Here is a 113,757-nt window from a genome sequence, read left to right as displayed (position 1 = left end):
TTATTCTGCAAAATCTATATGTTTTCCATCACATTTACCGCTGTGTCCTGTATTGTGGGGGTTATATGACTATATGTATCCATTGTTATTTGACAACTACTATGTCCAAGGCGCTCCTGAACTATTTTGGGATGTACGCCATGCGCAAGGAGTACAGAAGCATGCGTATGGCGCAAAGCATGAAAATCTCTAGGAGGTATTCCTACTTTCTCGCACATTTTTTTTAACTCCTTGGATACATTCCAGGGGACCCGATATTCCCTAGCTGTTCCAGGAAATACAAAGGTTTCATTCAGGCTGTTTTGTTTTAAATCAGTCAGAAATGCGACCAATTTACTATCAATATCTATCCTGCGCACGCCCGCAGGTGTTTTGGTAGTTTTAAGAATAGTTTTCGAGCATGCGCTACTGATTGCTCGTTGCACAGAAATGTATTTTTGTGCTAGATTAATGTCTGACCACTTAAGCGCATATACTTCTCCTCGTCTCATCCCTGTCCGAAAAGCAATAATTATTCCATTGCGTACCCAGTCAGGGCCATCAGCGGTAATTAGTAGTTTGTATTCGTCTTCCGAAAATGGCTTGATTTCTGCTCGGGGTGGCCTGGGATAGAAGATTTCTGCAGCAGGATTATAGCTTGTGTAGTGATAATTCATTGCATATTTTAGGCTCAATTGCAGTATTTTGTAGTAAATTCTTCCGGAAGATAGTGTAGAATATTTATTCTTTAAAAAAATAATATATTCATATACCATATCGGAAGTGATGTCGTCAATGTAAAAGCCTGCGAAGTAGTCTTTAACAAATGGTATGCACTTTTCGTATTCGTAGGCGGTAGATTCCATTATCTTGAATCTATGGTCATGAAACCATTCATCAATTAGTTGCGACACAAGCATTTTCTTAGTATGGAAACGACAGATTTCTTCGTTGGATTCTGGTGATGTATTTGTCTTTGAATCCGATGCCACATCTATTTCATCCTCTGACGCCGTATTTATTTTTTGTTCAAGTATTGGACTTGATTTTTGTTTCGGTATCGGGCTTGAATCATGAACCAAAACTGGTTCGCGTTGTAACACGCGCTTAAACATAAATTTCAAAGTTCGATTTTCCATTTTTACACATCTCCTTTTCGTTTTGATGAATGCCGGGGCGGGTTAGAATTCTACTTTTTAGTATGATTATGAAAAACCCCATCTCTTGTCTGTACTATCTGATATTGTTCGCTGTGGAGCCTCTCCCATTTCTCTCCGTTCTGTTTCTGTTCTTCCGTGCGGTTGTTATTCATTTCTTCAGTTAATAAGTCCATGATCCCTTTTTTCATACCTTCCTTCTTTCTCCCGGCTTTACCCGGCCGGGGCGGGTGGAATATTGTTAGCGCGATAACGTTTCGATAAGATCGGATTTTTCAATTTCGGTAAATTCGCCATTAGAATATTGTACGTATCTATATCCGCCGTTACTTCCCCTGTAGTCCTTCTGGCCGTATGCATACACGGCGCCTTCCACCGGATCACTAATATATAATTCTCCGGCTTCTCCTTTTCCGTAGGCTCCAGTGTATCCACCTATCTTCTGGGAAAAATCTATCTTCCCGTTTTTTCCAACAATTGCCACCCACGGATTACCGTAACGCCTTGCATTAAATTCTTCATATTTTTTGATTGTTTTCATTTTATATCCTTTCTGCCCTCGTAACCTCCGGGGCGGGCGAATGATCATTCCCAAATGTGTGATTCAGTAAATGCTGCCCGCTCTTTTTTCATATCATCAAGGACTTTTTTGTAATCCTCTCCGTTTATAATGCGTTCAAGACCTTTTTTTCCGATTGTTGCAAGCTCATAATTTGATCTGCGTGACTCTTTGTCTGCTATTAAGTAAGCATCCGCTACCGGGTATTTCTTTCTCAGCTCTGCTACTTCTGTAGATGGTTTTTTGACCGTCATGTAACTTCTTCCGGTATCCACCATTCTGTCGAAATCCGCGTGCCATTCAGCCCATGCATCCATGCAAGCTTCGATTTCGGAAAGACCTTCGATAGAGTCTATTTTATGCTGTCTTTCATTGGCTACTCTTTTTTCGTTCCTTATATAATCAAGGATCGCCTGCTTGTTTCCCTTGATCATCTTCAGGTCACCGGATGCCTGAGCTTTGTTAACGTCCATGACCCTGATCATCCCGTCTTCCCGCTCCTGAATCCTGTATGTTTCTACAAGCCTTTTGATTTCTTCTTTCATGATGACTCCTTCCTTGGCTTCTTTCCAAGCCATACGGAGGCAGATAGAAAAAATGTTTTTTAACTTCTGTTTTTTGATTTCCCATGCTCTTTTCATGATGTTGGATAAGTTATATTTTTTCATCTTTCTACCTCCTGTGTTTGTGTTTTCCTTACCTTGTAATTACATTATATATTATTGGTAACCAATAGTCAATAGTTTTTTTATTTATTATTGTTTTTGGTAACCAATGATGATACTATATAGGTAACCAATGACAGGAGGTGACAAGGTGGTAGAAAGAAATGTAATAATCGCAAAAGCTGGTGGCTCAGCAGGTAAAAATTCCGTTAACTACAAAATAAGTTTGCCGGCCGATATGATAAAGGAGATCGGGGTCACACAGGATGACAAAAGTGTGTTGGTATCCTGTGTAAATGGAAAAATAATAATAGAAAAGAAGAAAAGCAATTGACATTGGTTACCAATAATAGTATAATATAAGTAAGTTAAGAGATTAACTTAATACCGGGCAAGCGGAGAAGGGAGGGCCACATGGACGAAGAAATGAATACTAGTGAACTGCTGGTGGAAATCACCGAAGAAAACCAAACAAGGAAAATTCTTGAAATCCTCAACGAGTGCGAAACCCTTGAGGAAGCGAAAGAAAAAATAAAAGCCTTACTTAAAAAGTAAGACAAGGAGTTTACCAGAGGAGGGCGGGCTTGCCACCGCTCCTCCGACATAAAATAATATGATACGTTATTTTAACCCACATTCCCTGACAGGGATGACTTATACTTATATTATAAACTAAAATCGGAAAATGTAAAGGGGCAAAATATGAAAACAAAATCAATCGGGATGAAGCTCAGAAGAGTTAGAACATACGAAACACAGGAACGTGTATTATCAGAATGGGTAGATAACTGGGAAGATGACCAGCTGGAAACCATCAAAAAGTTAAGAGCCGCTGCCACCAGAGATGACCACTCTGAGATCATGCACATGATCCAGCAATTGGAAGGATTATCCGTGAAGCGCCTGGGCGCACTGCGGAATGTGGTAAAAACCGTTTCTGACCCAGAACGGCAGCTAAAGAAAATGGAAGACGTTGAAAGCAGACGGGAGGAAGAGAATAGCCCAGGGAGATAATCCCCGGGCTTTCTTCTTATACTAACGCACCTCTGCCGTTTGTGGTGCCCATATGGCCCTCAGACGTAAAATAAAATAGTTCATTTCCAATCTTTAGCAGTTCATTACAGGCCATAGCTCCGCTGCTCTTGAGATAATACCAGCTTTTCCCCAGCAGCACCCAGCCCGTTTTCATCAAACCTGCGGCATCGAAGTAGTACCATGTGCCACCTATCTTTTCCCAGCCAGATTTTGTATAGCTGCCATCTGCGTGCCTGTACCACCAGCGTCCGCCCTGCTGTATCCACTGAGGCTTTGCGTTCAGCAGTTCATCAATCTTCGCCAGTGTCTTGATACCTGCCATACCATCAGCCGCCAACCCGGTAGCTTTCTGCAGTTTTTCAACCGCCGCCGCCGTCTTTTTTCCGTAGATCCCGTCAGCCGTACCACAGTTATATCCCAGGGTGTTCAGGTCTTTTTGGAGCTGCTTTACCTCTTCCCCGCTATCCCCTATCTGCATGTAATTACGCCCGGCAGAGCTTATCAGGCTTTTAAACTCCGTCCAGGTGTGCTTTGTGGTGTTATAGACATAAGGATTAGGGCAAATCTTCCCGGTAACATCATAATGCCGAAGTACATGATCTGCCGGCACATTGTATTTCTGCATCAGATGTTTGGTCAGTTCCGCCGCCGCCCAGACAGTCGCATCCTCAAAATACCAGTCTTTTGATGTATCAGTCTGGCTGCCTTTATTCCTTACGCACAGCTCAATGCCGATGGAATTCGCATTCCTACATTCAGGGTGTTTATAGCCGCTTTTTGTACCGCAGTGCCAGGCTATATTTGCATCCTCTACGCTCTGCCAGATATCCCCATTGTAATCTATAAAATAGTGTGCGGACGCTCCCCGGTCCCCGCCGGCAAAATACTGACAGTTGGCCTTTGCCCCGCCGACGGCACCGACGTAGTGTATTACTATATATTTAATCCGGTTAATATTGCCGGAGTTATGATTCTGTTGTTAAAAAAGTAATGACTTATATAATGAGTTTAATCTAAAAACAAAAAATTTAGAAAAAGAATATGATTCAAAACTTATAAACTTGGGAAATGAATATAACGATAAAGAAAAAATCCTTGAAAAGAAATACAGTGATAAGCAGTCAAAGTTGAATGTGGAAATTTGTAATTTGCGAACTGAATATAATTCAGTCAAACGTGAACTTGAGTCTTTAACCGCCGAAGTTATTATTAAACACTATGATTTTTCTGATTATGACGGTTTAGCATCAGAAGAATGCAAAAATAAACTAACACTATTAAAAAACGAAGAGAAAGATTTAATTAAAAATAATAATGCTCTGTCAATTACCTCTAATGGATCCCCGCCGTTGTCCGGGTGATTGGCCTTTAATAGGGCTTTGTATTGGCTTTTTAAATCTTCAAAACTAGACACATTCCTAAAATATTTTTTCATGATCATTTCCTCCGTTCATTTTTTGAGTTGTAATCCGGCGTTTCCCGGCCGGGACGGGTGTGATAATATTTAAGCAGCTAACGCCACATTCTCTGTTAATACTTCAATGACCATTGCATCTGCAATTATGAGTTCATTTTCGTCATTTCCGTATTCCATTCGGTCCCCTCCGATAACGATCGCTTCTCCAAAATATACGCTGGATTCCCTAAGTGCCTTTTCGAGTTTATCTTGAATTTCTTCCGGCTCATCCCATCCTAAGTCTATCCTCGTATCATACGCACATGTTCCAGGAAGCTCTACGGGGGATTCGGTATCATAAGTACTACAGTCTACTACGTAATCCCAATCATAGGAGTTTCTGCAGCAGTCACCTTTTTGGTAGCTTTCATCATTCGACATGTGGCGGATCCCGATAAAGGTATACCCACTGTTAATTATTTCATCGACTAATTTCTGCATATTCATTTTTGCTTCCCCCTTTCTTTATCTTGATTACATTATACACTAAAATTTAATGTATATCAAGATAAAATACACTAAAATTTAATGTATATAAAGAGGGCGTTTTGTGCATAGTGTACACTTGATTAAAATGTATATGGATGATATACTAAAATAAAGTATGGATATGGCTACGGAGAGGATAATGCGATGATAAAGTATAAAAGAGATATTATAAAAATGCTGAGCGATAAGGGTATTACAACCTATCAAATACGTAAAAATAAGATATTCACCGAGTCTCAACTTATGCAATTGCGGAATAATAAGCTTGTCACGCAAGAAACGCTGGACAAACTTTGCACATTGTTGGAGTGTCAGCCTGGTTTTTTGTTAGAGTACGAATCAGATGAAGACATGAAAAAATTTGAAGAAATGATATTGAAATACATTAAAAAATAGTGTATAATAAAGGCATCAATACAAAGGAGATACCGGGATGCAGATAGAGTATAGCAAGGCGGCGGCAAAGGCTATAAAGGCCATGGATAAACCCACAAAGCAACGAATCAAAGCGGGTATAGAGGGCCTAACAGAGAAACCGCCAAAGGGAGATATCAAAGTGATGCAAGGCTACACTGACTGCCGCCATCGTCTGAGGGTGGGGAAATATAGAGTGATATACCAATATCGTAAAAACGACGTCGAGATACTACATATCATGGACATAGGGAGCCGAGGGGATATCTATAAATGATATCTCTGGGATAAGAAAGGAGTGTATTTAAGATGAGCGGAGCAGTAAAAGAGGCAACAAAGTTACTTGAGATATTGCCAGAGCAGGATCAGGACTTTGCGCTTGAGTTTATAAAAAAATTAGTCCTTGCCTGGGATCCGGATTTTACAAAGGTAACGCCGGAGGAAGCGGCAAGGCTGAGAGAGGCAGAAAATGATATAAAACATCATAGGACCGTATCTCATGATGATATTGATTGGGATTGATTTGATTGGGGCTTATTGATATAGAATGATAATAAAATTTGATTTACTGGGGCTTGCAAATGTAGGCCCTTTTTTGTGTTCGTATCTATAAAATTGCGTAACTATGTGATACAGTTAGCAGTTCTGTAACTGTACAAATAGCTGTTGTAAGTGTATCAAAAACTAGTTCAAAACTAGTTCACGAGTATTTTTGAGGGTAAGATGTATTTAAGTAAATGCTTCCTTTCTTATCTCAAATCCTACAAAATAGCATCCGTAAGTGTATCATTGATACAGTTACAAGCCTGTTTGTACAGTTTCAAAATACTAAACTGTACATGTCTAGATTCAGTGTTTATGCTGGTTTAAGGAAAGTTTTATTATAAATGATACACTTGTACTAAATAATAATTTATAGGTATACACATGTGCGCGTACGCGTGCGCACGTATACCCTACATCCAAAAAACTAGTACAACCGTATCAGCTTGTAATATCAGGCTGTAGGTAATGGCTATACCGGTAAGTACTGGCTCCAGTAATTTTTTGGACCGCCAGGGCAGTGATGCGGGGGATTGTGTTCTTTCTGGTGGGAGTTTTTCTGCCAGGAAATTTCTTCTTGCATTTTTGGAGATACAGATATATAATACAGTCAAGTAATTTAGATATATCAAACCCGGTAAGTTGCCGGTGTTATAGTTTAATAAATTAAATCCGGAATACATGAGCCGGAGACACAATTCAATACATTAAATCCGGCCAGATCCCGCCGGTGTGAGAATGAGTTCGGGAGACTCCAGTTAATAGCTGGGGTCTCTTTTTTAGTTTACGGGGGATGCACAGGGAGGTGAGAGAGTGGAGAAGAAAGATATTGAGCAGGCAGGAAAGGAAGTTGTTAAGCGCAAGAGCAATGGGAAAAATAGCCCTGTCATAGGCGGAAATGGGATAGCGCCAATAAACGCCGAAGAAAACGCTTTATTCTGCCAGTATGCCCTTGATATGTTCCACGCACCTTCTGTCGATCTAAGCAATCCGGATGCGGTAGCGGATGCAATAGATGGATACTTTAAATACTGTGTGGATCGTGGACTTCGCCCTGGAAATCTGGGATTGTATGCCGCTCTGGGGCTTTCCAAGCAGGATGTAAGTAATGCAATTAATGGATATAGCAAAAAGTTAAGCTCATCAACCATAGACCTCATCAAAAAAGCGAAGCAGGCTTTATCCACATATCGGGAGCTTCTGGGCAGTCAAGGCAAGCTCAATCCAGTTACCCTGATATTCTGGCAAAAAAACTATGATGGACTTAAGGACCAGCAGGATATTGTACTTACACCAAACACGGGGCTGGACCAGGAGCACACACCAGAGGAAATCGGGGCCAAAGTACTTGATGACATCCCTATTGACGATGACAACATAGACACAATTTAACAATATTATCTGACAATATGTATGACAATACATTAACTATACAAGGTGCACAAATATAAAAATTAGATATGTGCATAATGTATAGCAATCTATTCCGAAAACAAGTGTTTAGCGAATAGATTATACAATACATATAATTGCCATACAATTGATGTGGACCTACCCCGGGGGTCTGTGGGATGTATGGACGTGGCCTACTTACCCCACTTACCATGCCGAAAAATAAAAAAGGCCTTCGCTAAGGGGACTAAAATTTTCCCCAAAAAACAAAAAGGCCGATTATAGCAGGAGGTATTATCCAGTGACAGAAAAAGAATATGAATCCCATAGAACTATCGTCAATAGATATGAGGCTGTAAAATCTGAGTACAACTCATTGATTTTAGAAAAAGAGAAAATCCAAAATGACAGATTCGGCGTGATCATTGGCGGATATTCTACCACAGATAGTCCAAGAAAATTTGATTACCGTAAAAATATACAGCAAGCGCTTTTGAATTTTTGTGACAGCCAGATTGAGTTAGCCAAGGCCGCCATGGAGGAGCTGCAGTGGGAGGTACAGAAGTGAAGCAAGGAGAGGTAATATCGTCTATAAAAGTAATTAGAGAGGAACTGTTAACCCATAAAGATTTATACGCCGGGTTTCTCGCCAGTATTGAATCCGCACTGCATGAAGCGCGGCCATATACCTTAGAGCATGAACATACCGAAAGCTGCCAGCAATGTACTTCGGCACATGACTTGGCCATGAGTATTTTAGATAGGATTATTGGGGAGGAGTAGTTAAAATGTATGTATTTGGAAATATTGTAGCTACTGTGGACCTTCTGTTGTTATTTCTTTTCTCTGGTGTAGGAATTCTTTCCAGGCCGCATGAAAAAGAGCTGAAGCTGGCCTGTGGATTTATTTCCAGTATCGTTCTGGTGAATTTGTTGTCTATTGTATGCAGGTGATAGGATGCGTTGGTGGGTATTACGTATAAATCTGTGATACATCTGTTGCCTATAGTGATTTGAGGAAGCTGCCGGGGTATATACCCTGTAGCCGTATGAGTGTCTATTGTATAGCGGTATGGGCAGGTGAACTACTCAATCCGGGAAGCAATCTAATCTGGTGAAAACATTGGACTGAAAATCCAAAGAGGCAGGGTCGGAACCTGCGCTTCCCATTTGCTGGCGGCCTGCATTACTATATGTGAGTTGTTGGCATAATTACCTTTGTTGCGGCTGGTGGGAGTCTGTAGGTTCTGGTAATAGTCTGGAATCCCCCAATATCACACCAGAACATAATTTATCATTTGGAGTTACCGTTTATGGCGAAGCGGGTTCTGACAAGGCAGCGTAAGCTCTGCTGCATTACTGCTTATGGCCCCTGGAGACACCGACGATGCCTGCGGAGTTCCGAGTAACCATTAATATCCCTTAATAATTCCCTTTTAATAGCAGACAAAAGAACCGCAACAGTGAATGGTTAACTTGGGCCATTCACTTAGGGGGTATAGCTCAATTGTAGAGCGGCGGTTTTAATCCGCATGATTCCGGTTCAAATCCGGATACCCCGATTATTGGAGTAAAGTACAGTGGAGGTGTAATTGTGGCAGATATATAGCAAATTACTAGTATGTAAGCTCCAAATATTGGCGTATAGCTCAATGGAAGAGCATCCGGCTGTTAACCGGAATGTTGCAGGTTCAAGCCCTGCTATGCCAGTTTCGGACGGAAAGTGAGCCGGGGAACCGATATCACTTGTCCATGTTCCGGGTTTAAGTCCCGGCTGTCCGTTTTGTACGTTGGTAATTGAATATTGATGGTTGGAATTTTATGGTGTATTATTTATTCATAAGATCAATATGGGGGATACTTATGAAAAAAGATAGCTTAAAAAAATTAGAATTAGAAGCCACACAAGAGATTGTTATTCAAACTTTTATTAATGATGATGTTAGAAGAAACGATGCGTTGTTAAATTTTATTGAGATATTAGATAAAATAGATGGCAGCGTGATGATATCGCTTGATGCTGAATGGGGAGCGGGAAAAACTTTTTTTGTGAAGCAAATTGAGCTACTTTTAAATTATTATAGACATTGTTCATTTGGTGAAGAGACGATATCAGATTTGGATACAGCAGTGAATCAGAAACAGAGGTTTCGTTCATTGGAAATGAAAAATACTTTTATTCCAATATATTTTGATGCTTGGATGCATGATGACCATGAAAATCCTATGATATCTCTATTATATTCTATAATTGAGCAGGGATACGTAAAGGAAAAGTTTGTAAATCAACGCAGTCTTAGGAAAGGGTTTGCTGATGTGTTGAGTGGCTTAACAATTGGCAATGTAAATATTGATTTAGATAAAATGATAGATTCTCCTAATGATTTCTTCAGTGCAGTAAAATCAACTGAAAGTATTAAAAAATCATTAGAGAATGTTTTTGATGAGATAATTACAGAGCATTGCCAAAAGCTTTTAGTAATTGTTGATGAACTTGATAGGTGTAGGCCTGATTATGCGGTGAGGATATTGGAAAAAACGAAACATTTAATTAACGATCAAAGAGTTATGTTTTTATTCTCCATAAATAAAACACAATTAATTCATACTATAAAGAAATTTTATGGAGACTCCTTTAATGCTTCAGCTTATTTAAATAGGTTTTTTGATTTCGAGTTTAATTTAGAAAGAATAGATACTGATTTGTATCTAGATTACTTGGATGCTCAGAGACAAGGACATTTATATTCACAAAAGTTGATTAGTGAAATGTGTACATATTATAGAATGACTATGCGTGAATTTAATATATATTATCAAAAGATGCAATATATTGAGGGCAAGATAGGACAGGATGGATTTAGTGAAATCAGTTTTATTACGCGCTTATTTGCCTCCATAATTTGGGCGCTAAAAATTCGGAATGATGAAAAAGCACAGAAATTTATTAATGGTGATTTGCAAGAAGAATTGATAAATATATTTAAAAAAGTACATATTTATAATGTTTATGTTTGTAGATACATTGCTAAAGAGGATTATGATGAATTAGAAGCTTTATGTGCGCTTTATGATTTTATGTTTTCATCAAGCGCATCCGATTCATTTAAAACCAATACTATAGAAATAGATGCTTATCACAGAAAAGAATTTTTTAGAATTTTGTGGATATAAATCTATTATTACCAACCATCAATATTCGATGGTTGGTTTTTTATTGTGGAAAATGGAGTTGCTAATGATAATTGACTAAGAAATAATAGATTGTGATGATAGGAGTATTACAATGAAAACAGAATATATTTTTTCTCCTGGCCAAGAGGCACGTTTACACTGCATTGATGAAACCATAGATATGTTACTACGTGAAAAAGCAAAGATTTACGAATCCGCATCAGTGAAGTATATTCTTAATGGCGAAGAATGTGCCATGGTAAACCGACTTATGTCACATGGAAATTGTTTATTAGAAAATTCCTATAAGCGTATTTAGTCCAAATAACAAACAGCAACACCGGCTATCAATCAGAGATAGTCGCTAACCTGCAACAGTTAAAGGAAGTGGCAATATGACAGATTTAAAGAAACACCTGCAGATTATTCGTGCGCTACATAAGAGGGACCTCAACCAATATGACAACCTCTCAATGCTCATGGATATGGTGCTGGCGGTCAAAGATGAAGATATTGAGCTGGCAAAGGATGAGGCGCAGTTCGTCAAACGGAAAGCAGCAATCGGCACTAGAGGCAAGGCGGAGGTCAAACGATTTGCGGACCTGTACTGGAAGTCCATGCTGTTTTTGGCGCAGAACCGAGATCTAGACTCATATTTGCTATATCTAGAAAAGGACCGGGATCCGGAAGAACGCTTTTATCTTCCTCGGCGCGAACAGTTTCGTCAGCACGGCATCGTACAGGCCCTGCAGAAACTTATTGATGATGAGATTGATATTTTATCTATATCTTGCCCGCCAGGTATCGGGAAGACAACTCTTGCCGAGATGTTCTTATCCGGTTGGATAGGATGGAATCCGGATTTATGTAACCTGTTTTCTTCTCATTCCGGTCATGTTACCCGGATGGTTTATGACGTAATCTGCAATATCATTGGTGTAGGCTTGAAACCTGGGCAGGTAGCTGAGTATTGCTGGCGGGACATTTTCCCGGATGTTCAGATTGAGAACGTCAATGCCAAAGAAGAAACAATTAATCTCGGCAAGTTCAAACCATTTAAGTCTATAACGTTCCGTGCGCTTGGAGCCTCCCAAACTGGTGTTACCCGTGCTGAAGGATTGCTTTACTGCGATGACTTGTGCTCAGGAATTGAGGAAGCTTTGTCTAAAATTCGCCTGGATAAGCTTTGGACCAAATACAGTACTGACCTAAAGACCCGTAAAAAGCAGGGGAAGAAAGGCAAAAAGTGTAAGGAACTCCATATCGCAACCCGGTGGTCCGTATGGGATGTAATTGGGCGTATACAGAATATTTATCGCGGGAACGACAGGTGCGTTTTTATATCAGTGCCCGATATTGACCCAGAGACTCATAAAAGCAACTGGAATTTCAAGTACGGTGTTGGATTCGATGAAGACTATTTCGAGGACATTGAGCAATCCCTGGATGATATTACATATAAGTGTCTGTACAAGAATGAACCAGTGGAGCGTGAGGGGATTCTTTATGAACCTGATAAGCTGCGGCGGTACTATGGTGTGCTGCCAGATAAAGAACCGGATGCGATTCTGGCGATTCTTGACCCGAAGGGAACTGGAACGGATTACAATGCCCTTGGTGTGTTCTACCAATATGGTCAGGATTACTACTTGCATGACTGCGTATTCCAGAATATTGACCCATATAAACTGGATGACTTGAACGCCGATTGCCTCGTAAGGAATAATACCCAGATTTGCCAGATTGAGTCAAACAAAGAGGGCGTGCGTACCGGAGATGTAATTCAGGCGAAAGTAAAAGAGCGTGGCGGGCGTTGTAGCATTGATAAAAAATACACCTCAACCAATAAGGAAACCCGAATCATTGTCAATAGCCCATGGGTTATAGAGCATGTTATCTTCCGGGCGCCCAAGACACCGGAGAATCCAGATGGATATGAAGTAAAGTCTGATTATGGACAGATGATGAGCTGGGTGTGTGTGTACAGCCAGTTAGTGAGAAACCCGCATGATGACGGACCGGATATGTTGGCGATGCTGGCGGTTCGAGAGAGCGGAGGATATACCGCAAAAGCGGAGCCAATGCAGAGACCATGTTGATTTAGGAGGAATACGGGATATGATTTTAACCAGAGAATTTTTTGCAAACTATAAGTACCTTGGTAGCATGATTAAATCTATGGAGCGCAGGCTTCGGTATTTTGAAAATCATCCTCTTGTATCAGAGCATGGCGTAGTCAATGGTTCTATGAAAATGTTTCCGTATGCAGCGTGTCATTTTGTTGTTTCCGGAGCGAGTGTAAAATCAAAAGAGGAGCGAGAAACCATGATTCGCCAGCTAATGGTGGATTTGGAAGGAAACAGGATACTATATGAGGATATGAAATTGGATATAGAGAGATTCATATTCGATAATCCAGGTTTAACCCTGGAAGAACAGACAATATTTCGATTGAAATACATTGAAAATTGGTCTCTTGAAAAAATCGGATATGAACTGGGTTATGACAAGAGTGTCATTTCCAGAAAAATAGATGCTGTGTTGGATAAAACAGGTAATAACAGTAATCTTGGAGAAATTTTTTCTATGTTGGGTTAATTTGCAACACATGCAACTTTTTGAAATGGTATTATGGTATTAGTGAAAAGTATGTACGGCACCGGCAAAACGCTGGTGCTATTTTCGTTCAGAAAGGCGGTGAAACCAGTGTGATATACCATAAAAACAGAGAATCCTTTTTAGATGTATGCCACGGGGTGTTTGGAAGAAAGGTCATAAAGTCTCACGTAAAGGAAATCAATGCAGCCAATGTGGTGCAGGAACTTGGCAAGGCACTGGTTGTCCATTGGCAGAATCGCCGCGAGATTGACTACCTTTATCACTATATGAACGGGAATCAGCCCATCCTTTATAGGGAAAAGCAGGTAAGGCCAGAAATCAAAAATAACGTGGTAGAAAACCATGCTTTGGAGATTGTACGATTTATGATGGCCCAGAGCTTTGGTGAGCCTGTCCAATACGTAAGCGTTGACAAGGACGAGGCAAAAACGCAGGAAATCGACAAACTTAATAAAATGATGAAATCCATTGATAAGCCCTATTATGACATCCAGATAGGGGAGTGGCAGAGTAATGTCGGAACTGCGTATCGGTATAATTGGAGCAATGCAATGGCAAATATTGGCCTTGGCGAGTGTCCCGTCGGAATTGATACGCCTGACCCACGATACAATTTCGTTGTGTATTCCTCGGAGTTTGGCAGCAGGCCGTTAATGTCTGTTACTCAGGCAAAGGATGATATGAATGAAAATGTATACTATTGCAGCACTCCGAAGCAGGTTTATTACATAAAAAATAGTAAGATAATCCCTGAAAAATCCGCTCCCAATGGATATGGCCGCATTATGCTGGTGGAGTTTCCAAATAATGTGAGGCGCTTGTCTGACATTGAAATAGTAATCACTATGCTGGATGCTGTCAACGGGATGCAGTCTAACCGGATGGATGGCATAGACCAGTTCGTGCAGGCCTTCATGAAATTTGTAAATTGCGAGATTAATGAAGATGATTTCCTTCGTATGTGCCAGTTGGGTGCAATTAAGATTAAATCCCAGCAGGGCGTTCAGGCTGATGTGGATATGATTTCCAATGAGCTGAATCAGGAGCAGACGCAGGTTGCTAAGGATGATTTGTATAAAAACATACTTATTATCGAAGGTATGCCAAATCGTGAACAAAATACCGGCGGAGATACCGGACAGGCCGTATATCTACGGAATGGTTGGGATTTTGCGGAGCAGCGAGCAAAGATTGATGAGCCGGTCATTATCAAATCAGAGAAAGAGGCGCTGAAAAATGTGCTGATGATCCTCAGGACGAAACAGCTTATCAGTTCAGGCTTGAAAATTAACGATATCGATGTGAAAATTACCCGGAACAAGACAGATAATATGTTGGTTAAAGCGCAGGCCCTGATTTATCTTCTGGAGAAAGGTATACATCCCAAGATTGCCATTAAGACCTGCGACCTCTGGGGAGACCCGGAAAAGGTTTATGTCCAGTCAAAGCCTTATCTGGATGCTCTTTATAAGACCGCCCAAGAGATGCAAGCCGAAGAGGAAAGGAAGTCTGCACAATCGTTAGAACTTTTAAAGACTCAGTCTAAAAATCCGCCGAAAGGTGGTGAGTAGATGATTGAAGTTCGATGCAAGGGAAAAGGCTGTAGCCTGCTTCTTGGGGAGTTTTCAGGAAGGGGCCGAATAAAATGCCGAAAGTGTGGAGGAATTAACACCTTTGATACAGAAACCGGTGAGCATAATTTTGAATCCGGTAAAAGACACACAGATTTAAGTGAAAGAACAACGAGTAGCGGAGTAGTTTTTCGTTAACGTTGTTTATATTTTTGCATGTCCGAGCGTAAGAGGATAGGAACTATGCGGAGCGCACCGTGTTAAAAAAGTGTATGTTCTGGAAAGGAAGAAGCAATGACAAGAGAGGATATTAAAAATCAGTTCCCGGACGCTACCGAGGAACAGATTACGGCAATTTTGAACATCAACGGGGATGATGTAAAGGCATGGAAAGACAAAGTTCCAAAGAAGGCTGACTTTGAAGAACTAACAAGAAAGGCTGCGGAGTATGACAAACTTCAGGAGGCAGACCTTACCGATGCGGAAAAAATCCAAAAGGCTCTACAGGATGCCGAGAGTGCAAAAACAGATTATGCGAAAAAGTCAAACAGACTGGATGCAGAAAAAATCCTTGTTGCTGCCGGGCTGACAGAGGAGGATTACAAAGACCTCATTGATGGTATTATTTCTGATGATGCAGATAAAACAAAGTCCATGGCAACTGGACTTGCAACCATGGTAACGAAGCAGAAAGAAGCTGCAATTCAAAAGACCAAAGAGGAGTTAATGGATGGTACTCCAGCTCCTAGCGGCGGTTCCGGTGGCGCGGAGGAAAAATCAGAGGATGTAAAATTTGCAGAAGAAGTAGCTGGTACGTTTTCTGCTTCAGAAGAAGCTTCAAAATCAGTTTTTGAAATCTATTAATGTGCGAGTAAAAGGAGGATAACATAATGAAATTTACACAGAAAGAATATGGAAGCCCTATTGAAATCTTGAAATTTAACGATTTTAAAGGAGAGGCCTGTATGGTTTCCGATTCTGGAGTCGTTGCAGATAGCAATGGAAAGAAAATTGTTAAGGCAGGCACCCCGCACCCGGCAAATGATGCCACCTGTAAAGGGATTTTGCTTCATGATGTGGATGTTACATATGGAGAAGCGCCGGGAACCAGAATTTTTGAAGGCTCTATTGATAACAAGAAACTTGCGAAAAATAGCGTTACTGTTTCAGCGGAAGCAAAGTCTGCCCTGCCAAGAGTAACGTTTTTTGATTAAGACAAAGGAGGTCTAATACTATGGCATTACCATTAAAAGAAGCATTTACAGCAAGAGCGATCGGAGTTCTGTGGGATGCATATAAACAGACTATGGGTATCGCACCTTATTTGGGAAGCGGCTTTTTCCCGGCGTCCAAGTCTCCTACAATGGACCTGAAATGGTTTAAAGGATCTAAAGGACTGCCGGTTTCCCTGACACCATCCAATTTTGATGCGCTGGCAACCGTCAGAGACAGAATTGGATTCAAAGAGATGGAAACTGAGATGCCGTTCTTTCGCGAATCCTATCTGGTTAAGGAAAAAGATGCCCAGGATTATGAGAATATGATGAATGCAGCGGACCCGGCTATTGCGCAGGAGCTGTTAAGACAGATTGCGCTGGGGCCGATGGATTTAATCCAGGGCGCTGATGTGGTTCCTGAGAGAATGATTTGGCAGTTGCTCTGTCCAGTGGATGGTTCACCTAAAATTGCAATTTCAGCGAATAATGTGGACTATGATTACAACTACGACGTCGATGGTTCCTACAAGTCAAAGAACTTTATGGAATTGTTAGAAGGAAGTAAGTGGGACAACCCAGAAACATGCGATCCCTTTGAGGATTTGAAGGCTGCTAAAAAGTCTATGAAAAAGCGTGGGAAAAGTATAACTTTGGCAGTGATGAATGATAATACCTGGAACAAGCTTGTGAAGAGCAAAAAGGTACATGACTATATCATAGCGAAAGCATCCACTTCTCCCGTGTTTATTGAAGAATCTGATATCAGGAGATTCATCCGCGAAAGTGAGGATTTGAGGTTGGAGATTATGGTATATGATAAACTCTTTATAGGTGACTCCGGTGCAGAAAAGACCTTCATCCCTGATGGCATGGTGGCGCTCCTCCCTGGAAAGACTGCTCTTGGCAGCACAAAATATGGCAAAACACCAGAAGAAAGAAGCGGTGATGCAAGCATTGGCAATCTGTCCATTGTTAATACTGGTGTGGCTATCTATACCTATACCACACCGCATCCAATCGTAACCCAGTGTATAGTGTCTGAAATCGTGCTTCCAACCTATGAGCGCATGGATGACACATTTGCTATCAAAGCATATTAAGGGGTTAGGCATGAAATTTGACCATACAGTAAAATATAAGGGTGAATATTATCCAGCGGGGACTGAAATCCCCGAACTGGATATGAATGTGACAGAAAGTGAGATGGAGCCCACTGACCTGAATATGAATGAACCCGGAGATGAGACGGAGATCACTGACCTGGATATGTGTAAAGCAGAAGTAGGGACAAAAACCTCTGAATCGGATGCGGTGGATGGAATGACAGAAGATGTACCAAAAGAAGCTCCGCCAGAAAAGGCTCCGGTTAAACGCGGGAGAAAACCAGTAGCAGGCAAATAAAGGAGGTGTGAGGAGTGGATAAAGAAAGCATCATTGAAAATCTCATAATATATTTAGGAGAAAGTGACAAGAGGATTATCTCACTCCTTGTTGACTTGGCGTGTCAGAATGTTGTGAACCGGAGGTATCCTTTTGGGTATGAAGAAGAGCAGGAGCAGGCTGCAATTGCCCAGTATTCCAATGTGGTGTTTCGGGCTGTAGTATATGCTTATAATATGCAGGGAGCCGAGGGGCAGAGCAATCACAGCGAGAATGGTATCTCTCGGACGTTTATTGATGAGGACAAACTCTATACGGAGATTGTGCCAATGTGTGGAGTGCTGTAGGCTCTATATTGTGTTTTGACGCAATAACCTATTTATATATGGAGAAACTCTTGTACGACGTTGTTTATTGCGTGTACGCTCAATATTCTGAATTATGGAGGTATATATGCGTTCATTAAAACGAAACGAGCAGCCTTTCTGGTATGCTCAATACAAAGACAGGGTTCCGATATTGGACAGTGACGGGTACGAAACTGGCGACTACGAGACGGGCTATTCAGCACCCGTCTCTTTTTATGCCAATATTTCCGCCGGACGTGGAGATGCGCAGAACGAGGTGTTTGGGAAAGAACTGGATTTCACAAGGACGATATCCACCACCGACATGACTTGCCCCATCAATGAACATAGTCTCATTTGGATTGAGACAGAGCCGGTATTGAAACCAGATGGTACCGCAGACCCGGATAGCGCTGATTATACAGTGGCGACAAAGCCTGCGAGAAGTTTGAACTCTATTATGGTTGCCATTAAATGGCGGCAGAAGAATGGAGGTATATAAAGTGAACAAGAAACCAGATATTGAGTTTAGATGCGAAAAATGCGGAAGTCCACAGCCAAAGAATGACAAGAAATCAAATGAAAATTACGATGTGTTTGACTGTAATCAAGTATGTGAATGTGGAGGTAAATTCTGTATGTACATGATTGGCCACAAGATTGGTTAGGTAATACTGATGGTTAAGAAAATCAGTTTTGGCTTATCAACCAGGGAAATTAAGGCTGCCAAGAAGCAGCTCCGTGACTACCAAAAGGAAATTACCCAGAAATGTGAAGAGCTGGTTCACCGTCTTGCTGACGAGGGAGTGATTCTGGCAAAAGTCAAACTCACACAGTTCCCTGCCATTGATTCAGGTGAGCTTCTCAACAGTATCATGGATGAGCCGGGGGCAGTGCTGACCAATGGGGCAAGATGGATTATTTACACTGGATGCGAGTATGCCGCTTTCGTAGAGTGGGGATTTGGCCTGCGCGGCGAACAAAATCCACACCCGGACCCATCCTTAGCAAATTGGAAATACGATATCAACGGGCATGGCTCCGCGGGATGGTGGTACTTCAAAAATGGTGAGTGGCATTGGTCTGGAGGGCAGCCATCTAAGCCGTTTATGTTTGAAACTGGCCGTGATTTACGCAATTTAGTTCCAAAGCTGGCAAAGGAGGTGTTTGGAAGTGCTTGATGTATTTAATAGAATATTTACCACCGTAAAGAAAGCAATCTCCGAAAAATGCCCTAACGCTGGAACTTCCACCGATGGTAGCCCACCAGCCTTCCCCTATACCGGATTTAAGCAGTTGGAAAACTCTTCTGCGGCCGACGACCTGGAGAACAATGAAAATGCTGTGACCTCCACAATAGAGATTACAGCCTATTCTAACAAGAATCTCACAGAAGCTAAGAGTATTGCAGCACTGGCAGCAGATGCCATGAGAGAACTTGGATATAGGCGTACAGGGCCATTTACGCCGGGTAATGCGGCAGATACCAACATTTATCGGGTGATATACCGATACAGCCGGGTGATTGGAGCGGGAGAAGAGATATAAATATGCAGCGCAACCAAAGAGCTTAACGGCTCTTTTTTTCGTGGCTTTTTAGTCAGAAAGGTTGGTAGTCCGATATCTCCCAGCTATGGGTAAAATAGTGGGGAATTAAAATAAGACTGTAAGTACCGGCTATGAATTGCCATAGTCGCTGACCGCAGATATTTAGCGGTAGATACAAATAAACCAAGAATACCGGTTGTGGATTTGGCACAGCCGCTGACCTGTAACAGCTACAGGTAGAAAGGATGATAAATTATGGCAGGCGGAAGAAGTACTATTAATACCATTTTAGAAACAAGTGCAAATGGGACTACCTGGGAAAAGCTCTGTAAAATCAAATCTTATCCGGCTTTAGGCGGATCACCGGAGCAGCTGGAGACTACTGATTTGGAAGATGAGACACAGACCTATGTTCCCGGGGTACAGTCAATGGAAGCAATGGAATTTACGGCAAACTATGAGCTGGAGGCTTATTTAGCTGTAAAGACCAAGGCAAATACGGATTTGCATTATCGGGTAAGTATGGGAAAAGAGGGTGTAGATGGTGTGGCTACATGGCAGGGGCAGCACTCCGTTTACATCAATGAAGGAGAGGTAAACGGAGTACGTGAGATGACAATTTCGGTTTCTCCATCAACTAAAATTGATGTAGCGGCACCGGCAGGAGCGGGATCATGAAATGCAACGGGAGATACTTGGCAGTATTTCCCGTTTTTAGTTTATTAGAAGACTGTTAAAAGTCAATTTCCCTGCGGAGTGGGAATTGATATTAGCTTGTTAAAAGGAGATTGAGTATGGCAAATATAAAAATTAATCAAAAAAATTATACTGTCCACCAGTTGGGCTTTAGAGATATGGTAGCTATGGAAGATATGGGTTTCTCTGTCATTGAGCTATTTCAAAAGCAAAAGATTTTTTCTTTGGCAGTTGCTTTTGTTGGTGTTGTCGCAGATTGTGATAGGAGTGAAGCAGAGGAGTTATGTCAGCAGCATATTCTTGGCGGGGGAAATGTCCTTGAGATTTACGAAGCTTTTTCGAAAGCGGTTGACGAATCAGCTTTTTTCAAAAAACTCCTTGGGCCGGGCCAGGAGAAAACGAAGAAGAATGTGAAACAACCCGAACAGGAAGAATAACAGATTTAAATAAATACAGTACGTATTCTCAAATTATATATGATGTTTGGTTGCCCGTAGCCATTAAATACGGGATTCCTTACGACACGTTTTGGAAAATAAACCCTAAAATACTGAAAATGTATCAGGATGCAAAAACAGAGGAAGTAGAAATGCGTAGCAAGGTTACTGACTATACTGCATGGCTAAATGGTGTTTACGTGGCAAAGGCAATAGCAAGCTGCTTTCCTAAAGGGGCTAAGTATCCTGATAAGCCGTTTGGAACAGAAACAAAAGAAGTATCACCTGAAGACGAATTCAAATTATTCATAGAAGTGTTCAATAGCAGATTCGAAAAATGCAATAATTAGAGCGCCCATGAGCGCCATAATGGAAAGTGTGGTGAAATCATGGGTACGCAAATAGATAGATTAGAAATTGAGATTGAGGCACAGGCTCAAAAGGCTAACCAGCAGTTGGAAGGGCTGTCTAGAAAATTAGACAAGGTATCCGAAGCATTAGGAAAATTGGATAATAGTGGGTTAGGTACGCTTGTGAGGGGCATTGATTCCTTAAAAAAATCAGTATCTGGCACTAAAGATCTTAAGGCTTCTGATTTCAGCAAACTGGCCAGGAATATTGAAAAGCTTGGAAATGTTGATGCTTCGAAACTACAAAAAGTCGGTAATGCCCTGAAGTATCTTTCAATAGCCGTTAAGGAGCTGGACGGAAAAAATATCTCCATCAAAATCAACGATGGAGACTTTAAGAAGATGGCCCAGACAGGAAAAAAGGCGTCACTATCAGCAGATGAATTAGCAGAAAAATTTAAATATGCCGGAAAAATAGATTTGTCGGAGGCCGGAGTATCAGATCTTGAGAATCTTAAAAAGGCAGCTGTTGAACTAGAGAAACAGTTAGATAAACTTTTTGCTAAAGAGGAAAAAACTATTGCAACCTCAGAGGGCGCCCCATCTGGGAAAGCTTGGGAAAACCTTCAGTATGATATTAACGCCGCAGTCAATAAGCTTGATATTTACCGGGCCAAAATTGCAGAGTTGGAGTCAATCAAGGAGACGCAAAGAAGTGCTTTCCCTATCTATCGAGGAGAACCTGATGTGACCGCAGATGAGTGGTCACGAACTGCATCTGTAGCACCGGATTCCATGAAATATAATGCGGATGCTATGCGCATGGTATTTGGGCAGGCAGCTGAAAACATAGAAAGATGGGACGATGCCGTAAAGCAATTCGGCGTCAACGCATCTGCAGTACTTAATAATCTTTCTGACATACCAGTGAGCCTGGATTTATCCACATATGAAGGTCAGATACGTAAGCTAAAGGCAGACCTAGGTGAAATGCGTTCTAAAGGGCTTGGAGCAGGCAATTCCCAGTATGATGAAAAGTATCTTGAACTTGAGAAGGTGCTGCAGAAGCAAAAAGAATATAAAAAATACATGGCAGAACTGGCGAAGCTATCCAACATGTCAGCAGATGCGATAGGAGGAGAAGGGAAAAGCGCTGGCCTCACGGCAGATGAGATGGAAGCACTGGCCAGAAAAAAGAGCAGAGCGTCCAGGAGTAATCGGGAATTAGCCAAAGAGGCAGAGAAAACAACCAGGAGCCTTATAAGAGAAGGGAATGCAGGTAGTGGGATATTTGGCCTTTTTGGTAAATCAAAGGGGCAGTCCAGAAAGTTAGGCAGCTTTTTCTCTGACTTATCTAAGGGACTTTCCGACTTAGGTAAAAAATCTAAAAAGTCAGGCAACAGGGCCATGAATGGCCTAAGTATCGGGCGTATGGTTGGAATGTCTGTGCTGTATTCTACTGTGTTTAGGATGATCTCCACAATAAACGAAGGATTTGTCACCGGAATGCAGAACCTGGCACAATATTCTGACCGGACCAACCGAAGTATCTCTTCTTTGATGTCAGCCATGACGCAGCTGAAAAATAGCTTTGCTACGGCATTTGCGCCAATTTTGGATGTGGTAGCTCCGCATTTGGTGACGTTTATCAATTTGATTTCCCGGGCCGTTACATATGTGGGTATGTTTTTTGCAGCCTTGTCTGGGAGGTCAAGCTTCACAAAAGCAATCCCGGTTACAGAAGATTATGCGGCCAGCCTGGACAAAACGTCTGACAGCGCAGATAAAGCCAACGAATCTACAAAGGAACTTGAGAAAACTCTCCTTGGATTTGACGAGATAAATAAACTAAGTGACAATACGGATCGTGGTACTTCCGGCAGCGGTAGCTCTGATGGGTACACACCGCCATCTCCATCAGAGATGTTTGAAGAAGTGCCGATTGATAAGGAGATTTTGAAGTGGGCTGACAAATTCAGAGAAGCCTTAGAAAGTATCCGGAAAACTGCAGAACCGACAACGGCGGCATTAAAGAAATTATATAACCAGGGGCTAAAGAAACTTGGGAATTTTTCTGTCAGAGCTTTAAATGACCTCTGGCATAATTACCTAAAACCCATGGGTAAATGGATGCTGGCTGATAACTCCGGACTTCCGAGGTTTTTTAATATAACAAATGACCTGCTAAATGAAATAAACTGGGGACGTCTTAATAGGGTGTTGGCAAAATTCTTCACAATGCTGCAGAAACCTACGAAATTTACCTGGAATGCCCTGATGGACTTCTATGAGTATTTTTTGAAACCAGTAGCTGTATGGACTATGGGGGAAGGAATTCTCCAGCTGGTAGATGCGCTGACCGATTTCGGAAATAAAATCCAATGGGAGAAACTAAACAATTCTCTCGCGAGGTTATGGGATGCCTTAGCTCCATTTGCCAAGTCGGTAGGCCAGGGGCTTGTTAATTTCTTCAAAGATTTACTTTCTGTTGGCGCTGATTTTATTAATAAAGTCGTGCCGGGCGGGTTAAATTCGTTGGCTGATGCTCTCAAAAAAATCAACCCTGAGACGGCCGAGCGCATAGGATACGCCCTGGGAGAATTATTCACCGCTTTTCTTGCATTTAAAGGATTAACATGGTTTGGGTCTATCTTCGGTGACGGCGGAGCAATTGGTAAGGGATTTTCATTATTGGCAGCGCACCCATTCGGAGCAATAGCATTAGGGATTAGCGGCATTGTACTGGCACTGGATGCCTTCGGCGTGATTGACGTTGATTGGGATTGGCTGTGGTCTAAAATATCCCAGATGAAAGATATACTGATGGAATTCGTGTCAAAGGTAGATTGGGAGAAGCTTGTACAATCCATCGGTAACTTATTTGAGGCGCTGGCACCATTCGTAAAAGGATTTGCGGACGGATTCCTGGATTTCTTTGATTTTATGCTGAATGAGATAGGAGCGCCGCTTCTGAATTCGCTTGCAGATATAATCGGTGCGTTGGCGGATGCTTTAAAGAAGATGGATCCTGATGAATTGGAAGCCATAGGAAAGGCTATTGGGACGATTGCGGCTTCTATTGCGGCGATTAAGATTTCAAGTTCATTGATAACTGGGTTAGCTGGACTTTTTTCCGGATTAAGTAAAGTTAAAACAGTACTTAGCGGGGCCGGATTCGGAGCGGCAGTTACAGGTGCCGCCACAGCGAATGGAGCAGCAGGCGGTGTCGCTACAGGTACTGGCTGGATGACTTCTTTCGGCGCATTTATGACAAGTACAGCTCCAACTTTAGTGTTTGCACTGGCAGGGCTTGCGGAAACCATTAATGTTACGCAGACTGCGGCTGATAGAACAAATTATGGTGTGCTTTTAGAAGCTCTCACAGCGCTTAAAGATAAAGGAGATATTACTCAGGAAGATTTTGAGTATTTGTATAAGACCTTGTCCAATGCCCAATGGCAGGCCCCTTTTGAGGACGGGATGGTCTATTTGCGGGATGCATTACAAAAATCCGGAGTATCATCCGAAGAATTTGAGTCGACACTATCTGGTGTAATGGATAGGCTAAAGATAAGTGCTCCAAATCAGGCTAAGATAATTGGAGCTGGTATAGGGGATGGTACAGCTGAAGGAATTGAGTCGAGTAAAAATAAAGTTGAAAATGCATCCAAGGGCATAGTAGATAGAATAAAGGACCTATTTACAAGTAAAAGTGATGGATTTGATATTCATAGCCCATCAAAATATATGTATGGCATAGGGACAAATCTTGTTAATGGCCTAAATAATGCGTTAGGCGATAAGTGGGGTACAATTGATAGTAAGTTATCAAAATTAATTGGACATACATCAAAATCCATTAATGATTCACTGCGTGATATAGGAACAATGGGCAAGGATGCGATTTCTAATTTAAAAAGTGCCTTTACTAATTTGCATATACCATTACCACATTTGCAAATCAACTGGCGAAATCTTACATTAGGTACAAGCAGCTTCTCAATTCCTTCATTTGGAATTAGCTGGTATGCAAAAGGGGGATTTCCGAATACCGGAGAGCTTTTTATGGCGCGTGAAAATGGTATTAATGAGATGGTTGGCCGTATGGGTAACCGCTCCGCTGTTGCTAATAACGATCAGATAGTTGATGGCATAGCCGCCGGCGTTGGTCCGGCTGTTTATAATGCAGTGGTGGCGGCCATGGATAATTATGACGGAAGTCAGCTACCAGAGGTCAATATCTATGTTGGCGGCAAAAAAGTAACGGATGTGGTTATAGAAGAGGTAAATAAAAGAACTAAATCAACGGGAAGGTGTCCTATAATCATCTAACACCCTAGAACTTTCTGATGTTTACTGCATTCTTTTTATTTGATATAATTATGATAGTAAATATTTTATTAGAGGGGGCGGAGATATGGCATTGATAAGGTGTCCGGAGTGTGGTAAAGAAGTGAGTAATAGAGCGTCAATATGTCCTCACTGTGGGTTTCCTATAAAAGAATTAGACCGTGGACAAATAAATTTGGATGCGAACGAAGATGAAATGATATTATGTCCATTTTGTGGGACTGAAAACACTCTAGGGGTATCTGCATGTAAATTTTGTGGTGCTCCATATAGTTCAGATTGGATTCTGAAACCGAGAATGCTTTCTCCTGAGGAAATTCCGCAGATGTTTGAGTGCTATAAGTGCAATAGAAATATTCCAGAAGGAATAGATAAGTGCCCATTCTGCGGATACTCATATGGAAGTTTGAAAAATAAAATTCCATCTGATATATTCACCAAAAAGCCCACCAAAAATAAAATTGGAGATAGCAATGGAGAACAAGCAACCAATCAGGACCTTAAAAGTCGTTCGCCTAATAGCAATGCGTCGTGGATGGTGAATTCACTACGTTGCCCAAGATGCGGTAGCAATAATGTAAATCTATTGAAGAGCGATGTAAACATGGAAAAGGAATACGAAGTTGTTGGCGGGCAAATTAAAGAGAAAAAAAGAGAAAAAACATCGGCTGGTAAAATGATTCTAGGATTTGCTACATTAGGAATGTCAGTTCCGTTTACTGGGCTAAGGCATAAAAAGCATAACAAATATAATTGTTTAGAATGTGGTTATTGTTGGGAAGGAAAGTGATTTACATAAAGCATCCCATGTATGCAGGATAAATTGTAACGAGAATTAAAATGTTAAGTTATAACTGTAGAATTATAGTAAAATTACACAAAAATATGATATAAAGTTGTGCGATTTTGCTGTGTCAGCCCTTATGTGGGCTGTGGATTGAAATTTGAGCGCTGTAGTTCATTTGATCAACAGCGGTGGTGTCAGCCTCATGTGGGGGCTGCGGATTGAAATGGAGGGAAGTGGAAAAATATCATGGATGGTATCAGGTGTCAGCCCCTTATGTGGGGCTGCGGATTGAAATATGGGAGGGTCAAATTCCGCACCACCATCTAATAGCAATGAATTAGAACGCTCTATTCAGGGCGTTCTTTTTATATCCCCACAATAAGGAGGTGATCATATGCCACAGCCCATTGTTATCAATGGAGTCACAATGCCTACTTTAAAGAAAGAGGGGCTGACAATAACAAAAGAAAAAATCTGGTCTAAAAACACCGGGCGCGCGGCAGACGCAAGCATGATAGGTGACATTGCAGGGTATAAATACAAATTACAATGTCAGTGGCCGCCATTAAGTAGGAGTGAAGTAGCTATAATTGATGCTGCAGTCACCCCTGCTTTTTTTAACGTCACTTTTCTGGACCCTGGGAGCAATGCAAGGATAACCAGGATGTTTTATGCCGGAACCCCTACATACCCTGTTTATAGTTATGCGAATGGAACGAAAACCTATCAGGGGGTGGCGGTAGATTTAATCGAAAAATAAAAGGAGGCAATTTTATGTTGAAGACAAGCAAAAGCATTTCGTTAACAGGTAACAGCATGATTGGAGAAAAATCTGTGCTTTATATGTCCGCCACGATTAACACAGCGGATGGCAGATCTAATTCTTCCACAACGGTACAAAATATGGAGCTTTACGAAGCAAACAAAACAGAATGTCGGCAGGATGAGGATGATTTCAAGGCTATGGTCCGCGAATTAGAGGATAGTATTAATACAGTTAACACGGAGGTGACGCAGCAATGAAGATTAAGAACAGTGACATATTAGGGTTTTACAATTATGCTCCTGGGATTATGGATAAGAGTATTCCACGTCCCCTTTATACAGCAATAAAAATCAACCTGGACACATTGAATAATGCTGCAAAGTGCTATGCCGAAGAACAGCAGAAGATAGTAAGGCAATATGCAGAAAAAGACACGAATGGGGCCGATATAGTAGTGGATGGCAATTATAAAATTACCGATCCTGAAAATTATAAAAATGAGATTGAAGAGCTTCTGAATATAGAAGTAGAATTTAATATTCAGACAGTGACGGAAGAAATTCTCAACCGATGCGATGAAAACAATAAGTATGATGCATTAACTGGCAGAGAGTATCAGGCCATAGAATTTATGACTGTTTACCAAGAATAGTTTGGAGGTGGGAAGGTGTATCAGTCAACAACAGCATTTGGGGATGTGATACAGCAGGATTCCCGTACTTTCCATGCAAGGCTGGTTGTGGATAGCAAAACTACTATAACGGATGGAATTAAAAGTATTGTAATAAAAGGCGGCTCAAACAGTGGTGAATCCTTTATTATAGGAAGCTGTGTGAGTCAGTATATTGAGGTAGAGCTTTATAAACCGCCAGTACCTATAGAAAGCCATGAGATAGAGCTTTCTTTTGGAATATTGGTAAATACTGCAATAGAGTATATTCCCATGGGAGTGTTTACAGCAGAGAGGCCAGAAGCGGACGAAGGAAGTATAAAATTCTCCGCATTTGACCGAATGATGTTGACCGAGCGTGCATTTTTTTCAGGCCTACCAGAGAATACAACTACAATGGCTGTATTAAATGAGATGTCCGCATTCCTGGGGATTGATATTATTACCTCAGGTTTAGTGAATTATGATATGAAACGCCCAGACGGATATACTTGCCGGGAAGTGTTGTCTTATATTTCTCAGATGTATGCAGGATTTGCCATCTGCAACCGTAGAGGGCAGATAGAAATTAAGCGATATTCTCCTATTCAGTACACAGTGGAAAGCAACCGATACTGGGACAGCTTTATTCATAACGATTTTCCATATGATTTTCTTCGGATCGTCTGCTATACCGGCAAGGATGCAGACGGCAACAGTATATCCATCGGAGCAGGAACCGGTACGAGAGAGATGGCTATTTCAAACCCGTTTATGACCCAGGAAAGGCTGAATGGTGTGTATGAAACTCTAAAAGGTTTTTCATATATGCCTGGAAGCCTTAAATTTATGGGGGACCCCAGATTAGATGCTTGGGATATAATTTCGGTTAAGGGCACAGATGGGACAACCTATAAGGTCCCCATAATGATGATATCTCAAGAGTTTGACGGTGGACTTACTACAGAAATTAAGGCTACAGGAGAATCTGAGGTTGAATCTGACCAAGGATTTAAAGGACCCATGGCTCAGAGTATAGATAGATACTCTGTTCAATTGGCGCTGGTTAATCATGCTATTATAAACAAACTAGATGCTGAGTATGCAGAAATTACGTTTGCAAAAATAAAGGATCTGGAAGTCATTAATGGCAAGTTTGAGAATCTTGACGCAATATATGCGAAAATAGAAAACCTGACAGCAACTAACGGAAAGATTGATAACCTGGAAGCTAATTATGCCAACATAGAAAACTTACTGGCTGGCAACGCGGGCGTGGGTGATTTGGTAAACATACATTTGACCACTCAAAATGCAGTTATAGATAATGCCCTTATTAAAAATGCAGTAATAAACTCAATATCTGTAAATGACCTTCTTGCTGGGAAAATTTTTACTAACAAATTTGAAATCTGGTCAGATGAATCCGGTGGTATGAAGATTGTAGGGGCAACGCAACAATGGTTAGATAAAAACAATATTGTCCGTATGCAAGCCGGTTTGGATTCGGGCGGTGTGTTTAATTATTACATATTAGATGCATCCGGGAACATAATGTTTGATGCGCTGAATGGAGTAAGGGCGGATGGAATCAAGACACCGGTAATAGTTGATGGGATGGTAGCTGATAATGCCAATATACAAGGTAAGAAAATAGATATTCAATCTTTAGTTACTCAGGTTAATGAAAGCAATGTTCAGATCAATTCCAGCAAAATTATTATGGACGCTGGCGGACAAAATCTGCAAATCGCATTTGATAGTATGCAGGAGGAGATAAATGGGATATCGGTTTCGGAGGGTGGTTTAATTCTTCAAACTTATGTTGAGGGTTCTGTAAAAGACAGCGTAGAGACATCTGTTATCCATGCAAGGGTTTATTCCAAGAATAGAGATGTGACCCAGGAATATGGACCGGAACATTTTGTCTGGACCAGGAGTTCAGAAGAAGCAGAAGAGGATTTGGTTTGGAATAATCAGCAGATTACTGGGTATTCCCTTGAACTGCGAGGGGATGAAACCAATTTTGAAGCCGAGTATTCTTGCAATTTTTATCTTTGGGAGGAGGCGCCCCTATTAGATTTTTTAGGTAATGACATTTTAGCATTGGATGGTACCCCTATAATAGGAATGAAGTAGAGCTACCGCAATCCCATTGCCTTTAGTTAATGGGTAGTTCACATAGGAGGATAACAACATGGGTAAAATTAAGGATTACGATGAGAAATTAAACGCTGATGATTCAGATGTGTTTATTATAGAGGATGCAACGGCTACAAAATTCACGAAGTTTATCAGCTTATATAACTCAATTAAGCTTAAACTTGGGCTTGGGACTGCAGCCACAAAAGATATAGAAAGCGACTTGGACTCTGCTGTCGATGGTAATCCTGCAGATGTGAGTATTTGTAAAAACTTAAAAAGTCAAATTGACACACTCAATTCCGAAAAGGCGCCTAAAAGTCATTCAAGCTCTGGGACAGAATATGGTTTGGCATCCAATACACAATATGGCCATGCAAAGCGTTCAAATACTTTACCAAAAGTTGCCGGGACTGCAAATACAGGTTCAGAGAACAGTACGTTTGCGGCAGGAGACCATGTTCATCCACTACAAACTACGGTTAGCGGAAGCAGTGGAAGCTGTACGGGGAATGCAACTACCGCATCTTCACTACAAAATACACGCTATGTTGATGGAGTAGGATTTAAAGGCGATTCCAATATACACCATTATGGAGTCTGCACAACTTCAGCATCAACAGCCGCAAAAACGGTTAGCATATCAGGCTTTTCTTTGTTAACAGGTTCCCGGGCAATCGTCAAGTTTACTTATGGAAATACAGTGGCTAGCCCAACACTAAATATCAGCAGCACAGGGGTAAAGGCTATCTATTACAAAGGCGCTACAGTACCATCAGGTCTTATTACGGCAAATTCATTTGTCGAATTAGTCTATGACGGGACTCAATATAACGTTGTGGGGGAGCTGGAACAAGTTGTGACAGATATCACAAGTTCGTTTACGCCGTCCACTGACAAGATAAGCATAACTAAAGCCTATAAATATGGGAAGCTTGTTATTGTTCACGGCTTTTTGATGGCTGGGTATGCACAGGGGTGGCATACAACCGAAACAATAACTACATCTTACCCGCCCTTGACTAACGCAAGCTTTATCATGGGTAGCCAAAACAGCGGAGACCAGACCACAGGAATAAAACTGGATTATCGCCCGAGTGGAGCAGTATACGGTACGGTATCCGCAGAGTTATCAGGAAATAATCTATTCCAGTTAATATATTTTATTGCATAATAAAAAAGCTAAAGAACATGGAAATAAAAGGTGAATAATATGGCAATGAGGCTTGTATCAAAGACAACCGTATATGATAAGTACGCTATATCGAGAAAATTTAGCGCCCAGGATACCTCCATAAAGGCTATACAGGGCAACATCTCTTTATTAGTATCTGAGTCAGAGATAGAGGAACTTAAGAATGGCAATAAAACTATGTATAGTAAGTTGTCATCTGTACAGATGGATGTAGACTCTATAAATCTTTCCGTTTCCAGTTCAGAATATAAAGATATAGATGGAGTCCTCACAGCAATCTCCCAGGCAAGATCGGATATCACTTTAAACAAAGAAAGCATTGAACTTAAGGTTAGCAAAGATTCAGTGATATCGTCGATTAATCAAACGGCTGAAGCTATAAAAATAGATGCGAATAAAATAAGTTTGACTGGTAACGGCCTGATAGAGATTTTGAATACAGGAACAACTTCTATTGTGGCGGATAGAATTAAATTAGAGGGGCTTGTTACCGCCAATGGAAATTTTAGAATACTCGAAAACGGAAGTATGGAGGCGTTAAACGGAACGTTCAGCGGTAACGCAGTTATTACGGGCGGAGAGATAAGTCTAAAAGATTTAGCGGGTAATAAGGAATTGATTATAATTGAGGGGGCGAATGACAAAGCATTTATTACCAGTAATTCTTTGCACTTTGGAGATAAAGGTGTTCCTGGAGATTATTGGATAGGGATAACTTCTAGAAAAGATAATTGCTTTTTTTCTGCAAATGATATTAATGGTTATGCCCGTTTAGGACCAGGCGGAATATCAACCAGCGGAACCTGTGACATTAGCGGGACTTTATCTGTTAATGGTATATCTCAATTCAGAAATACTGTTTATATTTATGGAAGTCTTTATCCGGATTATATTTCTTGTAAAGGGAACGTAATGATATCTGGAGCCCTTGTAGCAAGCGGGGGAAAATCAAGAGCTGTTAGTACACGGCACTTTGGAACAAGAACTCTTAATGCGTATGAAACACCAGAGCCTATGTTTGGAGATTTGGGCCATAACACAATAGGCATGGACGGTACTGTAAATATACAAATAGAACCGATATTTCAAGAGACAATCAGTACAGAATATGGTTATTATATTTTCTTACAAAGTTATTCAAACACTCCAGTATGGGTAAGCTCAAAAGAGCTTACTTTTTTTGTTGTAGCAGGAGCACCAGGGACAGAATTTGATTGGGAAATAAAGGCGCATCAGAAGGGCTTCGAAAATACAAGACTGGAGTGCATTGATATGGAGCTTTTAGAGGCGGAAGCAAATGCTGCAAATTATATATAAGTAAAGGAGATTACATATGGCAGATTTAAAAATATTACAAGCTGAGACACAGGCGAACGTGCCATTTTCACTAGAATTTGATGTGCTTGGGCTGGAATACTTTGTAATGAATTGCACAGACGATTATGTCTATGCATCACTTAAAAAGAACGCCCCATTGGATGAGTGCCTACCAATACCTCCCGGTTGCGGTATAGTGCTAACCGTAAATAAGCGACGAGAGCCAGAAAACTGTAGTAAAACAGTATATATCATTCCGGAAGGAACCAGTGAACGGAAGGTGGTTGCGCAATGTATACTATGGCAATGAGTTTAGAGCCAGGTTTTCTCTACCGCTTCAACAGGGACTTATGGCAAACCATAACCTCCTCCCACCTAACCCTGCAAACGAAACAGGGCCGAATAAAGAACTTTAAACTATCCGGGGTAACAAGGCAGGTAGAGACTACAACCCCCGACACGCCCCAGGATATACAGGGGGTAGGGAAAAGAACCAAAAACCTATTTGATAAAGATGCCTGGTACGATTTCTTTTATAGTAAAAAACAAGACATCTATTGGGTAGATGATGATCATACTATTTTGAGATGGAGAGGCTCAAGTGGTCATGATGCTGTAAACAACAGAGCTTTTGAACTTCCATTCGCTAAGGTTCCGGAAAATACATGGATTTCGCTATCTTTTGATGGGAGAAAAACGGTTGCATCAGAATTTAATGAAACGGGAATATGCATCGCAGAAAACGATAATACGGCTAGCCGCGTAATAGCAACCATTGGTACACAAGATGGTACTGACTGGGTGCATAAATACGCTTGCGCAAAAGTAAGTGGTAATCTTACTCTTACAACGACTTATAACATGAATGGATATTGCGAATTTAAAAATATCCAAATCGAGTTATCTGACCACGAAACATCCTACGAACCATATGGCTATAGGACAGATGTAGTGTGCAGAACGGAGGATGATACAGAGAGCTACACTGCACCTATATACACTCAATCGCCGGTATACCAGGGAGACAAGATTCAGCTAGTTAGCGGGCAATACTGCCATGTGCAAAACAGCATGACAGTGGATGGAGCTAGTGTAAAATGGGTGGAACAAGCAACAGACGTGACGTCTTTCGATGACTCTTACTGCTCTCACGCCGCGGTCCCTGGGGTATTATCAGCACGGGAGTATAGCGACATAAAATCAACGCATTTTCCAAAAGACGAAACAATTAAGACCGCTAATGCTAATGGGACATTTTTGTATAACGGGCTACTTAGAGCCAGGCTTTTAGGTATAACAACCTTAGATGCATTCAAGGCCTGGATGACGGAGCACAATCCCCAGTTTCTGCTTCCCCGTGCAGAACCACAGACAGAACCCCTCCCTTCTATCTCCCAACAAGCGCTAAATAATCTTAAAACATTCCAGAATTATACATATATCGTTTGTCAGGATAGGCTACACCCAGAAATAGAAGCCAAAACTAAAAACCTTAATCGAAATCTCCCACTGCTATATGACACTATTTCTAACACAACTTTGAAATTAGATACAAAGCCCGGGAGAATAAGGAACTTTAAACTATCCGGGGTAACAAGGCAGGTAGAGACTACGGGGGCACAGCTATTGGAATGGGAAAGCATTAAATTTGCTGACTGCGTTTCAGTGGCGGAAGGGACGATCCGGTCAAATATTACAAGTGGATATCATTGTGTCCTTTCAACAACGCAGCTAAATGATTACATTATTGCGCATAAAGGTAATAGTATAACCCTATCATGTAAAGAAAATCCGTCTGGAAACCGCGTGGCAATAGTTGTATATGGGGAATATCAAGATGGTAAAGAAGTAAAAGAAATAGATGTGGTTGGTAACAAAGCGACATTCATTATACCCGATGATATATTAACGGTTAAAAAATGCGATTTGAGACTAAACAGAAAAACTGCTGTCTTTTCTGACACTTCCTCCGTAATCTCTGGCATTATGCTTAACGCCGGTGACACCGCACTGCCCTGGGAACCCTACACCGGCGCTACATCATCCCCCAGCCCGGAATATCCCCAGGATATACAGGGGGTTGGGGTACGGACGAATAACGAACCATATGGCTATAGGACTGATGTAGTATGCAGAACGGAGGATGATACAGAGAGCTACACTGCACCTATATACACTCAATCGCCGGTATACCAGGGAGACAAGATAGAGTACCGAAACGGTGAGTATGGTCTGGTACGTAAAAACGGATTACTTACAGATAACGGGGCACTGGCATGGACAAAGTATACCGGAGGCGGGAGTTTGGGTGTAAACCGATGTTTCCGAATTAGTGTACCAGATATGATTAATTACCCCGACAGCGTTGTTGCTGCAAATGCCAAACTGGATCTACTGTGCAACCGTCTCCCGTCAGGGGTATTTGTTGGCCAGGATAAACCTGTTTCTGTGGGATATAGTGACAAGCAATTCATCTATATCCGCTTAGACGATGACAAGTACGCTGACATTGACACCGTAGACCAATTTAGAGCATGGCTGGCCGATCACCCGGTAGAAATCCTTTATCCGTTGGATCGGGAAGTCTGGGAACCCCTCCCAGCCATATCCCAGCAAGCACTACGCAACCTGCCAACCTACAAAGGCACAACAATCATAGACACCACAGACCCACTGGAGCCAGAGATTACCGTATCATACAGACCGCAGACAGACTACAGTAAGTTACCTGGACTGGAAGTGGATTACGAAAAATGCACCACAACCCGCCTGGGTGCCGCCAAAAACCTAACCGCTGGTTCACAGTTCAACCGCTTCCCAATGTACGGAAACCGCCGCCGATGTAATGTACTGGACGATGGGACTATTGCAGCTTACTATGGCGATCCAACCTACACAGAGGACGGCAGCAACGGTCAAGTAATGGTCTATCAGCCTAAGTTTTACTATCAGGTAGTGCCATTAAAAACAGACCCGCAGACAGACGGTATAGGCTATCACCTGCGCCGGGCACAGTATTGGGTATCACACAAACCACAGCCAGGATTCAAGCTTCATCCAGCCTTTATCAATGCAGAGGGCATGGAAGTAGATTATGTCCTGTTATCGGCCTACGAGGGCAGCTTGTACGACGTATCAGCCGCAACCTACATCATGGATGACGCCCAAGTAATGGACGTGGCGGCGGACAAGTTATGCAGCATAGCAGGTGCCAAGCCAGCCAGCGGCAAGATCCAGCAGCTAACGCGCCCCCACGTGGAGCAGTTAGCCCGTAACAGGGGACCAGGCTGGCACAGCGATAACATCAAAGCGGTGTCGGCCAATCAACTATTGATGATTATAGAACTTGGAAGGATGAATACCCAGGCGGCAATTGGTCGGGGCGTCGTGTCAATACCGGATACGCCTAATACCGAAAATAACAGTATTATTACTGGCAGCACGTCCAGCCTGGGAAGCAATACCGGAATGGCAGACGGTACAAACGGTAAAGTATCCGTGTCATACCGTGGAGTAGAAAATCCTTGGGGAAATATCTGGAAGTTTGTATATGGTGTAAATATACACGGGAACGGTTCACAAGGCGGCGGTATTCCTTACATTTGCAAAGATTATAATTATGCTGAATCAAAAAATAGCGATAATTATGAATCAGCCGGATTTATGGTTGCTAACGCAAATGGTTATATTTCCGCTATTGGTTATTCTGAATTATATGATTGGTTGTTCTTCCCGGCTGAAACCCTTGGTAATAGTTCCCTTCCAGTTGGGGATTATTTTTATGCAACACCTAACCTTAACGGTTACCGGATTGCTCTATTGGGCGGTAGTTGGTATGTTGGCGGTGATGCCGGTGGGTTCTTTTGGGCTTTGCATTACGGTGTTGGGGGTCGTTTTCGTTATCTCGGCGGTCGCTTAATATATGTACCACAATAACAATTTGAAAGGAGAACAAAAATGGCAAGATTTTTACACATGCAACCAGGAAAGACCGAGGGGAAATACATCCCGGTTATCACTAACCAAAGAGTAGATGGCCAATGCTGGGAATTAGAAGAGGGAGGAATTACCCATGATACCGTTACCCCTGCGGCAGAGGTAAGGCTGCAGTCCCAGCTTAATAGCATCCAGGAGGCCCAGGCATCCATGCAGGAATCCCAGGCAATCACGGACCAGGCAGTGCAGGATTTAATCATTACAACGATGGGAGGTGCAGTATAATGGCTGAGTTTTTAGCACGCAGGATTATCAACGGGTATATGACAAAGGAGCAGGTCCCGCCAGCTTTACGGGATGCAGTGTATGCATTGTTGCCGCAGGAGCCGGCACCAGAGGAGCCAGTAGAAGTACCAGCAGAGGCTTGATAGGAGGTGATCCGATACATCTCCCGTAGAGACGCCGGGTGAAGCGTCTTATTTTAGTGCAAATGACTTGAAAGAGAGGATAAGAAGATGAAAGTAATTGACACATGCAATGCAGTAGTGGGGGCAGTGGTTGCTGTCCTCTCGATGGTTTTCGGGGAGCACTGGATCTTGTTTATGGCGTTCCTGATGCTTAACATAGCGGACTGGTTTACCGGGTGGATGAAAAGCCGCATGGCCCACAAAGAGAACTCAGTGGCCGGCTGGAAAGGTGTCCTGAAAAAGCTGGGATACTGGCTAATGATTATGGTTGCATTTGTTGCCAGCGCAGTATTTATAGAGATTGGGAATGTGCTGGGAATCAACCTGCAGGTGACTACTTTACTGGGCTGGTTTGTATTGGCCTCCCTGCTAGTGAATGAAATCCGGTCAATATGTGAGAACTTTGTGGAAGCCGGGTTTAATGTACCTATGATACTCCAGAAGGGGCTAGAAGTGGCAGATAAAGCAATTAATAAGGAGACAGGGGACCAGTAATAGGTCCTCTTTTTGATGGAGGAATCACAGATGAAATTTAGAAAAAAGCCGGTTGTGATTGAAGCGTATCAAACAGACCAGGAGCTTATTATTCAGACGATGGAGGGACCATTAAAAGCTTCGCCTGGAGACTGGATTATCACTGGAATACGCGGGGAACAGTATCCATGCAAACCAGATATATTTGAAAAGACATATGAACCTGTTGGGGAGGGAAATCTATGGGAACATTAATCATGGGCACCGCCCTGGCCACGGTGGAGCAGATGCGATCCTACATTCGTCGGGTAAATCCCAGTGTGCCACAGAAGGTCATAGACATGCTGCCGTTTTACCTGTCAGAGGGGGAAGCAGAGGGCGTCCGGGGTGACATTGCATTCTGTCAGAGCTGCATCGAAACAGGGAACTTTGGCTTTAAAGGCAGCGCTGTGAGCCTGGACCAGAACAACTTTGCCGGGATAGGTGTGACGCAGAACGGAATGAAAGGCAATAGCTGGGATACGCCACAATTAGGCATCAGGGCACAGATACAACACCTGAAAGCCTATGGCAGTAATGACCCGCTCTCCCAGGCTTGTGTAGACCCCAGGTTTAAATACGTCCCCAGGGCCAGCGCGGTCTATGTGGAATGGCTGGGCATCCAGGAGAACCCCCAGGGAGCCGGATGGGCGGCAGGCAGGAACTACGGTGACAAGATTTTGTCAGTGCTGGACAATGTAATGAAAGAAAAAGGAGGAACAGGATTGAACATAAATAAGCTGATATCAGCATACAATCATAACTCCGGTAATATTAACCGGATTAAATATATAGTAATACACTACGTCGGTGCCGTCGGCGGGGCAAAGGCGAACTGCCAGTATTTTGCCGGCGGGGACCGGGGAGCGTCCGCACACTATTTTGTGGATTACAACGGGGATATCTGGCAGAGCGTGGAGGACAAAAACATAGCCTGGCACTGCGGGACAAAGAGCGGATACAAGCATCCTGAGTGCAGGAATGCGAATTCCATCGGTATTGAGTTGTGTGTAAGAAATAAAGGCAGCCAGGCCGACACCTCCAAAGACTGGTACTTTGAGGATGCGACTGTCTGGGCGGCGGCAGAGCTGACAAAACATCTGATGCAGAAATACAATGTACCGGCGGATCATGTGCTTCGGCATTATGATGTTACCGGGAAGATTTGCCCTAACCCTTATGTCTATAACACCACAAAGCATACCTGGACAGAGTTTAAAAGCCTGATAAGCTCTGCCGGCAGGAATTACATGCAGGTAGGAGACAGCGGGGAAGAGGTAAAGCAGCTCCAGAAAGACCTGAATACCCTGGGATATGACTGCGGTACGGCTGACGGTATTTACGGCGAAAAGACGGCAGCGGCGGTTGAAAAGCTGCAGAAAGCTACCGGGTTGGCGGCTGATGGTATGGCCGGTATCAAGACCCTGGCGAAAATTGACGAACTACTGAACGCAAAGCCACAGTGGATACAGCAGGGCGGCCGCTGGTGGTACAGGCACGCCGATGGCAGTTATACGAAAAATGGCTGGGAGAAGATAGGCGGCACCTGGTATTACTTCGATGCGGCCGGCTGGATGAAAACCGGATGGGTGTTGCTGGGGGATAAGTGGTATTATTTGAAATCCTCCGGGGCTATGGCGTCGAATGAATTGTTAAAAATAGGCAGTGAATTGTTCTATTTTACCGCCGAGGGTCACATGGCCACTACAAACAGCCGTGGAGCCTTAGTATAAGAAGAAAGCCCGGGGATTTAGGTCCCTGGGCTGTTTTTGGTTTCGTCGGTTCCTTGCCGGGAGTGCCGTCTTTCTATAATTTTTTTCCATTGTGAAGGATATGCTTTTGCATACCACTTGAGGAAATTTCCATGTAACTGCTTTTCAGCGCGCTTCCTGGCGTTTATGGCATCCTCTTTTGAATGATACCCGCCAAGATAGTATTTTTTACCTCGGAACGTTATAGCAGCTTTCCATAATCCCACAGAGATGTCAAAGGATACCCCGGTATACCCGCTGGTATTGTTGCTGTAGAGTGCATTGCTGACTATGCGCAGGGCGTCTGTACCGGAAACAATATATTGTTGTCGCTCGTTTAAAGCGGATTTTACAGACGCTTTATGGGCCTCGGCAGCCATGCAGCCACAATTTTGTATAACATTTTTCCGCAAGTGTATAGCGGCAACCATGCGCTGATTTCCGCAATCACACTGACAGCGCCAAATAATAGAGTGCCCCATACGCTGGCTGGTAGGCTCTATTGCAACCAGCTTCCCAAATCTTTGCCCGGATATGTCAATGGCATTCACGCCCTTTTTTGCACAGCCGCAGCTTATGGTACTCCCACCAGTAAGGTGTGCTGTTGATACCTCACAGGTGTTACCACAGTCACACAGGCATTTCCAATATGCCCGGCTCTTTCTGCTTTCGGCGCGCTCCAGCACTGTAAGTTTCCCGAAGCGCAAGCCGATTAAGTTCTTCATAGTGTAATTGAAAACTCGCCCTTCAGCAAGTCTTCAAAATCAGGATCTAATTCCACATATCTAATAAGAAATTCTTCCGGAGTACATGGTGCTAATTCAAAGTGTACTTGCTCCCGCTTTTCGTCATCCATATAGGTAGCGATTACATCAAGCAGATCCTTTGATAACACAAAATCATCATTATACCTTTTCATATCGAAAAACCTCCTTTTCTCATGTTTGTCTCCCTATATATTGAAAATTTGTCATCTACTTGTTATAATTATGTTGCTAGGGGAGCGGTGGCAAGCCCGCCCTCCTCTGGTAAACTCCTTGTCTTACGGTTTCGTAAGGCTTTTATTTTTTCTTTCGCTTCCTCAAGTGTTTCGCACTCGTTGAGGATTTCAAGAATTTTCCTTGTTTGGTTTTCTTCGGTGATTTCCACCAGCAGTTTACTAGTATTCATTTCTTCGTCCATGTGGCCCTCCCTTCTCCGCTTGCCCGGTATTAAGTTAATCTCTTAACTTAAGTACATTATAAACCGTATTTGGTTTAATGTCAATATATTTTTAAACTTTTTTTGGTTTATTTTCGTTTTCTACATATTTAATAATGTTACCCGGCTGCATATCTAGTAATTCGCATAATTGCTCAAGAGTCTTTATGCCAACCATTTCTCCCCTTCTCAGTTTTTGCATTGCAGACTGGCTCAACACGTTCTCTTTCAGGATGCGTGTACTATTATATCCTGCTTCTTTCAACGATTCTATTATATCTATTTTGTAAGTCAACATATAATTACCTCCTTTTTTCTATTGTATATCCTGTCTGTTTCTGTGTCAACAAAATAATCCAAAAAAAAGTTTATTTTTGTATTGACATTAAACCAAAAATGGTTTATAATGTAATTACAAGGTAAGGAACAGAACAAAAAAGGAGGAAAACAGGATGACAATGGAGAGGTTAGTAAACGAAGTGATGAACAGTGGATATGCATTTATAGGAATTCGCCACATGGCAGATGATGAGAACTATCAAAAAGGTGACTGCTGCAGAAACTCCTATGATTGGGATTACGTAGTAGACTGTAGTACTTATGATACCGAATCCCCCGTAGAGCTTCCTGGAACATGTGCGTATGATACGAGGATAGACTTAGGATGGGATGAGCCGGAAGAAATTCAAGAGAAACTCGAAAAGGCACTTAGGGAATCCAGCGTATATTTTGGAGAAGCGATCGTTATCGGAGGGGACCGAATGGAATACGGAAACGATGAAGAGGAAATCATCATCAACGGTGCAATGGTAATTGAAGTACTGGAAGACAGTGCAGCAATAGCAGCTTAAGAATACTCACCCGCCCCGGCCGGGAAAAGCCGGGCAACTAAAACAGCCGCATCCCCGCGGAGGGTGCGAGGGTCCGAAGCCCCTAATGTTGACGGGTTGGCGTATAAAGTCCATCAGCAAGTTACTGCCAGGGTTTGGTGCGAACCGGGCGTCAGGCTATCATCACGGGGTATCGGGAGCCTGTCACAAATAATACCGGGACCCCGGAACCTATATGCCGGCAATAAAAAAGGCAGGTCATATAACCTGCCGTATCATTCACGTGGGGCCAGCGTCCTGGATAAAAAACGAATGAATTAAGATAAGTGCAAAAAGATGAACTTTTTTTAAATAAAGCACGGTTTTGCATTGATATTTGTACAGAATGATGTATAATATAATCACAAATAGTGAATTATAAAATATAATAAGTTGTATTGATTATGTCAATTTAAATGGTGTAGCTGTATAAAATTAGGGAGGTGGAACGTATGGCAACGAAGAGCATGTTAAAAAATGTTGATATCAAAGATAAGCGACTTGCCCGTACATTCGTGGAAGCCTTGGAAAATGCAGGAGCAAAGAAATACACATCGGTGCAATTGAGCCGGGAATGTACAGAAATTACAGGAGATAAAATCAAAGAATTCTTTGGTAAAAAGTAAATATGCCGCAGTTTGTTCAATTTAATTTAAGCGATTTAACGGATATGCTTGGAGAGGATGATGTAAAATCTATTCTCTCCAGTTTTTCTTGTCCTATGAATAAGGATGTAGAAGATTTTATCAGAAATAAGGCCATAGAATTCTCGAAAAGAGGGTTCGCTAAAACGCATCTGGTGTTCTGGGTATCAGATGACCAAACGGAAAAAGAATTGGTTGGTTATTATACGGTAGCGCCAAAGGTTATAAAGGTAGATAAGAAAGCGGTATCAAAAAGTGTTGGAAAAAGGCTGCGTGCTCAGGGGATAAACAGTCATGATGATAATGAATATATAGTCCCGGCCCCATTAATAGGACAACTAGGCAAGAATTATGCAGATGGAAACAATTGTTTGATTTCAGGCAATGAGTTACTGGCATTAGCAGTAGAAAAAGTAAAGCTGGTGCAAAATGAAATAGGAGGCCGTTTTGTATATCTAGAATGTGAAGAAAAGGAAAAGCTATTAGAATTTTATCAGGAGAATGGTTTTAAAATTTTCGGAAAGCGATTATTGGATAGAGATGAAACCGGAATAGATGGAGAATATCTCATACAATTATTTGCAATATTGTAATGTTACATATCCCCGATGAGTTAATCGCCGGCGATTTCTGCGTTGTTAGGTATGATTATGGTAAAGGCATCCGTCTGCGTAAAAGTAGGCTGTACCGGACGCAGGAAGAGGCAAAAGTGGCTGCGCATGTCCCGGAGCCTCCCCGTAGGCGGGTGAATCCATATATGTATTTGCATTGAAAAGCCCCGGGCTATTCGTCCGGGGTTTAGCTTTGCAGATATAAACAGTCTATGTGCAAGGTTTTCACCTGCTTAATTAGCAACATTAATATTTCGATCCACAGGATTATTAAGTCCTGACCGCTCAGGAGTCGCCTCCTAAACTTAGATATATTGTAACACATGCATTACAGCATGACAAGAGTTATTGACCATTTTGCCTTAAATACTCCTCTTCATGCCGTTGGACTTCTTCCATAGTTTTCAGCTTGCGTTCGGGGTCAGAGAGCGTTTTAAGAACGTTTTCCAGCGCCGCGAAACGCTTATCAGACAATCCCTCTAACTGCCCTATCATCTGCATGGCTTTTTCCCTGTCATTGCGGACGACTGCCCATTTTAATTTCCGGATCGTCTCCAGCTGGTCAGTCTTCCAGTTTTCTACCCAATCAGCCAGCACCTTGCTATCTGGATTTATCTATTGCGGGAAATGCGGAGCAAGATTTCACGGAGAACACGGAAACTATTCCTGTTATAGCAGGACAAAAGGTGATAAAAAATATATAGTAGATCCGAATTGCAAAAATAAGAAGTGGAAAATTCCTGACCTGGATGCCGTTGTAACAGACTATATTTGTCATTTTGAATTTGAATCACTTGAAAAAGAGGCAGTAAACGATGTGCCTGCGCCTGATTACTCTAAGCGAATAACGGAAATTGATAAACAGATTGGAAGGATGCTCGACCTGTATCAACTCGGTAGCATCCCAATAGATATCATTTCCAAAAAAGTCGATGACTTATATAAGGAAAAAGAAACCCTCCAAACCGCAGAAATTCCGCAGCAACGGCACATTAGTATAGAAGAATTGTTGCAAGCCAGGGATAAATTTATCTCGGTTTTAAACGGAGGGAGCCTTGAAGAGAAGCGCGCTTGTTTAAGTCTTCTGATTAAGCGAATAGAAATAGACGACGATAAAGTCAATATAATCCTGAACGAATTATAATTGCAGATATCAACACTCTATGCAAATCGGGAGGAAACTCCCGTGGATTGAAATGCAAAAATTATTATTTCTAAAAAAGAGGCTATTATGCCTCTTTTTTATTTAAACAGTATATTTACTATTCATTGGTATTCCTCAGTAATATCTATCTTGTTTTGCCAAACAAAAAGAGCCTATTACTAGACCCTTTCATGTATTTACTGTTGTTCGGATGTAATTTTATTCAACGCATCTTCAATGGATAATCCCTGCTTCTGAATTTCCAGATACAGAGCCGCCATATCCTCTTCTTCTTTCTTTTTCTTCAGTTGTCTTAATTCGGCTTTTAAATCTTTCAGTTCAGACTCCTTGTCCGCAATCTGCTGCTCTACAAACTCCAGCCTTTGGATTGTTGTCATGTTTTTTGGTCTTCTTCCCATTACGTTGTCCTCCTGTATTTTATATGAATATCATATAACGGACAACATCCTTTATCAAGTCAAACTTTACCCTGTTATGCGACATTTATTTTAATTTTTCTGGATTTGGCCGCTGCCCAGTACATTGTCAAAGCTTTTTCTTCTGTCAATTCCTCCTCGCCCGGAGCAAGTGTAAAGTTTAGATAATGATGCTTTACTGCTTCGAATAACAATCTTGCATTTTCGTTCTCAAAAATCATACATGCTCCTTTCTAGATTAGCCGCCAGATATGTTCGCTAATCTCATAAGCAAGTTTTATCTGCTGTTGCTGATTGCCAACCGTTACCAAACATTGGAACAGGATAGTATCCCATTCTTTACTTGATGACACTACACGGTCTATACGGACGTCAAATCGCTCGTTTTCGGTTTCAAAACGTATTGCGACAGGTTCCATATCACCTTTGCGATTGAATGTCGCTATGACGCTTATAGAGCGGTACAAGTGCATCTTAGGATTGGCTACCTCGTGGATGGTCATTGCATCCATATTAAAATTCTTGGGCACTACTGTCATCTCCTTATTTTGCTGTTATTATATTGTCCCCTCAAATGATAATAATATTTACAAACATATGTTCTTTTTATATTATATCGAATATATGTTCTGGTGTCAAGTCATAAAAATACTTATATGAGTCAGTACATTTCTAACCCACTGACTCATATAAGTATTTTCACGAAAATCTCCTTTTTTCTCATATCAAAGCTCTTTTAGATTTTTAAGTTTAATTGGTGTAAAAGTGGTGTAAAACTCCAGTTAAAATCAAGAAAAACCGCCTATTTATGGGTTTTTTTATACTTTTGTTAATCTTACGAAACCGTAAGGTTGCTTAACAATATAATACCCGTTATAATCGCATATATCTGCATATTTACAGCATTTTTCATGGATTTAGTTGGATAATTATTCAGATAACCCTTTATAATTCTTTATATTATCTTGGGCAATTGGTGTAAAATACGATTAAAGTTTTCATTATACCGCAATCCACTGGGAAATGTGAACGCTAAAGTAAAACCGGGTTTGACTTTCGTCGCACCCGGTTTGTAATTATTTAATTAACATATTTCTTTCTATATCTTATGCCAATAATCAATAAACATACAATGCTAATTCCAAAAAATGTAAGGCTTTCTTTATATGGTATACGAGCCTGACCCAAGTCAATAACTGCTCCTCCAGTTCCACTTCCGATAGGTGCTGCTGTGATCTTTGCTGCGAGCACCTTTGAGTAATCATATGCGGTAAACCCATCCGCTCCGGTCTCCATAACCCCAAAGCCGGTATCTGTCTCCGCGTTACGAGTACTTGGTTTTTGAGAACTGTCCGTAATCGCCACAGTTGCTGAACTTTTAGCAGGTATAAGATATTTAATTCCCTCCTCATTCATAGCGAGAAATACTGGATATCTAATTGGGTTATACCACCAATTAATTTAAACTCGTAGGAGTCCGGATCGATATTATTTTTTTCAAGAGATTGTCCTAATTGTTCTGACAAAGTATATGAACCTTCTTGGGACACATATACCATATCCATCCGCCAGTTCCCATTACCGTCATTTAGTTTTGATATACATGCTTCATATAAGAATCCATCGACTCTCACTGGTATTATCCACATATATATGCTAGAGTTCAAAAGTTCTATAGAATCCTCATATGATGTAACCTGATCTACAATAAATTGAGGATCAAGATATTCCTTAATGGCATTTTGAAAATCTATATCAGACTCTATAGCATCCCTTGTACCAGTTTCGCTGACAGGTCCTCCATTTACAAAACGTAATATATCATCTTTTAATAAATAGATTTCATCATAATCTTCTGATTCTGGAAGTTTTTCAATGGGGGATGCCATTACATTAGAAAATGTAAGCATCGAAATAATAAATACGCCAAATACAATCTTACCCAGTTTATTTGTCATAACAATCCCTCCTCAATGGTATTACAATTGTGTTCTTATATCTGCCCGTGCCAGTCATATATTCGGTTTGACCATCCATCATTCAGCATCAAAATAATACTAATTACCCCAAAATAGCCGCTGTCAGTAATACGCAAATTACCTTCATCTTTTCATTCTTCATTTAACTCCCTCCTAAGTTTCTTGATTTACAGTTCATTAGTATTATTTTAATTCCCCATTGACCTGTACCTCCTTTTGAAACCTTAATATATTTATACATATATTAGCCGTTATTAGTATATTAGTAAATTTTCCAAATTCTGCAAACATTACATTGTTTTTATCAAATTAATATTGTTTTTTTATATTGTTTTATAATTTAAAGTATACTATAATACTATTTTATATTCAAATTTATTCTTTGACTGATTCCGGCAAAATATTATAAGCAGAAACGGCTGATTATGGTATCATATCATAAACAGACTCTTCTATTTTATATTCACTGCCTCTAAATTAAGGGGTAATCAAGCCTGTCTAACATACTGACTGGTGTAATCCAAAAACAGCGCATATAAACAATAGTGTCGGATTCAGCTTGTACGATCGGGTTCATGTCAAGACAACGAGGCTGGGAAGGTTGATGATTAGGGCGTTTAACGGCTCTTCCCAGCTTGTGCTGTAAAATGTTTACAGGTCATGATTTGACCAAAATTCCGCCCGATTCCCGCCCTAATTTTATAAAGACTTGGGGCACAATATAAGAATAGATATAGCAACTTGACAGTTTCGGCATTAGCATTTAGAGTAGAAGAAACAAAAATATTCGCATTAGGCGGATAAGGCGCAGCACGACAAATTCCAGTTTGCGAGGTAAATATGGTTGAAATAAGAGAAATACAAAAGAAGGATTATAAAAAGGCGCAGAAGTTTGCAATTCAAGGAATGCACTTGGATTGGTATATGGACAACGAAACCATTCTTTCTCTGTATAGCAAATATTTCTGGCACATGGAGTTGAATCGGGCAACGAAAGCCTACGGTGCGTATGTGAACGATTGTTTTGTTGGCGTGTTGCTTGCTGATATGAAGGGGGAGAAAAAACGACACCATAGCTTTTGGCGAACAATCTTTGTGAAAGCATTTGATATTATGCAAAACATCGTAGCAGGGGAAGGTGTTGGCGCATATGACACAGCGAATAAAGAGATGTTTGCGTCCTTCCGCAAAAAGCAGGAACCTGATGGGGAAATAGTTTTCCTTGCTGCCGACCCGGAATGTAAAGTCAAGGGGGTTGGCACAGCCCTGCTTTCCGCATTTGAAGCGGAAGAACCGGGGAAACTGGTTTATCTCTACACCGACAATGCCTGCACCTATCAGTTTTATGAACACCGAGGATTTACGAAATCAGAAGCAAAAGATGTAGTAATTGACTTGAAAGATAAAAAAGTACCGCTACAATGCTTGTTGTATAGCAAAACAATTCATTAAGGTTTGTAGGGCTGATTTAAGTGCGTCCTATTGGTAAAGTACGCCTTATTGGTATAAAACGCACTTCCTCTTTTGACGTTTTCAATAGTGGCAAGCAGGGCACAACGGTACACACCGTTATGCGTTTTCCCATTTTCCGCTATGCGAAAACTGTTCAAACCGCTTGTTGGGGGCTACCCCCAATCCCCGTCAAAGGGCGCTGAAAACGGAAGGTTTGACCGACTTGCTCACAGCGTCCGGCAGGACGCGCAGCCGCCCAGTTAGGGGTGATGAAAATGACCCCCGCTGAACCCTTTTCCGGGGTACAAGTGAAAGGATATAGAACCCCTCGGTTCCGCGCCCGCAGAGACCCATTCTGTTAGGGTTCGGGAGACCCTATTTTTCCGCTTTCACAGTCGGTTCTTTACTCCGCGTCATCCCGCCCAAATCCCGCCCAACTTCACAAAAGTATGTTGCAAGAACTTTTACCATAGAACGGATCCGATACGCGCTAACTCGCATGAAATAAGGAACTTTCGCATGGCGGTATAAATTCTTATACGGTCTGCTGAGCTGTTTTTTTACTATTTGGGAATAAAAAATAGTTTACCTACTTTCTATTCTACTATAGGTTCCACAAAAGTGACATTTTCTTAAGTGCATCCTAAGGTGACATGATCACAAGTTTACAACACTCCCCTGTTGTTTTTTCTTGTAGGGGATATATGGAACTGTTATAATGTGGATATAAAAACAACCCAAAAACGTGAATTTGTGGAGGTAAAAGTAATGAAGTTTGCATTTTTGATTATTGGAAATTTTAATTGTATGGTTGATAGAGCTATTATACATAACGGAGAAGCACAGATTGTTGGAGTTGCAAATATAGAAGAAGCATGTACAGTGGCTAAACAACTATATGAAGAAGGAATTGATTGTATAGAATTATGTGGTGCTTTTGGAGAGGTGGGGGCAAAAGCAGTTATTGAAGCGACGGAAAACAAGTTACCGATAGGCTATATTACACATTTACCAGAACAGGACGATGTGTATAATATAGCTTTTTCCAAATTATAAATTCAATTTTAGTAACCTCATAACTATATATACAACACTGTTAGCCATAGGATTGACTGCTATATATACAAAAGTAACATTTTAGGTGTCTTCTAGTGTAATTTATATCAGCATATCAAGGTTCATGCAATCGTGGTAAATTCGTGGTAAAATGAGTGTTTTTCTATACTGCAAAATGTTTGAAAGTATAGTGTTTACACGGATAATCGAAAACCAGATATAAAATTCATCTGAAAATCTGCTATACTTTACAGAAGTTTATTGTTTGCTAACCGGATATATCGAAGAAGGCGTTTGGCAGTGAACGTGAATAATTCTATAATAAAATCAGATTTACAGGGCTTTATCCGACCAAAAGGGTAAAGCCCTTTTATCGGAAAAATAAATATAGCTGTTTCCAGTTCTTCTCTTATATCAGAAGAACAATTATAATGGTGTAAGTTGAAAAAAGGGGAGAGAGATAAACGTGGTAAATGGGAGAAAGAAGAGGTAAAAAGAGTATGACAAAATCCATTTTAATGATTGGGCAGTCCAATATGGCAGGACGAGGATTTTTGAATGACGTGCCAACCATCTGTAATGAACGGATTCAGATGCTCCGCAACGGCAGATGGCAGATGATGGCAGAGCCGATTAACTATGACAGACCGACAGCAGGTGTTGGGCTTGCCGGTTCCTTTGCCGCAATGTGGTGTATGGAAAATGAAGACGATAACATCGGACTCATTCCATGTGCAGAAGGCGGAAGCGCTTTAGATGACTGGGCAGTGGACAAAACTCTCTATAAACACGCTGTCTGTCAGGCAAGGTTTGCCATGCAGGATTCAGAACTGCTTGGTATTTTATGGCATCAGGGAGAAAATGACGGCTTTGGCGGAAACTATCAAACATATTATGAAAAATTACAGGTTCTTGTAAATCAACTGCGAAAGGATCTGCATGCAGAAAAAGTTCCTTTTGTGATTGGTGCTTTGGGTGATTATCTGGGGAAATCCGGTTTTGGACTAAACTGTACAGAATATGAAATGGTTAATCAAGAATTATTCAGGTTCGCAAAAGAGCAGAAACATACTTATTTCGTGACAGCAGCGGGATTAACATCAAATCCTGATGGAATTCATCTGAATGCGGTCTCACAAAGGAAATTCGGAATTCGCTATTATGAAGCTTTTTCAAAAAAGAAACATATTATAACGCCATTGGAGAATGAGACAGAAATATTGGATGCTTGCATTAACAGACCGCATACAAAAGGCGAAGAACTATATTTGCAAATGTTGAACTTCTCCTTCGATAAGATTACCTATGAGGAGTTTGTGTGTCCCCCTGCATGACCAGCTCCTTCTGGCCCTGCAGGGGGAATTCTTCAAGTATGTAGTTGCTTACACTTCCGCAATTTCAGCCTGTACTTCCTCCTCAGCCTCCGGAATGTGGGAGGTACAATGGGGACATCTGGTAGCATTTATGCTGATTTCGCTCTGGCAGAAAGGACAGATTTTGACAGCCGGTGCTTCCGGCTCCGGCTTCCTGGCACCGATGGTCAGTAACTTATTCATTGCTTTCAGAAGAAAAAACAGGATAAGCGCCATAATCAGGAAGTTCACCACCGATGAACCGAATGCAGACGCATACCCTGCAATTTCTTCCAAACTGTAAAATTTGCGTGTTATAATCATGTTAATAGTCGGCTGAATGAAATTGTCGGTAAGGGATGTTACGATGCCTGAGAACGCACCTCCGATAAGTACGCCAACCGCCATATCCATCACGTTGCCCCGAAGGGCAAAGTCTTTAAACTCTTTTATAAGCTTCTTCAAGTTTCTTCTCCTCCTTCGTAATTTATTTACTGCATAAATATATAATAAGTCCTTCCCGATTGTCTAGTAGGACTCAGCAATACCCATCTGTATTATTCAAACTCTCTGTATCTGGCTGAATAATCAATCTTTACTTTGGTTCCCACCCCGACTTCTGAGGTTATCTCTATTTTGTGGGACAGCCGCTCCAGCACCTCTTTGCAGAGATACAGGCCAATGCCCGTAGACTTTTTATCTTTCCTTCCGTTGTATCCGGTAAAGCCTTTTTCAAATACCCTGGGGAGATCCTCTGCCTGAATGCCAATCCCGGTGTCCTCAATTACCAGGGTCTGCTCTCTGTCCGGATCCAGATAGATAGAGATACTGCCCTGTTTCGTATATTTCAGCGCATTGGAAAGAAGCTGTTCCAGAGCAAACACCATCCATTTTTCATCTGTAATCACTCTGCTGCTTACCTCTGAAAGATGCAAGGCAATATGTTTCAGGATAAAGAGCCTGGAATATTTGCGGATTGCCTGCCGGATAAGGTGTTCCATATTGTAAAGACGCAGATTCATATCATTTCCCATATTTCCCATGCGGAGATACTGAAGCGCCATCTCCACATACTGTTCTGTCTGAAAAACCTCCAGTTCCATCTCCTCTCTCAGCCGGCTGTCCTCCGACTGCAATAAAAGACGCATGGCTGCAATGGGCGTCTTAATCTGATGTACCCAGAGAGTATAGTAATCCACTGACTCCTGATAGCCCGCCTCCATTGCCTCCTGAAGCCTGTTTTTTTCTTCATACAGCGTTCTGACCAGTTCCTGATAATCCCGTTCCAGCAGTTCCCCTGTCTCAGGAAGATTCTCCAGGTGCACAGTGACTTCATGCCTCAGGTCCCTCAAAGCTCTGTGCCGGATCCGAAACCGGAAGAATCCCCCCAGAAAGAACAGCACGCCTGCCGCCAGACAGAGCAGGGCTGCATACCCAACAGCCTCCGCCGGCAGGTTATAAAGCGAAAACACCATCCAGAAAATACCGGTGCACAGTGACAGGTACAGAAACAGAGGAAGCTTCTTTTTAGCATATTCCAATAAAACCTTTGGCTTCTTATCCTCTCTCATCTACTCCACCATATATCCGATCCCTTTTTTTGTCTTAATAAAGTCTGTGAGCCCGGCATCTTCCAGCTTTCTCCTGAGACGCGTCACATTCACCGTGAGGGTGTTGTCGTCAATATAGCTGTCGCTCTCCCAAAGCTTGGTCATAATATCACTTCTGGATACTGCTTTATTGGCCTGTTCCATGAGCGTCTGCAGGATTCGGAATTCATTTTTGGTCAATTCCACCTTATCCCCCTGATAGTACAGGGCCGCATCACCCAGGTTCAGGATGACTCCTTTGTGCTCTATCATATCCACCTTGCCCTGAAAAGAATAAGCGCGCCGGAAGAGGGCCTGAATCTTGGCTGTAAGGACATGCAGGTCAAAGGGCTTTTCAATAAAGTCATCACCCCCCATGTTCATCGCCATGATAATACTCATATTATCTGTTGTGGAAGAGAGAAAGATGATAGGCACCTTGGAGAGCTTACGGATCTCCGTACACCAGTAGAATCCATTATAAAAGGGCAGTGAGATATCCAGCAGGATAAGCTCCGGCTGGAACTCTGCGAATTCTGACAGTATTTTTTGAAAATCCTCCGCACAATACACCTCAAAGTCCCAGGATTCCAGATGCTTTTTTATAGCTCTGGCTATCACCTGGTCATCTTCCACAATCATTATTCTGCTCATAGCATCCTATTCCTTTCCGATTGATTAGAATTCCACATACCGCAGCCCGGGTGCAAAGTCCGGACAGGTAGAACAGACAGCGACCCTGGCGTCCGGCGTCGCTGCCTGGTATTCCTGAAAATAGTAGGTACCCGGATATTCCGGGGGATTACGGGTAAGCACAGGCGCTGTACTGCCTCCCTCCTCAGCAATTGTTATCTCAAAGCTGTCCATGGAAAGTCCCATTCCCCTGCCCGTCGCCTTTAAAAAGCTCTCCTTCAGGACCCAATACCTGAAAAATGCCTGCTTTTGTCTTTCCTCATCCGGCTGCTCCAGAATATATCTATATTCCTCAGGCCGAAAATAACGGCTGGCTACAGATACTCTCGGCGTCTTCACAGTTTCCACGTCACATCCCAGCAGCACTCCCCCATGAACATCTGCATCCTCTGTCACAAAAGAGCACAAAGCATAGGGAAAAGAATGGGACAGATTATACAGGGGGTAGCCCCTGAAACCGAATTCCTCTCTGGCTCTTTCCAGCAGTGTCCATACCCCTGCACTTAGAGCTTTGTCCTCCATACGGGACAGGCGGTCCGCCTTATCTCTGCGCATGGCAGGCAGCATCCGGTAACAGTGCTCATAGAACGCTTTTTCCAACAGCGGCCGTATATCTCCAATCCAGGTCACTATCAATGTATCACATCTCCTGTCCTTATATATTGAATTCTGTCTCCCAGCTTTCTGCGGAGGATCCCATATGCTTCTTCCCCAGTACAGTGGCAGACCATATAACTGCAGGGATAGGCAGACAGCCTGTCCCCGATTTCCCGGACGATTTCCGGCTCTATGGATGTTCCGGCTCTGGGATTTGTCAGGTGAAGCCCTCCAACTACAAGATCCGGCATTTCATTTTTCAGCTGCCTATAATGTTCCAGAACGTTGATGATCCCATTGTGGGCACATCCGGCCACCAGGATTTTTCTGCCTTCTTCTGAAATCACCAGATTCTGTTCATGTGCAAAGTCATCCTGCACATACCTGTCACCAATTTTCACCTTCAGATTTTGGTTGGAGTCTGGCCAGAGGATCCTTCCTTTTACATTGGAAAAAAGGAGCAGGCCCTCGTCTATCTGAAACTCCTGCTCTGTAAACCGCATCCTTGGGGAGTTCTTTAATTTGGAACAGATACCGATATCTGTCCATCCCTCCTGTTTTAAGGAATAATGGGGCAGAAAAGCATCCCTTCGGATGTAGATCCCAGCTTTTTGATTGATTTCCAGAAAGGCCTCCATTCCTCCCCCGTGGTCGTAATGGCCATGGGAGATTACCAGGGTGTCTGCCTGAGAGATATCGATGTCCAATGCCTCTGCATTGGTTAGAAATCTATTGCCGGCCCCGGTATCAAAAAGTATTTTATGCCCTGCCGCCTCAATGTAAAAGCTCAGTCCATGCTCCTTCTCCAGGCCGTCATCTCTTCCGGTGTCTTCTATCAATGTCACAATCTTAGCCACATCAGATCTCCTTTCCGTTCAGGACCTCCTGATAATCTTTGTAGTTTGCCTCCAGCAGCGCCGGAGTGTCCAGCCCATAAGGACATCGCTGGGCACACTGTCCGCAGTGAATACAGTCTTCTATCTTCTTCATCTTGGCCTGCACATCCGCAGTCAGCTGTAGCTTTGACGGAGACCGGCGCAGAAGAAGAGACATCCTGGCACAGTTGTTAATCTCAATATCCTGGGGGCATGGCATGCAGTAGCCGCAGCCCCTGCAGAAATTACCGGACAGCTCCTTTCTGTCCTTTTCGATCAGCTGCCGTATCTTGTCGTCCATCACCGGTGGTGTCTTTACATAAGAGAGAAACTCATCCAATTCTTTTTCTCTTTGGATTCCCCAGATGGGGAGAACATGGTTAAACTGTCCCATATAGGCAGCCGCTGCCCGGGAATTGTTTATGAGTCCCCCTGATAAGGCCTTCATAGCAATAAATCCCATTTCCTTCTCCCTGCATCTGCGGACAATCTCCAGATCCCTGGAGGATGCCAGATAGCAGAAGGGAAACTGCAGTGTGTCATAGTATCCCGATGCGATGGCTTCCTCCGCTACGGATAAGCGGTGGTTTGTAATTCCAATGAAACGTATTTTTCCCTGCTTTCTGGCCTCTTCCATTGCCTCAAAAAGTCCTGTCCCGTCCCCCGGAACAGGACAGAAGGAAGGGTTATGAAACTGAAAGATATCAATATAATCTGTGTCCAGCATTTTCAGACTGGTGTCCAGATCCTTCCAGAAGTCTTCCGCTGTAACAGCGGGTGTTTTTGTGGCTATATAAACCTTCTCACGCATGCCTCTGAAGGCATAACCGATTTTTTCTTCACTGTCTGTATACATTCTGGCAGTATCAAAAAAGGTAATGCCGCTGTCGTAGGCCTTCTTCAAAAGATAGGCTGCCTCTTCTCTGCCGATTCGCTGGATAGGAAGGGCTCCGAACCCATTTTTATTTACTGTAATGCCGGTTGTTCCCAGTGTAACCTCTGCCATATATTCTCCTCCTTATTATGAATGCTTTGCCAAATCCCCCTGTGTTTCTCCTGTGAGGCGGGATGTTAATCCGCAGATACCGCTATTATTATACCTCCTGACCCATCTGACCCGCAACCATTCGATAATAAACTCCTTTTTTTCTCATCAGCTCCTCGTGGGTTCCTGTTTCCTGTATTCTCCCGTCCCCTATGACCATAATTTTGTCCGCATCCCGAATAGTGGAGAGCCTGTGGGCGATCAGAAAGCTGGTGTGGCCTTCCATTAAAGTCACCAGTGCTCTCTGAATGGATTTCTCTGTTCTGGTATCCACAGAGCTGGTTGCCTCATCCAGAATAAGAATAGGCGCCTGACAGAGGACTGCCCTGGCTATGGCAAGCAGCTGCCTCTGCCCCTGGCTAAGTGTATCTGTGCTTCCTGATACTTCCGTCTGATATCCCTTGGGCAGACGGGTTATGAATTCATGGGCACAGGCCATACGGGCTGCCTTTATCACCTCTTCGTCCCCTGCCTGGGGTCTGGAATAGCGGATATTATCCATAATCGTGCCGGTAAACAGGCAGGTATCCTGAAGCACTACAGAAAAGCAATCCCGCAGGCTTCTTCTGGTGATTGTAACGGTATCCACTCCGTCTATGAGAATCCTGCCCCGGTCAGGATCATAAAACCTGGTGAGAAGATTGACAAGGGTCGTCTTTCCTGCTCCGGTCTCTCCCACAAGTGCCACCACCTCTCCCGCATGCACCTGAAAGCTTACATCTTCCAATACTTTCCTTCCCTGTTCATAGGAGAAATCCACATTGCAGAAGGCCACCTCTCCCGCCGGATGTTCAAGAACGGCCGCATCCGGGGGATCCGGAGTCTCCTCCCTCTCGTCTAGGATCTCAAAGACACGCTCGGCCCCGGCCAGAGCTGCCTGTATGGTATTAAACATCCCTGCCACAGAGTTGAGCGGCTGGGCAAAATGCTTAGAGTATGTTAAAAAGCTTATTACTGTGCCGATAGAAAGCCCATAGGAAACCGTCCCGATTCCTCCGGCAATGGCAACCAGCGTAAAGATTAGGTTATTAATTACATTCATCAGAGGCATCAGAAATCCTGACCAGGTCTGCGCCTTTCTGCTGTTTTCAAACAGCTGTCCGTTAAGAACAGAAAACTCTTCCAGTACATCCTCCTGTCTGCCGAAAGCTTTAACCATCTTAAGTCCCCTGATATTTTCCTCTATCAGTCCGTTCAGAGTACCCAGACTCTGCTGCTGGCGAAGGAAATAACTCCGGCTTCTCCCTGCAATCAGCTTGGTGAGTCCTGCCACCAGCGGGACACACAGAAGAACCACGCCGGTGAGGGGCAGATTCAGGGAAATCATAACCACCAGTGAGCCTGTCAGGGTAAGAACCCCTGAAATCAGCTGGGTAGTGGCCTGTGCAATGGTAGAGCTGATATTGTCAATATCATTGGTAAGTCTGCTCATAGTGTCCCCGTGAGACCGGGTGTCGTAAAAGGTAAGGGGCAGTTTCTGAAGCTTGGAGAAATATTCTGAGCGCAGAGCAAACACAAGCTTCTGCGTCACCTTGAGCATACACAGGCCGTTTGCGGTGGTAATCAGCCAGTTGGCTGCGTACAAGCTCCCCATAATAAACAGCGCTGTTTCCAGCAGGTCTCTTTGTACAGTTCTTGTCTGGGCCTGAAAGGCATCAAAGGCCCTTCCAGTAAAATAGGGCAGAAGAACGGTAATGACGGAGGCAAGCGCAGTTAAAACCACTGCTGCAAAAATCGCCCTGCCCCATTTGAGATAGATTCCGAGAATCCTTTTTAACGTGCCTTTTGCATTCTGCGGTTTTGCCGAGGAGGAAAATCTTCTGGCTCCGCCCACATGTCCCCGTCCCATAGACGGCATCTTTCCCATGTCGTGCAGACCTTTTCCCTGTTCCATTTTATCCCTCCTCCCTTTTGTGCTCCACCTGAGAGGCATAGATCTCCTGGTAGGCTGTGCAGGAAGCCAGAAGCTCTCTGTGGGTTCCAAAGCCCGCTGCCCTCCCGTTTTCCAGCACCAGGATCTGATCCGCAAACATGGCCGTGGTGCACTTTTGTGTAATGAGAATCAGGGTCTGGCGGTTATCCCGGGCCAAAAGGTTTTTCCTTACTCTTGCCTCCGTAATTCCGTCCAGGGCACTTGTGGCATCGTCCAGGATAAGAATCGGGGCCTCTTTCAGAAGTCCTCTTGCCAGGGAGATCCTCTGCTTCTGCCCTCCTGATATATTTACACCGCTGCTGCCCAGATAGCTTTCGTATCCACGAGGCATCCGGGAAATAAAATCTGCCTGGGCACAGGCTGCAGCCCTTTCAACCGCCTCATGCTCCGCTCGTTTATTTCCCCATCGGATATTGTCCTCCACCGTCCCGGAAAACAGCATGGGATTCTGAGGAACAATCCCTACATTTTTCCTGAGTCTCTCCGGGTGAATAGACGATATTTCCTGGTTCCCCACCAGTATTCTCCCTTTGTCGGTATCGTAAAAGCGGAGGAGGAGCCATGCCAGTGTTGATTTTCCGCTTCCTGTGGGTCCGATGACGCCAAGGCTGGTGCCTGGGGAGATCTGAAAGGATATATCCTTCAGAGCCGGTTCTCCGCTCCCCCCGGGATAAGCAAAGGTTACATTTTCAAAGACTACTGCCCCCTCCAGAGGCTCTTCCTTTTCCGCCGCTTCGCGCTTATCAGCAGCCCAGTCCTCTTCACATTCCATCACTTCCCGGATACGTGCAGCAGATGCCTTGGTCCGGACAAAAATGTTGAAAACACTAGTTATAATCACAAGGGAAGTTAAAATCTGAGCCATATAAATTGTAAAGGCCGAGATGTCACCGGCTCCGGCCAGATTCCAGGCGAACAATCTGCTTCCTCCATAAATTACAAGCAGCGTCCCCATCCCTACGGTAAGGTTCAGAAGAGGGGATATCCAGGTAATAATTTTCTGCGCATCCAGACTTTTATCCATCAAAGCTTCATTGGCCTCCCTGAATTTCTCAGTTTCCTCTCTGTATGTGCCGAAGGATTTTACCAGCCGAACCCCAATGAGATACTCCTGAATCACAGCATTCACCCCGTCCATGGCCTTCTGAAGGCGGAAAAACCTGGGATAACTGAGCCGCATGCTTAGTACGATGAGAAAGGCGACCAGGGCAACTACCCCGTAGACAATTATACTCAGTCTGTAGTTTAGCACCGTTGCCAGAATAATGCTTCCCATGCAGGTTATGGGAGCTTTCAAGAAAATCCTCATAATTCCATTGATAAACATTACAACCTGTGAGGTGTCATTTGTCATCCTTGTAATCAGGGAACCGCTTTCTATGGTATCTACACTCTCCTCTGAAAAGTACAGGATTCTGTAAAATACATCTTTCCGAAGATCTGCCCCCACACTCTGGGAGACATAGCTGGCCAGAATATTCCGGGCAACGGCAAAACAGGCGCCAACTCCTGTCACCAGCAGCATAAGCACTCCCCAACGCAGAATGGTCCCCATCTCCCCTTTGACAATTCCTTCGTCTATGATCCTGCCCATAAGGGTAGGACCCAGCAGGTCACAGAATGCCTCGAAGGCCACACAGATGACACCCGCCAGGAACGGAAACTTATAGTTTAAAAAGTATGTTCGATATATATTCATACGTATTGTCCTTGCACTGTTTTATATCATTATAACACGGGACAAAGGGAGCGTGCAGGGGCAATTATCATTTCCATATGTAAGGTCTGCTTGACACATCAGAGGGACTTTTTTATAATGGTAAATATTGCCCGAATTTTCGGCTGCAGAATTGAAGAAGTCTTTATGTTTGAGGAAAGCAAACGAAAAGCAAGGACAGAAAAAAGCAGGAGGTGCTCTTATGGCTATACGCGTACTGCGGTATGAGAATGACCCTATCTTAAGAAAAAAATGCAGAATCGTGGACTGTGTGGATGACCGCATACGGGAGATCCTTGAGGATATGATGGATACCCTCCATCACACAGAAAATGGCGCTGCCATTGCCGCCCCGCAGGTAGGTATTCTGAAACGTCTGGTTGTAATCCATATGGATGGGCAGCAGTATAAGCTTGTCAATCCTGTAATCCTAAAAGAAGAAGGTACCCAGGAGTGTGTAGAGGGTTGTCTCAGTCTCCCGGATCGGTTTGGAAAGACACTTCGTCCCTTACAGGTTACGGTACAGGCGCTGGATGAACAGGGGGAAGAACATATCTATACTGTGTCCGGTGAAATGGCAAAATGTTTTTGCCACGAACTGGATCACCTAGACGGTATTTTGTTTACGGATAAAGTAACTGAATATATCCTTCCGGAATAAAACAGCCCGGGAAGAATACAGAGACGATACTGAACCTAAATGTAACAAGGCTGATTTACGGGGCATTTGTGGATGTGCATAGGTTATCATATCACATGGAATATTTTTCAATCTGTAATTTATGGCATGCCGGTCAGCGGGCTGAACACCAGCAGTATTATGACCTCACACTACCCTGCAGCAAACCTGCTGAACGGGGACGACTTCGGCATAGAGGGAGGGATTCTGACTACATGTGTCAATGTACTGCTGTTTTTGTATCTGCTCTATCGCTACAGAACTTCCACCTATGAGTTTCTGCCTGACCCACATATAAATTTTCAAGGGACTTCAGATTCCCGCAAGGACTACTAGTTCCCCCTATCATAAGAAAGAGATGGACAGCATGATCTGCGGGTCCATCTCTTTTTATCGAAATTATTAGAAAATGAATAGCTTAGTAAGTAAATAACTGGGTCCAGTAATTTACGCCTTTGGCGTTCTGGTAATATCCTACTCCTATGGAAGTAAACTTCTCATTCATGATATTGGCTCTGTGTCCGGGACTGTTCATCCAGCCCTTCATTACTTCCTCCGGAGTTTTCTGTCCCCAGGCAATATTCTCTCCGGCACCCCGGTAGCTGGCTCCGCTCTCTGAAAGAGCTGTGCTGAAGCTGCTTCCGTTTGGTCTTGTATGGGAGAATGATGTCTCAATCTCTCTGGCTCTTACCTGCGCTGCAGATACTGCCTTTTCATCTATGGAGAGAGGAGAGAGACCTTCTTTGGCACGCTCCTGATTTACCAAATCAACGACCTGGCGGGCAAAGGATATATCCTCACCAGAATTGTCATCTCCAGGCTGGTCATCCCCTGGCACATCCGGCTGTTCCGTATCCGGCATATCCGGGAGCTCTGTATCCGGTGCGTCGGGAAGTTCTGTATCCGGTTCCTCCGGAAGTTCTGTGTCCGGTTCCTCCGGAAGTTCTGTATCCGGTTCCTCCGGAAGCTCTGTATCAGGCACATCCGGCTGTTCCGTATCTGGTTCCTCAGGCAGTCCTGGTACCTCAGGAAAATTGCAGTCTGGTAATCCGGGTATGATAATGCCTGGAAGATTTAATTCCGGGCAGTCAGCCAACTGGCCTTTGCCAATTACGATTACACCCTTCCCATTGGTCTGCTGGGATATCATATCTTCTGCGCCGGAAGCGTATACAGGTAAACTGCTTCCCGCTACAGCTATTACAGTTGCTAAAACAGATAATGAATGTTTAAACATGTTGTCCTCCTTGTATTACATATTGATTATGTAAATATTACATTTTTGTTACATCCATTATATTAGCACAGTCTAACCACAATAGAAACAAGCAATTCCTGGTAATTCCCTTTAAGCAAGAGAGGACAGCACAGCCGCTTTAGTAAGAATTCCTTCCAGATGCCCCACAGGATCTACCACTGCAATTGGGTATCGGGTGCGTGCCGCCACAGGAAGAATATCTCTCACCGTAGTATCTGCGGTTGTTGTCTTCGCCTCCTGCCACTGTATTTCTTCCAAAGACTGGTGCCTCTGCCTTCCTCTGACTGCCGCCTCGATCGTAAGGATACCTTTCAGCCGCTCTTCCTCGTCTACCAGATAGGCAGTAGAATTCCCCTCCCTTTGCATGAGGTAAATGGCAAAATCCAGACTGTCTCTCTTGCTCACCACACAGGAGGGTACTGCCATCACATGCCCCACTGTCAGCACCTTTGCTTTATCCGCACTCTCAACAAATTCCTTTACATAATCATCGGCAGGTTCCGCGCTCATCTCTTCCGGAGTTCCCACCTGTACCAGCCTCCCGTCCCGCATAATAGCCACCCTGTCACCCAGCTTAAATGCCTCATTAATATCATGAGTAATAAAAACCACTGTTTTCTGCAGCTTCCTCTGCAGGGACAAAAGCTCAAACTGCATATCCTTCCGCACCAAAGGATCCAGAGCGGAAAACGGTTCATCCATGAGCAGAATCTCCGGATCATTGGCCAAAGCCCTGGCGATCCCCACCCTCTGTTTCATTCCTCCGGACAGGCTCTGAATGGGTGTATGTTCCTGTCCCTTGAGTCCTACCAGCTGTATCATATCTGCCGCTGTCTCTTCCCTCTTACTCTTTGACATACCTCTCGTCTCCAGTCCATATGCCACATTTCCCAGCACATCTCTGTGGGACATTAGCCCAAAATTCTGAAATACCATAGAGATCTTTTCTCTCCGGTAGTCCAAAAGCTCCCTTTTACCGAAGCCAGCTATATTTCTTCCGTTAAAAATGATTTCACCGCTGGTAGGGCGGTGGAGAAGATTAATCATGCGCACCAGTGTGGATTTTCCGCATCCCGAAAGCCCGATAATGACGAAAATCTCCCCTTTTTGTACTTCAAAATTCACGTCCCAAAGCCCCAGAGTAACCCCAGTCATCTCATAGATACTGCTCTTCCCTTCTCCTCTCTCAGCCATCCTGAACGCCTCTGTTTTATTCATGCCGTAGAATTTTGTCAGGTGCCTTATTTGGAGCATGTGCTCTGTGTTCTGTTCAGCCTTATTTTCCATTTCTCTCCTCCTCCCCTTTCTTCAGACATCCCTGGGTCATACGATCCATGAGTATGGCTACGATTACTACTGCAATACCTGCCAACAATCCTCTTCCTATCTCGATCCGGTTCACACTGATGAGTACTTCCATCCCCAGACCGGAGGCTCCAATCATAGAGCAGGTAACTACCATGGACATGGCCATCATCAGTGTCTGGTTGACACCGGTAAGAATGGTAGGCATTGCCTGTGGAATCTGTACTTTCCACAGACACTGCAGCCAGGTAGATCCAAAAGACCTGGCAGCCTCCACCACCTCCGGTTCTACCTGGCGGATCCCGTGGCTGGTAAGGCGTATTACAGGCACTACTGCGTACACTGTGGTAGCAATGACCGCCGGTGCTCTGCCCAGACCGAAAAACAGAACCGCCGGTATGAGATAAACAAACACAGGCATGGTCTGCATCGTGTCTAAGATCGGACGCAGGATTCGGTTCGCCCTGTCACTGCCTGAGATAAGAATGCCGATAGGAAGTCCTGCCGCCAGTGAAATAACTACCGATGCAATCACAATCGCCAGTGTCTCATACATCATTGACCACAGCCCTATCATTCCTACAATGAAAAGAAGTATACTATAGAGAATTCCCGTTTTTACTTTTCCGCCGATCTTCCATCCTCCTAAGAAGACGAGAAAAATCATAAGCCACCAGGGAATCAGTCCCAGAAGCCCGTGAATTCCTCCAATCATCCCATCCAGTCCATCCCGGATCCCATTGAAAAACCCACTGAAGTGTGCGGCAAAGGCCTTTACAGCACTGTCAAAGTCATCGGTATGTACCGGAAGCTCAAAGGGAAACTCCAACAAATAGTTTTTTTGAACTTTTTGAAGCCCCAATGCTCCTTTTACCGCATCAGCCTTCTCTTTGTCCGGCAGCCACTGTTCAATCAGATCTTCGTGTTCTGTGAGGAACCATTTTGCCGCAGCAGTATAGTCATCCCTCGTCTCCTGCATATGAGCCAGAGCCTCGCTGGTTAATTTGCTGGAAGTGTGATAATTCTCAAGGAAACTGCAGAATTCCGGATTTGACTGTGCAAATGCATTGCTCACCGCTATGGTAACATTTACTGCAGGGCACTCTGTCTTCCCCTCCCGAAACTGCTCCTCATCCACGTATGTTTTGTCCTCCAGCAGTACCAGGTCACATTTTCCCGTCAGCCACGTAGGTTCCCAGTAATATCCCACGATCGGTTCTCCTTTTTCATAGGCAGAGGTAAAGGCTGCAGATAATGCAGAATCCGAGCCCGGCTGAAAATAATTATATAAGCTGTCCAGGCCATTATAGCTTACCTTTTTTCTCATAGTCTCATTGATGTCCCATCCCGGGATTCCCCCATAAATCCTTCCCTTGCCTGGATTCTCCTGATCTGTAAAAACATCCGCATACTTTTCCAAATCCTGTACCGTCTTCAAATCAGGAGCAGCGGCTTTGATCCCTCTGGAGGGATCCCCCTCAATTACGTATCTGGGCACATAGAACCCTTGTTTATCATCATCGTAATTGGATCCTAACTCCTGAAATGTTCCCGCTTTTAAGTCCTTTTCATAGGAAGAGATATTATCTGTCCACTCTTCCATGCTCACATCAATCTCGCCCTTTTTCAGAGCCTCATGCATAATCGGCGTAGACCCCGGCGTCTCCGTCCAGGTATACCCATAAGCAGACTCTGCAATCAGTCCTGCCACTGCATTGTGGAATCGCACACTGTCCCATCCCACATCGGCAAATGCTATCTCCTTTTTTTCTGTCATCCTGCATCCCCCAAGCAAGAGACAAAAAGCCGCAAAAAAGAGCAGCAGGAACCTGTAATTTCCCCTCTGCTTCATAAGATTTCACTCCTTCTCTATTAAGAATTGATTTTTCTAAATTATAACATTCTACTGGGGGGAGATGTGTGAAGTATGCGTTAAGAAATTAGTGACTTGTATATGTGAAGTTCGGTGTGAAATAGGCTGCGGGGAGAGTCGTCGTCGGACGCTTAAGGGAGGAGACCTTGGAGTCGGGGGCAGAAAAAAAGCTAAATTTCCCCTTGCAGATCATGTTAGAATATGGTACAATTATTTTCGGTTCGGAATGAACATGCCGGCGTGTCGGAATGGCAGACGAGGCAGACTCAAAATCTGTTGTGGGCAACCACGTATGGGTTCAAGTCCCATTGCCGGCAGTATGAAGTCCAGTATTCACTGAGAATACTGGACTCTTTTCTTTGTGCAAAATCAGACAAATCAGCAAACGTAAGGTTACGGGGAGGATTCGTCCGGCGAATGCTCGGGGAATTTACCTGACGGAAATAGGTGGGTTGACGCCCCGGTAGTCAAAAGCGTTGAGGCTGCGGATACGGCACACTTAAGAGCCGATACAGTGACTTTGGCCGGATCTATAATTCCCGCCTCCGCCAAATCTCTGTACTCTCCTGTATCTGCGTCAAACCCGTATGCTGCCGGAAGGGTTTTTACCTTTGCCAGAACCTCTGTTCCGTGAAATCCGGCGTTTTCGGCAATCAGCCGCAGAGGCCCCTCCAGGGCCCGACTCATGATATGGGCACCGGTTCTTTGGTCACCTTCCAGCGTTTCAGCAAATACCTTCACGTGTGGGATGGATTTAACTAAAACACAGCCTCCGCCTGGTATAATTCCTTTTGCCGCCGCTGCCTTTGCCGCATTCACGGCATCGTCAATCCGCATCTTGCGTTCTTTCATCTCCACTTCTGTGGTTCCCCCCGCATCAATAAGGGCAATTCCCCCGACGAACCGGGCCAGGCGTTCCTTATATCGCTCTCTTTTAAATGCATACGCTGTATCTTCCGCTCTCATCCGAAGCTCATTGATGCGGAATTGAATTCTCTCTTTGCTGCCGCCACCCCCGGCGATCACGGTTTTCTGTGAATCTATGGTGACTGAGTCAGCGCTTCCCAGCATATCCAGGGTTGTTTCCTCTATTTTATAGGAGGATTTCGTGATTACGGTTCCCCCGGTCAATACCGCTATATCCTCCATGGTTTCCTGACGTCCCTCTCCATATTCCGGAGGCATGACGGCCGCCACATCCAGGATCCCCTTTGCCCGGTTTAATACCAGGGTGTCCAGTGCCTCTCTCCCAAGCTTTTCAGCAAGGATTAGCAGCGGCCGGGGCTCCTCCAGATTCAGCACCTCCTCCAAAATAGGTACCAAATCCTCAATCTCCCATATTTCATAATCGGTAAGCAGAAGAAGCGGATGTTCCAAACGGATTTGCATTTCTCCTTCTTTTAAAAAACTGTTTGTCACCAGTCGGCGGCTGAACTGCATTCCCTGAGCGACGGTCAGGACTGTCTCCAGTTTACTGCCCTCGGAGACGGTGATGACCCCGTATTTCCCTATTTGCTCCATGGCGTCTGCGATCATGCTGCCCATCGCGGGATTCTGACAGGCGACTGCAGCTACCCGGGCCATTGCCGCTTTATCCTCCACGGGCACAGCCGCTTTTTCTATTTCCTCTGCCACAAGGTCTGCAGCTGCCTGAATTCCCTTTCTCAGTTCTATGGGGTTGGCACCCGCTGCTATGTTTTTTAGGCTTTCATGGACAATATATTGGGCCAGGACAATGGTTGTGGTAGTCCCGTCTCCCGCACCCTCTTTCGTCTTTAGAGCTGCCTGTTTTATAATCTGCGCACCCATATTCTCAAAAGGGTCGGGAAGCTCTACTGCCTCCGCGATTGCGGCACCGTCATTGGTTATCAGCCAGCCGGACGGTTCCTTACCGATCAGAACATTCCGCCCTTTGGGACCCAGCGTTACTTTTACCGTGTTGGCCAGTTTGTCTACTCCGGCGGCAAGCTTCTCCAATGCATTTCTACCATGTGTTATTGTTTTTGCCATTGTATCCTCCTCCCTCAGTATCCCCTGTTCAGACCAGAACAGCATGCTCATAAATCAAGTCTATCGCCTTTCGCCTCAGGAGATCATTTTTAAGAAGTCCGTAATCATCGCCATAAAACATCCGGGCCATCTCAGGTGTGACTTCCAGTCTTTTTGCAGAAGCCAGCCCTTCTCTCTCCAGCTCTTCCCGGGAGATTTCCAGGTGTTCCGCTTCAATAACAGCCTGGAGCAGCAATTCTGTCTTTACAGAACAATATGCCTCCGCACGAAGAGACTCCAAAGCGGTGTAAAGAGACTCCGGGAATCCATAAAACGGTTTTCCCTCAGCCATGTACTCATACCGGATTTTTTGTTTCGCGGCCTGGACCAGAGCGGTGTATTCCCTTTGCACCTGATCCTCCGGCACGTCGATGGTACTTTGTTCTGCGGCCTTTTCCAAAAGAGCCTCTTTAATTTGCGGTTCATCCATATTGCTTTGATCCAGCCTTATCTGCAAATACTTAAGTTCTTTTACATAGTCTGAGCATCCCAAGCTCTATCCCCCCTCTGCATGTTAATAAAAATGATAGCCAATTTCCCCATGTTTCAAGAATAAGGACTATATTGACATTTCTCTCAAATAACTTTATATTTAAAAAAAGTGCACCATTACTTTCCCCGCATAAGAGTATCATTAGGAACTCACTCACTTATTTGTAAAGAGGAGGATGACATGAACGATATCAAGATCCCCTGGCGTGAGCTATATGATTTCTGTCTGCATTGCGGAAGCTTCCATGAGCAGAGGCAGTTTGCCATTGAGATTATGACTGGTCTGCGGGAGTACTGCAGCTTTGACAAAGGACTCATCTACTTTTTTGACTCTAACGGGAAGGTTTATGATCAGTATTTGTTCAATACGGACAGCCACTGGTCTACCCTCTACCTGGAGTATTATTCAAAATTGCCGGAAAACAAGCGGTACTCCATTTACACCCCCTACATAAATAATGAGGCAGATTCCGAGATTTCCCTTGTGACCTGGAAGGATGAGAGCGCAAAAGAATTTATCCCTGATTTTATACGTCCCCGGGGGCTCACCTATACTTTGGGCTATGCTTTTCAGGACCTGAACGGGCACGTAAGAGTTCTGTCCTGTCTTGATAAGACAACGAATGAAAACTTTCTGCCGTCAGAGATTGCATTTATCAAACTGGCAGTTCCCCAGTTTAAAAATATGTACAAAAATTTCTTCAGCTATCAGATGCAGGATACAGATATCAGCAAGATAGACTGGAAGTCTACAAAGCTCACCCCCAGGGAAATAGAGATTGCAACCCTGCTGTGCAATGGTATGTCGCCTGCTCACATCAGCAGGACCCTAAGTGTCACCCGGGCAACTGTGCAAAAGCACATCTCACACATCTACGCCAAGCTACATGTGTCTTCCCAGAGGGAACTGCTTGCCCGGCTTTTAGGATAGAAGTCCCCAGGGCAGACGGCTGTAGGCCTGCCCTGGGGTGTTTGTCCTGGGATTAAAATTTTTCTAATGCGTTCATAAACTTATCCAATTCCTCAGGATCCATATGCCAGCCATGTTTGTCTTCCGGATATGCCCCTGTGCGCACATCATTCGCCCACATAGCATATGCGGTGGCTGCAAATTCCATGAAGTTCGCATAGGTTTTTGCATGAGATGCTGCAGACGGCATCATTCCGAAGGTATCCATATCTACCATCTCAGAACCGTCGCATGCCGCACCACCGGCGATAGACACTACAGGAACGCGCAGTTTCTTTGCTATGGCAGCGCTGACCTCTATGGGCGTCAGCTCAACAGTCATTCCGCCCATCCCATTTTCCTGATATTCATATCCCATCTTGAAAACTCTCAGGGCATCCTCTGCAGTCTTACCCAGCTTTGAGTAGCCGGTGGCATTGGTCTGCCATCCCGAGATTGCCCCGATATGGCCGTATACAGGAACATAATTATCTGTCATATAGCGCAGCGTCTCATTGCTGATTCCCATAGGCAGCATAGAATCCGCCCCCGCAACCACATAATCAGAGCCATAGGAAAGAGCCTTTTCCTTTGACGCATACGTAGGCGTGGGCATATAGAAATTAATATGGAGTCTCTGTGCTACCGCCCGGTAAGATTTAATGGTGGGAATTGCGCTGTCAATAGCCTCCTGCTGCGTACCGGAAAACCATGATGGAGTGCGGAGAATATCACAGTCGGCAACCTCCGCCGCCATTGCAAACATAGGACCCAGGGCTGCCGGGCACATCTGGACAATCTTTTCCCCTTTATCCTTCTTTTTCTGCAAATAAGCGAGATTTTTTCTGGATTTCCTCACCGTAGACATATGAATACCCTTCTGGGCTTCTTTCTGTTCTTCCTCAGAAACTACTACTTTGTTTTCTTCCATGTCACTGTTCCCCTTTCACATTTGAATTTGCTTTGCCTCATGTTCCGTATTCCAATTTCTTTCCCCACATCTTCCGGTAAAGAAACGAACACCTGTAAGGACCGGGACTATTCTGCTTTCGGACCAGGTATACAGCCCTCTACGTGATAACTCCAGGGCTTCTGCTGGAAGCTCATAAGAGATCCGCCGTCCACATCAATAGTCTCTCCCACCACATAGTCAGACATTGCTGTACACATGGCCAATACCACCAGTGCAACCTGATCCGGACTGGATGCCACGGGTACCTCTGCCCCGTACTGCATCCGATCTGCCGCCAGCTCCTGGCCATACAGCTCAAATGCCTCGGAGGAATTGCTGACGGCACCGTATGTTGTCATCCCGCCTGGAGCAACGCAGTTGACACTGATCCCGTATTGGTGCAGCTCCTTGGCGACCCCCTTAGTCAGGCTGACCACTGCCCCCTTAGCCGCATTGTAATGGGTCATCATACCGATTTTAGGAGTGTCGGATCCCTTATGCGCCACAGAGGCGATAAATACAATCTTCCCTCTGATTTTCTGACGCACCATAACACGGGCAGCTGCCTGGGCAATAAAATACTCTCCCTTTAAATCTGTGTTTATGACATGATCGAAGGCTTCCTCCGGCATGTCAAGGAAGGAATACATAGACCAGGTAGCAGCATTAGCTACGACAATATCTACCCTCCCGTACTTTTCCACAGCAAAGTCCACGGTTTTATAACAGTCGGCTACCTTTGTCACATCCGTCCGGCACCAGATTACCTCCCGTCCTTTTGCCCGGAACTCCTCTTCCGCCTTTTTCCCTCTGACTTCGTTCCGGGAAGCGATGATCACAGATGCCCCGCCCTCCGACAGGCGATTTGCCACACAATAGCCAAGTCCGGTGGCTCCGCCTGTAACTATGGCCACCTTCCCTTTCAGATCTGTACAGAAAATCTCCTGCAGACTGCGTGTATCCTGGGTGCTCATTTGCGTCAATCCGAGTATCATTTTTTCTGTTAATTCCATTCAGATTCCTCCTTTCCTAACGTTAACTGCGGCCGGTTAACGTGTGTTTTATCGCTGCCCAATCCCTATATTTTTATTTTACTTGAATTCATTTTGCGGAGATATTACTCAAATGTAGAAAGATATATTATCTCAACAGGTACTATTATTTTGTCAGTTACTGTGTTATAATTAACAGTTATAAAAACTGCCGCCCCAGGGATACTTTCGTCCCTGGGGCGGCAGTGCTTTTCTTCCTTATATACTTCAGCATTCTCATAGGCATCTTAGGTTGCAGGCTTCTTCCTTTCTACTCCTGACATACAATACGGTTATTCTTTTTTTCATATGCCACGGATGTCTCCTCTCCGTGACCACAGTGGATTACCGTATCCTCCGGAAGTGTAAATATCTTTTTTCTGATACTTTCTTTTGATTGAGGCACATCTGCCCCCGGAAGATCACTGCGTCCTATCTCTCCCTTGAGAATGGTGTCTCCGCAGAATAAATGCCCCGGAATACAGGCAGATAGTCCTCCCGGGGTATGTCCCGGTGTGGTCAGAATTCTTACCGCCTGAGTTCCAAGATACAGGGCATCATGGTCCTTCAGGGGGATTTCCAGAGGAAAGACCGGAACCGGAGACCTGTGAACCAGGTCAGCTGCGTTCCATCGGGAATCCGTAATGAATTGTGCGTCCAGAGGACTCATACAAATCCTGGCTCCTGTTTCCTCCCTAAGCTTTGCCGCGCCTCCTATATGGTCAAAATGCCCATGAGTGAGCAGAATATATTTCAGCTTCAGGCCATGCATCTGCAACTCTCTCCGGATTCGCTCCGGTTCTCCCCCCGGATCAATGACAAGTGCCTCTTTACTATCCGGTGTATATAGCAGATAACAATTTACCCTCACCGGATCGGCCAAAAGATGATAAGATATATATTGAATTCCATCGTCCATCCTATTCCTCCAATCCTAAAACATTTACCATTCTCCCTGTCTTCCTTACCGCTTCAGCACGGGATCCGGGAACAAAAAGCTGAACACAGCCTGGAAACCTGGCGCTAACACAGATAGCGCCCAGAAGGCAGAGCTCTTTTATTTCCTTACACAGCCTGATCCGCAGCAATCAGCTCTTTCATCTTACGCACCCCATCCTCCGGCATCGGTTCAAAATTACCGAGGACGTTTGCATAATATGCAGTTGTAGCCATTTCTTCTGTATAGATGGTTGCCGCCATGGCTCCCTTCATATCTTTGCCGCAGCAGAACATTCCATGATTTTTCATAAGAACAGAACGTCCGTCCTTTCCCAGTGCTTCCACTACCCTTTCTGCCACTTCATTGCTCCCTGGCATTGTAAAAGGAACTTTTCGCACTGGAGCAAATTCACACTGAGGAGGGGTAACCGGAAGCAGTTCCCCCTCTCCCATGGCCATGATTGTTGCAAACATTCCATGGGTATGTACCGTTGCCCTTACATCTGGTCTGGCACGCATTACTGCTGTATGCATAGGTACCTCCGAGGATGGCTTGTAGTTTCCATCCAGCCATTTGCCGTTCAAGTCTACAATAGCGATATCCTCCGGCTGCATTCCTTTGTAGGGAATACCACTGGGAGTAATTGCCACAACATCCTCTGTTTCGTCCCTCATGGCAATATTTCCAGAGGTGCCTTTGATCAGCCCCTGTTCCACTGCATCCAGAATTGCCTCTAATACTTGTTTCCTAATAGTTTCATACTTCATAATCTCAATTTCCTTTCCTCTGTTTTTTCTTTCTCTGTGCGGAAAACATATTGCTGCTTTAGGGAACTGCCCCTTTATCCGCCCGCTCCATCCCTTTGTCTGTATGTTCCGCAATATCCTCTGCAACCCGGTAAAAACTTCCCAGATATTCCCGCTCTTCCCTGTTTAATATAAGAACCAGTACTTTTTTTATATTCCGGAACTTTTTCCAGGTAAGCATATAGTTCAAATCTGCCGCGCAGAACAAGGTATCCTGTGATGATGAGCCAAAAGTGTGGGCAAAAAGCACTCCATGCTTTAAGACTGAAATGTTCCTCTCCTCCCAGGTAAACTTCCACTCAGGATCTGTGTAGAGACAGCACTGCAGATTTTCCTCTATCAAGCTCAGGACTGCGTCCAGCTCCATTTTGTAATCAATCTCCAGCATAAGCTCACTGCGGAAATAAGCGGAACGTGGTCTGGGAAGCTTCGCATACATACAGTCATCCTCCGCTTTGGAAATACAGCACTGGATTTGTTCCTGCTCTTGTCTCTCCAAAGCCGGAGATACCGTAACCACGGGCACTTCAAATTCCCGGAATACATCCATCTGCACGGTTGTGATAATAAATGACGGACATTCTGCCTCCATCTCTTCCCTGTCATACACGGGATAAGGGCCTAAAAGCTTAACTCTGTTCCCGAACTGCCGCCGAATTTGCTCTGTGAGATAATATGTCAGACCAAAATTCAGATGGCTTACCACAGCCGCCTTAATTCTTCTGCTGTTCTGTGTTTCCAGATACCGGTTCCGGGCACTTACAAGCAGAGGGAGCAGATAATTTTCTTCCTCCGGCCCAAGTTTAACCCCGCAGAAGTTCTCCAGACGTGTACACAGACCGGCTGCTACAGTCCCCAGGAAGGGGTAATTTATACGCATTTCATTCAACAGATACCGGGTCTGGGGCTGTACAGAGATCAGCCCGTTTACCAGCGCCTCCATATGGAACAGCATATCCCCGCAGAACCTTTCATCTCTGCTTAAATCCCAGCCGCAGTGCTCCCTGATTTCAAGCAGAACCGTCCCCAATGCTTGGCTGCATGCCGGGTGGGTCTTTGCCTGGACTTCGTCTATAGATTTCCTGTGAAAATTCAGAATACTAAGCTGGTCCAGGATATTTGACAGCCAGGCAGCTTCCCCCTCTTCTACAGAGAGCTCCCAGGCTTCGGAGAGACCGTCCAGTAGTTCCCGGACCGCTGCTTTCGGGCACAGATCCTCACAGGAATACTCTACGTCCTTCAGATACAACGGCTTATCCTCAAGAATCCTTACATAACATACGGCAATTGCCATGGTCATATAAATCAACCCGAAGTCGTCCAGGGCAATCTTATACTTTTTGAGGATATCCTTCACCATCAGACGGATCTGCTCCAGAACATCAGACTCTATTCCATCCTCTCTCAGCATAACCCCTTCCCTGGAATCATAGTCCCAGTTTTCACAGTAGAGGTGAATCAGGATATTTCTGCGTTTGATCTCATCCTCCTCAAACCGGATAAGGGTTCCTTTTCTCTCCATTTTAAGAAATGGCTGATGATCCGTAATTCTTGACTTGATTTCCTTAAGATCACTCTCCAGTGTTGTTCTGCTAACGTAGAACTCCTCTTCCAGGTCACAGAGCTCCCAAAAATCCCCGCTTTTTGCGAATCTGCGGATCAAGCTGCGGATCCGGTCCTCTCTGGTCTGAAGGCTGTCCTTTTCCGAAAAAAGACTGTGAAATACTTCCCTGTTATGGATTTTCAGCAGATATCCCTTCCCGTGAAGCGCCTTTACCTGTATCCCGTATTGCACCAGAGACTTGTTCATCTGCTGAATATCACTCCTTACGGTTCTCTCTGATAATTCCAGTCTTTCTGCCAGTTCCTTTCCTGTCACGATACCGTGCCGTCCGTTCAGGAAAAGCAGCAGCTTTTTATGCCGTGCAGGCAATACCAATCCTTCCATCCTGCGCCCCCCTATCCTGCCTGCTGCGCTCTAGTCAGATGAATAACTCTGTTATTATAATTGTAACACGAATTTTACTTCCCATGAATTCTTATGTAAAAAACAACTTCTATTCTTGGGGAAGCAGTACTACTTTAATCGCCTCCCCGGTTCTGGTCAGCCGGATACCTTCCTGGATCTTATCCAGAGGCAGCCTGTGGGTTATGAATTTTTCCGTGGGAAATACCGGAGAAACCGCAAGCTGAAAGGCACGCTTTGACTGACTGTAGGAGGCCCCGAAATGACCTTTGATCCAGATATTGTTGTAGTGGATCAAGTTACCGTCCAGTTCAGTCAGAGAGCCTTTGGGCACCCCGCCGAAAAACACTGCAAGCCCGCCCTTTTTTACCATATGGATACTCTGGGCCTGGGTAGCGTTGGCAGGTGTGGCAGATATCACTTTATCAGCCCCTCTGCCTGCGGTCAGCTCCATTACTGCTTTTATAGGATCCTCCTTCGTGCTGTTTACAGTGAAATCTACGCCGAACTCTTTGGCCTTATTCAGGCGGTTATCATTAAGGTCAATCATAATCACTTTGGCAGCCCCCCGGATCTTGGCAAGCTGTGCCATAAAGCACCCAATAGGGCCTGCCCCGATAATTGCCATGATGTCCGGATAACCTGCCTGTATATTTTCCAGGCATGCAAATACAGAAGTTAGCGGCTCCCCCAGACTTGCCGCCTCAAAGGTAACATTCTCAGGAATCTCATAGATACCTCCACGGCGGATTTTTTCTCCTTTTACCGCCACATACTGGGCAAATCCCCCGGTACCTGCCAGTGATCCCACTTCTTTATCAGAGCAGTTCTCGCTGTGGCCGCTGATGCAGTCATCACACTCCATACAGTATGTCCCCGGAAACAAGAACAGCCTGTCACCTACTTTATATTTTGTTTCCTGGGGTCCCGCCTCATCTACAATTCCAACAATCTCATGTCCGTAGATAAAGGGATAGTTCCCCTTTCTGGAATCTGTAGTTAGATTCCGGATGTCTGAGCCGCACAGGCCTACTGCCATAATTTTAAGAATCAGGCCATCCCCAGGACATTCTGGTTTTTCTGTCATCTCCACCCGGATATCATTTGGCCCATACATTACCGCTGCCTTCATTTTCATACTGAAATTCTCCTTTCCTGTCATTGTGTTTCCTTGCTGTATCCAGTGTAAGAAATTATTCCTGCAGGTTCAAAAAGGGATTTGCCGCTTGGAAACGGCAAAACCTTTTTTGCTCTTCCCGCGTGTTTTTAGTAAGATGTAACAAAACAAACTGAGGAGGGAAAAACCTATGACCAATACCAAAAATTATCTGCTGGGAATGGATTTGGGAACAACAAATATAAAAGCTATTATTATGGATGAGGAGGGAAATGTGGCAGCGTCCGCACAGGAGGCCAATGCGCTGGAGTTTCCCGGACCGGATATGACGGAACAGGACCCCGGCCTTTGGTGGGAAAATGCAGTGAAAATCTTGCAGTCCGTCACGCAGCAGGCAGGTCCGGATATTACTGCCAGAATCAGGGGGATCTCTGTCAGCTCCCAGACCGTTACTCTGCTTCCTCTGGATCAAGAAGGAAACATACTGAGGCACGCCATGATCTGGATGGATAACCGTTCTGCCAATGAACTGAACTACCTTATAAATGCCATTGGTTTTGACCGTTATGTATCTATCATTGGCGCACAGCCTGATGTGGCCTTTCTCCCAAATAAGATTCTGTGGTTTAAAAAACACGAGCCGGACTTATTTGCCAGAACCCATAAGATACTTCAGGCAAGCTCTTACATCAATTATAAGCTGACCGGAAAAATGACCATGGATATGGATCAGGCCGCAAGGTGCCAGTGCCTGGATATTCATACATTAACATGGTCCGATGAAATATCTCAGGTCATCGGTACAGATCTGAACCAGATTCTCCCCCGTCCTGTTCCGGTCAATGAAATTATAGGCACTGTTACAGAAGAGGCGGCACGTGTCACCGGATTACTCAGCGGAATCCCCGTAGCAGCCGGAGCCAGTGATGCCATGGCCTCCATGTATGCTACCGGCTTAAGCCAGCTTGGAGAGGCCGGGGAATCCTCAGGCACAACCTCTCTTGTCTTTGTGGGCGCCCAAAAGGCCAGTGCCCCGGATCTGCCTATTGTCACAAAGCCCTGTTCTATCAGCGGGATCCCTTATATCTTCGACGCCCCCATCAATACCAGCGGTGCCTCTCTGAAATGGTTTCTGGATACCCTGGGACAGCCGGAAACCGACTATGCCCGGAAGCATCATATCAACGTATACGAGTACCTCAATCAACGGGCAGCAGAAGCCCCGGCGGGAAGCAACGGTCTTCTCTATTTTCCCTATCTTCTGGGAGAGCGTGCCCCCCTCTGGAATTCCCACGCCAGGGGAATGTTTATCGGCCTGTCTTTGTATACCGGAAGAGAGGATATCATCCGTTCCGTTATGGAAGGCACTGCTTTTGCTCTGCGCCATGTCATGACTTCCATCCAGGAAGCCGGTGCAGGCGCCAGATGTCTGAGAATCACGGGAGGCGGGGCCAAAAGTAAAGTATGGTCACAGATAAAAGCCTCTATGCTGCGTATGCCGGTGTATCTGCTGGACGAAAAATCCGGAGATGTACCTTTTGGAGATACATTGATTGCAGGCAATGCCGTAGGTGTATTTCCAAATCTTACGGATACCATTCAAAAGATCATTAAAGTAAAGGAAATGATTCAGCCTGAGGAAGAGTGGGCCAACGTTTATGACAAGCTGTATCCATACTATGTTGGGATGTATCAGGATCTGGACGGCAGTCTGCGCAGGCTGAAAGAAACCATGGAGCATATTCCGTAACTGCATTCGTCACCTTTCCCGGCCTCCTGCAGTCACCAATGCGTGATACTGCAGGAGCCTCATGTTACAGTTCCATCGCCTGCTACACTCTTTTTGCCGCATAATAGGCTGCATTCACCGCCTGGTAAATCTGGCCCACATTGCTGCAGTCTCCGATAATATAAGCTTCCTCCACCAGACTGCAAAAGGCATCCACCCGGCCATAGGGAGCCCTGAATCCCAGGGCGCAGACTACGGAATCTGCCTCCAGTATCAGTTCTTTCCCGTCTTTTTCACAGACAACTCCCCCAGGTATAATCTTTTTTACCTTCGTATTCACATAAACTGCGGCAGCCTTCTCAATCTCAGGCAGCAGTCCACCCCGGTAAAAAGAGTTCACTTCTTCCGCAACCTCCGGCTTCATCTCTACAATCGTACAATCTCTGCCCTCCCGGGAGAAAGATACCGCTGCCTCACTTCCCACAAGGCCTCCGCCCATAATCACAACCTTTTTCCCAAGCTTCTCCGGATGAAGCTCTGCGTCCACAGCCATCCGCACATGCGGCAGATCCATCCCCTGAATGGGGGGTACCAGTTCTTCAGAGCCTATAGCAACGAACAAAGCATCCGGGGAGAATTCTTTGATGTACGCTTCTGTCACTTCGGTATTAAGCAGAACTTTCACTCCGGCCTGCCTGGTTCTTCGAATCATAACATCACAAAATTTCCGGATATCTTCCTTAAAAAAAGCAGAACCCGCAGGATGCAGATTTCCTCCCAGACGGTCAGACTTTTCAGCCAGTGTCACCTCATGTCCTCTTTTGGCTGCTGTTATGGCTGCCTCCATTCCGGCAGGGCCTCCTCCTGCCACCAGAATCCTCTTCCTGTATTCCGGTGCCTTTTCAGGGAATTTTTCTGAGATTTGCTGCCCCATAGTGGGATTTACCGTACATTTTACCGTCTCGCTTTTGCTGGTCTCCCCAAAGCATTCATAGCAGCGCAGGCATGGAGTAATGTCCTCTGCCTGTCCCTTCCGGGCTTTTTCCGGCAGATAAGGGTCTGCCAGGAGTGCCCGCCCAATCTCTACAAGATCTGCCTGCCCGCTGGCAATAATCTCCTCCATCTGGGCAGGATCATTCAGGGATCCAACACAGGCAACCGGTTTTTTTACATGCTTTTTAATCTCAGCTGCCAGATAGACATTCACCCCCCTGGGATAGAAAGCCGAGGGGTGGGTACGGCAAAACAGCGCAGGATCCTCATGATTCCCGCAGGAAATGTTAAACAAATCTACTTTGTCATCAATCATCCCTGCTACCTGGATGCATTCATCCAGATTCAACCCGGCCTCTGTCAGATCATCCCCTGACAGACGCACCTCAATGGGAAATCTCGGTCCCACTCCTTCCCTCACTGCGTCCAGTGCCATGAGCAGAAATCTGGCCCTGTTCTCCAGACTTCCTCCATATTGGTCTGTCCTCCGGTTCATAACCGGGGACAAAAACTGGGAAAACAGCCATCCATGGGCGGCATGGACCTGTACCATATCAAACCCGCAGTCTCTGCAGAGTTTTGCCGCTGTTTTATAGGATTCTATAATCTCCAGAATCACAGACTCCGGCATCTCGTGCACCTCTCCCTGAGGGGTTATCTCATGGCTGGGTCCGTAGGCCACCTCACAGGTATCCTGATCTCCTCCCACACTGGCAAGACCTCCGTATTTTCCCCCGTGGGACAGCTGAATATTGGCATAGGCACCTGCATTATGTATAGCTCTTGCCGTCTGAGCCATTCCCTGTTTCACTCCGAAGGAATCCAGCTGCAGCTGCTTATTGTGAGATTTTCCTGTGGCTGAATGTACGATGGCCTCTCCATAGGTAACCACACTGACGCCTCCCATAGCCTTTTCTTCCAGATAGGCTGTCATCTCCGGCGTAAAATGCCCTTCCGCTGTAATCATACTCGGGCTTGTAGGGGCAGCTATGATCCGGTTCTTCAGGCGGATATTACCGATCCTGAGGGGAGAAAACAAATGAGGATACGCCTCACCTTTTTTACAACACATTTTATCCATAAATTCTCCTCCTATTTTTGTACTTTCCAGATATATTTTCTCGGTTTGCCCTCCAGATAAGCAATCACTTCTTCCCCCATCATGGTACCTGACCATTGATCCACATCTGTGGTAAGCCCGGCCATATGGGGCGTCAATGTCACATTTCTCATGGAGAGCAGGGGATGATTGGCGGGAATGGGTTCTTGCCAGTATACGTCAATGGCAGCCCCTGCTATGGTTTTGTTCTGAAGTGCCTCCACAAAATCCCGCTGGTGGATGACTGCGGCTCTCGCCGTATTGATCACATAAGCCGTGGGTTTCATTCTGGAAAACCATGTCTGGTCTACCATTCCTTTGGTAGAAGGCAGTACGGGCAGATGGATGCTCAGCATATCGCTGTTAGCTAACAGGGTATCCAAATCTACAGCCCTGGCTCCGTCTGCCTCTATTTTCTCTCCGGGACAGTAAGGATCGTAGGCAATCACTTCCATTCCAAATGCCATAGCTCTCACTGCCACTTCTCTTCCGATGGCTCCGTATCCTGCAATTCCAAGGGTTTTTCCATACAATTCAAATCCAATGCCATAGTCGGTAAAAGGATGATTCTCATCCAATGGTCCCCAGATTACATTTTTCACATCCGGAACTTTGTATACATCTTCCGCCGGTGCCCCCAGGTGCTCTCCCTTTTGCAGTCCTGTGCTGCTAAGAGCCAGGTTCCTGGCTGCGGCAATCATCAGGCCCATGGTAAATTCCGCAACTGCAACCCGGTTTCTCCCCGGTGTATAAGACAGTTCCAGTCCCGCTTCCGCAATGGCGCCCCAATCCACAGTTGCCGGTGTCCCCTTTGCCACGCCCATGAATTTCATTCCCTGTTCTGCCCATGCGCCAATCGTGTCCCGTCCCGCTGTTTCGTCTCCCAGAATAATAATCTCATTTCCCAGACATTCCTCTTTTGTCTGTTCTTCCGTTGTATTTCCTTTGCCGTGCCTTAATTCTCCGCATATGGTCACTTCACACTGTTCTTTAATCACCCCCAGCTGTTTCTCGGGAATCGGCGTACACAATGCCATTTTTTTCTTCATTTTTCCATCCTCCATTTATTGAAAAGTCCGTCACTCTTTTGGGAGCACCGGCTGTTTATTTGCCTGTCCTGTTTTTATCACCGCCGCCAAAGCAGCTGATACCGCCATGCCTGCTGCGGCTATGATATATACATGACCAGTGGTTACATCTTTAAAAATCACCCCAGAAAGGGTGTTCAATACTGCTGGGGAAATCATCTGTCCGATACACATAAAACAGGTAAAACAGGCGGATGCCATAGCTGTGGCAACCGGGGGGACTGCATTTGCCACCTCCACCATGGCAGTAGGAATAAACATTCCCTGTGAGAATCCGCAGAATACAGCCCCTGCCATAAGCATCACAAACTGGTCCGGAAATACCACCAAAATGGCCGCCCCCACTGCAAAGCTTGCCATTGCAGCCGGCAGGGTACCTGATTTAGTCACCCTGGTAATTCTGCCCAGTACCATCCCCATTACAATCTGCGCCCCGGAAAATATTCCGGTAAGGGTTCCCGATACTCCGGTGTCTCCCCCAAGGGCTCCGCTGATGTGCATGGCAATATTTGTCGTAAATGTAATCAAAAAAAGAAACTCCAGAAATCCCAGCAAAGAAATCTGGAACACTTTGCGGTTCAGCCTGATTTTTTCTGTACCTGAGGTTTTGGCTGTCCCCGTCTCTGGCAGCATAGCTGCAATAAGAATCATGGCAATAAACCCAATCGTATGTGTGGCATAGGCATTGGCAAAACCAAATTTTCCAAGGATTCCCCCAAGGGTGGTTATCACCACCATTCCGGCTCCCACGCTGGCCGCCTGTATTCCCATCACAGATACCCGTTCCTCCCCCTGGAAAAACTCTGCCACCACCGCAGTATTAAGGGCAGTGGCCAGGCCAAGTCCTATGCCGAAGAGGATACGGCAGATAAACAGCAGCGCAAAACTGTCTGACAGAAATGGCACAAATCCTGTAATTCCCGCTACCAGGCTGCCGAAAATCAGCAGTTTTTTCTTACTGATTTTAACAACAAGCCATCCGGATAGAATTGCCACAGCCATGGCAAGCAGAGCCGGACCTGTGATGAGCATCTGGATCAGGCTTACATTTACTTCCGGAAAATGATTCTGAATCTGCCCCAGCACAGGGGATACCGAATACTGAAGCCCCTGGGTAAAGGAGATGCACACAATGGCAGTAATAATCTTAATTTTTTTCCCTTTGCTCAATTTCTTTTTCCTTTCTTCCTCTGCTGCAGTCATTTTTATCCTGTATGTCTAAAAGGCTTTGTGAAGGATTTCCAGAACCTGTTCCTTTGTCACTCCCTGCCGGGGATTAAATCCCAATACCGGTTCATGGAGGACTTCTTCCGCCAGCATCTCCAGATCCTGTTCCCGGATCCCCTGTTCCGACAGCGTTTTGATCCCCAGTTTCCTGGTCAGGGCCAGGAGTTCTTCTGAGAGAAGATACTTATCCTTTTCCAGATTCCCACTTAGTTTCAGGCCGATGGTTTCTGCCATATCTGCCATTTTTTCCGGGCAGCTTTCCGCGTTAAAAGCAATGACATAAGGCAGTACTGTGGCATTTGCCATCCCGTGTGCCAATTTAAAGTGTGCGCTTAGTGTATGGGCAATCCCGTGAACCAGCCCCAGGTTCGCGTTGGAAAACCCGAAGCCTGTAATCACGCAGCCCAGCATCATCTGCTCCCTGGCCTCCATATCAGAGCCGTCCTTTACCGCCCTGGGAAGGTTATCATAGAGTATTTTCAGTCCTTTCAGAGAATTGTACCCGGTCAGAGGGGTTGCCATATTGGAAATATAACTCTCTACTGCATGAGTAATGGCATCCATACCGGTAGCCGCCGTGACAGATGCCGGCATGGTTTTTGTGAATTCCGGATCAATAATCACTTTGGATGGCACAATTTTATTGTCAATCACCACGTATTTCACTACTTTTTCAGTGTCGATCAGAGCACAGACATTGGTGATTTCACTGGAGGTTCCCGCTGTAGTGGGAACAGCGATTAGCGGAAGCACCGGATATTTCACAAGACCTATCCCCCCGTACTGCCCGATGGGACCGGGATTCGTCATCAGCACATTAATGGCCTTCGCAAGATCAATGCTGCTGCCGCCGCCAACCGCCACAAACACATCCACTCCTGCCGCCCGGGCAATTGCCGCTGCCTCTTCCACAGTCTCATTGGTGGGATTGGGGATTACCTTATCGAAAATCACTGTTTCAACCTCAGCCTTATGTACAGCGGCTGCCACTGTCTCTGCAATCCCTGCTGCTTTTACACCGCTGTCATATACAAGCATTACTTTTTTTGCTCCGTACTCTTTTAAGATATCCGGCAGCTTATAAATGGAATCCCGTTCGAAGACAATGTCACTATTTACAAAAAATTCAAACGCCATTTTTCATTCCTCCTAATATTCCAGTACTCTCCGGTGTGTCTGAAAAATCAAAACCCTGAAAGATGCACACTCCCCGGTATTTTTTTGCCTCTTCTTTTCCATCCAGCACACGGGCGGCACCGGCCGCCATAGCTTCCATTTCAAATTCCCCCGGGTAGGCCGTCACTGGTGCTATCCATCCGCAGGCTTCTCTGATCTGGCCTACCAGATCTTCGTTATACACCATACCGCCCCCCAGAAGGATACCGTCTATCCTGCCGTGGAGAACTGCGGCCATGGCCCCGATGCATTTGCTGATCTGGTAAATCATAGTATTCCAGAGCATCTCTGCGTAACGGTCCCCGTCTGCCGCCCGTTTCGTCAGTTCCAGGGCATCTGAGATGCCCATATGGCTGACAAATCCCCCGCTGTTAGTACAAAGTTTTTTTACCTCTTTTAGGTCTTTTCCTTTACAGTACTCAAGCAGTTCCGCTGCCCCAATGCTTCCGCATCTGGTAGGGGCCATGGGGCCTTCTCCCCCTACAATGTCAAACCCGTCCACCATCCTGCCTTTTCTATGGGCAGAAACAGAGATTCCTCCTCCGATATGGCAGACTATAAAATTGCAGTCTGCATATGGTTTTCCTAGGTGTTCAGCATGGCGGATGGCCGTCTCCTTCAGGTTTAGCGCGTGGAGATGGATGACCCGAAACACGCCTTTTATGCCCGTCATTCTGGCCAAATCCTGCAGTTCATCCACATCAGGGGGATTTACCACAAAAGCCTCTCCGCCGTAGCGGTCTGTCAGTTCCTTTGCAATGCTGGGCCCCAGGCAGGCCGGATGCAGGACCCCATTGGCACAGTTCAGGGAATGCTTCAGCACCAGTTCATCGATTCTGTAAGTACCCCCTTCCATTGCCAGAAGGCCTCCTCCCCGACCTACACATGCGTCAAGGCCGTCTAATTCCACCCGGTTCTCCCTTAAGAGTTCTTCAATGGTCTCCTTGCGGTACCCCATCTGTTCCCCCAATGTTTCATATTTTTCCAGGATCTTTGCATCGTGGCTCACATTGGCGGAGAAAATTTTTTCATCCCCCTGGAATAATGCTATTTTAGTGGAAGTAGAGCCGGGATTTACTGTAAATATTTTATATGTTTTCATCAGCAGTCCCCTTTCTGAGAAGCCGCACGGATCACCAGCATCGCCAGATTCCCCAGCATTTCCTCCACCGGAGCGCTTCTGGAAAAGTCGCAGACCGGCCGTGCAAATCCCTGAAGCACCGGCCCGTAGGCATTGGCATGGCCGAATATCTGAATCAGTTTTACTCCGATATTTCCCGCATGGAGATTGGGAAATATGAGGATATTAGCCTTTCCGGCCACTTCACTCTCCCATTTCACTTTTTTTGCCGCCACTTCCGGTAAGATCGCGGAGTCCAGCTGAAATTCTCCGTCAACTTTAAGTTCCGGCCGCAGTCTGCGCACAATCCCTAGTGCTTTGCGGACCACCTCCAGGCTTTCGTGCTCGGAACTGCCGCAGGTGGAAAAGGACAGCAGCGCCACTCTCGGTTCCCATCCCAGCAGAGCTTTTGCCGTCTCCGCAGACGATATGGCAATTCCGGCCAGATCCTTTGCATCCGGCTGGGCTGTTATGGCACAATCCGCCAGTCCCAGCATCGTTCCCTCCGGTCCGCAAAAACCTGGAATATCCGCGATTCCCAGACTGGATGGACTTTCTACCCCTTCCTGAAGCCCTACAATACTCATAGCTTCAAATACCACATCTCCTGTGGAATACTCCTTACCAGCTGCCGCACAGTCTGCCTTCTGCAGCTTCAGAAGAAACATCGCCGCCCGCACCGGATCCTTTGCTTTCCTGAACACAGCCTTTTCAGAAAAGTCTTCGTATACGGCCGTGTATTCTTCTGCCAGTTCTCTGCGGTTTTCTTCACTGCTGCAGTCATAATAGTCAAATCCTTCCGTGGATACGCCCCACTGTGCCGCAGCATTTTCTATCTGTTCTCTTACCCCCAGCATTATCGGAAAGCCGATACCTGTCCGGACTGCCAATTCAGCAGTCCTCAAAATATCTGGATTTAATGCCTCCGGAAATGCGATTCTTCCAGGGGCGGCTTTTGCCTTTTCTGTCATCCTGCGAATAAATTCATTCATATCTGTCTCCGGTCCTCCCTTGTAATGACACAGTACCTTTATTCATCCAGCAGTTCTGCGACATAGTCTGCCGCCTCCCCAAAGGTTTTGCAGCGTTTGAAGTTCATATACGGCACTTCCGCGTCAAACTCATCCTCCAGAAATGTGGTAAGCTGGGAATAATGGGCTGATTTTGGATTCATGGATGCAAATTCTGTGTTTTCATTTAAAGATGCGGGATCTGCGTTCCAGATACTGCTGGCTTTTTCTATGATTTTGGCTAAAATTTCTTCTCTCATTTTTTCACTCCTGTTCTTTTTGTGTTCTTAGCGAATGATTATATCTCCGTCCTGAAATCTTGGGGGAACCACTGGTATCTGCAGGAAGGATTCATACCTGCCTCCTGTATACACAATGTGTCTTCCTTTATTGTCCGTGTCCCAGGTAAGAGGTTCAAACCAATCCTCACGGATATAACGTCCGGCAATCTGCACCCGTATCTGCTGGCCTTTGTGCCAGAAGCGGCTGGTGGGTACAAGCTCAATATCCACCGGGACAATTTGACCTGGTTCCAGCTTTTCCTCGCAGGTATGAGCCTGCACCGGACAGTAATCGGTAGACAGCTTCTCGTCCAGCTTCCTTCGGGAGACTCTCATCTTCCCCCAGACACCCGGATGGGGTTCCCCGAAGAGGGTGATGGGAAGGAAGGTTCCGTCGGTACTTAATTTCTGGACATTGATAAACAAGTCCATATCGTTGTAGCTTTCGGCAGCCACATACAGGCGAAGCTTCATATATCCGGTGAGTTCCGTATCTTCCTCAAACCTGTAGTCAAATGTGATCTCTTCTTCTGCGCTGTCATAAGCCGCTTTTGCTTCCCCTTCCACCGGTTCTTTTTTCATACTCATATCCGCTGCATCCAGATACAGCTTTTCATATTTGGTCCGCTTCAGAGGAAAGTTCTCTTCCGGCCGGTTAGTCATATAATTAAATTCTCCTGTATCCTGTACCTCGATTCTCACCTTGGGGGTAAGTTCCCATCCATTCCTCTCCAGCTTCAGGTAACGGGCAAAAAAGCGCTCCAGCTCCTCCAGATTTTCATAGCTATAGGCATCCGGCCACTCAAAATTTCTATGCACCCTCAGCCATTTCTTTCTGGATTTGCACTTGCGGAAAGCATTGATGGACCCCCTCAGATGGAAATGATTCCAGCAGGCTGCCTGGTATACCGGAATTGTGACATGTTCAAAAGCCGGGTTCTTATCCTTCCAGTAGGCACAGTTGATGTAAGGGTATTTCTCCAGATTGTCCGGCATACTGTCCATATAGTTGGGTCCGCAGGCCTCCTGCATCACCAGACGCACAAAAGTGTGGGCAGGAATTCCGCCTTCAGCCAGAGATTCCCGGTACATATCCGTGGTGGACTCCCAGGGCGCTATGCAGGCCAGGTGGGGCGGGCATTGTGAGGCGATTCTCCACTGTGTCATGGCAACACAGCTGTTGCCTGACAGTGCACATCTGCCATTGCACCATTCCTGTTGGGCTGCCCACTCAATAAAATCATACCCATCCTTTCCGTCCTGGGTTCCAAACTGTACAAAATCTCCCTCTGAATGGCCGATCCCCCGGGGATCTACATTGGCCACCGCATACCCTCTCCTGCACCAGAACCCTGGATCCGGGCTTTCAAACTTAGACATATCCGATACGGTCTGGGGAGGCACCCCCATGATCTGCCATTCAGACTGCCCGTCAAAAGGCCTTTTTCCATAAAAACTCCAGGAGATAACGAGGGGATATCTTCCCTCCTCCTCCGGTTTATAAATATCTGCGTAAATAGTCACTCCGTCCCGCATTTTTACCGGTACATCCTGCATACAGATGATTCCGTCCTCCGGTGAATAGACACGCCGGTTCATAGGCGGCTGAATCTTAGCATGTTCCCTTTCCTCCACGGACATTGCCTCATACTCTTCGGGTGTGCAGGGTTTCATCATCTTTGTCATAAAGATCTCCACCGGTTCCCCGGACATATCCACTGTTTTAGTAATTCTGTCTGCCAATTTGATATCCTCCTTTTTCGTGTCTCCCGCATGAAACTTTGTTTGTCACCAGGATGCCTGTTGAACTGACAAAGTTTTCTGTGCTATAATTTCTCTGGGATAACCTGTTATGTCTCCAGTTTAAGTGTTTCTGTCCAAAGATCCCATGACACTTTTGGCTGCATTGTTCAATTTGAACACTTCTTATAAATATGTAGAATTTTATTTAAATCATTGCCCCGGGAAAGGAGAATTGACATGACTGAATCATCTGCCGGCAGCAAACCAGCGAAATCAGAACTGACAAAAAAAAGAATCATGGAGACCTATCTTGCTATCGTCCCCTGTAAGAAATGGGATAAGATTACAGTAAAAGAGATCTGTGCAGGAGCAAATATTACAAGAGGTACCTTTTACCAGTATTATAGTGATATCTATGATTTAATGGAGCAGATAGAGAACGCTCTGATCGACGATTTGACAGAGAAGTACCATGCTATTGTAAAACACCCCAAAACTTTTTATCCCCCGGAGCGCTTTGAAGAAAAATTTGATTACAGCCCGCCCAGGTTTTTAAATGTCTGGTTCGAATTCTGCCGGAATAACCGGAAAGCCATGGCGGTGCTGCTGGATCCTCAGAACGGGGATACCTACTTTGTTAAAAAATTAAAAGGGATATTAAAAGACTATATCAATACCATGATGGATGATGACGGCATGCCCAGAGACGGCCTGCGAGAATATTTTGTTAAGATTTTCATGGAACTTCATTTTCTGGCTGCCCGAACCTGGCTGACCTCTGAGGACGATGAGTTTCTTTCCGTACATGAGATTATCAACCTGTTAAACACCATGCGGGTGGGCGCCAATTACCTCACCTACCGGCGCCTCACCTCTGAGGACTTTGACATGAAAATGGAGGTGCCAAAAGAATCAGCACCCCCGAAAGGAGAACGGCCATGATCTACGGTATAGGTACAGATATCCTGAATATCCGAAATATAGAAAAAGCGGTATCGGACATCACCGATCCCTTTGTGAGAAAGACATATACGGAGAACGAGCTTGCATTAATCACAAGCCGCCCCCTTCCCCTGTACAGCTTCGCCACAAGGTTTTCCGGCAAAGAAGCCGTTTTTAAATCCCTGTCCGCAGACGGAAACAGCCTCCGTCTCAACGAAATCGAGATCCTGGAAAACGAACTGGGACAGCCAACCGTTACCCTCCACGGAAACGCCAAAAAACTGGCGGAAGCAAAGGGGATTTCACAGATACTGATCTCTTTATCTTATGATACGGACTATGCGGTGGCTTTTGCAACAGCAGTTCTGGAAAGATAAGGTTTTGTGTATGTGAAGCGCGGGGTTACTTAGTCGGCGAGCGGAGCGTCGCAGACGGACGGTCAAGGGAGGAGGTCTTGGATACCCATGAGACGATACCCAGGTTACGCCACTAAATCTCAATTCTCCTCCTGTCAATCATCATCTTAATACTATCATGCTCCTCTTTCCCCAATTTATAAAAATACATAGTAACAAAAACCCCCAGAAAACTAAAAACAGGCAGTCCGATAAAAGCCACCCGGACAGCATCAAGAGCTGCCGGTGACTGTACCAAACTGCCTCCATTATACCCGCCCAGATATAGAATACCTGTGATTCCTGCGGTTGCCAGGGCACCTGCCACCTTGCTTACAAAGCCTATCAGTGCCGTCTGGGTACCTGCCAGGCTTTTTCCTGCCAGGTATTCCCCGTAATCCATAGTGTCAACAGTAATTGACCAGTAAAGCGGCTGGGAGACTCCGTAACACACAGCGTACAGCATAAGCCCTGCCATAACCAGCCCGGTTCCTTCCCCCAGCCATATGCCCAGAAAGCCCACGGTCTGAAATACCGAACAGGCCATAACGGTATCTCTCTTGGAAAAATATCTGATGATTCTTCCTGAAACTGCCATTCCCGCCATATTTCCCACAGTCATACAAGATATCACCTTACCCATCACAGTGATATCCCCTACAATATACGTAAAATAATAGGACATAGCTGCAAACATTCCCACATACCCCAGAAGCCAGGAAAAAGTATACGGCAGAACAAGCAGGTAAGGCTTATTTCTGCCCAGATATGTCATATCTGACCGGATACTGCTTTTTTTCTCATTTATCAAAGGTGGATTAATCTCCCGTATGGATGCCACACTGACTGCCATGATCACGCTGACAATTGCGGCAAAAGCCATGCTGGTTCTGCAGTACGCGAGTGCCTGACTGCCCCCTCCCAGGGATTTCAGGAAGCAGCTGGCCAATGTGGCAGCAATCATACTTCCCAGGCTTGCGAAGATGGTTTTTGCCGTAACAATCTTATCCCTCTCCCCGGAGTCAGCACTCAGAGAGGGAAGAATAGATGACATAGAGATATTAATCATAGTGTAGCCAAAGGTAACCATCATGTACGTCCCCCAGGCCCAGAGAGTCTTCCCCGTCAATCCGGTATCCGGGGATGTAAATACCAGAACCATCCCAAGGCCCAGAACAGGTATCCCTCCCAGCATCCAGGGGCGGCTGCGTCCCACTGGGGTATTCGTCCGGTCAATCAGCCGCCCCACCAGGCAGTCCGTAACCGCATCAAATATCTTAGTTGCCAAGAACAGAACCGACACCCTGCCTGCTGGAAGGCCCACCACATCCGTATAATAAATCAGCAGATATGTATTCACCAAAATATAGCCGATGTTGCACGCCAGTTCCGAGATTCCGAACCCAATCCGCTGACGCCACAGAAACCCTCTGGACAACTCCCCCGCTTTCCCCAATGCCGCCTTCTCCATCATGTATACCTCACTTTTTTCTAGTGTTATCTAAAACACTTTTAATAATATCATAGCAAAAAGTGTGCATATTTTAAATGGAAAAAAGTATTTTTAGAAATTTCCCAAATCCTAGCCCTATATATCCCGGGTTCTATAACTTGCTTACTTATTTAATATCCACCCATATACTATCATAGTCTGAGCTTTTCACCGCTGCATGTACAAATTTCACTCCTTCAGCCCCTTCTTCTACCTTTGGATAGTCCGCCTGTGCCGCTGCTTCCGGATTGCCTTCCAGCATCCTGCAGACAGCCTCCATAAAGCCATGATAATGATTTGCCACTGCAAACACCAGGCCCTCCGGATGCCCGGACGGGATATGATTGAGTTCTGCCGCACTTCCTGTGATGTATCCTGTCCCCCTGTGATAAATCTGATCCGGCTGTCCTTTTTTTACTACCTTCAGATAGTTGGGATTCTCCTGAACCCACTCAATTGCCCCATTGCTTCCGAAGATACGAACCACCAGACCGTTGAGATGGCCTGCACATACCTGTGAACTGCTGTAGATTCCATGGACCCCGTTTTCGTACTCCACCAGGATGTTGGCATTCAGATCCAAGTCCATGCCGTAATTGTCCAGGGCTGCGCACACCCGTCTGGGATGGAGTCCAGTCATATAGGCTACCGTATTTTCAATATGAGTTCCAATATCTCCAACGCAGTTGGAAATACCGGATTTGGCAGGGTCCGTACGCCAAACGGACAATTTGGTTGTACTCTGGTCTCCTCCGCCGATTTCATCTATCAGCCAGTCCTGGAGATATTCGGCATTGACGTTGACAATCTCACCGATCTCTCCTTCTTCAATTAATTTTTTTGCCAGTTTAACCATTGGATAACCGGAGTATGTATACATTACCCCAAAAAGCAGCTTTTTCTCACTGGCAATGGCACACAGTTCTTCTGCCTGTTCTGTGGTAAAACACAGAGGCTTCTCGCACATAACATGGATCCCAGCCTGCAAAAATGCCTTGCTGATCTCATAATGGGTAGAATTAGGGGTGACTATGCTGACAAAGTCAATCTTATCCTCCCTGTCCTTCTCTCCCGCTGCCATTGCCATGTAATCGTCATAAATCCTGTCTGCTGAAATCCCGTAAAATTCTCCGCATTCTCTGTTTTTTTCTTCCCTGGAACTGAAGCAACCGGCGGTCAACTGTGCCGTCTCTTCCAGGGCAATTGCCTTTCTGTGAACACCTCCGATAAAAGCTCCAGGTCCTCCGCCTACCATACCATATCTAAGTTTTCTCATTTTACTTCCCTCCCATCTTTTGCTTAATTCGCAATAGCACTGTCAAATGCAAAATCGGATGCGCAAAAATCAATCTTTCTCACAAATGCAGCAGCTTCTTTTGCCCCATACTCACGCTCCATGCCGCTGTCTTCCCACTCGACTGAAAGAGGTCCCTGATACTCATAAGCATTCAACACACGGATTATGCTCTCAAAGTCAACATCACCGTGGCCAAGGGAACGGAAATTCCAGCCTCTTCTCAGATCCCCGAAGTCAATATGTGAGCCCAAAAGTCCGTTTCTTCCATTAAGAGTAACGGCTGCGTCTTTCATATGTACATGGTAAACCCTGTCAATAAAATCTTCCAGGAAAAGATGAGGCGTAACCCCCTGCCAGATGAGATGGCTGGGATCAAAGTTCAGCCCGAACTCCGGCCTGTCTCTGAATTTCTCCAGAAGCCTCTTGGTAGAGTAATAGTCAAAAGCAATCTCCCCCGGATGTACTTCCAGCGCAAATTTAATCCCGTTATCTTTAAACACATCCAGAATAGGTGCCCAAAGATTATAAATCTCCTGGTATCCCTGCTCAACCATTTCCTCTGTTGTCTGGGGGAAGGAATAGATATATTTCCAAATGGGTGAGCCCACAAATCCGGTAACCACATAACAGCCCATTTTTTTCGCCGCTACAGCGCAGTATTTCATAGTTTCAATGGCCCAGGCACGGATCTCATCCGGCTTATCTGCCAGCTCGGCAGGTGCAAAATTATTCAGGCGGGGATCGTTATAGTCCCCCACGCACTGACCAATGATATGTGCGCAAAGAGCTTCACATTTTAAATCATATTTTTCCAATACTGCTTTGACCTCTGCCACGTAGGCATCATCCTCTGCCGCACGTTTGGGATCCAGATGCTGTCCCCAGCAGGCCAGCTCCAGACCGTCGTATCCGAACTCTTTAGCCTTCCTGCAAATCTCATCCAGTTCCATGTCTGCCCATTGGCATGTCATAAGTGTTAAAAGTCTGCTCATAATATAATACCTCCTACTTTATAAATTCAATATCGTCTTCATCTTCCTTTTGCAGAACCATCAAAGCTGCGCCGATAGCGCCGTCAAACTCCCCTCCGTTGCTGAACTGCAGATAGTCTTTTTGTTCCTGATAGATGTCCAGCATGCGGAGGATCTCTTTGAGTTCCTCTTCCCACCGTTTCAGGTAAGGCGCCATCTCACCGCCTATCATTACATTAATATCAAAGATCACCCGGAGATTGTAGACAGCCTGGATTACATTTTTTTTATAGCTGTTCCACACAGACATCAACTTTTTATTTCCCTGCTCAATCTCTCTGAAAAAGTCTTCCAGCTCCATACCGCTTTCTTCCCGGATGACATCACTGGAACAGTAGGTCTGAAGGCAGCCGTAATTGCCGCACTGGCACTTCTTATTATTTTCTCCGAAATACATGTGGCCGAATTCCCCGGTTCGGTTGGACAGCCCCCAGAATGTTCCGTTGGCGATCACAGCCCCGCCCACAGTGCGGTCAAACTGAATATAGACACAAGTATTTCTGGACGAAAGCTTGCCTACATTGGAATAAGCCGCTGCCTTCACACTGTTGCAGAAATATACGGGGCACAGATACATATCTTTAATGACTGATACATCCAGTCCGTCAAAAATACCTACAGGTATAATATCTTCGTATCCCGCATCCGGAATAATATTTCCATCAATGACAAAATTAAGGCCCACGAAATTCCGGCTGGTAATCCGTTCTTTTTTCAGCACCTTCATTACTTCCTGATAGACGTGTCTCCAGTAGGTTTCTGAATTGCTGTAAGTGATTTTTTCCCGGTATTTTTCAATGACTTCATGTTTCCAATTGACCAGGGCTATGCGGATATGATGTCCCGTGAGGGCTACCCCCAGAGACAGCTTGGCATTCCCCACGATCTGATAGACCACTGGTTTCCGTCCCCCTGTGGATTCCAGCAGCTCACCCTGCTCCACAATCCCTTCCTCCGTTAATTCCTTAATTAACGTTACTACAGTTGCCAGACTCAGATTCAGTGTTCTGGATATCTCTTGTTTTGTCATCGCTCCCTGTTCATGAAGTGCCCTGACTACACTGTGCTTGTTCACATGGCGGACTTCCATCAGGTTAATGCCAGGTGGTGACATCTGCATCCCCCCTCCCTTGTTATTTCTAGATTACAATACTTCCTTTTTTCTGTCAATCTTTTTTTAATACTTTTCTTTAATTATTTTACAAAACTATTGACATTACTATCTTTTTCCTTTATCTTAACAAGTAGGAAGGCAACAACTTAACCAAATATTGAATTCAGGAGGTAACCTTATGAACATGAGTTTTAGCGCTGAAGCCGTAGATTTACACCATCAGGCCCCTAACCGCAACAAACGGGAATCAAAGTACTATTGGGATGAACTTTATACCCTTATCCATGCAGCTGGATTCCGGCAGATTGAATTTCCTTATGAGCCAAAATGGGATTTCGGAGGGCGATCCGGTATTCCTCTCACCGTTCGTTCCGTCACTGTCAAGTACACATCCGTAGAAAACTATATGGAATTTCTGAAAGGAAAAGGAATTGAAGGGATCAGCTGTATCCATCTGGACCCTACCCTTTTCTGCAGCGGTAATATGATGATGTACTTCGGGGGATTGAAACATTATGCAGAAGAGGCTATCCAGTTTGCAAAGGCTGCAGGTACCGAAGCAGTTACACTCTCTGTCACCCCCACTTATTATGCTGTATCCTCCCTTCTTCAGGACGGAGAGTCCATGGGCGAACTGGAGAAGGAATTTCTGAAAAAAACTGCTGAAGTCATAGACGAACTGGCCATCTATGCAGAGAAAGCAGGCGTAAAGCTTTGTCTTAAGAATGAATACTGGACTTTAGTGAAAGGCGACAGCATCGAGGAATTCGCTGATAGACTGAAAGGTCCTGTATACCTGGACATAGACACCGCCAATCTTCAGATTGCCGGGACAGACCTTGCTGCCTTTATCAGACGGAACCGGGAAAGAATCGGTGTGGTACATTTCACAGATACCGCATTCTCAGACGATCAGGAGGCATACAAACAGGTTATGCCTGAATATCCGGCAAAAGCAGCCACTAAGGTATTCCGGGATATAGGCCAGGGAACGGTGGATTTACGGGCCGTGTATGATGCCTTGCAGGAAGTCGGCTATGACGGACAGGTTGTTTTTAACTGCCGTCACTCCTACGATGTGTGCCGCTCTCTTTTAAGAACCCGCTATTATATTAACCAGACACTTGTTTCATAAGAAATGGAGGTATTCAACATGTCAAATATTAAACTTTCCCATATGAGCCACTGGAAAACCATCCCGTATAAAGAGATACCGAACTTTCGTGATTTGTATTATGAAGATAAAAGCAATGTTTCCTATTTTATGGACTGGGACCGGATTTTAAGGTATCACAAGGCAACCGGTTTTGACGGAATCGAGATTGCGCCCTGGGACTTAAATGAAATGCTGGGGCTTTTCGGCACACCTCAGGAATTCGCTGCATTTGCAGGGGAGAGGGGGGTAAAAGTGAGCGGTATGTTCCACGGATGCGATGATTCTGAGATAGCAGAAAAACATGATGAAGTTGTACAGGCCGGAAAAGATGCCATCGATATACTGAAAGCCTTCGGGGGCAGACATCTGAATGTATGCCCTGCCAAAAATTATTCGGAGGCAGGCCCCCTAAGCGACGAGGCCCTGAAAAATACGGCCCGGGTACTGGATGACATCGGCCGGTACGCCGTTGAAAACGGGATTCAGATTGGGATTCACAATGAATTTTTCTGTGCCGTTAATAAAGAAAACCACCGGAAACTGATTGAACTGACAGATCCCAGATATGTCTTCTACTGCCTGGATACCGCCCAGATAGCAATTCTGGGAGACGATCTTCTGGATTTCTACGATACATATGCAGAGCGTATCTGTACCTTCCATTTCAAGGACACAGATTCTATTAATGTTCCTGACGAGATCCGCCACGACAGGGATGTCGAGATAAGAGATGACGGCTGGCGCTGGTTCTGGGAGCCGGGAGAAGGCGTACTGCCTATGGAAGCGCTCTGGAAACTGGTGAAAAAGCATGGGTTTAAGGGCTGGGTGTCTGTGGAAGATGACGGAACTCCTGATTTGCTTGCCTCTATGGCGCTTTCTTCCTATTATATTCATCAGGTTCTGGGAAAAATATATAAGTAACCTGTTCTCATAAAACAAGTCCCCGCCTGCCGATATAACCGGCAGGCGGGGACTTGCTCCTATCCGAAGGGATAAACCTCCCGTACTCTTTTACAGTTTTATGGATACAAACGTACCGTCTTTAGCCTCTACATGAAGGATTTCAAGTCCCTTATTCTCTCTTAGAATATCCGTGCATTCTCCCAGTATCATGCTGATATTCTCCTTTGTAACCAAGCTGCAGTAAGGAGCAGGCGTATTTGCACGCATCTCCTCAAACACCCTGTCAGGGAGCATCTTTACAACAACTCCAATCAAAGTGACTGGTACAGGCATAAAAAAGCGAAAATCCTTTGTCCTGATTTTAACCCGCATATACCTGCCCTCTATTTGTCAACAAATACCCTTACTGTGGTTCCGTCTGCCGCTTCAACATTCACAAAATCACCGTCAATCTCATCATCCAGGCATTCGGATATGGCATCCATCATACTGGAAAGATCCACTCCCTGCAGGTCTTTTTCCGGTATAGGGAGTTTTCCGGTTGCTTTCAAAATCTTTCTCACTGCCCCTACTGGGAACTGCACTTTCACCTTATCGCCAGATGTACTGTCTACGATAATGCGGAACATTTTCTTATCATAGCTGCTTCTTACAAGCCCTGTCTGCTGCGCCGGCAGGTCAATATTCAAAGCTGCCATCAGCTCCGCACCCTGCTCAGCGGTAACTGTTCCCTCTTCCACCATTTTTAATATTCTCAGTTTTTCGTCCATAACTAACATCCTTCCCTTTTTATTATTTTAGCTGCGCAATAGCCTGTTCTGCTGTTATCTCTCCGTTTTCCAGTGCTTTTAGGATCTCTTCCTTTTTCATAGATTGTTCCCCGGCGTCTGTCTCATAGCCAAGTTTTTTAATCACAGCGTCCAGTTTAGACCTTACTGTGGGATAGGATATACTGAGCTCCTTCTCCACTTCTTTTATATTGCCCCTGCACCGGATAAATGTCTCCGTAAAATACAGTTCTTCGTCTGATAGATAATCAAATTTACTGAGTTTAAAATTATTTTCAATAACTGTATCACAGGAATCACATTTTAGCCTTGCCACAGTGAGCTCATGATTGCATACCGGGCAGCGGCTTATGATTTTATTCATTGCCTCACTTCCTCTCTTGTTAACAATATAACACCGTGTTTTTAAAATGTCAATAAATATATTAATATTATTTATTTATATATTAATATTTTTAATTTTATGTTTAATATTGTTGATTTTTGAATTGAATTTAGTCTGCCCCAGGTATTCTTAAAGTAAAATGCCATATAAAATAAAGGGAACTACAGCAAAAGCCGCAGTATCCATACTCCATACTGCGGCTGCTCCTGTCTTTTTCTTTTATTCAGTGTCCCAAAGCATTAGTCCTTCCGGCATAGCTTCAGGCCTTTTACATGTTGTTTTCATCTCATATACAGTGTTTGTATCTGCGGCTATTTGGAAAGCAGCCAGAGCTTCCACGACATGCCTGGAAAGTTCACTGTTCAGGCGGCTGGCCCTGTTGTTTTTCAATGCCCGGGCCATATCTGAGAGCCCAAGTCCTCTCATATTACAGCGGGGATCCGGATCTGCAGGAAACAACAAATCAACCCTTTCCGAACATTCCCCTTTTCGTGACACCATAGTCATAAGCTTTGCCGGATGAGGCCTTGTCTCTGCATCAACCATAGATTTCAGTTTCTTTCCACTGTAAATCTTTACTTCTCCTCCAAACATATTAGGATCCGGTACAGATAAAGCCCCGTCGGTCCCGTAGATCTCCAGCATAGGAAGATCGGAATCCCACACATCGAAGCTCATATTAATATTCCCCACAGCTTTGCAGGCGAATTCCATAATTCCCGCATAATGAGTAGGAACCTCTGTCTCAACCATTTTCCCCTGTATCTCACGGCAGGTCTTTCCTGCCACAGCAAAGCAGGAAATCCTCTGAATGGGACCCAGCAGAGAAACCAGCGTAGTAATATAATAGGGTCCCATATCCAGCATAGGGCCGGCCCCCTTCTTGTAATAAAATGCAGGTGCCGGATGCCAGAGTTCATGCCCCGGCGCTACCATATTTGCCGTAAATCCTACCGGTCTGCCTATGGTACCCTCGTCCAGCAGCTTTCTGCAGGTCTGTGCTCCAGCTCCCAGAAAAGTGTCCGGTGCGCTGACCGCAAGCAGCCCTTTTTCCCTGGCTGTATTCACAATAGTATCTGCCTCTTCCAGGCTTAATGCCAGTGGTTTTTCACAGTATACATGTTTGCCGGCGTTGAGAATCTGCATGTTAATCTGGTAATGTACGGCCGGAACCGTAAGGTTCAGCACAATCTCAATCTTTTCATCTGCCAGCAATTCCTCTGGCGTGCAGGCAGTGGGAATTCCATATTTTTCTTTTGTCTGCTCTGCCTTCTCCGGATACATGTCCGCGCACGCAATTACCTCCAGATTATGGTAATGCTCTTTGATATTCGTCAGGTACACGTCGCTGATCGTCCCGCACCCGATTACACCTACTCCTGTTTTTTGCTGTAACATCTCCATCGCTCCTTTTATATTATACTTTTACAAAACTATCTTAATAACTTAAGTATACCTTAATACAGGTGGAAATGTCAATATATTTGGGAAAATTGCTGGAAATTACAGGAGAAAGTTTTACGGTAAAAAGAAACGGCAGAGCCGAAGCCCTGTCGTTTCCTCAAATCCTCTATTTACAGTTCATTATAGCCAAACTCCAGGAATTCATCAATGGGAAGCATAGCCGCCCCTACAGCGGCACCGTAAGCCCCCAGATCACTGATATGAATATAAGAAGCATCCTCTTCTTCCAGATCATTCATCCTGCTGATTTGATATTCCAGCTTCTCTTTGCTTCCGGCCAGATAAGGGCTCATGGAACCCCCAATGACAATTTTCCAGCCAAATATGCAGTGTAGATTATAGAACATAATGCTCAGAGTGTCCAGGTATTCCTCCCAAATCTTCTGAAATCTGATATTGCCTTCCTCTATTCCTTTCATCAGCTCATCCACAGAAGCCACACCAGCCCTCTGGCAGATGGATTTTGCCGTGCACACTTCTTCCAGCTTCTTATGTTCCGGTCCCATCATAAGACTGCCAAACTGTCCGTTTAGCTCTGAAAATCCCATAATCACACTATTATAGACAATTCCTCCTCCCACATAAGAGCCAAGAGAAACAAAGACAAAATTCTCCCTGTCGTTCAACGCCCATATCTGGGCAATTGCCGCCATCTTTGCACTGTTTCTGAATTTGACAGGCAGCTCAAAGCAGGATTCCGCCAGTTCCAGATCCACTCTCTGTTCCTGGGGGGTATCCTTTTTCCACATTGCTGCACCGTCCTTCATGGGAATCTGAAGAGTGATGCCGATATCCAGAAGCTTATCCCTGTCTTTTATATTTTTATCCATAAAATCCATTAACACGCAGTTGATCTTCTCCCAGTACTCTCTGCTTCTCTCCAGACCATAGGGGTAAGATTCCTTTACTACAATATTAGATCCAAGATCGATCATAACAAGCCGTATCTCATGCATGGATATCTCCGCGCCGATGGAATACTTAATATCATAGACAGGGGTGATACATACCGGCTTTCTTCCCCCGGTGGAACTTAATACCTCTCCCTTTGTCACAAGTCCTTTTTCTGTTATCTCTTTTAGAAGCAGTGTTACTGTAGGCAGGCTGATATCCAGCCTTAACGCCAGTTCCTGTTTGGTCATAGGCCCCTCACGAAATAATGTATTGACTACTCTTTTTCGGTTATTGGCTCGAACATCGCTATTCTTTGTACTCTCCATATCTGTCTCCTACTACTTATTGTCCATTTTGATCTTATAAGAGTAGCCTAACATTTTGTTAGAGTTTTGTCAAAGCATTTTCTAATGGGTATGTGTCTTCCTTTTTCTCCTGGCACCTCCTGTTTTTTCAGTAAAGCTGCCCACCGGAACTGGGGCCTCCGGCAATTTAGGGCGCATCTCCCCGGCTTTGCCTCTGGCACCGTGAGGGCATGCCTCTATACACCTGCCGCATCGCAGACAGAGGGATTCGTCCACCACACAGATCAGTCCGGGCCCTCCTGAAATAGCACCGGCGGGGCATACCTCCATGCATGTTGTACATCCCTGGCATTTTTCCGGATAGCAGATCACTGAGTAATAACTTTTGCAGACAAAAGCAGCGCACCGCTTTCTCCTGCAGTGGTTGTCCCACTCTTCCCGGTAGAGCTCCAGGCTTTTTAGCGTATTAGCCGCTGCTTTTTCTGCTGTCCTGCACCCTCCGGCTTCTGCCACATAGGAAGCTGTCTGTTCCAGCAGTTCCAGATCCCGGGCACGTCCTGCCCCTGACGTAATGTCTTGGGTAATCAGGTACATCTGTGTAAGTCCCTCCCTGCAGGCTACCGTCTTCCCGCATATATGCAGCCTGGCAGCCCGGATGCACTCTTTTGTCCAATGGACCGGACACAGGGTATTTCCATCTTTATCTATTCCTTTTTCCAGTTCTGAAAAATCAGGAACATATTCTATTCCCACATTACAGTTCATTCCGCCGCCTCCTATCTGTTTCCATATTCTGACCAGACCTTCACCCGGTTAATATCTTTCCTCAGATCACACTGGAGGCATCGGCTAGCCTCACAGTCTGCCTGTCCGCAGGTAAATCCGTCTGCGATGGGCTCAAAGTTCTCTTTGCGGTCCTTTGCAGGTTTTACCTGCATATGCTCTCTTTTGGCCTTGGCAAATCCTTGGGCTTTTCCGATTCTGGGGCTGCGGCTTCGGGGAATAAGATTCTCGTCAATCTCTCCGTCCCCTCCCAGGTAGCAGTCAATCCGCCGCGCCGCCTCTCTTCCCCCCGCGATTGCGTCGATTACAAACCGGGTGCCGGTAATGACATCCCCTGCGCAGAATACGCCGTCTATACTGGTTTCATAACCGCTTTTTCCAGACTTGGGATCCAGCGGAAACCCAAACTGATTCAATTTCAGACCAAATGACTCCGTAAGTCCGGTTGCCTGCCCCGCGGCAAATACGATAGAATCACAGGGCAGTATTTCTGTGGAATCAGGAATCTGGTTCTCCACCAGTTTTCCGGTTTCCGTGTCAAAATAAAAATCATATATCTGATGGACCCTCAGGCCGGTAACTTGTCCCGGGGTGCCCTCAATCGCCTCATTGGAGTATCCTTCCAGCACAGTTACCCCTTCTTCTATGGCTTCCTGCAGTTCCTCCGGATCGGATTTTTTCGCCTCTCCCTTTTCCAGACATATCATAGTGGCGGAAATGCCCATACGCACCAGTGTTCTGGCGGCATCCACAGCCACATTTCCGCCCCCGATTACACAGCAGTGTCTTCCCAGCTGGATTTCCTGCTGCAGCCTGCTTGCCCGGAGAAGATCCACAGCCGTATAAACCTGCTTAAAATCGGAGCCGGGAAGGTAATTTAGTTTTTTTCCTATGGAAGTTCCCACCGCTACCAGGACAGCATCGTACTCCTTTCTCAGCAGCTCTGCAGATTCTACCGTATGACCGCAGATCAGCTCCACACCGGCTGCTACGATATCATCCAATTCCTTCTTTACATCCTTGGTGGGAATCCTGTATTCCGGCATCCCTCCCGTCATATGTCCCCCTGCTATCTTCTGTTTTTCATATACCGTTACCTTGTGTCCGAGTTTTGTCAGATAATAGGCAGCCGTCATTCCCGCAGGTCCTCCTCCCACCACGGCCACCTTCCTTCCCGTGGGCGCTTTTCTGAAGCCTCTTCCTTCCCAGACCCTTTCTGTATCATGTTCCACTGCAAACCGTTTCAGATCCCGGATTGATACAGACTCATTTAATGCACTTCGTTTGCAGCCCGACTCACACCTGTGATTGCATACATATCCAAGCGCATGGGGGAAGGGCACTTTCTCCCGGATAACCCCCACGGCTTCTGAATAGCTTCCCTCTTTTATCAGCCGGACATAGGAGGGAATATCAATGTGCGCCGGACATTCTGCCGTACAGGGCACCAGGGCATCCTCCTTCGGAAGATCCTCCCGGAACAGTCCGGGGGCATCCTGAAGCGCTCCTGTGGGGCATACCTCCACGCAGGCAGAACAAAAACGGCAGTCCGCCTCACAAAGCGCTATATCATCTTTTGTGCCTATATAGGTCTCTCCATCCCTCTGCTTAAACTGCCAGATTCCAACGCCCCTGACCTCCTCACACATGCGGACACATCTTCCGCATTTGATGCAGCGCTCCATCTCCCTGACAATAATGGGATTATCCGTATTGATGGATGTGGTTTTGCTGTGAACCGTTCTCATTCGGGAATGCACTGTCCCCAGATACTGGAGCATGGCCTGGAATTCACATTTGCCGTAGCGTTTGCAGGTGCTGCAGTCGTGGGGGTGTCCGGCCAGCATCAGTTCCATGGCCATCCCGCGTTTCTTAGACAATGCCGGGGATTTTGTGACTACTTTTATCCCCTCCCGGACCTTCGTCTCACAGGCGCAGGGATATCCTTCCTGCCCCTGAATCTCCACCACGCACAAATTGCAGTTCCCCTGTACCGGAAGGTCCGGATGGGTACAGATATGCGGAATATAAATATCGTTTTGCAGCGCAGCCTCCAGGACACTCTGTTCCTCAGATGCCTCGATCAGGCGATCGTCTATGACAAGCTTTACTTTACCCATAAGCCTTCCCCTCTACTCTTCTTCCATGGTATCTATGTAAGCTGCTGCCCGCTCTGCCGCCATCCTCCCGGAATTCACCGCAAATCCCATGGTGTTGCCGGGAAGCTTGTACAGATACGTTCCGGCATATAAGTCACATACATCGGATCCAGCCGCGTATAATCCATACAGTTTATGTCCGTCTTCCTGGAGCACTTCAAGGCGGGAATTAACCTTTATTCCTCCCAGAGAGCCGTAAGCGCCAAGAAGAAATTTCATAATATAATATTTTTTGCCCTCTATTGGCGATAAGTATTTTCTGCTCTTGCAATACAGATCATCAAAATGCTCCCTGCAGCCAGTGTTGTATTCTTCTACGGTTTCCCGTAAGGCCCGGGCATCTATTCCTATTTCTTCTGCTGCCTCCTCCAGAGAATCTGCAATAGCAATGGATCCGGGAAAGGCCTCCATTGCCCGTTGCATTTCCTCGTCCACATGAGCCAGATAATCCCCGTGAAGCACACCGCTTGGCCAGTCAACGCCCTTCTGGCTGTAGAGCTGAAAGATATTGTCGCAGCTGACCGCATAAAATGCCTGATTTGACTGCCGTCTGCAGACATTTGCGGACTCCGCTGCATTCTGCATAATTTCTTCATTCATAATACGTTCGCCTTCTCTATTAACAATCAAAGAGCGGGGCTGGCTGAATCCCACGGTGAACAGATAGTCTTCCCCGGAAGCAGTCACCTCTGAGGAGAGGATCATTTCCATCTCCATATGCCCTTTGCCGGCACCTGCTTCCCAGGCCATCTTCACTCCGTCCCCGGCAACACCCGGTACCCGGAAATTAAACATATTCCTGCCGTATTCAAAGCCGCAGTTTTCCTGAATCATCTTCGGATTATCCCCAAATCCTCCTGTGGCGATCACTACACTCAAGGCGTCTACCTCATAAGTCTCCCCGTCTTTTCCGGATGCGTTCAGCCCGATGATATCATCCGCTTCCCGGAGAAGCCGGGTAACCGGGGTCTCAAAGTAGAAATGTACACCCAGTTCCACGGCTCTCTCATACATGATTTTCGTCATAGTGGAAGCTGCTCTGGGACCTGGGATACTGCCGTCAGAGGGCTGAACCACATGCCAGGTAGCCTCTGATTCCGGATAGTATTTCATGGCTCCCGCGAATTGAACTCCCATATCCTCCAGCCACTGGATGGTATCCGCCGACTTCCAGAAATAGTCATGCACAAGGCGTGCATCTGTCTGCCAGTGGGTATAATCCATCATCATCCGGAACGCTTCTTCTTTTGTGAGACCTATCATATGTTCCTTTTGAATATGACTTTCCACAGCAAAAGGCCCCATTCCCATATTGGCAGTTCCCCCCGCTACTTTTGCCTTCTCAAATACACACACATCCAGTCCTTTTTCTGCGCCTGTGATGGCTGCGGCAAGGCCGGCGGGTCCGGCTGCCACGACTGCCAAATCTGTCTCTATTTTAATCATACCTTTTCCTCCTGGGGAATTATTTTATAATAGTTATCTTTCTTTTTCAGAGGGGCGGGAAACCCATCTTTGGGATATCCCAGAATGCAGGATCCTATTCCTATATATTCCCCCTCATATCCGGCCTCTCTCAAAAGTTCTTTTCCAAGAGGCTGCTCAAAGGTTTCCCGGATACGGTGTATCCATCTGCCGCCCAGCCCCAGAGCATAGGCGGCGTTCAACATATTGCCTATAGCCAGTGAACCGTCTTCCACCGGATTTCCTTTTCCTTTCTCAGCCAGAACCAGAATAATGGCAGGGGCCCCGTAGAACACATCAAATCCTTCCGGCGCTCCCGCAATCTCACCGTTCAGCCGGCGAAGGCGTTCCATCCATTCTTTGCTCTGTACTGCAAGAAAAACGGGGCTTTGCTGATTGCCCCCCGTGGGCGCGTTCATACCGGCAGAAAGAACTGTGAGCAATTCTTCCCTGGTAATCTGCTCTTCTCTAAATTCTTTTACAGATCTTCTGTTTAACAGATCCTGAATTGTCTCTTTCATTAAGACTGCCTCCCCTTTACTTTTCAGTAAATTCTTTCCTGTCCAGCTCCTGAATCTCATCCAGCGGTTTCAGCAGTTCTTTGATCTGCTCCCCCTGTTCCCGGATTACACGGATGCAACGCTTTGTCATAGAATCTATCTCATTTCTGTGGTCAATTACTCCCTGGGTACGGTATCTGCACTGAGCGATCTGTTCCGGTGAAAATTCCACCCTGACATCCTCCCCCTGAAGTTTCAGTTCCCCGTACATTCCACAGATGGGACACTCCACATGCCGGGCATCTTTAATGGTAAAGGTTCTGTTATGGCAGACGGGGCACAGCCCCTTGTCATCCCCGTACCATTTTGCCTCTTCCCGGGGTGTCCCCACTGAGGCGGCCACGTGTTCTCCCATCGCTGCCAGCCGTTCCATCAGTCTCTCATCCAGCACCGGACTCACCCTGTCTCCCATGCCATAGACATTCATCTGGTCAACCACCGTCATCTGCATAGAGGGGGCAAACAGATGCATATTCAAAAGTCCCAGAGAGGTCCAGTTCTCTGTTCTGGCACCCCCTACTGAGATGAGACCTAAAAACCTGTCTTTAAATAACCTCTCATCCATGAGTTCTTCTTTGGTTTTTCCCTCCGCCATACGTTTCTGCTGCTGCTGCATCATATAAGCCCGATCGTGGGAGGGACCCAGCCGATCCGTAAGATTTTTAAACTGTCCCACCGGTCCCAGCACATAGACAGGAGCCGACAAAATGATGCCGTCCGCTTCAAGTATATGTTCTTCCAGAAACGGAAAATCGTCTTTTATGACACATCTGCAGGGACCTCCCTTTTCCATTCTTCTGTCACATGCCCCGCATCCGGTACATCGGTCTATGTTCAAATGACAGGTATTGATAAATTCTACTTCAGCACCTGATTTCTTTGCCGCTAACAATGCCTGCTTACAGACAATGTCGCAATTCTGGCCTTTTCTGCCAAAAGAGATTCCTAATACTTTCATGTTTTCCTCCTTATAAATCCATCTGATATATGTAGATCCAAAAATCTTCAGCCGGGGGTAAATCGCTGCCAGCGCACAGATAAAGCAGGGGGCAACGGTACAGCCCCCTGCTTTATCCTGATTGAGAATTCATACATTCCCGGAAAATGAGTGGGGCCTCTTTATCTGCAATCTCTCTCCAAATCAAGCCATTCCACTTCCTTCTCTGTCAGTTTCACCTCCAAAGCCCCGACGCTGGAAGCGAGCTCCTCCTTGTTTGCCGCACCTACGATAGGGAATACATTCATTTTTCCGCAGAGAATAAATGCAAGTGCAACCTGGGGAATAGAAACTCCTTTTTCTTCTGCTAATTCGGCTGCCCGCTCCAGTCTGGTAAAGTTTGTATCCCCGCAGTACGCTTTCGCACAAACCGGGTCAATCTCTTCCGGACGGTTTTCCCACTGTTCACGGGTGATTCTGCCCGAGAACAGCCCTCTGGCCATACTGGAATAGGCCAGCACCGGCATCTGGTTTTCGGCGTACCATTGTCTTGCTTTTGCATTTTCCGGACCGCTAACCGTTACGCAGCCCGGAGCCCAGGGTTCTGCATACTGCTGAGCCAGGCTGTAGTTGGGGCTGGATACGATAAGGGGAGGGATATTGTTGTCTTTCGCATAAGCATTGGCCTCCTCGATTCTCTCTACGGTCCAGTTGGATACACCATAGCCCAGAATCTTACCGGCTTTATAGTATTTATATAAGGTATCCATAATGGGTCCCACCGGCTTGGTCACATCATCTCTGTGGAGCATATACAGGTCAATATAATCGGTATTCATTTTTACCAGGGCATCATTCAAATCCGCTTCCAGGTCAAAGGTGTTTACACGGGTTCTCCAGGGTGACGGATGGCAGGCCTTGCTGATAAGGAAGATGTCCTCCCGGTTCCCCCTGCTCTTAAAATATTTTCCCAGGGCAATCTCAGTGGTTCCCCGTCCGTATCCCATTGCAGTATCCAGGGTATTGATTCCCATCTCAAGGGCATCGTCCAGGCGTTTAAAATCCTCCGTGAGATCCTCTCTGTCCACAATTGCCATTGTACCCACAATAAAACGGCTTACTTTTTTGTCAATTCCTGTAATTTTAGAATATTCCATGTCTTTGTTCTCCTTTTATATAAATTCTATTTATGCCTGTTTTGCTTCCTCTTCCAGAAGCACCTGTGCCATGATCTTTTCATCCCTCTGCTTTGTGTAATTTTTAAGGAAGTGGGTCATTATGATGACGATCAGAAGGATAACTGCCTCCACAAACTGGTAGATGCCGGCATCCACACCAAGAATAGTCAGTCCGCTTTGTATAATAATCAGGCAGGGCAGGCCTATGATGGTCTTAAAAAGCTTCGTCTCCATTCCCCCTTCTACAGGGATACCGCCCAGGAACATGCCCAGCATCACAGTCATCTCAAACCCGGACCCCGTATCTGAAGTGATTCCCCCCTGACGGCTGCACATAAATAATGCGGCAAGCCCCGCGAAAAGTCCGCTGAGAATATAGGCCGCAGCTTTCACTTTTTTCACAGGTATCCCTGACATAAAAGCACACACTTCACTTTCCCCACAGCTTTTAGCTTGCTGCCGTAGGGAGAAAATTCCATCAGATAAACCACAGCCAACACGGCAATGATTAAAATTGTAAGCTTAATTGAAAGTGTATTAAACTTTAAAATCTCCTGGTTAAAGGTAATACGGCCATCGGGGATTAACAGGAAAATTCCTTTGATCGCCCCCCGAAGCCCTATCTGGAGGGCAATGGTAACCATAAATCCCTGTACATGGAACAGTGCCACAAAAAGGCCATTCACTGCGCCGATGAGCGCTCCGATTACCATACTGCACAATACGACTGCCAGCCATCCCTGTTCTCCCACCAGAACGGTTGCCGTGACACAGGATAATGCCACATTCACTCCCATGGACATATCGATCTCGCCCAGAGCCATGACAAAAATCATTCCCAGCCCTCCGATCAGGTAGCCGATGGACTGTGTAAGCAGGGATTTTAATGTGTTCGACTGGATCAGCCTTCCCTCTGTCAGTACTGCCAGAACTATAATCAGGAACAATATAAACAATACCGGCGCAATACTCCCCCAGGCAATTCTATATTTTTTTCTCATATCATCACCTCTATTACCTGTGCTTCTGTCAGAAGGTCACTTCTATCCAGAACCCCTGATACCTCACCATTTTTCATAATCAGCAGATGATCTGCCATCCCGATTGCCTCAGCCATCTCGTCTGCAATCAGTATCATAGACTTGCCGTCCTTTTTCAGCTGCTGCATCAGTTCATAAATGTACTGCTTCACCGATACATCCACTCCCCGGGTAGGACAGTCCATAATCAGAATGTTCAAGTCCTTAATAAGCCAACGGCCGATACTGATTTTCTGTTTGTTTCCTCCGGAAAGTGCGGCAATTGCCTGATTCATTCCCAGGCAGCGCACATTAAACCGGTCAATGGCCTTTTTAGCAAGCCTGGAAGCACTCTTGGGGTTTATGAATCTTGCCCCGCCAGCCAGTTCTTTTGTGGAGGGCATATACAGGTTGGATCGAATGTTAGTATTCATCATCAGTGCCTCATGATCCCTATCCTTTGGAACATATGCTATTTTTGCATTCAGGGCATCCTGGGGAGTTTTGATCTCCCTGCCTCCCTCCGTCTCTTTTATCACACCGGAATTTGTCTTTATAATGCCTGTGAGTGCTTTCCCCACCTCATGAATCCCTGCATCAGACAGGCCGCAGATGGCCAGTATCTCCCCTTTATGCAAGTCAAAGCTCACATTAGAAAAGTGGCCTTTTGCACTGATCCCCTCTACGTGCAGGGATACCTCCCCGCTGTGGGACGGGGTCCAGTCATTGCGGTAATAGCTGCCTACCATCTCCCGTCCTACCATGGCCGTTCGGATACGGTCTACACAGATCTCATCGCCGCTTAAGTCGGCAGATACCGCCCCGTCCTTCAGAACAGTGACCTCATCAGCCAGTTCCACCATTTCCTCCAGATCATGGGTAACCAGCAGCACTGCGGTCCCTCTCTCTTTTGCTTTATGTATGATGGTATATAATTTTTTTCTATTGTCGTAGGATAATGCCTGGGTGGTTTCATCCAGAATCAGTATATCCGGCTGAATGGAAAGTGCTTTCACTACCTCAACAATTTTTCTCTTTTCCACAGACAGGGCTCCTGCAGGATATCTGGGATGAACGCCTGCAAACCCGTATTTGCCCAGTTCTGTCTTTGCATCTGCATAGATGCGGTTCATGTCCAGAATCCCCATCTTTTTATATCTTTCCATATGTCCGATATACATATTTACCGCAACAGGAAGGGTATTGATAAGACCCAGCTCCTGAACTACATATCCGATTTTTTTATCATTTGCCTCGATTGGGCTTTTAGGGCAGTACTCTTCACCGTTCATCTTCATTGTACCGCTGTCACAGCCGTGAAGTCCGCAGATAATTCCCAGGAGCGTAGATTTTCCGGAACCGTTCTCCCCGGCCAGCGCGTGGATTTTTCCCTTCTCAACGGTCAGGCTGATATCTCTGTTTGCATGGGTTGGCCCGAAAAATTTATTAATGCCTTTTGCCTCAAATATAATCTCCTTTGCCATTAAACCGCCTCCTTGGAAGTGCGTGCAGAAATACATAAGAACAGTATAATAAACGCACCTAAGATTGTATCCAGCCAGGTACCCTGGGGAACCCCCAGCCTTGTCAGGAAGTTGAATATTACAGCGATAAACAATGCACTGATAAAGATAGCGGTAGGAGGATTCACTTTATTGTCCATTCCGGAGGACAAGAGCCATGCGCAGAGTCCTTTGGAAATGGATCCGAAGCTTCCAAGATTGGAAGCAACCGTAATCCGGCTGCTGAGAATCATGGTCAGAGCTCCTGCTATCGCCATCATAACTGCTCCGATGCTTACCCCGATGTAAATGGTCTTTTTCCGGTTAATCCCCATATGCTCCGCTACATACTCATTGCAGGATAATGCCCGGTAATTCAATCCAAAGCTGGTTCTGGTGTGAAGAAGATACATAAAGATAATGCCTGCGGCCAGAAGAATTACAATCCACGGCATTTTCGTTATTCCTGCACACAATCCGGAGGGTATTGTCACGGTCTCATGCCCCTTTGCCGCACAGGCGGTAGAGTACATAATGCCGAAGGATTCATAGATGAGACACATGGCAATTCCGATTACCCAGGGCCTCATATTTAATTTTACCCGGATCCCCGTGGATATCAGCTGCAGAACCACCGCACACAGAATGCATCCCCCGAACATTCCCAGATATCCCAGAGGATAATTTACCGCGAGAATTCCCCCAACCTGTCCGGCCAGAACCATACCTGCAGCACAGGAAAAATCAGGGCCTGTTGACCATATGTAGCTGACACCCCACGCAACAAATACATTGGGAACACAGTTAACAAAAATGATGCTGAGATTTTTTGGCGTCAGCAGGGCACCTCCCACGGCAATGTTCATAATAAGTACAGCCACCAAAAAGAGCACGGGATAAATTAGCATATTTAGGATCCGACCCTGACGGGTCTCCTGGGATAAGAAAGATTTCTTGTCACTCATACAACTACTCCATTTCTTACTGGCCGGACTCTCCAGACAGATTTACCGCTGAAGAGCCCGGAACCGTATTTCTTCCGATTGATGTCCGTCTGCTATTTCTCAATTGTTATGCCTGCTGCATCCAGTTCTTCCTGGGTCACTTTTCCGGCATCCAGCTTATTTTTCAGTACACTTTCTACAGAATAATTTTCTACAAAATCAGTGAAATCAGCTGCAGTCACATCCGGATTCTCACGGTACAGAAGATTCTTAATTTCGTCGTAAGAATAGGGCATTTCGTCAATCCAGAACTTCTGATACAGATCAGCTGTTGCCGGTGTGATAACTACAGGATCTACAACCAGATTTAATGGCTTCCCATCCTCATCTGTAGTTTTCTTGCCGTCAATGGTGTTGAGAAGCAGCGCTGCGGCCACATAGTTTTCAACCCAGTGTCCTCCGTTTAACCCCTGAATGCTGTTGTTTTTCAGATAGTCTAAGGAGTCCGGGGTAATGTCTGTAGCATAAATATTAATCTTTCGGTCCGGCATCTGGGAGGTAATTGTATAGGAACCCAGCGCGTAGGCAATGGAAACACCGTAGATACAGTCTACATCCGGATAGGTGGCCAGCATATTCTGGGTTGCCTCAATGTGGGCATTGGATGTAGTAGAAACATGAGAGATCTCGTCCACCTTTCCCCCGCCGGCTTCGAATACTTCTTTAAATTTCTCCGCACGGATCGCTACGCTGCTCCCGATTTCATTGGCAAATACGATGGCTTCTTTGCATCCGTCTGCCAGTGCCTGTTCTGCCATCTGCTCCCCGAATGCCTCGTTATCCCCGATACAGCTGCCTGCATAGTATTCCATCTCATCGATAGGCGCCTGTATCTCTTCTGTGGACGGTGCACAGTCGAAGAAAGCAAAGGGAACGCCGGCTTCGTTGAACTGCTGGGGACCCACCTGGAAATAAGAGTCCAGAACTCCCCACCAAAGTGCCCCGTCAACACCAGAATTAATCATGTTCTCTACATCTGACTGAACATTATTGATATTTGCATTGTCTGTCAATTCATTCAGTGTATTCTGACTTCCCTCTATCACAACCTCAGAAGCCTTTTTCATAATTCCAAATGCATAATCCCCGGATACAAAGCTATTCTGTGCTATGGTCATCCCTGTTTTAGCCTCTGTTTTCTTATCTGTACTGCTGCTTTCCTTACTTTCCTTGTCATCTCCCGATCCGCAGGCACTGAGGCTTACGCACATAACTCCGGCTAACAAAAGGGCCATAATTTTCTTCATCCTATTTTTCATAATCCTATCCTTTCTTTTCCCTATAATAAGTACTAAACAGAACTTCTCGATGCAGATTGTGGTTTTAATTCTTACCTCTTATTTTCCCGGCTCTCCCCCCTGTTCCTCTATTAGATTAGCAACATGTCACTTTGTGTTACGCATGAACTCCTGCGCGCCGTTTTGTGGAATTCGTATCACATTTAACTTAAGCACATTATTTCATACGCATATCTGTTTGTCAATCTTTTTTTTATACTTTTAATAAATATTTTTTCAAAAGTATTGACACATGTTTTTTTTCGATGTATGATTGTCTCATCACAAAACATAAGGAATGAGGAGGAACATATCATGAAACCTGCATTTAAGCAATTATTACAAATCGGTATCATCGTAAGAGATGTAGATACTTCCGTAAAAAACTTCGAAGAAAAACTGGGCATGGGTCCATGGGAAGTGTCTTATATGTGCAATGAAGGCCCCTGTGAAGACCTAAAAATAGACGGAAAGCCCTTTAAAGGAAAAGTGTCTAAGATGGCCTTCTTACATAGATACGGAATGGAGTTTGAGTTGATTGAACCTATCGGCGATACCCCGTACAAAGAATGGCTGGATGAACACGGTCCGGGGATACATCATATTGCTGTTGTAACTGAGGACCAGTATGACGATGTCCTGGCAAAATACAGAGAAGAAAAAGGCAGTGAGCCATGGATCCGCGGTCAGGCCATGAATAACCTCATGGACTTCTCTTATCTTGATCTGCGGGAAGATCTGGGATTAATCGTAGAATGCTACCGCAACATCGCACCGGGACGTCCGGCTATTGATTACGATCCTAAATAATCAGATACTTTTATGGCCTCCTATGATCGGTTTTCCAGTCATAGGGGGCCACATTTTGTTTGCCATGGGAATGTGATATAATAGGAATACTTACAATCAGGAGGAATCATAATATGCTGAGTACCATAGCCGAAAGAAGAAGTATCCGAAAATATAAAAACACTCCCATACCCCGGCCTTTCATAGAAGAGATCCTGCAGGCCGGAATCCTTGCACCCTCTTCCAAAAACAGACAGCCATGGAAATTCACAGTAGTTTCCGGGAGTTCTAAGTCTGATATGCTAAAAGCCATGGAGCAGGGACTGGACCGGGAATCCCGAACCCCTCTGCTTCCCGGCTGCCGGCAGCATCTTGGGGGAGCACGGAATACTCTGGAAATCATGAGACAGGCTCCGGTTACTATTTTTATCACCAACCCTCTCGGGCTTAACCTGTCAGAACCACTGACGGAAGAAGACCGGATTTTTGAAATCTGCAATGCACAGTCTGTGGGAGCTGCCATTGAGAATATGACCCTGGCAGCAGCCGGGCTGGGCCTGGGAAGCTTGTGGATCTGTGATATCTTTTTTGCTTTGGAAGAACTCCAGGCGTGGCTGAATCCCCAGGGGACCCTTTTTGCGGCGCTTTCCCTTGGCTATCCCAAGGAAGCTCCCTCTGCCAGGCCCAGAAAGCCATTCTCTGATGTGGTGGAATGGAGGGTCTGAGACTTCCTGTAAAACAGCAAGAATGATTAAAAAATGTGATTACTTTTCAGGTATAATGCTCTTGCTGGCAGCAGAACAGCCAGAAGACAAACTGCTGTATCAGCCTAATAATGCTTGAAAGGAGGCTGCACATATGCCAAAGAACAGTGTCGGCAGTATTTTATCTGTCATTGACTATATTGAGTCGCATCTTGCAGAGGCCCCTGACCTGGATGCTGTCGCAGAGGCGGTTCACTATTCTAAATATTACCTTCACCGTATGTTTACCGAGGCCACAGGACTTACGATCCACGACTATCTGCAGAGAAGGCGGCTTACTGAGGCCGCTAAACTGCTGGTTTTTTCCGACCGTCCCATCCTTGGGATTGCCCTGGATGCGGGCTTTGAAAGCCAGCAGTCCTTTACTTCTGTATTTACTGCAATGTACAAGATACCGCCCAGCCGGTACAGGGAGAATGAGGAGTTCTATCCTCTGCAGCTGAGGTTTGAATTGGAGGGAAGTTATCAGATGCTGAACCGGAAAGATGATGTCTTATGGGAAATTGCCTTTGCTGTAGAAGAAGATATCCCCTGCTGGATGGAATTGGTCCGTCTTGTGATTGACGGATTTCCCCATTTGAAAGAAGAGGAATATCTCTCAGAGCTAAAGCACCGTATTCGCACCAGACAGGCCTTAATCGTAAAAGATGGAAAAACGGCAGTTGGAATCCTGCTCTTCTCATACAACAGGGGGAGCATTGATTTCCTGGGATGCCATCCCCTGTACAGAAAAAAAGGGATTCCCCGGGCATTTCTGGGTAAAGTGATGAATGAATGCCTAAAAGGCAGGGAAATCACCACGACCACATTCCGCAGGGGGGATCGGGCTGACACAGGACACCGAAAGACAATAAAAGAACTTGGATTTGCTGAAGGAGAACTGCTGGAAGAGTTCGGCTACCCCACCCAGCAATTTGTCCTCAGGCAGGAGGCATCCCATGAGTAAAGAGCATACCATTTCCTTTCCAGATGAACAAAAGCACTTGAAACTGACTCTTGCAAAGCTGGAGGAAGCCCTGAAGAAAGCCGAGGAATCGGTACAGAATCTGGACAGCGATTACAGAAATGCTAAAAGATATATGGCAGAAAACCGGGGAGAGCTTGACCCTCACGAAATGTTCCAAAACGAACTGCTGCTGAAACAGACGGACCAGACAGGGGCATTTGCCGTTGAAATCCGGAACAGACTGACACGTCTGAAGGAATCCCCCTATTTTGCACGGATTGATTTTCGTTTCCAGGGAGAGGAGGTGCCGGAAGCTTTTTATATCGGGAGGTCTGCTTTCTTCTGTGAAAAGCGGCCTCTTATTTTTGACTGGCGCGCCCCCATATCCAGTATGTTTTATGACTGTGAGCTGGGACCTGCGGGTTATGCGGCCCCAGAGGGAAGGATAGAGGGAGAACTGACCAGAAAAAGACAGTTTAAAATTAAGGACGGCGTCATAGAGTACACCCTGGAAACCTCCGCCACGGTCCAGGACGATATTCTCCAGAAGGAATTAAGCCATACCTCTGACGAGAAGATGAAGTCTATTATATCCACCATTCAAAAAGAGCAGAATCAGATTATCCGAAAAGAAAAAGTACAGACTCTTATCATCCAGGGCGTAGCAGGGTCCGGGAAGACTTCCATCGCCCTTCACCGGATAGCCTTTCTCCTCTACCGGTTCAGGGGGCAGCTGAATGCCAATAATATTGCCATTCTGTCACCCAATAAGGTGTTTGGGGATTATATCTCGAATGTCATTCCTGAACTGGGGGAAGAACCTATTTATGAACTGAGCCTGGCAGAGATTGCCGGCATCCAGCTGGGACATACCCTTAGATTTGAGAGGGAAAGAGATCCCCTTGCGGTGCAGGATGCCAAATGGATACAGCGCATGCGCTTTAAATCCACGCTGCAGTTCCTCTCTCTTTTGGAGGCATACAAAAAACAGGTGCCGGAACTGGTGTTTCACCCTTTGGATTATTCTTTGGGTTCTTATACCATACCAGGTGCCTGGATCAAAAAACGTTTTTTATCCTATCAAAGTCTTTCTGTCAGAGAACGGCTTAGAAGGACTGCAGAGGATATCTGTGACCGTTTAAAAACAGATCTTATCATGGAGGATGAATTTCCCACTGTAACCTCCATTCAAAAATCGCTTGCCGGTATGCTTACCGTAAAAAGCTCTCTGTCACTCTACAAAGCCTTTTACCGATCGATCCATGCCCCAGATATGCTTAAACTTTCTGGGCAAAAAGAACTTGAATGGGCTGATGTCTGCCCCTATCTTTATCTGGCTTCAGCCTTTGACGGCCTAAAGACCAGCCGTCTTACCAGGCATCTGGTTATAGACGAGATGCAGGATTATACCCCTGTTCAGTATGCAGTGATTAATCTTCTCTTTCCCTGTACCAAGACCATTCTGGGAGACTTTGGGCAGGGGCTGAATCCCTCTCATCTGCATACACCGGAAGACATCCGCCGCCTTTATCCGGAAGCTGAATATATCACACTGAATAAAAGCTACCGCTCTACCTATGAGATAATTACCTTTGCCAGACAGTTTCAGGATGTCCCTTCCATGGAGGCGGTAAAACGGCACGGTGAAAAGCCGGGAATTCTCTGTCTGAAAAGCAAAGGGGAAGAGGTTCAGTATATATATAAAGCTATTTGTGATTTTCGTTCAGGAAACCTGGCATCTCTGGGGATTATACTCAAAACAGAAAAGGAAGCAGAAAATCTGTATCACATTCTTTCCCGGAAATGCAGGATACATTTACTTACCCCGGAGAGTTCCTGCTTTAAAAATGGGGTTACTGTCACGTCCGTACGGATGGCAAAGGGGCTGGAATTTGACGAAGTCATCCTACCCGGAGGCCACAAGTCACACTGGTCCTCAGCCTTTGACAGAAGGCTGCTTTATATTGCCTGCACCAGAGCCATGCACCGCCTGACGCTGACCTTTATAGAAAAGAAGTCTTAATTCTTTAAGTTTTTATTCATCTTTTCTTCAATCTTCCATCACAGAATTATCACACTTACCGTGTATTATAATAATTGTTAAGAGGCCAACAACCTAACGCAAAACTTTTTCTTTTTCATAAGCCAGTATCCCTAAGGGATACTGGCCCTCCTTCTTTATACAGAAAAACAGCACAGACGCCATAGTCTGTGCTTTCGCCTCCGCTGTACT

123 protein-coding genes, 4 tRNA genes and 1 pseudogene (1 of these 128 running past the window's edge) are annotated in these 113,757 nt (G+C 45.2%); 64 read left to right on the top strand and 64 right to left on the bottom strand.

What is annotated here, in order from left to right:
• Window positions 1–14: 14 nt before the first annotated feature.
• From GKG41_RS06960 to GKG41_RS06945, 4 genes are read right to left on the bottom strand one after another with little or no spacing between them, the layout of a single operon-like run.
• Entirely contained in the window at window positions 15–1,118 is a 1,104-nt protein-coding gene (locus tag GKG41_RS06960) for a site-specific integrase (RefSeq protein ID WP_154257809.1), read from the bottom strand.
• 50 nt (window positions 1,119–1,168) lie between these two features.
• Window positions 1,169–1,327 (bottom strand): hypothetical protein, encoded by a 159-nt coding sequence (locus GKG41_RS06955; RefSeq protein WP_154257808.1) that lies wholly within the window; start codon window positions 1,325–1,327, stop codon window positions 1,169–1,171.
• 50 nt (window positions 1,328–1,377) lie between these two features.
• Window positions 1,378–1,677, bottom strand: a complete 300-nt coding sequence (locus GKG41_RS06950) for a hypothetical protein (RefSeq protein ID WP_154257807.1) — start codon at window positions 1,675–1,677, stop codon at window positions 1,378–1,380.
• A 44-nt stretch (window positions 1,678–1,721) separates the two neighbouring features.
• Window positions 1,722–2,363: a hypothetical protein gene (locus GKG41_RS06945; protein WP_154257806.1), complete on the bottom strand. Its 642-nt coding sequence runs from the start codon at window positions 2,361–2,363 to the stop codon at window positions 1,722–1,724.
• A 148-nt stretch (window positions 2,364–2,511) separates the two neighbouring features.
• Between GKG41_RS06945 and GKG41_RS23270 the strand changes: the two genes are divergently transcribed.
• From GKG41_RS23270 to GKG41_RS06930, 3 genes are all read left to right on the top strand, one after another.
• Window positions 2,512–2,694, top strand: a complete 183-nt coding sequence (locus tag GKG41_RS23270) for an AbrB/MazE/SpoVT family DNA-binding domain-containing protein (RefSeq protein ID WP_194167094.1) — start codon at window positions 2,512–2,514, stop codon at window positions 2,692–2,694.
• Between the two features lie 80 nt (window positions 2,695–2,774).
• Window positions 2,775–2,915, top strand: coding sequence for a protein phosphatase (locus tag GKG41_RS06935; RefSeq protein WP_154257805.1), 141 nt, complete (start codon window positions 2,775–2,777; stop codon window positions 2,913–2,915).
• 147 nt (window positions 2,916–3,062) lie between these two features.
• A complete protein-coding gene (locus GKG41_RS06930; RefSeq protein ID WP_154257804.1) occupies window positions 3,063–3,374 on the top strand; it encodes a hypothetical protein in 312 nt (103 codons plus the stop codon).
• A gap of 16 nt (window positions 3,375–3,390) precedes the next feature.
• Here the strand turns inward: GKG41_RS06930 and GKG41_RS23860 are convergent, their stop codons facing one another.
• The 3 genes from GKG41_RS23860 to GKG41_RS06910 all read right to left on the bottom strand — a co-directional run bounded on the left by GKG41_RS23860 (window position 3,391) and on the right by GKG41_RS06910 (window position 5,298).
• A complete protein-coding gene (locus GKG41_RS23860) occupies window positions 3,391–4,341 on the bottom strand; it encodes an N-acetylmuramoyl-L-alanine amidase (protein WP_347565843.1) in 951 nt (316 codons plus the stop codon).
• A 285-nt stretch (window positions 4,342–4,626) separates the two neighbouring features.
• Complete coding sequence (locus GKG41_RS23420) at window positions 4,627–4,830, bottom strand: hypothetical protein (protein ID WP_243141044.1); 204 nt, start codon at window positions 4,828–4,830, stop codon at window positions 4,627–4,629.
• 69 nt (window positions 4,831–4,899) lie between these two features.
• Entirely contained in the window at window positions 4,900–5,298 is a 399-nt protein-coding gene (locus GKG41_RS06910; protein WP_243141045.1) for a hypothetical protein, read from the bottom strand.
• Between the two features lie 186 nt (window positions 5,299–5,484).
• On the opposite strand from GKG41_RS06910, the gene GKG41_RS06905 reads away from it, so the two are divergent.
• From GKG41_RS06905 to GKG41_RS23415, 41 genes are all read left to right on the top strand, one after another.
• On the top strand, window positions 5,485–5,736 hold the full coding sequence (locus GKG41_RS06905; protein WP_154257803.1) for a helix-turn-helix domain-containing protein: 252 nt from the start codon (window positions 5,485–5,487) through the stop codon (window positions 5,734–5,736).
• 37 nt (window positions 5,737–5,773) lie between these two features.
• The gene (locus GKG41_RS06900) at window positions 5,774–6,031 is read left to right on the top strand and encodes a type II toxin-antitoxin system RelE/ParE family toxin (protein ID WP_154257802.1); all 258 of its coding nucleotides are present in this window, start codon (window positions 5,774–5,776) and stop codon (window positions 6,029–6,031) included.
• A 32-nt stretch (window positions 6,032–6,063) separates the two neighbouring features.
• The gene (locus GKG41_RS06895) at window positions 6,064–6,276 is read left to right on the top strand and encodes a hypothetical protein (RefSeq protein WP_072854961.1); all 213 of its coding nucleotides are present in this window, start codon (window positions 6,064–6,066) and stop codon (window positions 6,274–6,276) included.
• 834 nt (window positions 6,277–7,110) lie between these two features.
• Window positions 7,111–7,689, top strand: a complete 579-nt coding sequence (locus tag GKG41_RS06890; RefSeq protein ID WP_154257801.1) for a hypothetical protein — start codon at window positions 7,111–7,113, stop codon at window positions 7,687–7,689.
• Window positions 7,690–7,990: 301 nt separating this feature from the next.
• Window positions 7,991–8,257 (top strand): hypothetical protein, encoded by a 267-nt coding sequence (locus tag GKG41_RS06885; protein ID WP_154257800.1) that lies wholly within the window; start codon window positions 7,991–7,993, stop codon window positions 8,255–8,257.
• Window positions 8,239–8,472: a hypothetical protein gene (locus GKG41_RS06880; RefSeq protein WP_154257799.1), complete on the top strand. Its 234-nt coding sequence runs from the start codon at window positions 8,239–8,241 to the stop codon at window positions 8,470–8,472. Before GKG41_RS06885 ends, GKG41_RS06880 begins: the two co-directional genes overlap by 19 nt.
• 5 nt (window positions 8,473–8,477) lie before the next feature.
• The gene (locus tag GKG41_RS06875; RefSeq protein WP_154257798.1) at window positions 8,478–8,642 is read left to right on the top strand and encodes a hypothetical protein; all 165 of its coding nucleotides are present in this window, start codon (window positions 8,478–8,480) and stop codon (window positions 8,640–8,642) included.
• A 142-nt stretch (window positions 8,643–8,784) separates the two neighbouring features.
• A tRNA-Phe gene (locus tag GKG41_RS06870) sits at window positions 8,785–8,857 on the top strand.
• A gap of 323 nt (window positions 8,858–9,180) precedes the next feature.
• A tRNA-OTHER gene (locus tag GKG41_RS06865) sits at window positions 9,181–9,250 on the top strand.
• 76 nt (window positions 9,251–9,326) lie between these two features.
• Window positions 9,327–9,398 (top strand) — tRNA-Asn (locus tag GKG41_RS06860).
• A gap of 153 nt (window positions 9,399–9,551) precedes the next feature.
• Window positions 9,552–10,862 carry a P-loop NTPase fold protein gene (locus GKG41_RS06855; protein ID WP_173015680.1) on the top strand — a complete coding sequence of 437 codons (1,311 nt, stop codon included), beginning with the start codon at window positions 9,552–9,554 and terminating at the stop codon, window positions 10,860–10,862.
• A gap of 112 nt (window positions 10,863–10,974) precedes the next feature.
• Window positions 10,975–11,181, top strand: a complete 207-nt coding sequence (locus GKG41_RS06850; RefSeq protein WP_154257796.1) for a hypothetical protein — start codon at window positions 10,975–10,977, stop codon at window positions 11,179–11,181.
• Window positions 11,182–11,257: 76 nt separating this feature from the next.
• Window positions 11,258–12,961, top strand: a complete 1,704-nt coding sequence (locus tag GKG41_RS06845) for a hypothetical protein (RefSeq protein WP_243141047.1) — start codon at window positions 11,258–11,260, stop codon at window positions 12,959–12,961.
• Between the two features lie 19 nt (window positions 12,962–12,980).
• Window positions 12,981–13,460 (top strand): helix-turn-helix domain-containing protein, encoded by a 480-nt coding sequence (locus GKG41_RS06840; RefSeq protein WP_154257795.1) that lies wholly within the window; start codon window positions 12,981–12,983, stop codon window positions 13,458–13,460.
• 110 nt (window positions 13,461–13,570) lie between these two features.
• Entirely contained in the window at window positions 13,571–15,052 is a 1,482-nt protein-coding gene (locus tag GKG41_RS06835) for a phage portal protein (protein WP_347563376.1), read from the top strand.
• Between the two features lie 294 nt (window positions 15,053–15,346).
• Window positions 15,347–15,916, top strand: coding sequence for a hypothetical protein (locus tag GKG41_RS06830; protein WP_154257793.1), 570 nt, complete (start codon window positions 15,347–15,349; stop codon window positions 15,914–15,916).
• Window positions 15,917–15,942: 26 nt separating this feature from the next.
• Window positions 15,943–16,266, top strand: coding sequence for a hypothetical protein (locus tag GKG41_RS06825; protein ID WP_154257792.1), 324 nt, complete (start codon window positions 15,943–15,945; stop codon window positions 16,264–16,266).
• A gap of 20 nt (window positions 16,267–16,286) precedes the next feature.
• The gene (locus tag GKG41_RS06820; RefSeq protein ID WP_154257791.1) at window positions 16,287–17,369 is read left to right on the top strand and encodes a major capsid protein; all 1,083 of its coding nucleotides are present in this window, start codon (window positions 16,287–16,289) and stop codon (window positions 17,367–17,369) included.
• A 10-nt stretch (window positions 17,370–17,379) separates the two neighbouring features.
• On the top strand, window positions 17,380–17,670 hold the full coding sequence (locus tag GKG41_RS06815) for a hypothetical protein (RefSeq protein ID WP_154257790.1): 291 nt from the start codon (window positions 17,380–17,382) through the stop codon (window positions 17,668–17,670).
• A gap of 14 nt (window positions 17,671–17,684) precedes the next feature.
• Window positions 17,685–17,996 (top strand): hypothetical protein, encoded by a 312-nt coding sequence (locus tag GKG41_RS06810; RefSeq protein WP_154257789.1) that lies wholly within the window; start codon window positions 17,685–17,687, stop codon window positions 17,994–17,996.
• Between the two features lie 106 nt (window positions 17,997–18,102).
• Window positions 18,103–18,498, top strand: a complete 396-nt coding sequence (locus GKG41_RS06805; RefSeq protein ID WP_154257788.1) for a hypothetical protein — start codon at window positions 18,103–18,105, stop codon at window positions 18,496–18,498.
• A 1-nt stretch (window position 18,499) separates the two neighbouring features.
• Entirely contained in the window at window positions 18,500–18,664 is a 165-nt protein-coding gene (locus GKG41_RS06800) for a hypothetical protein (protein WP_154257787.1), read from the top strand.
• A gap of 9 nt (window positions 18,665–18,673) precedes the next feature.
• Window positions 18,674–19,177 (top strand): hypothetical protein, encoded by a 504-nt coding sequence (locus tag GKG41_RS06795; RefSeq protein WP_154257786.1) that lies wholly within the window; start codon window positions 18,674–18,676, stop codon window positions 19,175–19,177.
• On the top strand, window positions 19,170–19,544 hold the full coding sequence (locus GKG41_RS06790; RefSeq protein WP_154257785.1) for a hypothetical protein: 375 nt from the start codon (window positions 19,170–19,172) through the stop codon (window positions 19,542–19,544). Before GKG41_RS06795 ends, GKG41_RS06790 begins: the two co-directional genes overlap by 8 nt.
• Before the next feature lie 255 nt (window positions 19,545–19,799).
• Window positions 19,800–20,222: a phage tail tube protein gene (locus GKG41_RS06785; RefSeq protein WP_154257784.1), complete on the top strand. Its 423-nt coding sequence runs from the start codon at window positions 19,800–19,802 to the stop codon at window positions 20,220–20,222.
• 116 nt (window positions 20,223–20,338) lie between these two features.
• Entirely contained in the window at window positions 20,339–20,677 is a 339-nt protein-coding gene (locus GKG41_RS06780) for a hypothetical protein (RefSeq protein WP_154257783.1), read from the top strand.
• Window positions 20,678–20,727: 50 nt separating this feature from the next.
• Window positions 20,728–21,027 carry a hypothetical protein gene (locus tag GKG41_RS06775; RefSeq protein ID WP_154257782.1) on the top strand — a complete coding sequence of 100 codons (300 nt, stop codon included), beginning with the start codon at window positions 20,728–20,730 and terminating at the stop codon, window positions 21,025–21,027.
• 39 nt (window positions 21,028–21,066) lie between these two features.
• Window positions 21,067–25,359, top strand: coding sequence for a hypothetical protein (locus tag GKG41_RS06770; protein WP_154257781.1), 4,293 nt, complete (start codon window positions 21,067–21,069; stop codon window positions 25,357–25,359).
• Between the two features lie 85 nt (window positions 25,360–25,444).
• Entirely contained in the window at window positions 25,445–26,167 is a 723-nt protein-coding gene (locus tag GKG41_RS06765) for a zinc ribbon domain-containing protein (RefSeq protein WP_154257780.1), read from the top strand.
• A gap of 391 nt (window positions 26,168–26,558) precedes the next feature.
• On the top strand, window positions 26,559–26,924 hold the full coding sequence (locus GKG41_RS06760) for a hypothetical protein (protein ID WP_154257779.1): 366 nt from the start codon (window positions 26,559–26,561) through the stop codon (window positions 26,922–26,924).
• 14 nt (window positions 26,925–26,938) lie between these two features.
• Window positions 26,939–27,187 (top strand): hypothetical protein, encoded by a 249-nt coding sequence (locus tag GKG41_RS06755; protein WP_154257778.1) that lies wholly within the window; start codon window positions 26,939–26,941, stop codon window positions 27,185–27,187.
• Entirely contained in the window at window positions 27,184–27,582 is a 399-nt protein-coding gene (locus tag GKG41_RS06750) for a hypothetical protein (RefSeq protein WP_154257777.1), read from the top strand. The genes GKG41_RS06755 and GKG41_RS06750 overlap by 4 nt, the downstream gene beginning before the upstream one ends.
• A 15-nt stretch (window positions 27,583–27,597) precedes the next feature.
• Window positions 27,598–29,718: a hypothetical protein gene (locus GKG41_RS06745; protein ID WP_154257776.1), complete on the top strand. Its 2,121-nt coding sequence runs from the start codon at window positions 27,598–27,600 to the stop codon at window positions 29,716–29,718.
• 58 nt (window positions 29,719–29,776) lie between these two features.
• Window positions 29,777–30,895 carry a hypothetical protein gene (locus tag GKG41_RS06740; RefSeq protein WP_154257775.1) on the top strand — a complete coding sequence of 373 codons (1,119 nt, stop codon included), beginning with the start codon at window positions 29,777–29,779 and terminating at the stop codon, window positions 30,893–30,895.
• 39 nt (window positions 30,896–30,934) lie between these two features.
• Window positions 30,935–32,233: a hypothetical protein gene (locus GKG41_RS06735; protein WP_154257774.1), complete on the top strand. Its 1,299-nt coding sequence runs from the start codon at window positions 30,935–30,937 to the stop codon at window positions 32,231–32,233.
• A 16-nt stretch (window positions 32,234–32,249) separates the two neighbouring features.
• Window positions 32,250–32,543 (top strand): hypothetical protein, encoded by a 294-nt coding sequence (locus GKG41_RS06730; protein WP_154257773.1) that lies wholly within the window; start codon window positions 32,250–32,252, stop codon window positions 32,541–32,543.
• A gap of 1,496 nt (window positions 32,544–34,039) precedes the next feature.
• Window positions 34,040–36,169, top strand: coding sequence for a hypothetical protein (locus tag GKG41_RS06725; protein ID WP_154257772.1), 2,130 nt, complete (start codon window positions 34,040–34,042; stop codon window positions 36,167–36,169).
• A 21-nt stretch (window positions 36,170–36,190) separates the two neighbouring features.
• The gene (locus tag GKG41_RS06720) at window positions 36,191–36,454 is read left to right on the top strand and encodes a hypothetical protein (protein WP_154257771.1); all 264 of its coding nucleotides are present in this window, start codon (window positions 36,191–36,193) and stop codon (window positions 36,452–36,454) included.
• Window positions 36,455–36,684: 230 nt separating this feature from the next.
• Window positions 36,685–37,131 carry a phage holin family protein gene (locus GKG41_RS06715; RefSeq protein WP_154257770.1) on the top strand — a complete coding sequence of 149 codons (447 nt, stop codon included), beginning with the start codon at window positions 36,685–36,687 and terminating at the stop codon, window positions 37,129–37,131.
• Window positions 37,132–37,161: 30 nt separating this feature from the next.
• Window positions 37,162–37,365, top strand: coding sequence for a hypothetical protein (locus GKG41_RS06710; protein ID WP_154257769.1), 204 nt, complete (start codon window positions 37,162–37,164; stop codon window positions 37,363–37,365).
• On the top strand, window positions 37,353–38,882 hold the full coding sequence (locus tag GKG41_RS23415) for an N-acetylmuramoyl-L-alanine amidase (protein WP_243140982.1): 1,530 nt from the start codon (window positions 37,353–37,355) through the stop codon (window positions 38,880–38,882). Before GKG41_RS06710 ends, GKG41_RS23415 begins: the two co-directional genes overlap by 13 nt.
• Window positions 38,883–38,899: 17 nt before the next feature.
• Here the strand turns inward: GKG41_RS23415 and GKG41_RS06690 are convergent, their stop codons facing one another.
• The 4 genes from GKG41_RS06690 to GKG41_RS06675 all read right to left on the bottom strand — a co-directional run bounded on the left by GKG41_RS06690 (window position 38,900) and on the right by GKG41_RS06675 (window position 40,398).
• The gene (locus GKG41_RS06690; protein ID WP_154257768.1) at window positions 38,900–39,625 is read right to left on the bottom strand and encodes a hypothetical protein; all 726 of its coding nucleotides are present in this window, start codon (window positions 39,623–39,625) and stop codon (window positions 38,900–38,902) included.
• Window positions 39,622–39,819, bottom strand: coding sequence for a hypothetical protein (locus GKG41_RS06685; protein ID WP_154257767.1), 198 nt, complete (start codon window positions 39,817–39,819; stop codon window positions 39,622–39,624). The genes GKG41_RS06690 and GKG41_RS06685 overlap by 4 nt, the downstream gene beginning before the upstream one ends.
• Window positions 39,820–39,887: 68 nt before the next feature.
• Window positions 39,888–40,082 (bottom strand): protein phosphatase, encoded by a 195-nt coding sequence (locus GKG41_RS06680; RefSeq protein WP_154257766.1) that lies wholly within the window; start codon window positions 40,080–40,082, stop codon window positions 39,888–39,890.
• Between the two features lie 91 nt (window positions 40,083–40,173).
• Complete coding sequence (locus tag GKG41_RS06675) at window positions 40,174–40,398, bottom strand: helix-turn-helix domain-containing protein (protein ID WP_154257765.1); 225 nt, start codon at window positions 40,396–40,398, stop codon at window positions 40,174–40,176.
• A 154-nt stretch (window positions 40,399–40,552) separates the two neighbouring features.
• Here GKG41_RS06675 and GKG41_RS06670 point away from each other — a divergent pair, with 154 nt between their 5' ends.
• The 3 genes from GKG41_RS06670 (at window position 40,553) to GKG41_RS06665 (ending at window position 42,206) form a co-directional block, all read left to right on the top strand.
• Entirely contained in the window at window positions 40,553–40,951 is a 399-nt protein-coding gene (locus tag GKG41_RS06670) for a hypothetical protein (protein ID WP_154257764.1), read from the top strand.
• A gap of 470 nt (window positions 40,952–41,421) precedes the next feature.
• Window positions 41,422–41,595 carry a hypothetical protein gene (locus tag GKG41_RS23100; protein ID WP_173015533.1) on the top strand — a complete coding sequence of 58 codons (174 nt, stop codon included), beginning with the start codon at window positions 41,422–41,424 and terminating at the stop codon, window positions 41,593–41,595.
• Between the two features lie 2 nt (window positions 41,596–41,597).
• On the top strand, window positions 41,598–42,206 hold the full coding sequence (locus tag GKG41_RS06665) for an N-acetyltransferase (RefSeq protein WP_154257763.1): 609 nt from the start codon (window positions 41,598–41,600) through the stop codon (window positions 42,204–42,206).
• Between the two features lie 363 nt (window positions 42,207–42,569).
• Here GKG41_RS06665 and GKG41_RS23095 read toward each other — a convergent pair whose 3' ends face one another.
• The gene (locus tag GKG41_RS23095) at window positions 42,570–42,821 is read right to left on the bottom strand and encodes a hypothetical protein (RefSeq protein WP_173015532.1); all 252 of its coding nucleotides are present in this window, start codon (window positions 42,819–42,821) and stop codon (window positions 42,570–42,572) included.
• 1 nt (window position 42,822) lies between these two features.
• Between GKG41_RS23095 and GKG41_RS06655 the strand changes: the two genes are divergently transcribed.
• The gene (locus GKG41_RS06655; protein ID WP_173015531.1) at window positions 42,823–43,368 is read left to right on the top strand and encodes a zinc ribbon domain-containing protein; all 546 of its coding nucleotides are present in this window, start codon (window positions 42,823–42,825) and stop codon (window positions 43,366–43,368) included.
• A 197-nt stretch (window positions 43,369–43,565) separates the two neighbouring features.
• Here GKG41_RS06655 and GKG41_RS06650 read toward each other — a convergent pair whose 3' ends face one another.
• The 5 genes from GKG41_RS06650 to GKG41_RS06630 form a co-directional block, all read right to left on the bottom strand.
• Window positions 43,566–43,787, bottom strand: a complete 222-nt coding sequence (locus tag GKG41_RS06650; protein WP_154257760.1) for a hypothetical protein — start codon at window positions 43,785–43,787, stop codon at window positions 43,566–43,568.
• 74 nt (window positions 43,788–43,861) lie between these two features.
• Window positions 43,862–44,026: a hypothetical protein gene (locus GKG41_RS06645; protein ID WP_154257759.1), complete on the bottom strand. Its 165-nt coding sequence runs from the start codon at window positions 44,024–44,026 to the stop codon at window positions 43,862–43,864.
• Between the two features lie 12 nt (window positions 44,027–44,038).
• Window positions 44,039–44,335, bottom strand: coding sequence for a hypothetical protein (locus GKG41_RS06640; protein ID WP_154257758.1), 297 nt, complete (start codon window positions 44,333–44,335; stop codon window positions 44,039–44,041).
• Window positions 44,336–44,885: 550 nt separating this feature from the next.
• Window positions 44,886–45,221: a hypothetical protein gene (locus GKG41_RS06635; protein WP_154257757.1), complete on the bottom strand. Its 336-nt coding sequence runs from the start codon at window positions 45,219–45,221 to the stop codon at window positions 44,886–44,888.
• Complete coding sequence (locus GKG41_RS06630; RefSeq protein ID WP_154257756.1) at window positions 45,218–45,763, bottom strand: hypothetical protein; 546 nt, start codon at window positions 45,761–45,763, stop codon at window positions 45,218–45,220. The genes GKG41_RS06635 and GKG41_RS06630 overlap by 4 nt, the downstream gene beginning before the upstream one ends.
• 861 nt (window positions 45,764–46,624) lie before the next feature.
• Here GKG41_RS06630 and GKG41_RS06625 point away from each other — a divergent pair.
• From GKG41_RS06625 to GKG41_RS06615, 3 genes are all read left to right on the top strand, one after another.
• The gene (locus tag GKG41_RS06625) at window positions 46,625–47,236 is read left to right on the top strand and encodes a GNAT family N-acetyltransferase (RefSeq protein WP_154257755.1); all 612 of its coding nucleotides are present in this window, start codon (window positions 46,625–46,627) and stop codon (window positions 47,234–47,236) included.
• Window positions 47,237–48,004: 768 nt separating this feature from the next.
• Entirely contained in the window at window positions 48,005–48,292 is a 288-nt protein-coding gene (locus GKG41_RS06620; protein WP_154257754.1) for a DUF6506 family protein, read from the top strand.
• A 500-nt stretch (window positions 48,293–48,792) separates the two neighbouring features.
• The gene (locus GKG41_RS06615) at window positions 48,793–49,626 is read left to right on the top strand and encodes a sialate O-acetylesterase (protein ID WP_154257753.1); all 834 of its coding nucleotides are present in this window, start codon (window positions 48,793–48,795) and stop codon (window positions 49,624–49,626) included.
• 48 nt (window positions 49,627–49,674) lie between these two features.
• On the opposite strand, the gene mscL is transcribed toward GKG41_RS06615, so the two are convergent.
• The 8 genes from mscL to GKG41_RS06575 form a co-directional block, all read right to left on the bottom strand.
• Window positions 49,675–50,109 (bottom strand): large conductance mechanosensitive channel protein MscL, encoded by a 435-nt coding sequence (mscL, locus tag GKG41_RS06610; RefSeq protein ID WP_154257752.1) that lies wholly within the window; start codon window positions 50,107–50,109, stop codon window positions 49,675–49,677.
• A gap of 92 nt (window positions 50,110–50,201) precedes the next feature.
• On the bottom strand, window positions 50,202–51,215 hold the full coding sequence (locus GKG41_RS06605) for a sensor histidine kinase (RefSeq protein WP_154257751.1): 1,014 nt from the start codon (window positions 51,213–51,215) through the stop codon (window positions 50,202–50,204).
• Window positions 51,216–51,887 carry a response regulator transcription factor gene (locus GKG41_RS06600; protein WP_154257750.1) on the bottom strand — a complete coding sequence of 224 codons (672 nt, stop codon included), beginning with the start codon at window positions 51,885–51,887 and terminating at the stop codon, window positions 51,216–51,218.
• Between the two features lie 24 nt (window positions 51,888–51,911).
• Window positions 51,912–52,556 (bottom strand): 4'-phosphopantetheinyl transferase superfamily protein, encoded by a 645-nt coding sequence (locus tag GKG41_RS06595; RefSeq protein ID WP_347563287.1) that lies wholly within the window; start codon window positions 52,554–52,556, stop codon window positions 51,912–51,914.
• A gap of 2 nt (window positions 52,557–52,558) precedes the next feature.
• A complete protein-coding gene (locus GKG41_RS06590) occupies window positions 52,559–53,380 on the bottom strand; it encodes an MBL fold metallo-hydrolase (RefSeq protein WP_154257748.1) in 822 nt (273 codons plus the stop codon).
• Between the two features lies 1 nt (window position 53,381).
• Window positions 53,382–54,404, bottom strand: a complete 1,023-nt coding sequence (locus GKG41_RS06585) for an aldo/keto reductase (protein WP_154257747.1) — start codon at window positions 54,402–54,404, stop codon at window positions 53,382–53,384.
• 88 nt (window positions 54,405–54,492) lie between these two features.
• Complete coding sequence (locus GKG41_RS06580) at window positions 54,493–56,310, bottom strand: ABC transporter ATP-binding protein (RefSeq protein ID WP_243140986.1); 1,818 nt, start codon at window positions 56,308–56,310, stop codon at window positions 54,493–54,495.
• A gap of 28 nt (window positions 56,311–56,338) precedes the next feature.
• Window positions 56,339–58,075, bottom strand: a complete 1,737-nt coding sequence (locus tag GKG41_RS06575) for an ABC transporter ATP-binding protein (protein ID WP_154257745.1) — start codon at window positions 58,073–58,075, stop codon at window positions 56,339–56,341.
• 220 nt (window positions 58,076–58,295) lie between these two features.
• On the opposite strand from GKG41_RS06575, the gene def reads away from it, so the two are divergent.
• Entirely contained in the window at window positions 58,296–58,754 is a 459-nt protein-coding gene (def, locus tag GKG41_RS06570) for a peptide deformylase (protein WP_154257744.1), read from the top strand.
• A 72-nt stretch (window positions 58,755–58,826) separates the two neighbouring features.
• Window positions 58,827–59,108, top strand: a complete 282-nt coding sequence (locus GKG41_RS06565; protein WP_154257743.1) for a hypothetical protein — start codon at window positions 58,827–58,829, stop codon at window positions 59,106–59,108.
• 82 nt (window positions 59,109–59,190) lie between these two features.
• Here GKG41_RS06565 and GKG41_RS06560 read toward each other — a convergent pair whose 3' ends face one another.
• The 3 genes from GKG41_RS06560 to GKG41_RS06550 form a co-directional block, all read right to left on the bottom strand.
• Window positions 59,191–60,009, bottom strand: a complete 819-nt coding sequence (locus tag GKG41_RS06560; protein WP_154257742.1) for a CAP domain-containing protein — start codon at window positions 60,007–60,009, stop codon at window positions 59,191–59,193.
• A 111-nt stretch (window positions 60,010–60,120) separates the two neighbouring features.
• Window positions 60,121–61,317 carry a betaine/proline/choline family ABC transporter ATP-binding protein gene (locus tag GKG41_RS06555; RefSeq protein WP_154257741.1) on the bottom strand — a complete coding sequence of 399 codons (1,197 nt, stop codon included), beginning with the start codon at window positions 61,315–61,317 and terminating at the stop codon, window positions 60,121–60,123.
• A complete protein-coding gene (locus GKG41_RS06550) occupies window positions 61,307–63,112 on the bottom strand; it encodes a glycine betaine ABC transporter substrate-binding protein (protein WP_199884586.1) in 1,806 nt (601 codons plus the stop codon). The genes GKG41_RS06555 and GKG41_RS06550 overlap by 11 nt, the downstream gene beginning before the upstream one ends.
• 330 nt (window positions 63,113–63,442) lie before the next feature.
• Between GKG41_RS06550 and GKG41_RS06545 the strand changes: the two genes are divergently transcribed.
• Window positions 63,443–63,525: transfer RNA gene (locus tag GKG41_RS06545), tRNA-Leu, on the top strand.
• Between the two features lie 76 nt (window positions 63,526–63,601).
• Here the strand turns inward: GKG41_RS06545 and GKG41_RS06540 are convergent.
• Window positions 63,602–65,218, bottom strand: coding sequence for a molecular chaperone GroEL (locus GKG41_RS06540; RefSeq protein ID WP_173015530.1), 1,617 nt, complete (start codon window positions 65,216–65,218; stop codon window positions 63,602–63,604).
• A 28-nt stretch (window positions 65,219–65,246) separates the two neighbouring features.
• Window positions 65,247–65,750: a hypothetical protein gene (locus GKG41_RS06535; protein ID WP_154257738.1), complete on the bottom strand. Its 504-nt coding sequence runs from the start codon at window positions 65,748–65,750 to the stop codon at window positions 65,247–65,249.
• A gap of 180 nt (window positions 65,751–65,930) precedes the next feature.
• Between GKG41_RS06535 and GKG41_RS06530 the strand changes: the two genes are divergently transcribed.
• Entirely contained in the window at window positions 65,931–66,680 is a 750-nt protein-coding gene (locus GKG41_RS06530; protein WP_154257737.1) for a helix-turn-helix transcriptional regulator, read from the top strand.
• Between the two features lie 52 nt (window positions 66,681–66,732).
• Here GKG41_RS06530 and GKG41_RS06525 read toward each other — a convergent pair whose 3' ends face one another.
• From GKG41_RS06525 to GKG41_RS06500, 6 genes are all read right to left on the bottom strand, one after another.
• On the bottom strand, window positions 66,733–67,629 hold the full coding sequence (locus tag GKG41_RS06525; RefSeq protein WP_154257736.1) for a 3-methyl-2-oxobutanoate hydroxymethyltransferase: 897 nt from the start codon (window positions 67,627–67,629) through the stop codon (window positions 66,733–66,735).
• Between the two features lie 107 nt (window positions 67,630–67,736).
• Entirely contained in the window at window positions 67,737–68,663 is a 927-nt protein-coding gene (locus GKG41_RS06520) for an SDR family NAD(P)-dependent oxidoreductase (RefSeq protein ID WP_154257735.1), read from the bottom strand.
• 289 nt (window positions 68,664–68,952) lie between these two features.
• Window positions 68,953–69,600 (bottom strand): MBL fold metallo-hydrolase, encoded by a 648-nt coding sequence (locus GKG41_RS06515; protein ID WP_154257734.1) that lies wholly within the window; start codon window positions 69,598–69,600, stop codon window positions 68,953–68,955.
• 146 nt (window positions 69,601–69,746) lie between these two features.
• The gene (locus GKG41_RS06510) at window positions 69,747–70,388 is read right to left on the bottom strand and encodes a class II aldolase/adducin family protein (protein WP_154257733.1); all 642 of its coding nucleotides are present in this window, start codon (window positions 70,386–70,388) and stop codon (window positions 69,747–69,749) included.
• Between the two features lie 58 nt (window positions 70,389–70,446).
• Window positions 70,447–72,375 (bottom strand): HTH domain-containing protein, encoded by a 1,929-nt coding sequence (locus tag GKG41_RS06505; protein ID WP_154257732.1) that lies wholly within the window; start codon window positions 72,373–72,375, stop codon window positions 70,447–70,449.
• 109 nt (window positions 72,376–72,484) lie between these two features.
• Window positions 72,485–73,531, bottom strand: a complete 1,047-nt coding sequence (locus GKG41_RS06500) for a zinc-binding dehydrogenase (RefSeq protein WP_199884585.1) — start codon at window positions 73,529–73,531, stop codon at window positions 72,485–72,487.
• 169 nt (window positions 73,532–73,700) lie between these two features.
• On the opposite strand from GKG41_RS06500, the gene GKG41_RS06495 reads away from it, so the two are divergent.
• A complete protein-coding gene (locus tag GKG41_RS06495; RefSeq protein WP_154257731.1) occupies window positions 73,701–75,260 on the top strand; it encodes an FGGY-family carbohydrate kinase in 1,560 nt (519 codons plus the stop codon).
• Between the two features lie 82 nt (window positions 75,261–75,342).
• Here GKG41_RS06495 and GKG41_RS06490 read toward each other — a convergent pair whose 3' ends face one another.
• From GKG41_RS06490 to GKG41_RS06455, 8 genes are read right to left on the bottom strand one after another with little or no spacing between them, the layout of a single operon-like run.
• Window positions 75,343–77,313 (bottom strand): FAD-dependent oxidoreductase, encoded by a 1,971-nt coding sequence (locus GKG41_RS06490; RefSeq protein WP_154257730.1) that lies wholly within the window; start codon window positions 77,311–77,313, stop codon window positions 75,343–75,345.
• Between the two features lie 11 nt (window positions 77,314–77,324).
• Complete coding sequence (locus GKG41_RS06485) at window positions 77,325–78,380, bottom strand: NAD(P)-dependent oxidoreductase (RefSeq protein ID WP_154257729.1); 1,056 nt, start codon at window positions 78,378–78,380, stop codon at window positions 77,325–77,327.
• Window positions 78,381–78,410: 30 nt separating this feature from the next.
• Complete coding sequence (locus GKG41_RS06480) at window positions 78,411–79,589, bottom strand: MFS transporter (RefSeq protein ID WP_243140981.1); 1,179 nt, start codon at window positions 79,587–79,589, stop codon at window positions 78,411–78,413.
• 48 nt (window positions 79,590–79,637) lie between these two features.
• The gene (locus GKG41_RS06475; protein WP_154257727.1) at window positions 79,638–80,783 is read right to left on the bottom strand and encodes an iron-containing alcohol dehydrogenase; all 1,146 of its coding nucleotides are present in this window, start codon (window positions 80,781–80,783) and stop codon (window positions 79,638–79,640) included.
• Complete coding sequence (gene buk, locus GKG41_RS06470) at window positions 80,773–81,924, bottom strand: butyrate kinase (RefSeq protein ID WP_154257726.1); 1,152 nt, start codon at window positions 81,922–81,924, stop codon at window positions 80,773–80,775. The genes GKG41_RS06475 and buk overlap by 11 nt, the downstream gene beginning before the upstream one ends.
• Window positions 81,924–82,934, bottom strand: coding sequence for a phosphate acyltransferase (locus GKG41_RS06465; RefSeq protein ID WP_154257725.1), 1,011 nt, complete (start codon window positions 82,932–82,934; stop codon window positions 81,924–81,926). The genes buk and GKG41_RS06465 overlap by 1 nt, the downstream gene beginning before the upstream one ends.
• 38 nt (window positions 82,935–82,972) lie before the next feature.
• Entirely contained in the window at window positions 82,973–83,212 is a 240-nt protein-coding gene (locus GKG41_RS06460) for an acyl carrier protein (RefSeq protein ID WP_154257724.1), read from the bottom strand.
• Window positions 83,213–83,239: 27 nt separating this feature from the next.
• Complete coding sequence (locus GKG41_RS06455) at window positions 83,240–84,976, bottom strand: CocE/NonD family hydrolase (protein ID WP_243140980.1); 1,737 nt, start codon at window positions 84,974–84,976, stop codon at window positions 83,240–83,242.
• A 237-nt stretch (window positions 84,977–85,213) separates the two neighbouring features.
• On the opposite strand from GKG41_RS06455, the gene GKG41_RS06450 reads away from it, so the two are divergent.
• Window positions 85,214–85,918 (top strand): TetR/AcrR family transcriptional regulator, encoded by a 705-nt coding sequence (locus tag GKG41_RS06450; RefSeq protein WP_154257723.1) that lies wholly within the window; start codon window positions 85,214–85,216, stop codon window positions 85,916–85,918.
• Window positions 85,915–86,295 (top strand): holo-ACP synthase, encoded by a 381-nt coding sequence (acpS, locus tag GKG41_RS06445; RefSeq protein ID WP_154257722.1) that lies wholly within the window; start codon window positions 85,915–85,917, stop codon window positions 86,293–86,295. The genes GKG41_RS06450 and acpS overlap by 4 nt, the downstream gene beginning before the upstream one ends.
• Window positions 86,296–86,407: 112 nt before the next feature.
• On the opposite strand, the gene GKG41_RS06440 is transcribed toward acpS, so the two are convergent.
• The 4 genes from GKG41_RS06440 to GKG41_RS06425 form a co-directional block, all read right to left on the bottom strand.
• Window positions 86,408–87,787 carry a glycoside-pentoside-hexuronide (GPH):cation symporter gene (locus GKG41_RS06440; RefSeq protein ID WP_154257721.1) on the bottom strand — a complete coding sequence of 460 codons (1,380 nt, stop codon included), beginning with the start codon at window positions 87,785–87,787 and terminating at the stop codon, window positions 86,408–86,410.
• A gap of 145 nt (window positions 87,788–87,932) precedes the next feature.
• The gene (locus GKG41_RS06435; RefSeq protein ID WP_154257720.1) at window positions 87,933–89,081 is read right to left on the bottom strand and encodes a Gfo/Idh/MocA family oxidoreductase; all 1,149 of its coding nucleotides are present in this window, start codon (window positions 89,079–89,081) and stop codon (window positions 87,933–87,935) included.
• Between the two features lie 23 nt (window positions 89,082–89,104).
• Window positions 89,105–90,094, bottom strand: a complete 990-nt coding sequence (locus GKG41_RS06430) for a sugar phosphate isomerase/epimerase (protein ID WP_154257719.1) — start codon at window positions 90,092–90,094, stop codon at window positions 89,105–89,107.
• Between the two features lie 13 nt (window positions 90,095–90,107).
• Window positions 90,108–91,253, bottom strand: a complete 1,146-nt coding sequence (locus tag GKG41_RS06425; RefSeq protein WP_154257718.1) for an ROK family transcriptional regulator — start codon at window positions 91,251–91,253, stop codon at window positions 90,108–90,110.
• Window positions 91,254–91,425: 172 nt separating this feature from the next.
• On the opposite strand from GKG41_RS06425, the gene GKG41_RS06420 reads away from it, so the two are divergent.
• Both GKG41_RS06420 and GKG41_RS06415 read left to right on the top strand, forming a co-directional pair.
• On the top strand, window positions 91,426–92,382 hold the full coding sequence (locus GKG41_RS06420) for a sugar phosphate isomerase/epimerase (protein WP_154257717.1): 957 nt from the start codon (window positions 91,426–91,428) through the stop codon (window positions 92,380–92,382).
• 18 nt (window positions 92,383–92,400) lie between these two features.
• A complete protein-coding gene (locus GKG41_RS06415) occupies window positions 92,401–93,324 on the top strand; it encodes a sugar phosphate isomerase/epimerase (RefSeq protein ID WP_154257716.1) in 924 nt (307 codons plus the stop codon).
• 90 nt (window positions 93,325–93,414) lie between these two features.
• On the opposite strand, the gene GKG41_RS06410 is transcribed toward GKG41_RS06415, so the two are convergent.
• The 15 genes and pseudogenes from GKG41_RS06410 to GKG41_RS06335 all read right to left on the bottom strand — a co-directional run bounded on the left by GKG41_RS06410 (window position 93,415) and on the right by GKG41_RS06335 (window position 109,007).
• Window positions 93,415–93,678 carry a hypothetical protein gene (locus GKG41_RS06410; RefSeq protein ID WP_154257715.1) on the bottom strand — a complete coding sequence of 88 codons (264 nt, stop codon included), beginning with the start codon at window positions 93,676–93,678 and terminating at the stop codon, window positions 93,415–93,417.
• Window positions 93,679–93,689: 11 nt separating this feature from the next.
• The gene (locus GKG41_RS06405) at window positions 93,690–94,076 is read right to left on the bottom strand and encodes a hypothetical protein (protein WP_154257714.1); all 387 of its coding nucleotides are present in this window, start codon (window positions 94,074–94,076) and stop codon (window positions 93,690–93,692) included.
• A 22-nt stretch (window positions 94,077–94,098) separates the two neighbouring features.
• A complete protein-coding gene (locus tag GKG41_RS06400; protein ID WP_154257713.1) occupies window positions 94,099–94,458 on the bottom strand; it encodes a DUF2089 domain-containing protein in 360 nt (119 codons plus the stop codon).
• A 240-nt stretch (window positions 94,459–94,698) separates the two neighbouring features.
• A complete protein-coding gene (locus tag GKG41_RS06395; RefSeq protein WP_154257712.1) occupies window positions 94,699–95,877 on the bottom strand; it encodes a Gfo/Idh/MocA family oxidoreductase in 1,179 nt (392 codons plus the stop codon).
• A gap of 176 nt (window positions 95,878–96,053) precedes the next feature.
• Window positions 96,054–97,163, bottom strand: coding sequence for an ROK family transcriptional regulator (locus GKG41_RS06390; protein ID WP_154257711.1), 1,110 nt, complete (start codon window positions 97,161–97,163; stop codon window positions 96,054–96,056).
• A gap of 81 nt (window positions 97,164–97,244) precedes the next feature.
• Entirely contained in the window at window positions 97,245–97,907 is a 663-nt protein-coding gene (locus GKG41_RS06385) for an NADH-ubiquinone oxidoreductase-F iron-sulfur binding region domain-containing protein (RefSeq protein ID WP_154257710.1), read from the bottom strand.
• 11 nt (window positions 97,908–97,918) lie between these two features.
• A complete protein-coding gene (locus GKG41_RS06380; RefSeq protein WP_154257709.1) occupies window positions 97,919–100,045 on the bottom strand; it encodes an FAD-dependent oxidoreductase in 2,127 nt (708 codons plus the stop codon).
• Window positions 100,046–100,057: 12 nt separating this feature from the next.
• Entirely contained in the window at window positions 100,058–101,530 is a 1,473-nt protein-coding gene (locus tag GKG41_RS06375; protein ID WP_154257708.1) for an FAD-dependent oxidoreductase, read from the bottom strand.
• Window positions 101,527–102,069 carry a nitroreductase family protein gene (locus GKG41_RS06370; RefSeq protein WP_154257707.1) on the bottom strand — a complete coding sequence of 181 codons (543 nt, stop codon included), beginning with the start codon at window positions 102,067–102,069 and terminating at the stop codon, window positions 101,527–101,529. Before GKG41_RS06370 ends, GKG41_RS06375 begins: the two co-directional genes overlap by 4 nt.
• 16 nt (window positions 102,070–102,085) lie before the next feature.
• Complete coding sequence (locus GKG41_RS06365; protein ID WP_154257706.1) at window positions 102,086–103,066, bottom strand: flavodoxin family protein; 981 nt, start codon at window positions 103,064–103,066, stop codon at window positions 102,086–102,088.
• 161 nt (window positions 103,067–103,227) lie between these two features.
• Window positions 103,228–104,202 (bottom strand): aldo/keto reductase, encoded by a 975-nt coding sequence (locus GKG41_RS06360; RefSeq protein WP_154257705.1) that lies wholly within the window; start codon window positions 104,200–104,202, stop codon window positions 103,228–103,230.
• A 30-nt stretch (window positions 104,203–104,232) separates the two neighbouring features.
• Window positions 104,233–105,047: pseudogene (locus GKG41_RS23410) on the bottom strand (ABC transporter permease).
• A gap of 173 nt (window positions 105,048–105,220) precedes the next feature.
• Entirely contained in the window at window positions 105,221–106,726 is a 1,506-nt protein-coding gene (locus GKG41_RS06345; RefSeq protein WP_173015529.1) for a sugar ABC transporter ATP-binding protein, read from the bottom strand.
• Window positions 106,726–107,709: a hypothetical protein gene (locus GKG41_RS06340; protein WP_154257701.1), complete on the bottom strand. Its 984-nt coding sequence runs from the start codon at window positions 107,707–107,709 to the stop codon at window positions 106,726–106,728. Before GKG41_RS06340 ends, GKG41_RS06345 begins: the two co-directional genes overlap by 1 nt.
• Window positions 107,710–107,801: 92 nt before the next feature.
• Window positions 107,802–109,007, bottom strand: a complete 1,206-nt coding sequence (locus GKG41_RS06335) for a sugar ABC transporter substrate-binding protein (protein ID WP_154257700.1) — start codon at window positions 109,005–109,007, stop codon at window positions 107,802–107,804.
• 333 nt (window positions 109,008–109,340) lie between these two features.
• On the opposite strand from GKG41_RS06335, the gene GKG41_RS06330 reads away from it, so the two are divergent.
• The 4 genes from GKG41_RS06330 to GKG41_RS06315 all read left to right on the top strand — a co-directional run bounded on the left by GKG41_RS06330 (window position 109,341) and on the right by GKG41_RS06315 (window position 113,547).
• Window positions 109,341–109,835, top strand: a complete 495-nt coding sequence (locus tag GKG41_RS06330; RefSeq protein WP_154257699.1) for a VOC family protein — start codon at window positions 109,341–109,343, stop codon at window positions 109,833–109,835.
• Between the two features lie 113 nt (window positions 109,836–109,948).
• Window positions 109,949–110,539: a nitroreductase family protein gene (locus GKG41_RS06325; protein WP_154257698.1), complete on the top strand. Its 591-nt coding sequence runs from the start codon at window positions 109,949–109,951 to the stop codon at window positions 110,537–110,539.
• Between the two features lie 133 nt (window positions 110,540–110,672).
• Complete coding sequence (locus tag GKG41_RS06320) at window positions 110,673–111,524, top strand: AraC family transcriptional regulator (RefSeq protein ID WP_154257697.1); 852 nt, start codon at window positions 110,673–110,675, stop codon at window positions 111,522–111,524.
• On the top strand, window positions 111,517–113,547 hold the full coding sequence (locus tag GKG41_RS06315) for a 3'-5' exonuclease (RefSeq protein ID WP_154257696.1): 2,031 nt from the start codon (window positions 111,517–111,519) through the stop codon (window positions 113,545–113,547). Before GKG41_RS06320 ends, GKG41_RS06315 begins: the two co-directional genes overlap by 8 nt.
• Window positions 113,548–113,640: 93 nt before the next feature.
• On the opposite strand, the gene GKG41_RS06310 is transcribed toward GKG41_RS06315, so the two are convergent.
• On the bottom strand, window positions 113,641–113,757 hold the end of the coding sequence (locus GKG41_RS06310; RefSeq protein WP_154257695.1) for a hypothetical protein. Its footprint extends 315 nt past the window's final position; 117 of the gene's 432 nt are visible here — the last part of the coding sequence; its start codon lies beyond the right edge, outside the window; it ends in the stop codon at window positions 113,641–113,643.

Source organism: Lactonifactor sp. BIOML-A5, from assembly GCF_009677585.1.
Taxonomy (GTDB): Bacteria; Bacillota; Clostridia; order Lachnospirales; family Lachnospiraceae; genus Lactonifactor.
This window is presented reverse-complemented; position numbering and strand designations above follow the sequence as displayed.

Bases quoted from the DNA above. Each gene is read 5' to 3' on its own strand.
- GKG41_RS06565 (WP_154257743.1), top strand. From the start codon at position 58,827: ATGTGCATAGGTTATCATATCACATGGAATATTTTTCAATCTGTAATT.
- buk (WP_154257726.1), bottom strand. From the start codon at position 81,924: ATGAAAACATATAAAATATTTACAGTAAATCCCGGCTCTACTTCCACT.
- GKG41_RS06875 (WP_154257798.1), top strand. From the start codon at position 8,478: ATGTATGTATTTGGAAATATTGTAGCTACTGTGGACCTTCTGTTGTTA.
- GKG41_RS06935 (WP_154257805.1), top strand. From the start codon at position 2,775: ATGGACGAAGAAATGAATACTAGTGAACTGCTGGTGGAAATCACCGAA.
- GKG41_RS06375 (WP_154257708.1), bottom strand. From the start codon at position 101,530: ATGATTAAAATAGAGACAGATTTGGCAGTCGTGGCAGCCGGACCCGCC.
- GKG41_RS06420 (WP_154257717.1), top strand. From the start codon at position 91,426: ATGAACATGAGTTTTAGCGCTGAAGCCGTAGATTTACACCATCAGGCC.
- GKG41_RS06905 (WP_154257803.1), top strand. From the start codon at position 5,485: ATGATAAAGTATAAAAGAGATATTATAAAAATGCTGAGCGATAAGGGT.
- GKG41_RS06515 (WP_154257734.1), bottom strand. From the start codon at position 69,600: ATGGACGATGGAATTCAATATATATCTTATCATCTTTTGGCCGATCCG.
- GKG41_RS06945 (WP_154257806.1), bottom strand. From the start codon at position 2,363: ATGAAAAAATATAACTTATCCAACATCATGAAAAGAGCATGGGAAATC.
- GKG41_RS06730 (WP_154257773.1), top strand. From the start codon at position 32,250: ATGGCAGATTTAAAAATATTACAAGCTGAGACACAGGCGAACGTGCCA.
- GKG41_RS06560 (WP_154257742.1), bottom strand. From the start codon at position 60,009: ATGTTTAAACATTCATTATCTGTTTTAGCAACTGTAATAGCTGTAGCG.
- GKG41_RS06840 (WP_154257795.1), top strand. From the start codon at position 12,981: ATGATTTTAACCAGAGAATTTTTTGCAAACTATAAGTACCTTGGTAGC.
- GKG41_RS06930 (WP_154257804.1), top strand. From the start codon at position 3,063: ATGAAAACAAAATCAATCGGGATGAAGCTCAGAAGAGTTAGAACATAC.
- GKG41_RS06615 (WP_154257753.1), top strand. From the start codon at position 48,793: ATGACAAAATCCATTTTAATGATTGGGCAGTCCAATATGGCAGGACGA.
- GKG41_RS06680 (WP_154257766.1), bottom strand. From the start codon at position 40,082: ATGGACGAAGAAATGAATACTAGTAAACTGCTGGTGGAAATCACCGAA.
- GKG41_RS06750 (WP_154257777.1), top strand. From the start codon at position 27,184: ATGAAGATTAAGAACAGTGACATATTAGGGTTTTACAATTATGCTCCT.
- GKG41_RS06430 (WP_154257719.1), bottom strand. From the start codon at position 90,094: ATGAGCAGACTTTTAACACTTATGACATGCCAATGGGCAGACATGGAA.
- GKG41_RS06580 (WP_243140986.1), bottom strand. From the start codon at position 56,310: ATGGGAAAGATGCCGTCTATGGGACGGGGACATGTGGGCGGAGCCAGA.
- GKG41_RS06330 (WP_154257699.1), top strand. From the start codon at position 109,341: ATGAAACCTGCATTTAAGCAATTATTACAAATCGGTATCATCGTAAGA.
- GKG41_RS06710 (WP_154257769.1), top strand. From the start codon at position 37,162: ATGAAATTTAGAAAAAAGCCGGTTGTGATTGAAGCGTATCAAACAGAC.
- GKG41_RS06715 (WP_154257770.1), top strand. From the start codon at position 36,685: ATGAAAGTAATTGACACATGCAATGCAGTAGTGGGGGCAGTGGTTGCT.
- GKG41_RS06550 (WP_199884586.1), bottom strand. From the start codon at position 63,112: ATGACAGAAAAAAAGGAGATAGCATTTGCCGATGTGGGATGGGACAGT.
- GKG41_RS06540 (WP_173015530.1), bottom strand. From the start codon at position 65,218: ATGGCAAAAACAATAACACATGGTAGAAATGCATTGGAGAAGCTTGCC.
- GKG41_RS06385 (WP_154257710.1), bottom strand. From the start codon at position 97,907: ATGAACTGTAATGTGGGAATAGAATATGTTCCTGATTTTTCAGAACTG.
- GKG41_RS06340 (WP_154257701.1), bottom strand. From the start codon at position 107,709: ATGAGTGACAAGAAATCTTTCTTATCCCAGGAGACCCGTCAGGGTCGG.
- GKG41_RS06425 (WP_154257718.1), bottom strand. From the start codon at position 91,253: ATGCAGATGTCACCACCTGGCATTAACCTGATGGAAGTCCGCCATGTG.
- GKG41_RS06900 (WP_154257802.1), top strand. From the start codon at position 5,774: ATGCAGATAGAGTATAGCAAGGCGGCGGCAAAGGCTATAAAGGCCATG.
- GKG41_RS06510 (WP_154257733.1), bottom strand. From the start codon at position 70,388: ATGAAGTATGAAACTATTAGGAAACAAGTATTAGAGGCAATTCTGGAT.
- GKG41_RS06625 (WP_154257755.1), top strand. From the start codon at position 46,625: ATGGTTGAAATAAGAGAAATACAAAAGAAGGATTATAAAAAGGCGCAG.
- GKG41_RS06650 (WP_154257760.1), bottom strand. From the start codon at position 43,787: ATGGGAAGAAGACCAAAAAACATGACAACAATCCAAAGGCTGGAGTTT.
- GKG41_RS23415 (WP_243140982.1), top strand. From the start codon at position 37,353: ATGGGAACATTAATCATGGGCACCGCCCTGGCCACGGTGGAGCAGATG.
- GKG41_RS06645 (WP_154257759.1), bottom strand. From the start codon at position 44,026: ATGATTTTTGAGAACGAAAATGCAAGATTGTTATTCGAAGCAGTAAAG.
- GKG41_RS06395 (WP_154257712.1), bottom strand. From the start codon at position 95,877: ATGTTACAGCAAAAAACAGGAGTAGGTGTAATCGGGTGCGGGACGATC.
- GKG41_RS06520 (WP_154257735.1), bottom strand. From the start codon at position 68,663: ATGGAATTAACAGAAAAAATGATACTCGGATTGACGCAAATGAGCACC.
- GKG41_RS06465 (WP_154257725.1), bottom strand. From the start codon at position 82,934: ATGAATGAATTTATTCGCAGGATGACAGAAAAGGCAAAAGCCGCCCCT.
- GKG41_RS06400 (WP_154257713.1), bottom strand. From the start codon at position 94,458: ATGAATAAAATCATAAGCCGCTGCCCGGTATGCAATCATGAGCTCACT.
- GKG41_RS06380 (WP_154257709.1), bottom strand. From the start codon at position 100,045: ATGGGTAAAGTAAAGCTTGTCATAGACGATCGCCTGATCGAGGCATCT.
- GKG41_RS06475 (WP_154257727.1), bottom strand. From the start codon at position 80,783: ATGGCGTTTGAATTTTTTGTAAATAGTGACATTGTCTTCGAACGGGAT.
- GKG41_RS23100 (WP_173015533.1), top strand. From the start codon at position 41,422: ATGGCAACGAAGAGCATGTTAAAAAATGTTGATATCAAAGATAAGCGA.
- GKG41_RS06505 (WP_154257732.1), bottom strand. From the start codon at position 72,375: ATGGAAGGATTGGTATTGCCTGCACGGCATAAAAAGCTGCTGCTTTTC.
- GKG41_RS06635 (WP_154257757.1), bottom strand. From the start codon at position 45,221: ATGAATGAGGAGGGAATTAAATATCTTATACCTGCTAAAAGTTCAGCA.
- GKG41_RS06825 (WP_154257792.1), top strand. From the start codon at position 15,943: ATGAAATTTACACAGAAAGAATATGGAAGCCCTATTGAAATCTTGAAA.
- GKG41_RS06410 (WP_154257715.1), bottom strand. From the start codon at position 93,678: ATGCGGGTTAAAATCAGGACAAAGGATTTTCGCTTTTTTATGCCTGTA.
- GKG41_RS06450 (WP_154257723.1), top strand. From the start codon at position 85,214: ATGACTGAATCATCTGCCGGCAGCAAACCAGCGAAATCAGAACTGACA.
- GKG41_RS06530 (WP_154257737.1), top strand. From the start codon at position 65,931: ATGAACGATATCAAGATCCCCTGGCGTGAGCTATATGATTTCTGTCTG.
- GKG41_RS06600 (WP_154257750.1), bottom strand. From the start codon at position 51,887: ATGAGCAGAATAATGATTGTGGAAGATGACCAGGTGATAGCCAGAGCT.
- GKG41_RS06845 (WP_243141047.1), top strand. From the start codon at position 11,258: ATGACAGATTTAAAGAAACACCTGCAGATTATTCGTGCGCTACATAAG.
- GKG41_RS06950 (WP_154257807.1), bottom strand. From the start codon at position 1,677: ATGAAAACAATCAAAAAATATGAAGAATTTAATGCAAGGCGTTACGGT.
- GKG41_RS06345 (WP_173015529.1), bottom strand. From the start codon at position 106,726: ATGGCAAAGGAGATTATATTTGAGGCAAAAGGCATTAATAAATTTTTC.
- GKG41_RS06960 (WP_154257809.1), bottom strand. From the start codon at position 1,118: ATGGAAAATCGAACTTTGAAATTTATGTTTAAGCGCGTGTTACAACGC.
- GKG41_RS06415 (WP_154257716.1), top strand. From the start codon at position 92,401: ATGTCAAATATTAAACTTTCCCATATGAGCCACTGGAAAACCATCCCG.
- GKG41_RS06755 (WP_154257778.1), top strand. From the start codon at position 26,939: ATGTTGAAGACAAGCAAAAGCATTTCGTTAACAGGTAACAGCATGATT.
- GKG41_RS06910 (WP_243141045.1), bottom strand. From the start codon at position 5,298: ATGAATATGCAGAAATTAGTCGATGAAATAATTAACAGTGGGTATACC.
- GKG41_RS06440 (WP_154257721.1), bottom strand. From the start codon at position 87,787: ATGATGGAGAAGGCGGCATTGGGGAAAGCGGGGGAGTTGTCCAGAGGG.
- GKG41_RS06720 (WP_154257771.1), top strand. From the start codon at position 36,191: ATGGCAAGATTTTTACACATGCAACCAGGAAAGACCGAGGGGAAATAC.
- GKG41_RS06620 (WP_154257754.1), top strand. From the start codon at position 48,005: ATGAAGTTTGCATTTTTGATTATTGGAAATTTTAATTGTATGGTTGAT.
- GKG41_RS06795 (WP_154257786.1), top strand. From the start codon at position 18,674: ATGGTTAAGAAAATCAGTTTTGGCTTATCAACCAGGGAAATTAAGGCT.
- GKG41_RS06685 (WP_154257767.1), bottom strand. From the start codon at position 39,819: ATGAAAAGGTATAATGATGATTTTGTGTTATCAAAGGATCTGCTTGAT.
- GKG41_RS06670 (WP_154257764.1), top strand. From the start codon at position 40,553: ATGACAATGGAGAGGTTAGTAAACGAAGTGATGAACAGTGGATATGCA.
- GKG41_RS23420 (WP_243141044.1), bottom strand. From the start codon at position 4,830: ATGAAAAAATATTTTAGGAATGTGTCTAGTTTTGAAGATTTAAAAAGC.
- GKG41_RS06820 (WP_154257791.1), top strand. From the start codon at position 16,287: ATGGCATTACCATTAAAAGAAGCATTTACAGCAAGAGCGATCGGAGTT.
- GKG41_RS06740 (WP_154257775.1), top strand. From the start codon at position 29,777: ATGGGTAAAATTAAGGATTACGATGAGAAATTAAACGCTGATGATTCA.
- GKG41_RS06370 (WP_154257707.1), bottom strand. From the start codon at position 102,069: ATGAAAGAGACAATTCAGGATCTGTTAAACAGAAGATCTGTAAAAGAA.
- GKG41_RS06485 (WP_154257729.1), bottom strand. From the start codon at position 78,380: ATGAAGAAAAAAATGGCATTGTGTACGCCGATTCCCGAGAAACAGCTG.
- GKG41_RS06335 (WP_154257700.1), bottom strand. From the start codon at position 109,007: ATGAAAAATAGGATGAAGAAAATTATGGCCCTTTTGTTAGCCGGAGTT.
- GKG41_RS06575 (WP_154257745.1), bottom strand. From the start codon at position 58,075: ATGAATATATATCGAACATACTTTTTAAACTATAAGTTTCCGTTCCTG.
- GKG41_RS06360 (WP_154257705.1), bottom strand. From the start codon at position 104,202: ATGGAATATTCTAAAATTACAGGAATTGACAAAAAAGTAAGCCGTTTT.
- GKG41_RS06955 (WP_154257808.1), bottom strand. From the start codon at position 1,327: ATGAAAAAAGGGATCATGGACTTATTAACTGAAGAAATGAATAACAAC.
- GKG41_RS06855 (WP_173015680.1), top strand. From the start codon at position 9,552: ATGAAAAAAGATAGCTTAAAAAAATTAGAATTAGAAGCCACACAAGAG.
- GKG41_RS06555 (WP_154257741.1), bottom strand. From the start codon at position 61,317: ATGGAAAATAAGGCTGAACAGAACACAGAGCACATGCTCCAAATAAGG.
- def (WP_154257744.1), top strand. From the start codon at position 58,296: ATGGCTATACGCGTACTGCGGTATGAGAATGACCCTATCTTAAGAAAA.
- GKG41_RS06500 (WP_199884585.1), bottom strand. From the start codon at position 73,531: ATGAAAATGAAGGCAGCGGTAATGTATGGGCCAAATGATATCCGGGTG.
- GKG41_RS06850 (WP_154257796.1), top strand. From the start codon at position 10,975: ATGAAAACAGAATATATTTTTTCTCCTGGCCAAGAGGCACGTTTACAC.
- acpS (WP_154257722.1), top strand. From the start codon at position 85,915: ATGATCTACGGTATAGGTACAGATATCCTGAATATCCGAAATATAGAA.
- GKG41_RS06525 (WP_154257736.1), bottom strand. From the start codon at position 67,629: ATGGAAGAAAACAAAGTAGTAGTTTCTGAGGAAGAACAGAAAGAAGCC.
- GKG41_RS06605 (WP_154257751.1), bottom strand. From the start codon at position 51,215: ATGAGAGAGGATAAGAAGCCAAAGGTTTTATTGGAATATGCTAAAAAG.
- GKG41_RS06770 (WP_154257781.1), top strand. From the start codon at position 21,067: ATGGGTACGCAAATAGATAGATTAGAAATTGAGATTGAGGCACAGGCT.
- GKG41_RS06460 (WP_154257724.1), bottom strand. From the start codon at position 83,212: ATGAGAGAAGAAATTTTAGCCAAAATCATAGAAAAAGCCAGCAGTATC.
- GKG41_RS06830 (WP_154257793.1), top strand. From the start codon at position 15,347: ATGACAAGAGAGGATATTAAAAATCAGTTCCCGGACGCTACCGAGGAA.
- GKG41_RS06495 (WP_154257731.1), top strand. From the start codon at position 73,701: ATGACCAATACCAAAAATTATCTGCTGGGAATGGATTTGGGAACAACA.
- GKG41_RS06765 (WP_154257780.1), top strand. From the start codon at position 25,445: ATGGCATTGATAAGGTGTCCGGAGTGTGGTAAAGAAGTGAGTAATAGA.
- GKG41_RS06675 (WP_154257765.1), bottom strand. From the start codon at position 40,398: ATGTTGACTTACAAAATAGATATAATAGAATCGTTGAAAGAAGCAGGA.
- GKG41_RS06320 (WP_154257697.1), top strand. From the start codon at position 110,673: ATGCCAAAGAACAGTGTCGGCAGTATTTTATCTGTCATTGACTATATT.
- GKG41_RS06405 (WP_154257714.1), bottom strand. From the start codon at position 94,076: ATGGACGAAAAACTGAGAATATTAAAAATGGTGGAAGAGGGAACAGTT.
- GKG41_RS06805 (WP_154257788.1), top strand. From the start codon at position 18,103: ATGCGTTCATTAAAACGAAACGAGCAGCCTTTCTGGTATGCTCAATAC.
- GKG41_RS06315 (WP_154257696.1), top strand. From the start codon at position 111,517: ATGAGTAAAGAGCATACCATTTCCTTTCCAGATGAACAAAAGCACTTG.
- GKG41_RS06785 (WP_154257784.1), top strand. From the start codon at position 19,800: ATGGCAGGCGGAAGAAGTACTATTAATACCATTTTAGAAACAAGTGCA.
- GKG41_RS06490 (WP_154257730.1), bottom strand. From the start codon at position 77,313: ATGGATAAAATGTGTTGTAAAAAAGGTGAGGCGTATCCTCATTTGTTT.
- GKG41_RS06780 (WP_154257783.1), top strand. From the start codon at position 20,339: ATGGCAAATATAAAAATTAATCAAAAAAATTATACTGTCCACCAGTTG.
- GKG41_RS06690 (WP_154257768.1), bottom strand. From the start codon at position 39,625: ATGAAGAACTTAATCGGCTTGCGCTTCGGGAAACTTACAGTGCTGGAG.
- GKG41_RS06665 (WP_154257763.1), top strand. From the start codon at position 41,598: ATGCCGCAGTTTGTTCAATTTAATTTAAGCGATTTAACGGATATGCTT.
- GKG41_RS06815 (WP_154257790.1), top strand. From the start codon at position 17,380: ATGAAATTTGACCATACAGTAAAATATAAGGGTGAATATTATCCAGCG.
- GKG41_RS06390 (WP_154257711.1), bottom strand. From the start codon at position 97,163: ATGGAGAGTACAAAGAATAGCGATGTTCGAGCCAATAACCGAAAAAGA.
- GKG41_RS06365 (WP_154257706.1), bottom strand. From the start codon at position 103,066: ATGAAAGTATTAGGAATCTCTTTTGGCAGAAAAGGCCAGAATTGCGAC.
- GKG41_RS06735 (WP_154257774.1), top strand. From the start codon at position 30,935: ATGGCAATGAGGCTTGTATCAAAGACAACCGTATATGATAAGTACGCT.
- GKG41_RS06630 (WP_154257756.1), bottom strand. From the start codon at position 45,763: ATGACAAATAAACTGGGTAAGATTGTATTTGGCGTATTTATTATTTCG.
- GKG41_RS06895 (WP_072854961.1), top strand. From the start codon at position 6,064: ATGAGCGGAGCAGTAAAAGAGGCAACAAAGTTACTTGAGATATTGCCA.
- GKG41_RS06435 (WP_154257720.1), bottom strand. From the start codon at position 89,081: ATGAGAAAACTTAGATATGGTATGGTAGGCGGAGGACCTGGAGCTTTT.
- GKG41_RS06585 (WP_154257747.1), bottom strand. From the start codon at position 54,404: ATGGCAGAGGTTACACTGGGAACAACCGGCATTACAGTAAATAAAAAT.
- GKG41_RS06325 (WP_154257698.1), top strand. From the start codon at position 109,949: ATGCTGAGTACCATAGCCGAAAGAAGAAGTATCCGAAAATATAAAAAC.
- GKG41_RS06760 (WP_154257779.1), top strand. From the start codon at position 26,559: ATGCCACAGCCCATTGTTATCAATGGAGTCACAATGCCTACTTTAAAG.